Raw genomic sequence first — 83,235 nt, 5'->3', positions numbered from 1 at the left:
AATTTGGCATCAAAGCGCGTGACATGTGCAAGTTCTCCCAGAGTGTTCGAGGGTCAGAAGGCCGGCCGGGATTGTCCCGACCGGAGGAAACAAAGGGCCCGCAACTTGCGGGCGTCGCGGGGTGGCCTCATCGTGAGAGGCACTCCGCCATCCAGTCCGCCACCTGTGGGCGGTACTTGTAGGGGCGGTTGTTGACCACGTGGGTGCCGTCGGGAACCATCGTGAGCGTCACCGGACCGGAGGCCGCCTCGGCGAGCCTGCCGGCATGATCGGGCGGCAGGACACGGTCGAGCGCGCCGCCCACAACGTGGAGCGGGCAGGTAATGCGCGGGGCGGCCTCGGCAAGTGTCATGCGGGCCGCGACTTCGCGGGCCTCGTCCTCGGTCCCGGCATAGGCCCGGGCGGTGAAGGCGGCGCGCGTCAGCGGCGGCGCCCGGTCGAAGGCTTCGGCGAAATCGAAGGGCCCCGTCAGCGAGATGCAGGCGCGGATGCGCGTCTCGTAGGCGGCGGCGCGGGGCGCGGAATAGCCGCCGAGGCTGACGCCCCAGATGCCGATGCGTCCGGGGTCGAGATCGTCGCGGGTTTCGATCCAGTCGACCATGGCGGCAACGGGGCGTTCGAACTCCGGGCAGATCGGCAGATCGTATTCCGCCTCGCCCTGGCCCGGGCCGTCGACGGCCAGCGTCGCCATGCCACGATCGAGAAAGACCTGTTCGTTGGTGTGCATCTCTTCCTTGGCGCTGTCGAGCCCCATGATCATCAGAACGACCGGCGGCCGGGCGAAGCCGCGCGGGCGGCGCAGGATACCATAGAGCGTATGCGCCCCATAGGGGATCGCGACGCGTTCGCCGGGCGGGTCGAGATGGGGCAGGGCGGCCTGGCGCGCGGCGATGGCGCGGTCGTGCGCGGCCTTCATCTGGGCGCGGTCATGGACAAAGAGGAACTTGCCGAAATGGTGGCAGACGCTGGCCGTCGTCCAATGCTCGGCGGCGCTCAGGAAATGTCTGCCTGCCTCGGCCTCGCGGGCCAATGTCTCATGAACGTCGCCCCGGGCAACCCATGCGGCACGCCATTCATCCCAGCGGGTGATCGAGCCGGTGACATCCTGGAAATCGGCCAGGGGCACGCCGTTCGTCACGAACCGGTGCGACCAATGGGCGGCGGCCGAGGCCACGCGCGGGTCGATGTCTGTTTCGGTCTGGGCCGTCATCGGGGCAAGCGTCCTTGTCGGTAGGGTGTCCGGCCCCGAAACCACGGGGCCGGACGATCTGCATTACATGCTGGATTTCCACTCGGCCACTTCGGCCTCGATCTCGGCGCGATCGAAATCGTTCGCGGTGGCGAGGTAGTGGTCGTTCAGGATCTCGTCGGTCGGGAAGGTCGCGCCGAGCATGTCGACGGAGACCATTTCCTCGAGCACGCCTTCCCAGATCGGGTGACGCACATCGCCGAAGACTTCGCCGTCGGGCGTATGAAGCCCCTGGGCTGCCTGCAGGAAGATGGTTCCCAGTTCTTCGTTGATCCAGTTTTCGGGATCGGCCTCCATGACCATCATCTTGGTCGCTTCGAGGTCGACGAGGCCGGCATAGCCAGCCTTGGCCCAAGCCTTGAGGAAGCCCTGGATCACGTCTTCACGGTCGCTGCCGATGGAATCGGCGCGGATCGCAAAGTTGTTGGCGGGCATTTCCGACATCTCGGGCGGCAGAACGGAGCGGACGTCGATGCCCTGGCTCTTGATCGCGACGAAGTCGGAGATCGCACCGACAATGGCCGAGACCTGACCGTTGGCCAGCGAGTTGGCCAGAAGCGGCGCGCTTTCGCCCAGAACGGCGATCGTCACGTCATCGCCCGACAGGCCCGCATGGCCAAGCGCGGAGAGCAGGAGCCCCCGGTCGCTTTCGCCGACGATGCCGATGGTCGTGCCGGCGAGATCGGCCAGGCTTTGCGCCTCGGCATTGTCGAGCACGAAGATGCCTTCGACGGCGCCGTGCATCACCTCGTAGACCACGTCGAAGTCGAAGCCGCGCTCATGGGCGAGGATGACTTCGGACGGATCGAGCGAGGCGATATCCACCTGACCGTTTTCTAGGAACGCGGTCGACGGCAGGTCGCCGCCGTTGACCAGCTCGACCGAGACGCCTTCTTCTGCGAAGTAACCCAGCGCCTCGCCCACGATCAGCGGATACCAGGCGGTGTGGCGCGGCAGCGGCGTCAGCACGTTGATCTCTTCGAGATCCTGGGCAAAGGCCGGGGCCGCGGTCAGCGCGGTCGCGGCCAGCAGGGCTGCTGTTAGAGTTCTTTTCATGGTGTCTTTCCTCCCAAGAGAATGGATGCGAATTGCCTCATTCGGCAGGTTTGATGCCGGCCAGACCGGCGTTCTTCGCGCGCATCCGGCGCGAGATCTTGTTGACGAGATCGGAATGCCGCCAGAACACGATGTGACGGTCGGCAAAGGTCGCGACCCCGTAAAGAAACAGGCCCATCGCGGTCAGCATGATGAGACTGGCGAAGGCTTGCGGTAGCAGAAGCTGGAAGCTGAACCGCTGGATCAGCACACCGATACCTTCGGAGGCCGAGACGAACTCGCCCACGATGGCGCCGATCAGGGCCAGAGAGATACCCGTCTTGAAGCCTGCCATGATGACGGGCATCGCGCCCGGCAATTGCAGGTGGCGGAAGATCTGCCACTTGCTGGCGCGCATCGATTCGAACATCTCGAGGTTCTCGTGATCGACCTGCATCAGGCCGGTCAGCGCGTTGATGAACATCGGGAAGAAGCAGATGATGGCGGCGATCGCCATCTTGGGCTCCATCCCGAACCCGAGCCAGGCCACGATGATCGGGGCGATGGCAATCCGGGGCGTCACCTGCAGGGCCACCATGTAGGGCGAGACGAGCCTGCGGAACGTCATGTTGATGGCGGACAGGATCGCGATGCCCACGCCGAAGGTGGCGCCGATGGCAAAGCCCACCAGAACTTCGGTCAGCGTCGTGAAGAAGTGCGGCCAGATGATGCCGCGCACGATCGCCAGATCCCACCATGCGGCGACGACCGCGAAGGGCGAGGGCAGGATCAGGGCCGAAACCCAGTTGAACTGGACCGCCATTTCCCAGATCGTGATGAAGATGACGAAAACGAGGGTGTGCTGTGCCCAGGCCGGGAACTTCACACTGGCCGACGCACCGGTCGTCGCTCCAAAACCGTCAGTCGTGCTCATATCGTGCCTCCCAGGATGTCGCGGATCTCGAAGACGCGCTGGTTGAAATCGGGGTCCTTGGTCATTTCGATGTCACGCGGGCGGGGCAGGCCCACCTCCACGATCTGGGCAAGCCGGCCGGGGCGCGGCGTCATCACAAAGACCTTGTCGGCCAGGAAGACCGCTTCCTGGATGTTGTGCGTGACGAACAGGATCGTGGCCTTCACCTCGCGCTGGATGCGTAAGAGCTCCACGTTCAGCCGTTCGCGGGTGAATTCGTCCAGCGCGCCGAAGGGTTCGTCCAACAGAAGGATTTCCGCGCCCGTATTCAGCAGGCGCGCCAAGGCAACACGTTGCTGCATCCCGCCCGACAGCTGACCGGGGAACGAGAATTCAAAGCCTTCAAGCCCCACGAGGTGCAGCAGTTCGACCGCCTTTTCCTTGTGTTGTTTCGTGACCTGACCGGCCAGCGTCTTGGGCAGAAGGACGTTCTCCATCACCGATTTCCACGGCAGGAGCGTCGGCTTCTGGAACATCATGCCGATATCGGGGCGTGGCCCGGTGACCGGATCGCCCTTGACCGACAGAGACCCGCCCGTGGGCTTCAGCAGGCCCGCGACAAGCCGCAGAAGGGTGGATTTGCCGCAGCCCGACGGGCCGATGAGAGAGATGAAGTCGCCCTTTGAAATATTGAAACCGACCTCTTCAAGTGCGACGACCGAGCCTGCCGAAAAGATCATGCCGAGGTCTTCGGCGGAAATGATCGTCTCGGCGGTCGAGGTGGCGTTCTGCTGCGACGTCGTAATGTCCTGAACGGCGTGCATGTGGTCTCCTTTATGGATCAGGAACCTGTCCGGGCTGTCTTCAGCTCGGCCAGGTGCGGATACTTCTGGGTCAGCAGGGACCCGTGGTAATAGGTCTTGGCGTATTCCGGGCGGGCGCGGATCGCGTCGAACCAGGCGCCGATCTCGGGGTGGTCGTCCCACGCATCGCCAAGGTTGATGTCGTCCATCCGGACGATGATCGGCAGGATCGACAGATCCGCGAGGCTGATTTCCGGCCCCATGATCCATGGGCCCCCGGATGCGCGCAGCCAGCCCGCCATCCGTTCGACCCCGCGGCGGAGCCGGCCCATCGCCTCGTCCATATCGGCCTGCGGAAAGCCGGTGCGGCCCATCTTCATCAGGAATTCGCGGCGCAGGGGCTTGCTGTCGCACAGCGCCTGAAACTCGTCCTGGGTCATCGACTGGAAATGCGGCAGGAACGCGAGGTTGTAGGACGGGATCCGTATCGCGGGTGTCGGCACCTCGTCGATAAAGCGCATCATGGCGCGCATCTCGGCCGCGCGCACGGGGTCGGCGGGGCGCATCGGGGCCACGTCGCCGTGCGTATCCTCAAGGTATTCGAGGATCACGGCGCTGTCGATGATAGCGGCGCCATCGTCAACCAGCGAGGGCACCACGCCATTGGGGTTGATGGCGAGATACTCGGGCTTGAGCTGGTCGCCGGAGAACAGATCGAGCTTGTGTTCCTCGAACTCCAGCCCCTTGGCGTGAAGCGCGAAGCGCACCCGCTGCGAGCAGGTCGATTGTGGCGCGTTGTAGAGTGTCAGAGCCATATCAATCCCAGTTCAGAATGCGCGGAAGGCGGCGGTGCTTGGCCAACGTGCCGACCAGACCCAGCGGGAAGAACATCAGCGTCAGCGCCATGATCATGCCGGTCACGAGGATGTGGATCGTCGAGGAGCCGAGCGTGGCCACGAAGAATTCGTTGAAGGCCACGATCAGGACGGCACCCACCACCGGCCCCGCGATCGTGCCCTTGCCTCCGAGGATGCACATCAGCGCGGGCCAGACCGAGAAGTAGAGGATATGGATGAAGATGTTGGGCCGGACATAGGTCAGGTATTCGCCCCAGACCGCGCCGGCCGCACCAAAGAGAAAGGCCGACATCGCGAAGGCCAGAACCTTGTAGCGGCGGGTATCGATGCCCGCGCTTTCTGCCTTGACCTCATCCTTGGAGATCGCGCGCAGACCCAGCCCGAACTTGGAATGCCGTACCCGGTAGCTGGCCCAGACGCCAAAGACGGCCATGGCAAGGAAGGCATAGTAATAGGGCAGCTTGGCCCATTGCACCGACAGATCGTTGATTGGCAGCGACAGGCCCGCGGCCCCGCCGATGAACTGCCATTTCTCGAACAGGATGCGGAAGATCATCACGAGGGCCAGCGACGAGATGATGAAGGACGGGCCCCGCACGCGCAGGGTGATCAGGCCGATGAGGTAACCCAGCGCCGCGCAGACCAGCCCCGCCACCGGCGCCATGATGATCGTCGAGATCCCGAGCCGGGCGAAGATCATCCCCGCGAAATAGCCGCCCACCGCGAAAAAGACGCTGTGACCAAGGCTGATATAGCCGGTGTAGCCGCCAAGGATGTTCCAGCCCGCCGCCATCGTCACATACATCAGCGTGTAGAGCATCAGGTGGATGACGTAGTTGTAATTGCCCACGAATTGCAGCGCCGGCACCAGCATCAGAAGCGCCACGATCAGAAGCGGGAACCACGTCGCGCGCCGCGCGTCATGGGCCTGGGCCAGCGTGTCGTTATAGGCGCGCCGTGCGGCGAGTATTTCGTCGGTATTCTCGTATGTCTGTGCCATTACGCCAACTCCGGCTTTTCGCCGAACAGGCCCTGCGGACGCACAAGAAGTACGACGAAGAGCGCGACGAAGAAGGTGAGTGTCGACCAGGTCGCCCCGAAGAAGAAGCCGACATAGGCCGCGACGACCGAGAGCGTGTAGGCCGCAACGACGGTTCCGAGGATCGATCCCATGCCGCCCAGAACGACAAGCGACATCAGGATCGCGATCCACTCCCAATGCTTGGAGGGGTAGAAGGAGAAAACAAAGCTGACGAGCGCACCCGCAGCGCCGGCCAGTGCCAGGCCGATCGCAAACGAGACGAGCCCCACGAAGTTGACGTTCACGCCCAGAAGTTCAGCCGCTTCGCGGTTCTGGGTGGTGGCGCGGATCGCATAGCCGAAGCGGGTATATTTCAGCCAGAGCGCCAGCCCCGCGATCAGCACCAGCGAGACGATGCCCGCATAAAGCTGTCCCAGCGGGATGAAGATATCGGCGATGAAGATCGCGTCGGTCGCATAGGCGGGAGAGGTGACGCGCTGGGTGTTCGTGAAGGCCGTGGCCAGCGCCCCTTCAAAGACCATCGCGAAGGCAAAGGTCAGAAGGACGGTCATCTCGGAATACTTGGCCGAGCGCGCCTCGCGTTCGAAGACGAGCTTGTAGAGGATCACGCCGGTCGCGGCGAGGATCACCATCGCCACCGGCAGGATGATCAGCGGATCGATCCCGTAAAGGCGAAAGGCCCAGTAGGCCACGTAGGCCCCCAGCATGATCAGCGAAGGATGCGCAAGGTTCACGATGCGCATTACGCCGAACACAAGGCTGAGGCCCGCGCCCATCAGTGCATAGACACCGCCGAGGGCGAGGCCGAGGATCAGGATTTGAATGAGATCAGACATGTCAGGCCGCCTTCTGTCCGCCGAGATAAAGCTCCTGGATCCGGGGATCGGTCAGGACCTCTTTCGCGGGGCCTTCGAAAAGCGTGCGTCCCAGATCGAGAACGACACCCCAATCGGCGTGTTTCAGCCCCATCAGGGCATTCTGTTCGACCAGAAGAACGGTGATCCCGTCCTCGGTCATGACTTTCATGATGTCGAACACCTCTTGCACGATCTTGGGTGCGAGCCCGAGCGAGGGTTCGTCGAGCATGACGATCTCGGGGCGCAGGATCATCGTGCGCGCCATGGCCAGCGTCTGCTGCTGGCCGCCCGACATGGTGCCTGCGTGCTGATCGCGGCGCTCGCGCAGGATCGGGAAGCGTTCCTCGATCTCGTCGATGCGCTTTTCCAGCGTCGCCTTGTCGGTCATCGAAAAGCCCCCCATCCGGAGGTTTTCGCGCACCGTCATCTTGGGAAACAGCGCGCGCTCCTGCGGCACGAAGCAGATGCCTTCGCGCAGAACCTGATCGGGGCGTTTGCCCTTGAGGTTCTGGCCCTTGAACATGACCGAGCCCTGCCGGACCTTGAGCATCCCGCAGATCGCCTTGAGAAGCGTCGATTTGCCGGCGCCGTTGGGGCCGATGATGCAATGCACCTTGCCCGGCTGCACGTCGATCGAGGCGCCGTTGAGGATCGCGGGGCCATCGCCATAGCCCGCGACCACGTCCTTGACTTCGAGTAGCTTGGTCATGCCGCATCCTCCATCGCGCCGCCCAGATAGGCGTCGAGGACGGCGGGGTCCTTCTGGACTTCCTCTGGCGAGCCTTCTGCGATCACGGTGCCGGCGGCCATCACGACGACGCGCTGGCTCAGCCGCATGATCAGTTCCATGTTGTGCTCCACGATCAGGACGGTCATGCCCTGTTCGTTCAGCTTGCGGATGTGGCCGACGATTTCCTCGAGCAGGGTGGGGTTCACCCCGCCCGCCGGTTCGTCGAGAAGAATGATCTTGGGATCGCTCATCAGAAGAGCGGCAAGATCCATCAGCTTTTTCTGGCCATAGCTGAGGTTCGATCCGTCTTCGTAGGCGATGCGCGTGATGTTGAGAAAATCGAGGATGCCCATGGCTTTGTCGATTTCCTGCGGGCTCATCGCGGGTTTGAACAGGTCGCGCCACCCGTTGATGCGCGACTGGCAGATGACGTTTTCGAGAACCGTCATGTCGGCGAGGTTGCGCGAAATCTGGAACGTCCGGCTGAGGCCCTTGGCAGTAATCTTGTGCGGGCGCAGGCGGTCGATACGTTCACCGTCAAGCCAGACCTCGCCCTTGGTGGGCACCATCGTCCGGCTGATACAGTTGAACGCGGTCGTCTTGCCCGCGCCATTGGGGCCGATGAGGGCGGTGATGCTGCCCTTTTCGACCTTGAAGCTGCAATCCTCGACCGCATGAATGCCGCCGAAATACTTGCACAGATTCTTGACCTCTAGCATCGCACGCTCCTCTTGTTCGGATAAGGCGGTTGCCCGGGCAGGCAGGGTGCCCGCCCGGGTATCTTGCGTGGATCAGAAACCGTTCTTGGGGTGGTTGAGCGGCGAGGTTTCGAACTCGTCGGTCGGATAGACGAACTGCAGCTCGCCTCCGTTCCACTGGGCCATCAGGAAGGGCTTGCCCTCGGGAAGGCCCACATCGCTCCAGTTGAAGCGGCCGAGGATGGTGCGGACCGGATCGTCGGCCGTGCGGGCGGACAGCCAGTCGCCCATCGCGGCGTTGTCGGTCGAGCCTGCGCCGATGATGGCCTGCTCGATCCCTTGGCAGACGGCGAAGGGAATGGCCGAATCCTCGTCGGGTGCGGCGTTGTAGGCCGCCTGGAAGGCGTCGGCGAAGTCCTGGTTCGAGAATTCCTCACCTGCCAGAACACCCATGTAGGGCGCGGCCGGGTGCCACGAGGTGTGCATGAGGATTGCCTCGGATGCATCGCCCGTGCCTTCGTAGAATTCAGCCTGCGTGCCCTGGCTGTAGTAGACCATCTTGGGCTCGGCCCGGACGGTCTGAAGCGCGCGGGTGATCTGCACCGCCTCTTCGGCGGAGGCGGTCAGCGCGATGATCAGCTCGGCCTCGGAGCGCTTGATCGAGTTGGCGAGGTTGAGCCAGTCGTTGAAGCCTTCCTCGGGCCATTTCTCGGTATAGACGACCTCGATGCCGGCCTCGCTCAGATAGCCGGGGGCCATGTCCTGAACCACGGAGCCATCGGCCGGGTCCATGACCTGAAGACCCAGAAGACCGGCCTCGACGGCATTGGCGAAGAAGTCGTCGGCCACGACGACCGCGGCGGTCTTGGGGCGATCTTCTTCGGCGAGAAGATCATTGATCATGTCACGGACCGACGAGCCCACGTATTCCGCCGCGTTTGGCTGGAAATAGAAGATGTTCTCGTGGCCTTGGGTATAAATGCGCAGCGCGCCGCCGGCGGGCACGGGATGCACGAAGCCATTGCGCGCAAGGATATTCGCGACAGGGAACGTCAGGCGCGAGGAAAACGTGCCAAAGACCGCGTCGACGCCGTCGACGTTGATGAAACGTTCATACTGGTTGATCGCAGTTGCCGGGTCGGACCGGTTGTCGGAGACGATCAGTTCGACCTGCTCGCCCAGGATGCCGCCCCGCTCGTTGATCAGGTCAACGCAAAGCTGGTAGCCCTGATTGTGTTTTTCACCCGCGATGGAAAAGGCACCGGTCAGAGGCAGGGATGCCCCGATCTTGATCTCGGCCATCGCGCCCGTGGCGACCATCGCGCCCATGGCGGTGCCGGCCAGAAGTGTCTGAAGTTTCATGGTCTCTCTCCCTGGTTTGCCCGTGGGGCCGGATATGGCGCCGCCGGGAATGTGGCGCGCGCCCCGGCTCCTCTCCGGGGCGCGCGCCTGATCGTCATGCCCCTATTCTGCAGCCTCCGGCACTTCGAGGCCGGTGGGGTAGGGGCGCTCTTCGCTTTGCAGCGTGATCCCGGATTGTGCGGCCACGGTTTCCAGAAGCATCGCGAAATCCTTGGCAAGATAGCCTTCGGGATCGTCGGTCTGCTGGGCCGCGCCGATGTGCTGCTGAAGCGCCTCGCGGGTCGCGGCCGTCACCGGCATCGGCACCTCGAGGTTGCGCGCCGCGCCAAGACCCAGATCGAGGTCCTTGCGCAGAAGGTGCGGCGTGAAGGTCGTCGTCCAGTCGAGGTTCACAAGCGCGTTCGTCTTGTAGCGGGTGAAGATCGAACCCATCACGCTGTTGTTGATGAAGTCGAGGAAGGCCACCCGCGGCACGCCCGCCTTTTCGGCAAGGATCGTGATCTCGGCCAGGTTCTGGATGACGACACCCAGCATGACGTTATGCGCGATCTTGCAGAACCGGGCGAGTTCGCCCTCGCCAACATAGGCCACGCCCATTGGCGCCACGGTCTCGATGATTTCCTTGACCTTGGTGAAGGTCGCCTCGGGGCCTGACACGACCGAGGACAGCTTGCCCGATTTCACGCATTTGCCGTTGCCCGAGACGGGCGCGCACAGGAATTCCGAACCGCGCGCCGTGACGCGCTCGCGCAGGGCGGCGGATTCCTCGGTCGAGATCGACGACCAGTCGATCATGATGCCCGGCGATGCCTCGCCCGACAGAACGCCGTTCTCGCCGAAATAGACCTGTTCCACGTCCTTGCCGGTCGACACCATCGTGCAGAACACGTCCACGCCCGCCAGATCGGCCGGGCTGTCCACAAGCGTGGCGCCCTTCGCGGCCAGAGGCTCTGCCTTGGCCCGCGTGCGGTTCCAGATCTTTACCTCATAGCCAGCTTTCACCAACCGTTCGGCCATCGGATATCCCATCCGACCCATTCCGACCCAGCCAATCACGAGACCTGCCATTACTTTCGCTCCTCTTTTCGATACCGAATGCGCTCATATCTGCGCGGTTGCCTTACAAGACCTAGACGGTCGCCTGCTTGATCCAACGGAATTCCAGCCGGACCCCCGCATCCTTGATCAGATTGAGAACCGGGCAGCGTGCCTCGGTCTCTTCGGTGACGGCGCGGAAGGCCGCGTCGTCCTCGTCACTTGTCACCCAGGCCTCGACCCGCACGGTGCGGAAGTGCGGCACAACGCCCCGCACGCCGTTGCGGCCCCGGATGTCGATGGTGAACTCGGCCTCGAAGTCGATGCCATCGTAGGCGAAATCCATCTCGCGCGCGGTGCGCCCGAAGGTGACGGCCTCGCAGGCACAAAGCGCGCCCAGAACACCCTGAAGCGGTGTTGGCCCCTGATCGGTGCCGCCATGGGCCGAAGGCTCGTCGAAGGTAAAGGTATGGTCAGAGAACGAAACGGTCGTGGCCAGCCCGCCATCGCACCGTGCGCTCAGCTGCTTGCGACGGATCAGCGGCTTGTCGGCCGCCTCCTCGGCGGTCATCACGATATTGTCGGCCATCCCTCGTCTCCAACTGTCAGGGGCAGCGGCGGGCATACGGTTTGTCGGCCCGCGTCTCTGCAATCGGTTGCGAAGACCGTATGGAGACCCCTAGATGCCGTCAAGAAAAATGTGCAATCGTTTTCCGGGCGGTTCGTCTTTCACAAGGGCCGAAGCCAGTTTTTCGTCTTGAGGCCAAGGAGTTGATGTCATGATCAAATGCGATTCGGGGCGATTCCAGGCGCCTGCCCAAAGAGCGCTGCCCCGCGATTCGGAGCCGAATCCCAGCGCGGTCCGGAAATCGTTTGCGCTAACACAGCGGCAGGTGCCGGGTCTGCACGCCGATGCGCGGGGGACATGGCGATGATCGGGGGACTCGATCCTGTTGTGCTGCTGACGATTGCCGTGGCGCTTGGTCTGGGCGGGTTCGTCAAGGGGGCCACCGGCGCCGGCACGCCCTTGGTGGCGGTGCCCGTCATGGCGGCCTTCTTCGATGTGACGCTGGCCATTCTGGTGATGGTCGTGCCGAATTTCGTGATGAATGTCAGTCAGGTCTGGTCCTACCGCGCGGATATCAAGCCGCCGCGCATGGCGATCCTTTTGTCGATCGGATCGGTGCCGGGCATGTTCGTGGGCACCTACCTGCTGACCCGCGCCCCGGAGGAGGTTCTGTTCCTTGTGCTTGGCCTGCTGCTGGCGTTGTATATTCTCCTCCGCCTCGTCGATCCGAAATTCTCGATCTCGCAGCCAACGGCGCTCCGTCTCAGCCTGCCGGTCGGCATCATCGGGGGCGTGATGCAGGGGGCGGCGGGCACGTCGGGGCCGCTGGCGCTGTTGTTCCTGAGCACCCAGAACCTGGCCCGGCCGGTCTTTATCGGGACGATTTCTGCCTTCTTCCTTGCCAATTCGATGGTTCAGGCCCCCGCTTTGTGGTGGGAGGGGTTGCTGACGTGGCACTGGCTCTGGATCAGCACGCTGGCGCTTGTCCCGGTCTGGCTGTGCCTGCCGCTGGGCAACCGGGTCGGTAAGCGGCTGTCGCAGGAGGCGTTCAATCGCTGGGTGCTGATCCTACTTGCTGCACTGGCCGTGAGGCTCTTGTGGCGCGGGCTGGCCTGAGGGCCTCTAGCGCTGCTCGAGCGCGTTTTCCCATTCGCCCAGAAAGCTGCGCCGGTTCAGCGGGTCGAGATAGACCATCAGCGCGGGGCCAAGTCGGATCGGGCCAAAGCCCACCGCTTCGGTTCCGCCCGGCTGGTTGAGCGGGGGCAGCGGCCAGTCGCCGGGCTCGTCGCGCATGCCAAGGCTGGCCAGCATGTTGATCATGGCACCGGCGGCTTCGGTCTCCTGCGCGGTGGCGGGAATGATCGCGGTGCGCAGCATGACGTTGACGAAATCCTGCATGCCGATGATCTGCACCCGCCCCCCGGAATCGCGGGCCAGACGTTCGGCGGCATAGCTGCCCAGCACATTGTAGGCGAGCGCGAGACGGCCCGACGTCACGTCGTCGATCATCTGCCCCGAACAGCAGTAAAGCTGGGGGTCGAGACGGCCCATGACCTCGGAAAGGCGCCAATAGGCATCCGTCGATCGGGCCTCCTGCGTCGCGAAGAGATAGCCCAGACCGCTGTCGCGCACGTCATAGGTGCCGATCATTCCGGCAAAGCGGTCGGGGTGCTGCCGCAGGAGGGCCACGAGATCCTGTCGCGTGGCAGGAACGGGCAATCCCGAGAACCGTTCGGTCGACAGGACGACGACGGCGGGTTCGGCGGTGAAGGCGAAGATCAGGTCGCGCCAGCGGGCCCAGTCGGGCAGAGCCTGTGTCTGTTCGGAGCGGTGGCCGAGTGCAAATCCGTCGTTGGCCAGCTGGAACTGCAGGTCCATCGCCGACGAGAGCGCCAGATCGAATTCGGCCCCGTCGCGGATCGCGCGGTGCAGTTCGGCCGAAGAGACGACGGTGTAATCGACCGAGATCTCGGGGCGGCTGTCGTGAAACGCCATGAGGTAGGGTTCGAAGACATCGAGATCGGCGGTCGAGACGATCCGCAACACCCGCTCCGAGGTGCCCGGGATCACCTGCCGGTCCTCGATATCGAGGGCCCCGGCGCAGGTTCCGAGGATGATCAGGAACAGGGCAAGACAAGCGTGACGCATGTGCCGGTGCCTCCGTCTCGGTTCTTGAGGTCGAGCCGCCCGTCATGGGCCAGCAGCACGTCTTCGGCGATCGTCAGCCCGAGGCCCGAGCCGACGATGCCCTGTGTATCGTCGCCGCGCCTGAAACGTTCGGTCAGCGCCCCGAGCGGGCCATCGCCCAGCCCCGGGCCTTCGTCGGTGACGGTGATGTGCACCTGATCCTCCTTGGTGGTGACGCGGATCGACACCTCGGTCTCTTCGGGCGAATACTTGATCGCATTGTCGAGAACGTTGCGCAGGGCGTTGTCCAGAAGGACCGGGTCGCCCATGACGCGGGCGGGCGTGGCCGCCACGTCGAGGCGGATTTCCTTCATCGCGGCGGTGGGTTCGAGAGCGGCCGCCGTTTGCCCCACGAGTTCGGCCAGGTCGACGGGCGACAGGGCCAGATCGTCGGTGCGGTAGATCACCGTCGCGTGGTCCAGCAGCTGGCCCGCGGAGCGGGAGCTTTCGTCGACGGCGCGGATGATCTGGCGCAGGCGGCGTTTCTCGGTCTCGTCCCCCACGGAGCGCAGTGCGATCTCGGCCTGAGCGCGCACTGTGGCAAGGGGCGTTCGGATCCGGTGCGCCGCCTCGGCGATGAAATCTTCGGACCGGCGGATCGACTGGCCCAGCCGCCCCATCAGCCGGTTGAGAGAGAGCATCAGGGGGGCGAGTTCGGTGGGTGCATCGCGGCGGAGCGGACGCAGGTCCGACGGGCCCCGGCGCGAAACCGAGGCCGCGATTTCGTTGAGCGGACGAAGCGAGGTTCGCGCGGCGATCGCGGAAAACCCGACCGCCACGAGAAAGAACGCCACCGACAGGATCGCCGCCTGCCGCGACAGATCGGCCGAGATCGTGCTGACCCCGCTGCGGGTCTGGGCGACGGTCACGGTCACCGGGACGGGCTGACCGCCTGCCAGAACGAGCCGGGTGACCGAAGCCATGCGGATCGTCTCGTTGCTGTAGTCGCCTGTGTCGAAGACGACCTGTCCGATCCCGGGCGCCGCGCCGGTGGGCGAGGGCAGATCGTCATAGCCGGTCAGCACCCTGTCGCCGGCCGAGACGCGATAGAACACCCTGTCCTGACTGATCGCGCCCAGCATCGAGAAAGCCGAATAGGGCAGTTCCAGACGGACTTCGCCCTGTTCGCTGCGCAGCGTCTCGGCGATGGTGGTGGCCGAGGCGGCGAGCACGTTGTCTTGCGTTCGGGCGACGGCCTGCCGTGAGAGGCCCGTCACCATGCTCCAGCTCAGCACCGACAGAAGGGCCGCGACCAACGCCAGCAGGAGCGTCAGCCGACGCCCGATCGAACCTGTGCCCGTCACGGGGCGCGCGTCTCGATCCGGTAGCCCACACCGCGCACCGTTTCGATCCTCAGTCCCATGCCGTCGATCCTGCGGCGCAGCCGGCCCACATAGACCTCGATCGCGTTCTCGGTGACTTGGGCGTCATAGGAAAACAGCTGATCGAGAAGCTGGCTTTTCGACAGGATCTGCCCCTGATGCCGGGCAAAGACCTCGAGAAGCCGGATTTCGCGGTTGCGCAGCTCCAGCGTGGTGCCGTGATGGCTGAGCGTGCCGGCCAGCGGGTCGAAGACCGCCTCGCCCAGGTCGATCTCGTTGCGGGCCGATCCGCCGCGTCGGCGCAGCACGGCGCGGCAGCGGGCCTCGAGTTCCGAGAAATCGAACGGCTTGGTGATGTAGTCATCCGCCCCCTGATCGAGCGCGCCGACCCTGTCGGAGACTTGCGACCGTGCCGTCAGCACGATGACGGGGGTTTCGATCCGCGCGCGGCTTCGGGCCAGAAAGTCGCGCCCGTCCCCGTCGGGCAGCATGACGTCAAGCAGGATCAGGTCGTAGGAGGCGATCGATAGCCATTCCTCGGCCTCGGCCAGGCTGGCCGCATGATCGACAGCATGTCCGTCGAGGGCGAGCCGGTTCACCACCGCTTCTGACAGCTCGAGGTTGTCCTCGACCAGAAGATAGCGCACCCCCCGTCCTCCCCTGATTGCCCGCGTGTCAGGCTTCTGTCAGCTTCATGTGCTTGTCTCAGACCATGGGCGGCGGAGGGCCGCCTGTCAAATGGGAGGAAAAGCCATGAAAATGACCATGACCCGCCGGGTCGTGCTGGCCGCGGCTGCCGCGACGATCGCGCTTTCGGCCACGGCTCGCGCCGATGGCCATCAGGTTCTTGATCAACTTCACTTCGTCATTCCCGGCGGCGCCGGTGGCGGATGGGATGGCACCGCGCGCGGCACGGGCGAGGCGCTGACCAATTCGGGTCTTGTCGGATCTGCCAGCTATGAGAACATGTCCGGCGGCGGCGGCGGTGTCGCGATCGCGCACCTGATCGAGAATGCCGAAAGCCTCGACAACACGCTGATGGTAAACTCCACGCCGATCGTCATCCGGTCGCTGACGGGCGTGTTCCCGCAAAGCTTCCGCGATCTAACGCTGGTCGCCGGAACCATCGGCGATTATGCCGCGCTTGTCGTGCCGGCGGACAGTCCGATCGAGGACATGGCGGGACTTCTGGCCGCCTATGCCGATCAGGGCCCCGACTTCGCCGTGGGCGGCGGCTCCGTGCCAGGCGGGATGGACCACCTTGTTGCGGCGATGGTGATGCAGGCCGCTGGCGAGGACCCGACGGCGGTGAACTACATCCCCTATGACGCCGGTGGCGAAGCCATGGCGGGCCTTCTGTCGGGCGAGATCGACGCACTCTCGACAGGCTTCTCCGAAGCGATCGCGCTGGCCGATCAGGGTGAAGTCCGCATTCTCGGCGTGACCGCCGACGCGCGTGTGCCGGCCTATGACGCGGCACCGACCTTCATCGAGCAGGGCATCGACACGACCTTCGTGAACTGGCGCGGGTTCTTTGCTGCACCCGGCACATCCGACGAGCGTGTGGCGCAGTATATCTCGGCCTTTGAGGCGCTCTACGAGACCGACGCTTGGGAAGAGGTCCGCTCGCGCAATGGCTGGGTCAACATCTGGAACCCGGGCGACGATTTCCGCGCCTTCCTCGAGGCGCAGGAGCAGGAAATCGGCGATCTGATGCGGACGCTGGGCTTCCTCTGAGACCCGGCTTGGCGATCATGACATCTGCCTGGCGCGGCCCGCCCGCGCCAGGCCCGAAGCCCCCTCATGCAAGCCGCCCTGCGGGGCCGTTTTCATGAGACGGCAATTATCCAAGGGAGGGACTGGATATGGCGCTTGATCGCTGGATTGCGCTCGTTTTCATCGTGTTTTGCTGTGCTTACGGTTACCTGGCCTTCTTCACGATGGATGCGTCATTGCCCCCGTTCATGCAGCGCAACCCCGTCTGGCCGTCGACATTTCCCAAGATCCTCTCGGTGATGGGCGCGGTTGTCGGTCTGGTCGTGCTGCTGGGTCTGGAAAAGCCCAACAAGGATGCCGAACCCTCCGCTACCGAGATCAATTATCGCCGGCTGCATGAATACAAGCTGGGTCAGGCGGTGATGCTTCTGTCACTGATGGTGATCTACGCGCTGTCGCTGCGGCCAGTCGGTTTCCTGATGTCGACCACCGTCTTCCTCGTGATGAGCAGCGCGATCCTGGGCGAGCGGAAATGGCACATCATGATCCTCGTCTCGGTCCTTGCCACCGGCTTCGTCTGGTATCTGGTCCAGCAGGTTCTGGGCATCTTCCTGCGACCGTTTCCGTTCTTCATGGGGGTTTGAGACATGCTTGAAGGTATCATGATCGGCCTCGAGGCCGCGTTTTCCATCCAGAACCTTCTCATGGTCGTGGCGGGGTGCCTGATCGGCACCTTCATCGGCATGCTGCCGGGCCTCGGGCCGATGTCGATCATCGCGATCATGATCCCTGTCGCGATCACGCTGGGCGATCCGGCGGCGGCGCTGATCCTGCTGGCGGGTGTCTATTACGGGGCGATCTTCGGCGGATCGACCTCGTCGATCCTGCTGAACGCGCCGGGCGTGGCGGGCACCGTCGCCACCAGTTTCGACGGCTATCCGATGGCGCGGAAGGGGCAGGCCGGCAAGGCCCTGACGATCGCCGCTGTGGCCAGTTTCGCGGGCGGCACGATCGGCGCGATCCTTCTGATGATCTTTGCGCCGGCGTTGTCGTCGGTGGCGCTGTTGTTCCATTCGGCGGAATATTTCGCGCTGATGGTCGTGGGACTGTCGGCCATCGCGGCCTTTGCGGGAACGGGTCAGGTGGCCAAGGCCCTGATGATGACGATCCTGGGCCTGATCCTTGCCACCGTGGGCGAGGGCGCACTGTTCAGCATGCCGCGGTTCACGATGGGGCTGATGGACCTGCAATCGGGCATCTCGTTCATCACGCTGGCGATGGCGATGTTCGCGCTGCCCGAGGCGATCTTTCTAGTGCTGAACCCGCTGCGCGGATCGAATGGCGAGGGCGGATCGAACAAGATCACGGGCCTGCGGTTTTCCCGCGAAGAGGGCCGAGCGATTCTGCCGGTGATCGGCCGGCAATCGGTGCAGGGCTTCTTCATCGGGGTCCTGCCGGGCGCGGGCGCCACCATCGCCTCGTTCCTCGGCTACGCGGTGGAGCGCAACCTTGCCTCGGCCGAAGAACAGAAGGAGTTCGGCAAGGGATCGGTCAAGGGGCTGGCCGCGCCCGAGACGGCCAACAACGCCGCCTGCACCGGATCCTTCGTGCCGCTTCTGACGCTGGGGATTCCCGGCTCGGGCACCACGGCGATCCTGCTGGGTGCGCTGATCGCGCTGAACGTGACGCCGGGGCCACGCCTGATGACCGACACGCCCGAGATTTTCTGGGCGGTCATCATCTCGATGTTCATCGGCAATCTGGTGCTTCTGGTCCTGAACCTTCCTTTGATCCCCTATATCGCGAAAATTCTTTCTATTCCGCGCAATTACCTGATCCCCTTCATCCTCTTCTTCACGCTGATGGGGGCCTATATCGGGCAGAACAACGCGACCGAACTGCTGATGCTCGTGGGCCTGGGCGTGATGGCCACGATCTTCCGCTTTGCCGATTATCCGCTCGCGCCGCTTCTGATCGGGTTCATCCTGGGCACGATGCTTGAGAACAATTTCGCGCGGTCGATGCAGCTGTATCGGGGCTTCGATTTCATCATCGAACGGCCGATGACGATGGGACTTCTGGTTCTGGCGTTGTTCCTTGTCCTGTTGCCGAGCTACCGGGCGCGGCGGGCCCGCAAGCGCGCCGAGGGCGTGGCCGATGGCGACTGAGGCCGGGCGGCGGGACCCGTCCCGCCCCGCGCCGCTGGCCGGGGTGCGGGTGCTGGACCTGACGAACGTGCTGGCCGGGCCGTTTGCCTGCCATCAGCTGGCCCATCTGGGTGCCGAGGTGATCAAGATCGAGGCGGTGGGCCGGGGGGACCTGGCCCGCAACCTCGGCGCCGATCCCGACTTGTCGGCGCGGGGGATGGGGATCAGCTTTCTTGCACAGAACGCGGGGAAACGGTCGCTCACGCTGAACCTCAAGGACGCGCGCGGCAAAGAAATCCTGCGGCGGCTGGTGGCCGATGCGGATGTGCTGGTCGAGAATTTCCGCCCCGGCGTGATGGAGCGGCTGGGCCTTGGTCCCGATGCCCTGAGGGCCGGGAACCCGCGTCTGATCTATTGTGCGATCTCGGGCTTCGGGCAGGACGGGCCGCTGGCGGACCGCCCGGCCTATGACCAGATCGTGCAGGGACTTTCGGGCGTCATGTCGATCACCGGGGACGCCGACAGCGCACCCCTGCGGGTGGGCTATCCGCTGGCGGATACGGTGGGCGGGCTGACGGCGGCAATGACGATCTGCGCGGCACTGAACGCGCCGGAACGGGGCAGTGTGATCGACGTATCGATGCTGGATTCGGTTCTGGCGACGATGGGATGGGTCGTGTCGAACCACCTGATCGGCGGGGTCGCCCCGCAGCCCAATGGCAACGAGAACCCGACATCCGCCCCATCGGGGACGTTTCAATGCGCCGATGCGCCGATCAACATCTCGGCCAACAAGGATGACCAATGGGTGGCGCTGGCCCGCCATCTTGGACGCGACGATCTACTGGCAGATCCGGCCTATGCGACGCGGGAGGATCGCAAGGCGAACCGGCTGCGCCTGCGGGCCGAGCTGGAAACCGTGCTGACCACGGGCCGGGCCGAGGATTGGGCCCGCGCGCTCAACGCGATCGGCGTGCCTGCCGGGGCCGTCATGTCCGTGCCCGATATCCTTGCCCATCCGCAGGTGACCGGGCGCGATTTCATCGCCCGGTTCGAGGAGGTGCCCGGCGTGGGGCGTGAGATCGACGTGGTCCGGATGGGTGCGATGCTCGACGGGCAGCGGCCCTCGGTCGACGCGCCGCCGCCCGAGCTGGGGCAGGATACCGAAACGATCCTGGGTGATCTTGGCTTCGACGCCGCCGAGATCGCCGATTTGCGCAGGGAGGGCGTGGTATGACCGATGGCAACGATGTCGCGGATTGGTGGCGCACCTCGATCATCGACATGGAGCCGGGGCGGATCGCGTTGCGTGGACATCCAATCGAGGACCTGATCGGGACCATCGGATTTGCCCCGATGATCTGGCTCATGGTCACGGGCGAGGAGATTGACGGCCCGCGGGCGCGCCTGTTCGAGGCGGCGCTTGTCGCGGCAGTCGATCATGGTCCGCAGGCGCCGTCGATCGCGGCGGCCCGGATGGCGGCCACCTGCGGTGTCGGCCTGCAATCTGCGATGGCAACGGGGCTGAACATGCTGGGCGACGTCCACGGTGGCGCAGGCGAGCAGGCGGTGGCGCTCTACCACGCGGTGCGGCAGGGGCGTGAGCAGGGCCTGAAGCCGGTGCTGGACGCGTGGCGGGCCGCGCACGGCCGGTTCCTGCCGGGTTTCGGGCACAGGTTCCACAAGCCCGTCGACCCCCGCGCCCCGCGCCTTTTGGCGCTGGTCGACGAGGCCGCGGCAGAGGGCGCCGTCTCGGGGGAGTTCGCGGGGATCGGCCGCGCGATCGAGGCGCATCTGGCCATGGAGCGGGGCAAGCCCGTCCCGATGAACATCGACGGTGCAACGGCGGTCATCTATGCCGAACTGGGCTGCGCCGCGCCGCTGGCGCGCGGGTTTTTCGGCCTGTCGCGGTCGGTGGGCATCCTCGCCCATGCCTGGGAACAGATGCAGCAGGGGGGGCGCAACAAGGGGCCGACACCGCCGGCCTATCGCTGGACCTATGACGGCGATTGAGCGCCCTATGGCGAAGCGGGGTTTGATTTTCCACAAAACCCATTTACTCCGTCCGAGGCCAGCCGCCGCAGTCTAGACCCGGGCAATGCGATGCGCGTCGCGCATGCGGCAGGCATGGATGACACGGAACTGAGGACATACCATGACTGATCGCTCGGGCGAACGACTTAACATCGCGGTGGCTGGGCTGGGATATGTCGGCCTGTCGAACGCCGTCCTGCTGGCACAGAACCATACGGTGACCGCGGTCGATGTGGCAGAAGAGCGTGTCGCGATGGTCAATGCCGGTCGGTGCCCGATCGTTGACGACGATCTTGCCGAATTCCTGTCCAGCCGCGATCTGGGGCTTCGGGCGACAACGGCGCCGCAGGAGGCCTATGCCGGCGCGGATTTCGTGATCGTCGCGACGCCCACGAATTATGACCCGGATGCGAATTTCTTCGACACCTCCTCGGTCGAAACGGTGATCGATCAGGTTCTGGCGGTCAACGAGACGGCCGTCATCGTCATCAAGTCCACGATCCCCGTGGGCTTTGTCGAGGGGCAGCGCGCGCGCACCGGAACCGACCGTATCATCTTCAGCCCGGAATTCCTGCGTGAGGGACGGGCCCTGCACGACAACCTGCATCCCTCGCGGATCATTGTGGGCGAGAGGTCGGATCGGGCACGGCAATTCGCCGATCTGTTGATCGAAGGGGCAGAGATCGACGACGTGCCCGTCCTGTTCGCCGATCCCAACGAGGCCGAGGCGATCAAGCTGTTTGCCAACACGTTCCTCGCGATGCGGGTTGCGTTCTTCAACGAGCTGGACAGCTATGCCCTGGCCGGCGGGATGGATACGCGTCAGATCATCGACGGGGTCTGCCTCGATCCTCGGATCGGGGCGCATTACAACAACCCCTCGTTCGGATACGGCGGCTATTGCCTGCCCAAGGACACCAAGCAGCTTCTGGCGAATTACGATCAGGTCCCGCAGAACCTGATCCGCGCGATCGTGGACGCCAATCGCACGCGCAAGGATTTCCTCGCCGATCGCATCATGATGGCCAAACCCAAGGTGGTGGGCATCTACCGGCTGGTCATGAAGGCCGGAAGCGACAATTTCCGCCAGAGCTCGGTTCAGGGGATCATGAAACGGATCAAGGCCAAGGGGATCGAGGTGATCGTTTATGAGCCCACGATGGAGGAGCCTGAGTTCTTCCGGTCGCGGGTGGTCACCGATCTGGAGGCCTTCAAGGCCGAGGCCGACCTGATCGTCGCCAACAGGCTGACGCAGGACATCATCGACGTGAAGGACAGGGTGTTTACCCGCGACCTGTTCGGGTCGGACTGACCCGTCGGGCCGGGGCGGGACGCGGCCGAGGAACAAGATGCCGGAGGGGCAGGAATGACCGAGGTTTTCATCTGCGATTATGTCCGGACCCCGATCGGTCGGTTCGGTGGGGCGCTGGCCCATGTCCGGGCCGACGATCTGGGGGCGGTGCCGATAAGGGCGCTGATGGCGCGCAACGGCGGACTTGATCCGGCGGCGATCGACGAGGTCATCTTTGGCTGCGCCAATCAGGCGGGCGAGGACAATCGCAATGTGGCGCGGATGTGCGCGCTGCTTGCGGGGTTGCCCGAGACGGTGCCGGGCACCACGATGAACCGCCTGTGCGGATCGGGCATGGATGCGATCATCACAAGTGCCCGGGCGATCCGGGCGGGGGAGGCCGATCTGATCGTCGCGGGCGGGGTCGAAAGCATGAGCCGTGCCCCTTTTGTCATGCCCAAGGCCACGAGCGCCTTTTCACGGGCAAACGAGGTCCATGACACGACCATCGGCTGGCGCTTCGTCAATCCGCTGATGAAGGCGCAATACGGCATCGACAGCATGCCCGAGACGGCCGAGAACGTGGCCGAAGAGTTCGGCGTGAACCGGGCCGATCAGGATGCTTTTGCCCTGAGATCGCAGCACAAGGCAGGGGCTGCGCAGGGCAACGGCAGGTTCGCGCGTGAGATCACGCACGTCACCATCCCGCAGCGCCGCGGTGCGCCTTTGGTCGTCGACACCGACGAGCATCCGCGCCCGCAGACCACGGCCGATGATCTGGCGAAGCTGCGGGGTTTCGTGAAGGAGGGTGGCACGATCACCGCCGGCAATGCCTCGGGCGTCAATGACGGGGCGGCGGCGCTTATCCTCGCCTCTGCGGAGGCGGCAAAAGCCCATGGCCTGACGCCACTGGCCCGCGTTCTCGGCGGCGCCACGGCCGGTGTCGCGCCGCGGATCATGGGGATCGGGCCTGCGCCAGCCTCGCAAAAGCTGATGGCGCGGCTTGGGCTGAAGATCGACCATTTCGCCGTGATCGAGTTGAACGAGGCATTCGCGGCCCAGGGCCTGGCGACGCTTCGGCTGCTTGGGGTCGCGGATGACGATCCACGGGTCAACCGCAACGGCGGCGCGATTGCGCTGGGCCATCCGCTGGGTATGTCGGGCGCGCGGATCACCGGGGCCGCGGCTCTGGACCTCGGACCCGGCGAAAAGGCGCTGGCCATGATGTGCATCGGGGTCGGGCAGGGCATCGCCATCGCGATCGAGAGCGCGGCCTGACCCGGCCGGTCACGCCTTGCGGGGCTTTGCCTTGCGCTTGACGGGTGCGGGCCGGACGTGGCGTTCGATCTCTTCATAGAGGATGGCGGCGATATCCTTTTTCGTCGCGGCCTCGACCCCTTCGAAGCCCGGCGAGGAATTCACCTCGAGCACCTTTGGGCCGCTTTCCGAGCGCAAGAGATCGACGCCCGCGAGGTTGAGTTTGAACGCGCGGGCGGCCCGAAGTGCGGCGTCGCGCTCGGCCTTGGTGATGCGCACCGATTTCGCGGTTCCGCCGCGATGCAGGTTCGAGCGGAATTCGCCCGGCTCGGCGGTGCGTTTCATGGAGGCCACGACCTTTTTGCCGATCACGAGGCAGCGAATATCCTCGCCCGCGGCCTCCTTGACGAAATCCTGCACGAGGAAGTTGGCTTTCAGGCCCCGGAACGCGTCGATCACGGATTGAGCGGCCTTCTTGGTCTCGGCCAGAACCACGCCTTTGCCTTGGGTCGATTCCAGCAGCTTGACGATGAGGGGGGCGGTGCCCACCAGATCAATCAGGTTGTCGGTGTCTTTCGGTGAATTGGCGAAGGCCGTGGTGGGCATCCCGATCCTGTGGCGGGCAAGGATCTGGTGGGCATAGAGCTTGTCGCGGCTTGCGGTGATGCCATCCGATCCGTTGACGCAATAGGTGCCGATGGTTTCGAACTGGCGGATCACGGCGGTTCCATAGGGCGTGACCGAGGCCCCGATGCGCGGGATGACGGCATCGAAGCGGGGCAGGCGGACGCCGTCATAATAGATCTCGGGAGAGCTGGCATTGATCGCCATGTAGCAGCGGGTCGTGTCGATCACCTCGACCACGTGGCCGCGTTCCTCGCCCGCGGCGACGAGGCGCGAGGTGGAGTAGTTCTTGGCTTCGCGCGACAGCACGGCCACCCGCAGCGCGCGGCGGGGTGCCTCCGCGTGCAGCTTCGCGGTCGAGCTGTAGATGTCGTAGTTCAGCTCGGGCTGACAGAAGCTGTCGGCGGGCGAGACGATGACGTGATCGCCAAGCGCCTGCCGCCCCAGCAGCATCCGGTAGGCCATAGTTCCGCGATCGGTCAGCGTCACCTCGATTGGCCAGGAATGTTCCCCCATGTTCGCGGTCGTGCGGATGACATAGCGCAATTCCGCCTCGCCGTTCGACGAGGTGACCTCGCGCCTGTCGAGCAATTCGGCCGAGCAGGGGATCGACAGATCATCGCGCCCGGGGATCGGATGGATCGCGAAGCGCACCTTGGGGCGGCTTGCAGGGCCGAAGGGTTCGATGTCGAAGGCATGAAGCGACGAGGTCTTTGCACCGGTGTCGATCTTGGCCTTGAGCGCGGGCAGGCCCAGATCGGGCAGCCCCAGCCATTCTTCCCATCCGACGCGAAAGGGTTCTTTTTCGGTCATGCAAGCCTTCTTTCAGTTCCCAGAGAATTCGCCCGAGCCTAACGACCCTGCCTTCGAACCTGAACCCCGGTACGCGAAACTGTCGTGACACGCCGCGACGCAGGGGCGCGGATTTTCGGATCGTGACGCATCGATTGACTGAGGGAGGGCCGAGGTCCGAAGCCAGTCGTCGAGTTCCATGGTCTAGTCAAGAGGGGCCGAGACCCGGACACGCGCGGGCCCGGTCTTGTCATGGATGGGGCAGGTTGCCGGATCGCAAAACGGCCGAGCCACATTGGCAGGCGGGCGGGGCCGGCGACGATGCCGCCCGGCGAGCCGGCGCCCGGTGGCTGCGACATCACAGGCGGGCGGCGGTGTCGGTGGTGATCTGGTCCCGGTCCCTGTCGTGCAACGTCGCTTCATGCTTGCAACCGGTCCACCTGCCCCCTAGAAGAGCGGCTGATTTCGATATGCCACGCCCGGGGGAGATCGGGCAGATAGAGGGATGCAAGATGCAGGTCACCGAGACCCTGAACGAAGGACTGAAGCGCGGGTACGCCATCACGGTGACGGCGGCAGAGCTTGACGAGAAAGTCACCGAGAAGCTCAAGGAAGCCCAGCCCGAGGTGGAGATGAAGGGGTTTCGCAAGGGCAAGGTGCCGCTGAGCCTGCTGCGCAAGCAGTTTGGCGGACGGCTGCTGGGCGAAGCCATGCAGGAATCGATCGATGGTGCGCTGTCCAAGCACCTCGAGGAGTCGGGCGATCGCCCGGCCATGCAGCCCGAGGTCAAGATGACCAACGAGGACTGGAAAGAGGGCGATGACGTCGAGGTTTCCGTCGCCTACGAAGCGCTTCCGCCGGTTCCCGAGGTCGACTTCTCCGCGATCAAGATCGAGCGTCTGAAGGTCGAGGCCGATGAAGAGGCGATCAAAGAGGCTCTCGAGAACCTTGCCGAAAGCGCGCAGAATTTCGAAGACCGCAAGAAGGGCTCCAAGGCGAAAGACGGCGATCAGGTCGTGATCGACTTTGTCGGCCGCGTCGACGGCAAGGCATTCGAAGGCGGTGCGGCGGATGATTATCCGCTGGTTCTGGGATCGAATTCCTTCATCCCCGGCTTCGAAGAGCAGCTGGTCGGTGTGAAGGCCGGCGAGGAAAAGGACGTCGAGGTCAGTTTCCCCGAGGAATACCAGGCGGAGCATCTGGCCGGTAAAGCGGCCGTGTTCTCCTGCACGATCAAGGCCGTGAAGGCCCCCGCCAAGGCCGAGATCGACGACGAGCTGGCCAAGAAGTTCGGCGCCGAGGACCTGGCTGCCCTGAAATCCCAGATCGCCGAGCGGCTCGAGGCCGAATATGCCGGTGCTGCCCGCGCGGTGGCCAAGCGCGCCTTGCTTGACGAACTGGACAAGGTTGTCGATTTCGATCTGCCGCCGAGCCTTGTCGAGGCCGAAGCCAGCCAGATCGCGCATCAGCTGTGGCACGAGGACAACCCCGATGTGCAGGGTCATGATCACGAGAAGATCGAACCCACCGAAGAGCACAACAAGCTGGCCGTGCGGCGGGTGAAGCTGGGCCTTCTGCTGGCCGAGATCGGCCAGAAGGCCGAGGTGCAGGTCACCGATCAGGAGATGACGCAGGCGATCCTCAACCAGGCACGTCAGTACCCCGGTCAGGAGCGGCAATTCTTCGAATTCGTTCAGCAGAATGCCGGTGCGCGTCAGCAGATCCAGGCGCCCCTGTTCGAAGACAAGGTGATCGACCATGTCTTCGATTCGATCACGGTCGACGAAAAGTCCGTGTCTAAGGACGATCTTCAGAAGGCCGTGGAAACGCTCGAAGACGAGTGATCGCCCCCCGGCTGATCGAGAATGACAGGGCCGCATCTTGATGATGCGGCCCTTTTCATTTGCGGCTTCGGCAAATCCGTCGGGTCTCGCGGCTGTGAATTGCCTCGCGGCCCCTCGGGCGTCTAGCCTTGACCTATGTTGCGACTTCTTGGAATTGCCCTGTGCTGCCTGCTTCCCGCAGGCGCGATGGCCTGCTTGTCACCCCAGGGCGAGACCGGACCCATCCCGGTTGCAGGGGCAGAGCTGTTGACCCCGAACCGGTATCTCGTGGCGGCGGGAGGCGAGGTTGAACTGCCGTGCCCGGATGCGCCGTTCGAGATGCCGCGCGGGTTCAGTGCGCGGGTCAGTGCCGGGCCTGACGCGGTGTTCGATCTGGGCGGCATGGAGGGACGCATCCTCGCGGTGCGGGCCTTTGCGACCTGCCCGCTCAGGTTGATCGTGAACACGGGCCTCGGGGTCTGGATCACGGGAGAGCCGCTTGCCGCCGGTGCGCCGGACAGCCATGCGGAGGAATTGTACCTGTGGGGGCCGGGCAACGGGGCCCTGCGTGTCTGGCTCGGCACCGAGGAGGGGACAGGCTGTCCGGCCGAGGTCGAATTGGAGACCTACGATCAATAGGGAATGCAGAACGCCGGACGGGCCATGACCCGCCCGGCATTCGGGTCAGGTGCTGGTGACTTTCCAGACGATGTTGCCGACGTCATCCGCCACGAGGAGCGATTTGCCGTCTGGGCCCACCGCCACGCCCACCGGGCGACCGTAGGAGAATTTCTCATCCTCGGAGAGGAAGCCCGACAGGATGTCGCGCGGCTCGCCCGCGGGCTGGCCATTCTCGAAGGGGATGAAGATCACCCGGTAGCCCGACAGCGTGGCGCGGTTCCACGAGCCGTGCTGGCCGATGACCATGCCTTCGCCAAAGCCCGTAAGTGTGCCCTTGGGCAGCCAGCACAGGCCAAGACAGGCGGTATGTCCGCCGAGCGCGTAATCGGGGCGGGTGGTCTTGGCGACCATGTCGGGATTGGCGGGCACGCGATCATCGACGACCCGATCCCAATAGCACCACGGCCAGCCATAGAACCGCCCGTCCTTGACGGAGGTCAGGTAGTCGGGCGGCGTTTCGTCGCCGAGGCCGTCACGTTCGTTGACCACGGTCCAGAGCGTCTGGGTTGTCGGCTCCCAGGCCACGCCCACGGGATTGCGCAGGCCGCCGGCAAAGACGCGCTGTGTGCCGGCCTCGAGATCGATTTCCTGAATGCAGGCGCGGCCTTCCTCGGCCTCCATCCCTTCGTCGCCGATATTGGTGAGCGATCCGACACCGGCATAAAGCTTGGTGCCGTCGGCATTGGCGATCAGGCTGCGGGTCCAGTGGCCCTCGGGCTTGAAGCTCGCGATGGGACGGCCCGTGCCGGAGAGGGCATTGGCGCCCTCTTCGTAGTCGAAGGCCACCACACCGTCGGTGTTGCCGACGTAGAAGGTCGATCCCACAAGCGCCATGCCGAAGGGCTGGTTCAGCTTGTCCTTGAAGACGTGGCGTTCCTCTGCGACGCCGTCGCCGTCAGGATCGCGCCAGAGCGTGATGCGGTTGGCGCTTTTGCCAAGCGCGTTGGCGCGTTTCATCGTGACCTGGATGGCGTATTCGAACGGGCTCTTGGGCGGGCCAGCCTCGGGGATGGCCTCTGCCACGAGCACGTCGCCATTGGGAAGGACCTCGATCCAGCGGGGATGTTCGAGATTGCTGGCGAAGGGTGTGACGGTCAGGCCCGCGGGCGCAGTGGGCTTGTGATCACCCTCCCACCCCTTGGCCGTGGGCATCTTGAGCGTCATGACCTTCTGATTGCGCGCCTCGGGGATGTTGGGTGCGCCGCCGACGGCGGGCGGGCCCTCGTAGCGCGAGAAGCTGCGCATCAGGATTGCACCGCCCCCGATCATCGCGACGACACGGGCTGCGAAATCTGAAAAGGCCATGGCCAGTTACTCCTGTTGGGGCTGAGACGACGAGAAGGTAACCTATTGGCGCAACGGGTGAAAGACCGGGAGGCGATTTCACCATCCCACGCGCCCGAAAGGAAAAGGGCCGCCCCCGAAGGAGCGGCCCCTGAGTGCCTGGAACAGACCGGTGATCAGCTGTCGTCGCCGTCGTCGGCCCGGGCCTCGGATGCGGCGGGTGCATCGTCACCGTAATCGTCGTCCGCGGCGGAGCCGATATCGTCAAACAGCTCCTGGATTTCGAACTCGGCGGCGGCCTCTTCTTCGGCGGCCAGTTCCTGGATCGATTTGCCCGAAGCCTGAAGCTCGGCCTCTTCGGCGGAGCGGGCCACGTTGATCTCGATCGTGGTTTCCACCTCGGGGTGAAGCGCCACGGTCATGCGGTGCAGGCCCAGTTCCTTGATCGGACCCTGCACAACGATCTGCTTGCGATCGATCGAGAAGCCTTCCTCGGTGGCGACATCGGCCACGTCACGCGGGCTGACGGAGCCGTAGAGCGCGCCCGAATCGGATGCGGAGCGGATGATCACGAATTGCTGGCCATCAAGTTTGGCGGCCATCGCCTCGGCTTCCTTGCGGGTTTCGAGGTTGCGTGCCTCGAGCTGGGCCTTTTCGGTTTCGAAACGGGCCATGTTGGCGTCGTTGGCGCGCATTGCCTTGCCCTGGGGCAGAAGGAAATTGCGGGCGTAGCCTTCCTTGACGGAAACGACTTCGCCCATCTGGCCAAGCTTGGCCACGCGTTCGAGAAGGATGACGTCCATGGGTCGGTCTCCTTATTTCACGGCGTAGGGGAGAAGCGCGAGGAACCGGGCACGCTTGATCGCCTTGGCGAGCTTGCGCTGGTTCTTGGCGCCGACGGCGGTGATCCGGCTGGGCACGATCTTGCCACGCTCGGAGATGTAACGCTGAAGAAGACGCGTATCCTTGTAGTCGATCTTGGGTGCGTTTTCACCTTCGAACGGATCGGTCTTACGGCGGCGGAAAAACGGTTTGGTTGCCATTTGTCTTTATCCTTTCTTGTCTCTGGTCCGGCTCAGCGGCGTTCGCGGCGGCTGTCGCGCTCGTCACGCTTCTGCATCTGGACCGAGGGGCCTTCCTCGTGCTGATCGACCTTGATCGTCATGACGCGCATGACGTCATCATGAAGCCGCATCAGGCGCTCCATTTCCTGAACGGCCGGCGCCGGGGCGTCGGTGCGCAGGAAGGCATAGTGACCCTTGCGGTTCTTGTTGATCTTGTAGGCCATCGTCTTGACGCCCCAGTATTCATTCTCGACGACCTTCCCGCCATTGTCGGCGAGGACCGTTCCGAAATGTTCGATGAGGCTTTCGGCCTGCGCGTTGGACAGATCCTGACGCGCGATAAAGACATGCTCGTAAAGCGGCATGTGAGCTCCATTTTGTCTCGGCGCATTTCATAGACCGGGGCGGTCGTCCCTCCGCACCCCGATCACGAGAGTCTGCGCGGTTCATAAAACGTCGCGAAGGGATGGGGCCTTATACAGGTCGGACCCCGCGTGACAAGGGGTTTGCGCACTCCTGCACCGCGGTATGGGCGACTGCCCAGATAACACCCGAAGAATGCCCCGGCAGCGCCCAGATTATTCCCCCATGAGAACCGTAGGGTCTTTGAGGACACAGGTTCAAGGAGGGGTGCGATGTTTGCCCGATCGGGAAAGACAATCAGACAGAATGTGCAGCACGGGATCGGTGCATTGGATGCCCACCGCACCGAATCGATGGGGTTCGTCGTCGAGGATACCTACTGGGGCTATATCGTGCGCTCGACCGCGCGGACACCTGTCCTTGTGCATCTCATGCAGGGCTTTGCCTTCGTGATCGGCGTTGCGATGGTGATCGCGACGCTGGGTCTGTGGTTGATGCCCGACTCTCTGATCCATGGCCCGATCATCGGGATGAAGTTCGGCGCCTCGACGCTGACGACGATCGCGGGCGGGTTCTTACTCTGGTTTGCCAGCCGTGGGACCGCGACCGAAATCCACGTGGATACCCGGCTGGCCGAGGTCCGCGAGGTCGTGACCAACCGTGCGGGCCGGCCGACGCTGCTGAGCCGTCATGGTTTTGACATCGTCGCGGAAGTGGCGATCGACGCGGAAGGCGAGGCCGAGACCCCGCGTCGCCGGGGTGAACTGGTGATCCGCAGCGAGGAGGCTTCTGCCCTCGTGAAGGTGGCCTCGGGGAGCATCGACGCGCTCGACCGGTTGCGGCAGCGACTGCGGCGCGACCTGATGGTCGCGGCGCCATCTGCCAACCCTGCGCCCTATGATGTCAGCGGCGTGATGATGCGTCTGGCCTGACCGCCCGACATGTTCGCGAACGGCTCTGCCCCGGCAATCGCCGGGGCTTTTGCGTTGTGGCCCGGTTCTTGTGAAGCGTGGCGCGAGGCGATAGAGCGTTCGGCGGAATGCGGGAGACAGGGGATCAGCATATGCGGGCATTGGTTTTTCCGGGGCAGGGCGCACAGACGATCGGGATGGGGCGGGCCCTTGCCGACGCCTATCCGGTCGCAAGGGATGTCTTCGACGAGGTGGACGAGGCACTGGGAGAGCCTTTGAGCCGACTGATCTGGGAGGGCGAAATCGAAGAGCTGACCCTGACGAAGAATGCGCAGCCCGCGCTGATGGCCACATCGATCGCGGCGATCCGTGTTCTGGCGGAGCAGGGCCACGCGGTGACGGATGCCGCGTTCGTGGCAGGGCATTCTCTGGGTGAATATTCCGCGCTGTGCGCCGCAGGGGCGGTCAGCCTCGCGGATACGGCGCGTCTGTTACGGATACGCGGCACCGCGATGCAGGAGGCCGTCCCCGTGGGGCAAGGCGCGATGGCGGCGCTTCTGGGCCTTGATTTCGAGGCCGCCACGCAAGTGGCGCAGGAGGCGGCGCAGGGCGATGTCTGCCAGGCGGCCAATGACAATGACCCCGGTCAGGTCGTGGTGTCGGGCCACAAGGCCGCGGTTGAACGCGCCGTCGAGATCGCCAAGACCCGTGGCGCACGTCGTGCGATGATCCTTCCGGTCAGCGCGCCGTTTCATTCAGAACTGATGGCGCCCGCCGCCGACGTGATGGCCGCGGCGCTGGCCGATGTCGAGATTGGCGCGCCCGTTGTGCCGCTGGTCGCCAATGTGACCGCACAGGCGGTGACCGACCCAACCGAGATCCGGCGCCTGCTGGTCGAGCAGGTGACGGGGTCTGTTCGCTGGCGCGAAAGCGTCGAGTGGATGGCTGGTCAGGGCGTGACCGAGATCTGGGAGGTTGGCTCCGGCAAGGCGCTGTCCGGCATGATCCGTCGGATCGCCAAGGACATCGCGACCCGGCAGATCGGGACACCCGAAGATATCGCCGCACTGGCGGCCGAGTAAGGAAAGGCTCAGACATGTTTGATCTGACAGGAAAGACTGCACTTGTGACCGGGGCGTCCGGCGGTATCGGCGGCGCGATCGCCAAGGCGCTCCACGGGGCGGGGGCGACGGTGGCGCTTTCTGGCACGCGGGTCGAACCGCTGGAGGCATTGGCGGCGGACCTGGGAGAGCGGGCGCATGTCCTGCCCTGCAACCTGAGCGATGCCGAGGCCGTGACTGCGCTGCCCAAGCAGGCGATCGAGGCGATGGGGTCGGTCGATATCCTCGTGAACAACGCGGGCATCACCCGCGACAACATCTTCATGCGCATGTCGGATGATGAGTGGCAGAGCGTGCTGGACGTGAACCTCACCTCGACCATGCGCCTGTGCAAGGGCGTGATCCGTCCGATGATGAAGGCGCGCTGGGGGCGGATCGTCAACATCTCGTCCATCGTCGGGGCGACGGGCAATCCGGGGCAGGCGAATTATGCCGCGTCGAAGGCGGGCATGGTGGGCATGTCAAAATCCATCGCTTACGAGGTGGCAAGCCGGGGTATCACCGTCAATTGCGTGGCGCCCGGTTTCATCACGACGGCGATGACCGACAAGCTGGACGACAGCCAGAAGGACGCGATCCTCGGCCAGGTGCCGATGGCGCGGATGGGGGAGGCCGAGGAGATCGCGGCAGCGGTCCTCTATCTGGCGAGCCCCGAGGCTGGCTATGTCACCGGCGCAACCCTGCATGTGAATGGCGGAATGGCCATGTACTGAGCCGCGCGGGCAGGCTCTGCGGGTCCTTTGACCCATCGGGCGCGAGCGAGCCGAAAGCGTTTGCGTCTTGTTCAAACTCTGCTATAGGCCAGCTTGATTTTCCGGAGGCTGCCCCATCTGGGTGCTGATCGGTTAGGGCCTCTCGGGGCCAGGAGCCGCCCCTCGGGGGCAAAGAAAATGCGGGCGCTCGGCCCGAAATGAACGTGAGGACCTGATATGAGCGACGTCGCAGACCGCGTACGCAAGATCGTTGTTGAGCACCTTGGTGTCGAAGAAGACAAGGTGACGGACAGCGCTTCCTTCATCGATGATCTTGGCGCCGACAGCCTCGACACCGTCGAGCTGGTTATGGCTTTCGAGGAAGAGTTCGGCATCGAGATCCCGGATGACGCCGCCGAGACCATCCAGACCTTTGGTGACGCGGTGAAGTTCATCTCCGAGGCCCAGTAAATTCGGTCGACAGACCAGCGAAGCGGCGCCCTTCGGGGCGCCGTTTTCGTTTGGGCCCTTGCGTTGCAGCGCGGTCACGCAACCGCGTTTTGCACAATGGGACATCCAACCCGATACTCTGTCTGATCGTTCTGGAAAGGACCTGAGACATGAGACGAGTTTGGGGATTGGCCCTCGCGGCGGCAGCGATTCTCCTGGCCGGTCAACTGGGGCTTTTTGCGCGGCTGGGTGCGCATCCGTTCTGGTCGGATTTCACCGCACCTGCGCTGGGCATCCTCGTGGGCGCAGCCGGATATTGTCTGGGCCTGTGGCGCAGGCGCACGGGCTTGATCACGATGATCGTCCTGCTGGTTGCGGCGGCCGCCGCGGCGCGGTTCGGCAAGCAGGTTTTTGCCGCCTCTTACGCCGAGAATGCGCTTGCCGGCGATTTCTGGTTCTTTGGGTGGATCGCTCTGTGCGGGGCCTTGGTCGCGCTTGTGGGGCTGATGCTGGACAGGTCGGTGTTCGATCGCCGTGATGCCTAGCCGCGACGGGCAAGCGACGGCTGTTCCGCGCCCCGAGATAGAGGTTCGATCCGGGTAATACGCTCCGAGCTGCGCGATCGACCGGCACCACTTGCCCCTCCGGCCCTGCACGGGGTATCAGGTCGGCGAGGAAGAGAGCAGCTTGGAGAGCCATCATGCGCCGCGTCGTTGTCACTGGACTGGGCCTTGTCACTCCGCTTGCCGATGGCGTGGAGGCCTCGTGGTCGCGTCTTCTGGACGGGCAATCGGGAGCCGGGACGATCGGAAGCTTTGATGCCAGTCATCTGGCAACCGATTATGCCTGCGAGGTCCCCCGCGGGGACGGCACCGATGGCACGTTCAATCCCGACACCTACATGGCGCCCAAGGATGCCCGGAAGGTCGATGATTTCATCCTGTATGGCGTGGCAGCCGCGCAGCAGGCGGTCACGGATTCGGGCTGGATGCCCGAGGACGAGGAAGGCCAGAACCGCACCGGAGTCTTGATCGGATCGGGGATCGGGGGGCTGAAATCCATTGCCGACACCGCGCTTCTTATCAAGGAAAAGGGCGCGCGGCGCGTGTCGCCGTTCTTTATCCCCGGGGCGCTGATCAACCTGATCTCGGGTCAGGTGAGCATCAAGTACGGCTTCAAGGGCCCGAACCATTCGGTGGTGACCGCCTGTTCGACGGGGGCTCATGCTATTGGCGATGCCAGCCGGATGATCAAGTACGGCGCGGCGGACGTGATGGTGGCCGGTGGGGCCGAGGCCGCGATCTGCGAGATCGGGATCGCCGGGTTCAACGCCTGCAAGGCCCTCTCGACCAAGCGCAGCGATGATCCCAAGGCCGCGAGCCGACCCTATGACATCGATCGCGACGGGTTCGTCATGGGCGAGGGCGCGGGCATCGTCGTTCTGGAAGAATACGAACACGCCAAGGCGCGCGGAGCCAAGATTTACGCCGAGGTGCTGGGTTACGGCATGTCGGGCGACGCCTATCACATCACCGCGCCATCCGAGGATGGCGACGGGGCCGAACGGTCGATGCGGGCAGCACTGGCCGATGCCGGGCTGGAGCCTGCAGCGATCGATTACATCAACGCACATGGCACATCGACCATGGCCGACGTGATCGAGCTGGGCGCGGTCGAGCGTATGATGGGCGACGCGGCCGGGAAGGTGACGATGTCCTCGACCAAGTCGATGACCGGACACCTTCTGGGGGCGGCAGGCGCGATCGAGGCGATCTTTTCGATCCTTGCGATCCGCGATCAGGTGGCGCCGCCCACGATCAACCTCGACAATCCGGCGGTCGAGAGCCCGATCGACCTTGCCCCGAATGCCAAGCGGGAACGTGAGGTGAAGGTGGCGCTGTCGAATTCCTTCGGCTTTGGCGGCACCAATGCGAGCGTCATCTTCGGAGCGACCGGCTGATGTGGCGTCATATCGCCTCCAACGCTCTGACGTTTCTGATCGTCGTCCTGTTTCTGCTGGCAGGGCTCGTGACGTGGGGTGTGAACAGCTATCAGGCCGAGGGCCCGCTGGAAGAGGCGATCTGTCTGCGCGTGGAAAGCGGTTCGAACATGCGCCGGGTCAGCGAACGGCTGGAATCGCAGGGCGCGATCTCGTCGGCGTCGATCTTCAGGCTGGGCGCGGATTATTCGGAAAAGTCGGCCGATCTGAAAGCCGGCAGTTTCCTGGTTCAGCCGGGTGCATCGATGGCCGAGATCGTCGATCAGGTAACCGCGTCTGGCGCGAGCACCTGCGGCACGCAGATTGTCTATACGATCGGTGTGGCCCGCACGATCGCCCGGGTGCGCGATCTGGATCCCGCGACCAGCGAGTTCGTGGAGATGGCCCGGTTCGAGCCCCTGTCGGAAGAACCGCCGGAGGCATACCTGTCGGCCAAGCAGGCGCCGGATACCGAGTTCAACATTCTTGTCGTCGAGGGCACGACCGTCTGGCAGGTGATCACCTCGCTGAACGCGTTGGATATCCTTGAAGGCGAGATCGAGGACTTGCCACCCGAGGGGATGCTGGCGCCAGATCAATACGAAGTTGCGCCGGGCACCGATGTCGAGACTCTGGTCAACCGGATGCTGGCCGCCCAGGCCGAACGGCTGGCCGATGCCTGGTCCAACCGGGTCGACGGCCTGCCGATCGAAACACCGGAGGAGGCGCTGATCCTCGCGTCGATCGTCGAGAAGGAAACGGGCGGCGTGGACGAGGTGCGCACGGTGGCAAGCGTGTTCGAGAACCGTCTTCGGCAGGGGATGCGGCTTCAGACGGACCCGACGGTCATCTATGGCGTGACGGGTGGCGAGGGCGTTCTTGGGCGCGGGTTGCGCCAGAGCGAGCTGCGCGCCGAGACGCCCTACAACACCTATGTCATTCAGGGCCTTCCGCCGACGCCCATCGCCAATCCGGGGCTGGCCAGCATCGAGGCCGTTCTGAACCCGGAGGAGACGGATTACATCTTCTTCGTGGCAAAGACGCTGGACCCGGCCGACGGGCATAATTTTGCGGTCACGCTCGAGGAGCATAATCGCAACGTCGCGGCCTACCGCGCGCTGGAGGCCGAGCGCGACAGCGCGAATTGATGGCAAGGCTCCGTTTGCGCTGACCGAAGCTTTTCAAGGACCGCTGCTGAACCGCTGAACCGATCCATGCCTTGGCTGAGCCAGGGACCGTTGCCCTGTGCGATCGTCGGCGACCGCGCGGTGGGGTCCGGATTCCTTAGACACTTCCAGTCAGTCTGATCGTCAATGACGGGTGCCGGCCAAGGCATTCGCGGGGTGGTCCATCGGGCCCCCGGAGGCAATGCGGGCGAGAGCAGATGACCGAAGACGACCTGACCGAGGACGCGCGGACCGACGATGCCGCGCGTTTGTATGACGAAAGCCTGATCCTTCTAACGAGTGTCAGCGGCACGCTTGCGGCTTTGCTGCGCCGCGTGAGCAAAGGTGATGCCACGGCGCTCAAGGAGCTGACGGCAAAGCAGGCGGAACTGGAATACGCGCTGAAGCGCGCCTTCGAGACGGAGCAAAGGTTCAATGACTGGAAAGCCAAGCAGGATCGATCTTCATGGTCCGACGAGATCGATTTCGAGACCGTACGATACGACATCGGGTGCCGCCTGGCTCGCCTCCGGTCCTGTTGCGAGGCAGACTGAGTTCCTTGACGGGCTGACCGAAGCGGAGCTTCGGGCCTTGCCCTACATGTTCGAGTTCTGGGCGCTGGAGCATCAGCTGCCGCCCGACGGCGACTGGCGGACGTGGATCATGCTGGGAGGCCGCGGCGCGGGCAAGACACGGGCGGGCGCGGAATGGGTGCGGGCGCATGTCGAAGGGTCGCGACCGGGTGATCCGGGCCGAGCCGCGCGCGTGGGCCTGATCGGCGAGACGCTTGATCAGGTGCGCGAGGTGATGGTTTTTGGCGAAAGCGGGATCATGGCGGCAACGCCGCCGGACCGTCGCCCGCAATGGATCGCGAGCAGGCGGATGCTGATCTGGCCCAACGGGGCGATGGCGCATGCCTTTTCGGCGCATGATCCGGACAGCCTGCGCGGGCCGCAATTCGATCTGGTCTGGGCCGATGAGCTGGCCAAGTGGAAAAGGGCTGACGAGGCGTGGAACATGATCCAGTTCTGCCTGCGTCTGGGGGACGACCCAAAGGCCTGTGTCACGACGACGCCACGCAACGTGGCCGCGCTGAAGACACTTCTTGATGCGCCGTCAACGGCGATCACGCAGGCGGCCACCAAGGCCAACCGTGCGAACCTGCCCGAGGCGTTCCTGCGCGAAGTGGAACGGCGCTATGCGGGCACCAGCCTCGGGATGCAGGAGCTGGACGGTGTGTTGCTGACCGAGCCCGAGGGCGCGCTCTGGACCGTGGAGACACTTGATGCGGCGCGCCGGGAGCGGCCGGAGCAGTTCGACCGGGTGATCGTCGCCGTCGATCCGCCGGTGACGGGCAAGTCCACCTCTGATGAATGCGGGATCGTGGTGGTGGGCATCGTTCAGGCGGGCGACCCGTCACAATGGGGCGCATGGGTGATCGAGGATGCGACCGTGGCGGGCAAGTCTCCTGTCGGCTGGGCGCAGGCGGCCGTGGATGCCTTTCATCGGCATGATGCCGACCGGGTTGTCGCCGAGGTCAACCAGGGCGGCGAGATGGTCGAGACGATCCTTCGGCAGGTCGCGCCGATGATCCCCTATCGGGGTGTTCATGCGAGCCGGTCGAAGGCCGCGCGGGCCGAGCCTGCGGCGGCGCTTTATGAGCAGCGTCGCGTACATCATCTGCGGGGGCTCGCGCAGCTTGAACAGCAGATGCTGATGATGACGCGGGCCGGTTTCGCCGGGCCGGGATCGCCGGACCGCGTGGATGCGCTTGTCTGGGCGCTTTACGAGGGGATCATAGAACCTGCGCGCAGCTGGAGCCGGCCCCGGATGCGCAGCCTCTAGGCCCCTGAGCGGTGTTGCGCGGGGCGGGGGCCACCGCGCGGGGCGGAAGGATCATCTTCAGGTCGATGCCCCATGATCCCCTCAGCACGACGAAACGCCCCCACGAGGCAACGAGGAGCACGGCATGTTCGGATTTGGCAAGCGCGGCGAGGCGGAGACCGAGGCGCCCACGGAAACCAAGGCATCGGCCGCCGGTCGGGTGATGGCATGGGGCGGAGCGGGGCGCGTGGCGTGGAGCCCGCGGGATACCGTATCGCTGACGCGGGCCGGATTCCTTGGCAATCCGGTGGGGTTTCGGGCGGTCCGGCTGATCGCGGAGGCCGCGGCGGCGTTGCCGCTGGTGATGCAGGATGCCGAGCAGCGCTATGAGGTGCACCCGCTGCTGGAACTTCTGGCGCGCCCGAACGGCGTGCAGGGACGGGCCGAGCTGCTGGAGGCGCTGTATGGGCAGATCCTGCTGAGCGGGAATGGCTATGTGGAGGCGGTGGGCGCCGCGGCGACGGAGACCGGCTTGCCGATCGAGCTGCATGTGCTGCGGTCGGACAGGATGTCGCTTGTGCCGGGGCAAGACGGCTGGCCGGTGGCCTATGAATACAACGTCGGCGGTCGCAAGCACCGGTTCAGCGTGGGCGATGGTGTGACGCCGGTTTGCCATATCCGGAGTTTTCATCCGCAGGATGACCACTACGGGTTTTCGCCGATCCAGGCGGCGGCGAGCGCGATTGACGTGCACAACGCCGCGTCGCGCTGGTCGAAGGCGCTGCTGGACAATGCGGCACGGCCGTCCGGGGCGATCGTCTATCGCGGCGCGGATGGGCAGGCCTCGATGAGCGCGGATCAATATGACCGGCTCTTGTCGGAGATGGAGACGCAGCATCAAGGCGCGCGGAATGCGGGGCGGCCGATGCTTCTAGAAGGCGGGCTGGACTGGAAGCCGATGGGCTTTTCTCCGTCGGACATGGAATTCCAGAAGACAAAGGAGGCCGCCGCCCGCGAGATCGCTCTCGCCTTTGGTGTGCCGCCGATGCTGTTGGGCATTCCTGGCGATGCGACCTATGCCAACTACCAGGAGGCGAACCGGGCATTCTATCGCCTGACGGTTCTGCCGCTGGCGAGCCGGGTTGTGAGCGCGCTGGCCGATTGGCTGAGCGATTTTCAGGGGCTGCGGTTCACGCTGAAGCCTGACCTGGATCAGGTTCCGGCACTGGCGCAGGAGCGCGACGCGCAATGGCGGCGGGTCAGTGATGCGGTCTTTCTCAGCATAGCGGAAAAGCGCGCGATCCTGGGCTTGCCGGCGCGGCAGGACGATACCGATGACGCATGACAAGCCGCGCCTGCCCGGGAATTTCGCCTGTGCGCCGGGCATGCGGATCGAGGCGCACGAGAGAGTGTCTGAGCTGCAATTCCGGCAGATGGCCGCGCAGCTGAGCCGGCTGGAACAGGTGATCGAGCGGCTGGAGCGGCGGTTGTGGCTGGCGGTCTATGGGGTGGCGGGCGTGATCCTTGCACAGGCGGTGCAATCGATCATGGCGGTGGCACCGTGAAGAAGGGGACGAGGATGGAACTGGAACATAAATTCGCCCGGCTGGGCGAGGATCTGACGGTTGCCGAGACGACTGAGGATGCTGTCGTGATCGAGGGCTATGCCTCGCTTTTCGGGCGCACGGACAAGGGGCGCGACGTGGTGGAGCCCGGGGCCTATGCGGCCTCGCTCCAGCGGTTGGGGGCCAAGGGCGACAAGGTTCGGATGCTCTGGCAGCATGATCCGACCCAGCCGATCGGCGTCTGGGACGAGGTGCGCGAGGATGCAACGGGCCTGTGGGTCCGAGGCCGTATCCTGACGACGATCACCAAGGGCCGGGAGGCCGCGGCACTTCTGGCGGCCAAGGCGATCGACGGGCTGTCGATCGGATATCGCACGATCCGGGCCCGCAAGGATGACACGGGGCTGCGGCGCCTGTCTGAGCTGGAGCTTTGGGAAGTGTCGCTTGTGACGTTCCCGATGCTTCCCGAGGCGCGGGTCGCGGCCAAGGGGGAGGACCCCGAGGCGATCGATCTTCGTGAACTGGCACACGTCTTCACCGAGGCGCGGGCCGAGCTGAACCGGGCGTGACGCCGCAGATGGCCTAACGTCTCACCCAAGAGAGGAACCTCGATGAGCAAGACCGAAGCGCAGGCTTCGGCCGGGGAAGATCTGTCTCCGGCACAGGAGCTGAAGGCCGCTGTCGCGGGCTTCATGAGCGACATCACCACCAAACTTCAACAGCAGGACGAACGCATGACCAGACTGGACCGAAAGAGCATGATCGCGGGTGCACGCCCCGCGCTGAGCCAGGGGGGCGCCATCGAGGCGCCGCATCAGAAGGCGTTTGCCGCCTATCTGCGCAGTGGCGACGATGATGCGCTGCGCGGGCTCGAGTTCGAGGGCAAGGCGATGAGTACCTCGGTCGCGGCGGATGGCGGCTATCTTGTCGATCCGCAGACGGCGGCCGAGATCCAGTCGGTTCTCAACGCCACGGCGTCGATCCGGGCGATCGCGAACGTGGTGAACGTGGACGCAACCTCCTATGATGTGCTGATCGATCACACCGAGATGGGATCGGGCTGGGCCACCGAGACGGCCGGCACGACCGAGACCGGCACGCCGACGATCGACCGCATCTCGATCCCGCTGCATGAGCTGTCGGCCCTGCCCAAGGTGTCGCAGCGTCTGCTGGATGACACGGCGTTCGACATCGAAAGCTGGCTGGCCGGACGGATCGCGGACAAGTTCGCCCGGTCCGAAGCTGCGGCCTTTGTCGCGGGCGACGGCGTCGACAAGCCGCGCGGCTTCCTCGATTATCCGCAGGTCGATGACGTGGTCTGGGCCTGGGGCAATATCGGGACGGTGCCGACCGGAACCGATGGCGATTTCAGCTCCATCGCCCCGGGCGATGCCATCATCGACCTCGTCTATTCGCTGGGTGCGGAATATCGCGCGGGTGCGAGTTTTGTCATGAATTCCAAGACTGCGGGCGCCGTGCGCAAGCTGAAGGATGCGGATGGGCGTTTCCTGTGGTCGGACGGTCTGGCCGCAGGCGAGCCTGCACGGCTCATGGGCTACCCGGTGCTGATCGCCGAGGACATGCCGGACATCGCGACCGGTTCGGTCGCCATCGCGTTCGGCAATTTCGCCGCCGGTTATACCGTGGCGCAGCGCCCGGACCTTCGGGTCCTGCGTGACCCGTTCTCGGCCAAACCGCATGTGCTGTTCTACGCGACCAAGCGCGTCGGCGGCGCCGTGAGCGATTTCGCGGCGATCAAGCTGCTGAAATTCGCGGTCAGCTGATCCGCCGATCCGGTGCCCGGCCCGTGAGGGGCCGGGCCCTTGGGCCGGGAAGATCCGGCCGGATGTCACAACGATATGCGGAGACATGGCATGATGTTGGTTGAGACGACCACGGTTCCGGAGGCCGCGCTCCCGTTGTCCGATTTCAAGGCGCATCTGCGTCAGGGCACCGGTTTCGGCGAAGACAACGTGCAGGACGCCGTACTCGTGAGTTTCCTTCGTGCCGCCATGTCGGCCATCGAGGGGCGCACGGGGCGGATCCTTCTTGAGCACGCGTTTTCCCTGAGACTGGACGAGTGGCGCCGGGCGGGGGAGATCGGCCTGCCCGTGGCGCCGGTCGCGAGCGTCGCGGCTTTTGAGATCGTGGGGCCCGATGGCAGCGTCACGGTGATCGATCCGGATGGATGGCGGCTTGTCCCGGACATGCAGGAGCCACGGGTGGTCATGCTGGGCGCGGCCTTGCCCACGCTGCCGACCGGTGGCCATGCGCGGCTCGCGTTCACGGCGGGACATGGTCCGGACTGGACTGACCTTCCGCCGGATCTGCGGCAGGCGGTGATGATGCTGGCTGCCCATTATTACGAATACCGCAATGATACGGGGCTGGACGCGGGCTGCATGCCATTCGGGGTGAGTGCCCTGACCGAGCGCTATCGCAAACTGCGCCTGTCGGCCGGAGGTGAGAGATGAGCCGCGTCCAGCCAAGGCTTGACCGTGCCCTCCTGCTTGAGACGCCGGAGCGCGTCCCCGACGGGGCTGGCGGGGTCACGGTGACCTGGGCGGCGCTGGGCACGCTTTGGGCGGAGCTGCGCCCGGGCGCCGGGCGGGAACGGTCGGGGCGGGCCACGACGGTCAGTCGCTCGCCCTGGCGGATCATCGTGCGCGGCGCACCGGTCGGCTCCGCCGCGCGGCCGCAGCCGGACCAGCGGTTCCGCGAGGGGCAGCGGATCTTTGCGATCCTTGCTGTGACCGAGGTCGATCCGACCGGGCGATACCTGATGTGCCATGCCGAAGAGGAGACGGTCGCATGAGCTACGGAGTATCGGCCGCACTTCAGGAGGCGGTCTATCAGCGGCTGGTCGGCGATGCCGCGCTTGGCGCGATCGTGGGTGACGCGATCTATGATGCGGTGCCGCAGGGCACGCTGCCGCCGATCTATGTCGTTCTGGGCGCCGAGCAGGTCACTGACCGGTCGGACCAGACGGGCCGCGGAGCGCGGCACGAGATGACGGTCAGCGTGATCACCGATCTTGCGAGTTTCGCGACGGCCAAGATCGCCGCGGGCGCGGTGTCGGACGCGCTGGGCGATGCCGCGATGACCCTCAGCCGCGGCAGCCTTGTCGCGATGAATTTCCACAAGGCCCGTGCCGTCAGACTGAGCGGCAGCGAAAAGCGTCAGATCGACGTGATTTTCCGGGCGTTGGTCGAGGACGACCCGACCGGGACCTGAACGGCGTCGCCGGCGGGGCCGGGGGCGAAACAGACAACCTCAAGAGCGGAGTGATGGCTATGGTGGCCCAGAACGGTAAGGACCTGCTGATCAAGATCGACATGACGGGTGACGGCCTCTTCGAGACGGTGGCCGGCCTGCGCGCGACCCGGATCAGTTTCAACGCGGAAACGGTCGATGTGACGAGCCTCGAGAGCGAGGGCGGCTGGCGGGAGCTTCTGTCGGGAGCCGGGGTCAAATCAGCTGCGATTTCGGGTTCCGGCGTGTTCAAGGACGCCGCGACCGATGAACGCGCGCGGCAGATTTTCTTCGATGGGGAGACGCCGGATTTCCAGGTGATCATCCCGGGCTTCGGCACCGTGGAGGGCGCGTTCCAGATCGCATCGGTCGAATATTCCGGATCGCACAACGGCGAGGCGACCTATGAGCTGGCGCTGGCCTCGGCCGGGGCGCTGAGCTTTGTGGCGTTTGCCTGATGGCCAATCCTCACGCCTCTGAAGTGGCCGTGGTGATCGACGGGGAGCGGCATGTCTGCAAGCTGACACTGGGGGCGCTGGCTGAACTGGAGGCGGCGCTGGGCGAGGACAGTCTTGTCGCGCTGGTCGAGCGGTTCGAGGCGGGGCGGATCTCGTCTCGGGACGTTCTGGCGCTGATCGTGGCGGGGCTCAGGGGCGGCGGCTGGACCGGCGCCACCGGCGATCTGCTCAGCGCAGAGATCGCGGGCGGGCCGGTTGCGGCGGCGACTGTGGCTGCCGAGTTGCTGGCGCGGGCCTTCGCGCCGCCGCCATGACCGATCGTGGCTTTGACTGGGCGGCGATGATGCGGATCGGGCTGCATCAGCTGCGCCTGAAACCCGCGGAATTCTGGGCGCTGACGCCACTGGAATTTCTGGTGTTGCTGGGTCTGGAGGGCGGCCCGCCGCCGATGGCACGGGCCAGGCTCGAGGAACTGAGCCGGGCCTATCCCGATGGCCGGACAGATTTGACGGAAGGAGACGGCGGATGACATCGGAAATCGAGGGGCTGGACGCGTTGGCCGAGGACGTGGACCAGCTGGAACAGGCTCTGGGCGACGTGTCGGGTATGACGAGCACTTTCACGACGCAATTGCAGGCCATGCGCGGTGCGCTGGGTCAGACCAACAATGACCTTGCCGGCCTGCAACGCGGGTTTTCAGGCGGGTTGCGCCGGGCCTTCGACGGGCTGATCCTCGACGGCCGCAGCCTGAGCGACACGCTGTCCTCGCTGAGCCGGTCGATGATCGACACGGCCTATTCGGCCGCGCTGCGCCCGATCACCAACCAGATCGGCGGCATCATGAGCCAGGGCTTCAATGCGCTGGTGGCGGGCATGTCACCCTTTGCACAAGGTGCGCCCTTTTCGCAGGGCCGGGTCATGCCCTTTGCCAAGGGCGGGGTCCTGTCGGGACCGGTCAGCTTTCCGATGCGGGGGGGAACCGGGCTGATGGGCGAGGCGGGGCCAGAAGCGATCATGCCACTGACGCGCGGGGCCGATGGCCGCCTCGGGGTTCAGGCACAGGGCGGCGGGACGATCCATGTCACCATGAACGTCACGACCCCCGACGTGGCCGGGTTCCAGCGCAGCCAGTCGCAGATCGCTGCACAGATGGCCCGCGCCTTGGGCCGCGGTCAGCGCAACAGGTAGGAGGGCACCGCAATGGCATTCCACGAAATCAGGTTTCCCGCGTCGCTCAGCTTTGGCTCGATGGGCGGGCCGGAGCGTCGGACGGAGATCGTGACGCTGGCCAACGGCTATGAGGAGCGCAACAGCCCTTGGGCGCATTCGCGCAGGCGCTATGACGCAGGAATGGGATTGCGGAGCCTCGATGACGTGGGGCTGCTGATCGCGTTCTTCGAGGCGCGGCAAGGGCAGCTCAACGGGTTTCGGTGGAAGGACTGGGCCGATTTCAAGTCTGGCCCGTCGTCGGATGCGGTCTCGGCCACGGATCAGCTGATCGGCGAAGGCGACGAGGCGCAGGACGTCTTTCAGCTGGTCAAGCGCTATGTGTCGGGTCAGCAATCCTATTCCCGCCCGATCGCAAAGCCGGTCGAGGGCTCTGTCCGGGTGGCCGTGGGGGGCGACGTCAAACAGGACGGGATCGACTACACGGTCGATATTTCGACGGGCCTTGTCACCTTTGCGCATCCGCCCGATGTGGGGGCCGAGGTGCGCGCGGGGTTCGAATTCGATGTGCCGGTGCGGTTCGATACCGACCGAATCCAGACATCCGTCGCGTCGTTCAAGGCCGGTGACGTGCCGAGCGTGCCGGTGTTGGAGATCCGGGTATGACCGCGCTGGACACCCATCTTGCCACCGGGGCGACCAGCCTGTGCCGTTGTTGGGCAGTGATCCGGCGCGATGGCGTGGCGCTGGGGTTCACGGATCATGACCGGAACCTTGCGTTCGAAGGGATCGACTTTGTCGCCGATAGCGGGATGACGGCGCGGAGTTTCGTGCAGGGCACCGGGCTGTCGGTCGACAACAGCGAGGCGCTGGGCGTGCTTTCGGACAGTTCGATCACCGATGCGGCGATCGAGCAGGGGCGCTTTGACGGGGCCGAGGTGATCTTCTGGCTGGTCAACTGGCGCGACCCGAACCTCAGGTCCGAGCGGTTCCGGGGCACACTCGGCGAGATCCGGCGAGGCGGTGGCGCCTTCGAGACAGAGTTGCGCGGATTGGCCGAGCCGCTGAACAGGCCCGGGGGGCGTGTCTATCAGCGGATGTGCAGCGCGATCCTGGGTGATCGCGCCTGCGGCTTTGATCTGAATTCCGAAGGGTTCAGCGTCGATGTCGTCATCGAGGCGGCCCAGCGATCGCAGAAATTCGTCATCCCGGCGCAATCCGTGCTTGAGGAACGATGGTTCGAGCGTGGCCGGCTGATCGTTCAGAGCGGAGCGGGCGCGGGCCTTGTGGGTATCGTGAAGACAGATATCACGATGCCAGATGGCCGCCGGCAGATCGATCTTTGGGATCCGATCCCGGCAACGGTGGTGGCGGGAGACGCGATACGCATTGAACCCGGATGCGACAAGCGCACCCAGACATGTCAGAATAAATTCAATAATTTCATAAACTTTCAGGGCTTTCCTCATGTTCCGGGTGAGGATTGGCTGATCCGCATCCCGGTGGCAGCAGCGGATGCCGGCGGAAGCGGGTCGGCATGAGCCGGGTCGTTCAGGCGGCGCGCGGCTGGATCGGGACGCCCTACCTGCACGGGGCCTCGGTTCGCGGTGCGGGCTGTGATTGCCTTGGCCTGTTGCGCGGCATCTGGCGCGAGCTGGGAGGCTGTGAGCCCGAACCCGTGCCTGTCTATGGTGCTGATTGGGCCGAGACCGGCGGTGTGGAACGGCTTGTTCAGGCGGCCGAGCGGCATCTGAGACGAGTGCAGACCGAAGAGGCCGGGCAGCTTGTCCTGTTTCGGCTGCGACGCGGTGCGGTGGCCAAGCATGTGGGTATCCAATCGCGTGTGGGGCCAGAGGCTGCATTCATCCACGCCTATTCCGGGCATGGCGTGGTCGAAAGCGCGCTGACCGCGCCGTGGCGGCGCCGGATCGCTGCGCGTTTTGATCTTGAAGAAAGGATCGGCTGATCATGGCGACGATAGTACTTTCCGCCGCGGGCATGGCGTTGGGCGGCAGCATCGGGGGATCGTTGCTTGGTCTGTCAGGAGCGACGATCGGACGGGCCACGGGCGCTGTGATCGGCCGGGTGCTCGACCAGAAGCTTCTGGGTGCGGGCAGCGACGCGGTCGATATGGGTCGGGTCGACCGGTTTCGTCTGACAGGGGCCAGCGAGGGCAGCCCGATCAGCCAGCTTTACGGGCGGATGCGCCTGTCGGGACAGGTGATCTGGGCCTCGGATTTCGTCGAGATTGCCTCGGGCAGCGGCGGCAAGGGAACGGCGTCGGGCACCGGCTACAGCTACAGTGTCTCCGTGGCGATCGCGCTGTGCCGTGGGCGGATCACGAGCGTGGGGCGCATCTGGGCGGATGGACAGGAGATCGCGACCGATGCTCTGAACATGCAGCTTTACGACGGGTCGGATCTGCAGATGCCTGACCCCAAGATGGAGGCCATCGAAGGCGCGGGCAATGTGCCGGCCTATCGCGGCATGGCCTATGTGGTGTTCGAGGATCTGGACCTTGGTCCCTTTGGCAACCGGATGCCGCAGTTTTCATTCGAGGTCTTCCGCCCGGCGGAACGGAAGGAGCCCGCCGAGGCCGAGGATATCGCGCAGCTTGTCAACGGGGTATGTCTGATCCCGGGGACGGGGGAATATGCGCTTGCCTCGCAGCCGGTCTATCTGAGCGAGACCTATGGACAGCAGGTGCCGGTGAACCTGAACGCGCCCGGTGGAGGGACGGATTTCGACACGTCCCTGACGGCCCTGACAGAGGAACTGCCCGCCTGCCGGTCGGTCGTGATGGTGGTGTCGTGGTTCGGCGACGATCTGCGGGCCGGATCCTGCACGATCCGGCCGAAGGTTGAGCAGGGAACCGTCGATTCCGACGCGATGCCATGGCGCGTGAGCGGTTTGACCCGGGCCGGCGCGCAGGAGGTGCCGCAGATCGACGGGCGGCCCATATATGGTGGAACGACCGCGGATGCCGCGGTGATCGAGGGCATCCGGGCGATCCGGGACCGGGGGCTCGATGTCGTCTATTATCCGTTCATCCTGATGGATCAGGTCGACGGCAATGGCTTGCCCGACCCGTGGACGGGCCAGACGGGGCAGGCTCCGCTTCCCTGGCGGGGGCGGATCACCACCTCGCTTGCGCCGGGCGTGACCGGAAGCCCCGACGGCACGGCGGCGGCCGAGGCCGAGGTAGCGGCCTTTTTCGGCACGGCCACCGCGGGCGATTTCACCGTCGAGGGGGAGCGGGTCGATTATGTCGGGCCGGAGGAATGGTCAAAGCGCCGTTTCATCCTGCATCAGGCGCATCTATGTGCTGCGGCGGGCGGGGTCGAGGCGTTCTGTATCGGATCGGAGATGCGCTCGCTCACTCAGATCCGGGGGGCGGACAACAGCTTTCCGGCGGTGGCGCAGATGATCGCCCTGGCGGCAGAATGTCGCGCGATCCTCGGCCCCGATTGCCGGATCGGCTATGCGGCCGACTGGTCCGAATATCATGGCTATCAACCGGACGGGACGGGGGACAAGTTGTTTCACCTCGATCCGCTTTGGGCCGATCCGAACATCGATTTCATCGGGATCGACAACTACATGCCCTTGTCGGACTGGCGCGACGGGGAAGATCACCTCGATGCCGGAGCGGGATCGATTTATGACCTTGATTATCTCGGCGCCAATGTCGCGGGCGGCGAGGGGTATGACTGGTTCTATCACAGCCCCGAGGCGCGTGACGCGCAGATCCGCACGCCGATCACCGATGGTGATGGCGAGGAATGGGTCTGGCGCTACAAGGATCTGAAGGGCTGGTGGTCGAACCCGCATCACGACCGGATCGGAGGCGTCCGAGCGTCCCAGCCTACGGCATGGGTGCCACAATCGAAGCCGATCTGGTTCACCGAACTGGGGTGTGCCGCAATTGACAAGGGGACGAACCAGCCCAACAAGTTTCTAGATCCGAAATCGTCGGAAAGCGCGTTGCCCCATTACTCCAACGGGTTGCGGGACGATTACATCCAGATGCAATACCTGCGCGCAGTGCATGGTCATTTCTCGGACGTCGAGGCGAATCCGGTGTCGGAGGAATATGGGGGGCGCATGGTCGACATGTCGCGGGCCCATGTCTGGGCGTGGGATGCGCGGCCCTTTCCGGCATTTCCACAGAATTCGGAGACGTGGTCGGATGGTGACAATTACGACAGGGGGCATTGGCTCAACGGGCGGTCAAGCTCGCGGTCTCTGGGGTCGGTGGTCGCGGATATCTGCGCCCGTGCCGGTGTGACCCGGATCGATGTGAGCGCGCTTCATGGCGTTGTCCGGGGTTATCGGATCGACGACACCGATACCGCCCGTTCTGCATTGCAGGTCTTGATGCTGGCCTATGGGTTCGACGCGATGGAACGGGACGGCGTTCTGGTCTTTCGCAACCGGGACGGGCTGGAGGATCACGAGATCGATCCCGGCACCATGGTTCATGCCGGCGACGGAGCACCGACGCTCGAGATCAGTCGGGCGCCATCGGCGGAAACCGTGGGCACGGTGCGGTTGTCGTTCGTCGAGGCCGAGGGCGATTACGACATGCGCGCCTCGGAAGCGGTCTTTCCCGATGACGCGATTTCGACCACGACGCAGACCGAGCTTCCGCTTGCATTGACCAGCGGCGAAGGACGGCAGATCGCGGAACGCTGGCTTGCCGAGGCGCGCGTTGCCCGGGATACGGCGAGCTTTGCGCTGCCGCCCTCGGCGCTTGGGGTCGGGGCGGGGGACGTGGTGCGTTTCGGGGGCGATCCCGACGGGCCGCTCTGGCGGGTCGACCGGGTGGAGACGGGAACGTCCCAGACGGTGGAGGCGGTCCGGGTGGAGCCGGAAAGCTACCGTCCGCATGACGCCGCCCATGAGGAGACGAGCCTGCGCCCCTTTACGCCGCCCGTTCCGGTCGAAGCGCTGTTCATGGACCTGCCTCTCCTGAAGGGCGACGAGGCGCCCCATGCGCCGCATGTGGCGATGACCTCCGCGCCCTGGCCCGGCGGCGTGTCACTCTATTCTGCGCCACAAGACAGCGGCTATGTGCTCAACCGCGCGATCCCCGTGCCCTCGGTGGCGGGCACCACGATGAGCGTTCTCGATCCCGCGCCGGGTGGCCGATGGGACAGGGGGCCGGCGCTGCGCGTCAGGCTGGTGTCCGGCAGCCTCCGGACGGTGAGCCCGATGGAGGTTCTGGCGGGGATTAATGCCGCCGCAATCGGAGCGGGCGATGGCGAGAATTGGGAAGTCTTTCAATTCGCGCAGGCCACGATTGTCGAGCCCGGTGTCTATGACTTGAGCCTGCGTCTGCGGGGACAGGCAGGGACGGATGGCGCCGTCGTGGGCGGCTGGCCCGAAGGCAGCCTGTTTGTCCTTCTGGACGGGACGCCGGAGCAGATCGATCTGGCATCGTCTGCACGCGATCTCGGTCGGTTCTACCGGTTCGGACCGGCGCAGCGGGCCATTGACGACAGCACCTACAAGACCCGGGAACTGGCCTTCCGGGGGATCGGTCTCCGGCCGTATTCGGTGGTGCATCCCAGGGTGCGGATCTTGTCGGGGGGCGATCAGAGGCTGAGCTGGGTCAGGCGAACCCGCATCGACGGCGACAATTGGAGCCCGCCGGAGGCGCCGTTGGGCGAGGTGAGCGAACGCTATACGATCCGGGTCAGCGTGGATGGCGTTCTGCGCCGCACGGCCGATGTGAGCGAGCCGGAATGGACCTATAGCGCGGCGATGCGGGCGGCGGATGGCGAGGGGGTCCGCGTGGCGGAAGTGGCGCAGCTGTCCGACAGTTTCGGGCCGGGGCCCTATCGCACATTTGCGCTGGATTGAGAGATGCGGCCTTTGTTGCCAGGCGAGCTGGACGTTGCCGCGCGCGCTCTTCTGACGGTTCCGATGCCTGAACGGCCCGCGCAGATCGCGCGGATTATCGAACGTGCACAGCGCGCCGAGAGATACCATCGCGCGACGGGCCGGTTTCATCCGGGTGACGGCAATGGCAGCCTAGCGTCTGCGGCGCGAAAGCGCGGTGTCCTTCCCGCCCGGACGGTTTGCGACGGGGCCTACCTTGCTGCGCTGAAATGCGTTCTCGATGCGCTGCTCGAGATTGAAGCCGGGGAAATACGCCCGCGCCCTTGAGGCTCCATACGGGAGGCATATGTCCCCATCACGAAAATGATCTTTGCCCGAGCCGCCGACAACCGGTAGGATGCGGCGCAATGATGGAGGCCCGCATGGCACAGATGAGACCCAAGTTGCGCAATATCGATCCCGTCTGGGATCGTATTTGCGAAGAGGCCGAAGCCGCGATCGCGGCAGAACCCCTGATGGGCGGGCTGATCCATTCAGGAATCCTTCACCATGCGAGTTTCGAGCGGGCGCTGGCCTACCGGCTGTCGCTCAAGCTGGCTTCGGGCGAGATGTCGGAGCAGATCCTGCGCGAGATCGCGGACGAGGCCTACCGGACCGACCCCTGGCTGGCCGAGGCGGCGCGCGCCGACCTTGCCGCGATTTTTGAACGCGATCCCGCCTGCCACCGGTTGATGCAGCCCTTGTTGTATTTCAAGGGGTTCCAGGCGGTGCAATCCTATCGGCTGGGGCATTCGCTGTGGCGGGCCGGGCGGCGCGACCTTGCCTATTTCATGCAGATGCGGGTGAGCGAGATGTTCGGTGTCGACATTCATCCCGCCGCGCGGATCGGGAAGGGCATCATGATCGACCATGCCCATTCCATCGTTATCGGTGAGACCGCGGTGGTGGGGGACAATGTCTCGATGCTGCATTCGGTCACGCTTGGCGGGACCGGCAAGGAGGAAGAGGATCGTCACCCCAAGATCGGAGACGGTGTCCTGATCGGGGCTGGAGCGAAGGTGCTCGGCAATATCAAGGTTGGCCATTGCTCGCGCATTGCAGCCGGATCGGTCGTTCTGCACGAAGTGCCGCCCTGCAAGACAGTGGCGGGCGTGCCGGCCAAGATCGTGGGCGAGGCGGGCTGCGATCAGCCCTCGGTCGCGATGGATCAGCTGTTGGGAGTGCGCGGCGGAGACTGAACCGAAGCCGGTTCACCGGACGCGACTTTGATGCTTCATATAGAAAAGGGCCCGTGGCGAGGTTGTTCGCCACGGGCCCTTTTTCTTTCCGGTGGTGCCCCTGTCAGGCCAGCATCGTTAGCGGGGACTCGAGGTTCTGTTTGATCGCCTCGAGAAGACGGGCGCCCAGTGCACCGTCGATGACCCGGTGATCGACCGACAGTGTCACGGACATCACCGTGGCGACCGCCAGTTCGCCGTCTTCGCCGACGACAGGCTTTTTCACCCCGGCGCCCACGGCGAGGATCGCGCCATGGGGCGGGTTGATGACCGCGTCGAAATTCTCGATCCCGAACATGCCGAGATTGGAGATCGCGAAGCTGCCGCCCTGGTATTCATGGGGCGCAAGCTTGCGGTCGCGGGCACGGGCCGCGAGGTCTTTCATCTCGGTCGAGAGTGCCGAGAGCGATTTCATCTCGGCATCCTGAAGAACGGGGGTGAAGAGGCCACCTTCGATGGCGACCGCGACGGCCACGTCCGATGACAGAAGCTTGAGGATCCGGTCGCCGGCCCAGACGGCATTGGCCTCGGGCACTTCCTGAAGCGCCAATGCACAGGCCTTGATGATGAAATCGTTGACCGACAGCTTGATGCCCTTGGGTTCCAGCTGCTTGTTCAGCTGGCTGCGGAATTTCAGAAGCGCGTCCAGATGGATGTCCCGGCGCAGGTAGAAATGCGGGATCGATTGCTTGGCCTCGGTCAGGCGCGCGGCGATTGTCTTGCGCATCCCGTCGAGCTTGATTTCCTCGATCTGGCGACCTTCGTACATCTTGATGACGGTCTCGGCAGAGGGGCCGGAGGCCATCGCCGGGGCAGGGGCGGCAGAGGGCGCCGGGGCCTCGCTCTTGGCGGGGGCGGCAGCCTTGGGAGCGGCTGTGGCACCTTCGACGTCGGCCTTGACGATCCGGCCCTTGGGGCCCGATCCGGTCAGGCCGGCAAGGTCGATCCCCTTGTCAGCGGCGATGCGCCGGGCGAGGGGTGAGGCGAAGACGCGGTCACCCTTCGCCGTCGTCGGGGCGGGCGGTGCTGCTTGCGCCGGGGCCTCGGGTTTGGACGGGGTCTCGGCCGCGGCGGGCGCGGCGTCTGCGGCGGCCGGTGGCGCGGCGTCGCCCGACGAGGCACTCGACATGTCTTCGCCCTCTTCGCCGATCAGCGCGATGGGCGTGTTGACCTTCACGCCCTCGGTGCCTTCGGCCACCAGCAGCTTGCCGATCACGCCTTCTTCGACGGCTTCGAATTCCATCGTCGCCTTGTCGGTTTCGATTTCGGCCAGCAGGTCACCGGAGGAGACGGTGTCGCCCTCCTTGACCAGCCATTTCGCAAGTGTGCCTTCCTCCATCGTCGGAGACAGCGCGGGCATCAGGATTTCCGTTGGCATCGCGAGCGCTCCTTACCGGTAGGTGACTTGTTTCACCGCGGCGATGACTTCGTCCGTCGTCACCAGGGCGAGTTTTTCGAGATTGGCGGCGTAGGGCATCGGCACGTCCTTGCCGGTGCAGTTGATCACCGGTGCATCGAGCCAGTCGAAGGCTTCCTGCATGATGACCGAACTGATGTAGCTGCCCACCGAACCCTGCGGCCAGCCTTCTTCGACCGTCACGCAGCGGTTGGTCTTCTGAACCGAGGCCAGGATCGTCTCGGTATCCATCGGACGCAGGGTCCGCAGGTCGATCACCTCGGCGTCGATCCCGTCTTCGGCCAGCTTGTCCGCGGCTTCGAGAGCATAGGTCATGCCGATCCCGAAGCTGACGATGGTGACGTCAGAGCCTTCGCGGGCGATGCGGGCCTTGCCGAAGGGCACGGTGTAGTCGTCCAGAACCGGAACCTCGAAGGACCGGCCATAGAGAATCTCGTTCTCGAGGAAGATCACCGGGTTCGGGTCGCGGATGGCCGTCTTCATCAGGCCTTTGTAGTCGGCGGCGGTGTAGGGCATCGCCACTTTCAGCCCCGGCACCTGCATGAACCATGCGGCATAATCCTGGCTGTGCTGGGCGCCGACCCGTGCGGCGGCGCCATTGGGGCCCCGAAAGACCATGGGCGCGCCCATCTGACCGCCCGACATATAGAGCGTCTTGGCGGCGGAGTTGATGATCTGGTCCATCGCTTGCATGGCGAAGTTGAAGGTCATGAATTCGACGATGGGGCGCAGGCCCCCGAAGGCAGCACCGACCGCGATCCCGGCAAAGCCATGTTCGGTGATCGGCGTGTCGATCACGCGCTTGGCGCCGAATTCATCCAGCAGGCCCTGGCTAATCTTGTAGGCGCCCTGATATTCGGCGACCTCTTCACCCATCAGGTAGACACTGCCATCGCGGCGCATCTCTTCGGCCATCGCGTCACGAAGCGCCTCGCGCACGGTCTGCGATTTCATCTCTGTGCCCTCGGGCCAGTCGGGGGATCGGTCGGGTTTCGGTGCCACGGATGCCGGGGCCGAGGCCATGGGCGCGTCCGCTGGCGGGGCCTTGTCGTCCGCCGCGTCGGCGTCTTGCGGCGCTTCATCAGAGGGCGCGGTCGCTGCCTCGCCAGAGGCGGACATGTCCTCGCCCTCTTCGCCGATGACGGCGATGGGGGTGTTCACCTTGACGCCTTCGGTGCCTTCGGCCACGAGCAACTTGCCGATGACGCCCTCTTCGACGGCCTCGAATTCCATCGTGGCCTTGTCGGTTTCGATTTCGGCCAGGATGTCGCCGGAGGCGACGCTGTCGCCTTCCTTCACGAGCCACTTGGCCAGCGTGCCTTCTTCCATGGTGGGCGAGAGGGCGGGCATGAGAATTTCGGTCGCCATGGCTCAGGCCTCCTGCGGAACTTCGGTGGCGTAGATATCGGTCCAGAGCTCTTCGAGCGCGGGCTCCGGGCTTTCCTTGGAGAATTCGGCCGCCTCGTTCACGACCTCCTTGATCTCCTTGTCGATGGCCTTGAGGTCATCTTCGCTGGCATGTTTGCCGGTCAGGAGAAGCTGACGCACATTCTCGATCGGGTCGCGCTCCTCGCGCATCTTCTGGACTTCTTCGCGGGTGCGGTACTTGGCCGGGTCCGACATCGAATGGCCACGATAGCGGTAGGTCTTGACCTCGAGGATGTAGGGGCCCTTGCCCGCGCGGCAGTGTTCGACCGCGCGTTGGCCGGCTTCCTTGACGGCCAGCACGTCCATCCCGTCGACTTCCTCGCCGGGGATGCCATAGGCCGCGCCGCGTTCCCAAAGGGAGGGCGACTTGGTCGAGCGTTTCACGCTCGTGCCCATGGCATATTGGTTGTTCTCGATCACGAAGACGACGGGCAGGTCCCACAGCTCGGCCATGTTATAGGTTTCGTAGACCTGGCCCTGGTTGGCGGCGCCGTCCCCGAAATAGGTGAACGTCACGCGGCCGTTCTCTTTATACTTGTCGGCGAAGGCGAGGCCGGCCCCGATCGGCACCTGCGCCGCGACGATGCCGTGGCCGCCGTAGAAATGCTTCTCTTTCGAGAACATGTGCATCGAGCCGCCCTTGCCCTTGGAATAGCCACCCTCGCGGCCCGTCAGCTCGGCCATGACGCCCTTTGGGTCCATTCCGCAGGCCAGCATATGGCCGTGATCGCGATAGGACGTGACGCGCTTGTCACCTTCTTCGGCCGCGGCCTCGAGGCCCACGACGACGGCTTCCTGCCCGATGTAGAGGTGGCAGAAGCCGCCGATCAGGCCCATGCCATACAGCTGGCCTGCCTTTTCCTCGAACCGACGGATGAGAAGCATCTCGCGGTAATAATTCATCAACTCGTCCGCAGACACGTTGGGTTTGGCGGATGCTTTGGGGGCGGCTTTTCTTGCGGCCATGGGCTCCGGCTCCTCCCTCTCCAGAAAATGGTTTAGTGTTAAACATTCTCATAACGCACTTTTGCGCTGGAAGGTAGGGCCATTGTGCAAGGCCGGGCAGCAGCCAGTGCATGGCTGATTTCAGGGAGGTTTAACTCTGGGAAATGCTTCCGCGGGAGCGGCGGGATCAGCGGATCACGATCTCGTCGCTGCGGATCAGGCCCAGAACGTCGCGGGCCTGTTCATCGAGAAGATCGAGATCGAGATATTCGTCGGACAGCCGCCGCGTGAGGTTTTCAAGCCGCGCGACCTCGGTCTGCAGGAGCGCAAGTTCCTGCCGCAGCTGCGCGGCCTCGGCATCCAGTTCGGCCCGGCGAAACACCCCGTAGTCGCCCTGCACGGCGGCAAAGGCGAAATAAAGCCCCAAAAGGAGCATCATTCCCAAAAACAGGACGGAGCCCAGGGCGGGCCGGTTGCGACGGGTCATCGATCTGCCTCATGCGCCACCTCTGACGGGTGGTGATATCGCAGAATCGCATATCCGATTCGTTTTGTGAATCCCTATTGTTACTGGAATTCGGGATAGAGCAGTTGCAGATCGGTCTCGAATTCGCCGGCCACGTCGCGGCAATCGGTCGGATCGAGGGCAGCATCGGCGCTCGCGGTTCGGCAGAGCGTCGCCACGAAGGAGCCCGCGATCTCGCCGTAAAGACCGTCGCGGCGGCTGAGCGTGGAGACATTCAGAAGGGCGGTCTCTGTGCTGCGATAGCCGGGTCCGTCAGGCGCCTCGGTCTCGTGCAGCGTGATGATCGGTCCGGTGGCGGGCCCGGGGACCGGGCCATTGGGCAGCGTCGCCTCGATCGTGATCCGCCCGGCCCGTGCGCCGTCCGTTCCGGGCGGATAGGCCATGACAATCAGAACGAACCTGCCGTCGTCGCCTTGGATCGACGCCGTGGCGTCGGGTGCGCCGACCGAAAAATCGAGCGTCTCCCATGCCTCGGGCGCGCCGCCGACAAAGCCGGTGACCGACCCGATGACCGAACCGCGCGAGTCGTCGGGGAGTAGCATCTGGCCGGGCTGAGTCGCGGGTGGGGGGCCGGACCCGCAACTGGCCAATGCCAGAAGCACGCAGACCGCGGCAGCGCCCCTGAAGGCAGGGCGGTCAGCCCGCGACAGAGGCATCGTAGATGCTCTGGATGGCGGCATCGAGGGCCGCGTCGAATTCGGCATCCGATTGCTGCGCCGACAGGCCTTCGGTCAAACCACGAGAGAAGCTGGCGATCACACCTGCATTCTGCGCCAGAAGTGCGTTGGCCTCGTCGCGGGAATAGCCGCCCGACAGCGCCACGACCCGCATCACCCGGTCATGCGCCACAAGTGGCGCGTAATGGTTGGCATGGGTCGGCAGGCTGAGTTTCAGCATGATCTGTGCATCGCCGGGCATCGCATCAAGTTGGGCCATGATCTCGTCCAGAAGCATCGCCTCTGCCTCGGCCTTGTCGGCGATGGTGATCGTGACCTCGGGCTCGAGGATCGGGATCAACCCGTGGCCGAGGATCTGCTGGCCGATCTCGAACTGCTGTGCGACGTTGGCCTTGATGCCGGCCCGGTCGGCCGCGCCGATGACAGACCGCATCTTGGTGCCGAACACGCCGTGACCCACAGCACGTTTGAGAAGACCGTCGAGATCGCCCATCGATTTCATCAGCTGGACGCCGTTTTCCGCGGCCTCCAGACCCTTGTCCACCTTGAGGAAGGGGACGACCTGCTTGTCCTCCCACAGGAAATGCGAGGATGTCTTGCCGCCGATGTCGCGGTCCATCGTCATCTCGAACAGGATCGCACCGACGATCCGGTCACCGCCAAAGGCCGGCGACATCACGATGCGTGACCGCATCTCGTGGATCAGGTCGAACATCTGATCTTCGGAGGAATAGGCATCCTCCTCGATTCCATACAGACTTAGCGCCTTGGGCGTGGAGCCGCCCGATTGGTCGAGTGCCGCGATAAAGCCCTTGCCTTCGCGAACCTTCGTCACCTGCGCTGCATCTGCCATGATCGTCTCCATCGTGAATACCGGTTGAGGTCGGTTTAGGGGCTGGGCCGGTTGGCCGCAATCGTGTGAACGCTAACGGGTGCGCGGTTTATCCCAAAGCCGCAACGCCGGGGAGGGTCTTGCCTTCCATCCATTCAAGAAAGGCGCCGCCCGCGGTCGAGATATAGCTGAAGTCATCCGCATGACCTGCCTTGTTGATCGCCGCCACCGTGTCGCCGCCCCCCGCGACCGAGATCAGATCGCCCGCGCCGGTCTGCTCGGCGATGCAATCCAGCATCGCCGAGGTTGCCATGTGATAGGGGGGCAGTTCGAACACGCCCAGCGGGCCGTTCATAATCAGCGTCTTCGACGCGGTGATCACTTCGGCGATCTTCTCGACGGTCCGGGGGCCGGCATCGAGGATCATCTGGTCGTCGGGGCAGTCCGAGACATCGACATAGGTCGCGCTCTCGGCAGCCTCGAAAGCGGGGGAGATCGCGATATCGACCGGCAGGATGATTTCGCATCCCTTGCGGTCCGCGTCGGCAAGGATCTGCCGCGCGGTGTCGGCCATGTCATGTTCGGCCAGCGAGGTGCCGACATTGACGCCCTGGGCTGCCAGAAACGTGTTCGCCATGCCGCCCCCGATCACGAGGTAGTCGGTCTTGTCCAGAAGGTTCGACAGCAGATCCAGCTTGGTCGAGACCTTGGCCCCACCCACCACGGCCGTCAGCGGGCGCTCGGGATTGCCGAGAGCTTTCTCGAGCGCGCCCAGCTCTTCGGCCATGAGCCGCCCGGCGCAGGAGGGCAGTAGATGCGCGACCCCTTCGGTCGAGGCATGGGCCCGGTGCGCGGCCGAAAACGCGTCGTTGCAATAGACATCGCCCAGCGAGGCAAGGAACTGCGCCATCTGCGGGTCGTTGGCCTCCTCCATCGGGGAGAAGCGGGTATTTTCGACAAGGATCACCGCGTCGGGGGCCTGTGCGTCGATGAATTCGCGGCTGGGCCGCTCGACAAAGATCACCTCTGTGCCGAAGGCGTCTTCCAGCGCGGGGACAAGTTGCGACAGCGACATCTCGGGAACGGGCTTGCCCTTTGGTCGGCCGAAATGGGCCAGAAGGATCGGTGAGCCGCCCTTGGCGCGAATGTCCCGGATCGTCGGCGTGGTCCTCTCGATCCGGCTGGCGTCCGTGACCTTGCCATCCTTCAGGGGCACGTTGATATCCACGCGAACCAGCACACGCTTGCCTGCAAGGTCCATGTCGTCCAGCGATTTCCAGCCCATCCGAAGCCCTCCTGTCACAATACTGAGGCCTTCGTGACGGCGGGGCGGCCCCACGTCAAGCACCCGGCTTGGCTTTCCCCGTCAACCTGCCTAGGTTGACCCGAATTTCGAGCAAAGGAGGGCCAGATGGCCGAAATCAAGGACCCGGAAAACACGATCCTGATGGAACTCAAGGACGGTCAGGTCGTCATCGAACTGCTGCCCGACGTGGCCCCGGAACATTGCGCCCGCATGAAAGAGCTGGCCCGGTCCGGCGCCTATGACAATGTTTGCTTTCACCGCGTGATCGACGGCTTCATGGCGCAGACGGGCGACGTTGCGCATGGCAACATGGAAGGCGATTTCAACATCGGCCGCGCCGGCACAGGCGGGTCCGACCTGCCCGATCTGCCGGCCGAATTTTCCAAGCTGCCTCATGATCGCGGCACGCTGGGTGCGGCGCGTTCGGCCAATCCGAATTCCGCCAATTCGCAGTTCTTCATCAACTTCAAGGACAACCATTTCCTCAACGGTCAATACACCGTCTATGGCCGCGTGATTTCGGGGATGGAGCATGTGGACGCGATCACCCGGGGCGAGCCGCCGATGGCGCCCGACCGGATGGTTTCGGTCAAGGTGGCCGCCGATGCGTAAGCTGGCCACACTCACAGCATTCATCGCGCTGGCCACCCCCGCCTTCGCCGAAGGTCTGCGGATCGAGGTCGCGGGCGAGGCGCAGGGCGTGATCGAGATCGACCTGTTCGAAGACACCGCGCCGGCGCACGTTGCCCAGATCACCGCTCTGGCCAGCGACGGCGCCTATGACGGCGTCGTCTTTCACCGGGTGATCGACGGCTTCATGGCGCAGACGGGCGACGTGGCCTTTGGCGACGCGACCGACCCGGCCTTCGACATGCGGCGCGCCGGGACGGGCGGGTCCGATCTGCCCGACCTTCCGGCCGAATTCTCCGACAGCCTGTCGTTCGAACGCGGTGTCGTGGGGATGGCCCGGTCTCGCGATCCGAACTCGGCCAACAGCCAGTTCTTCATCATGTTCGCCCCCGCGCCGCATCTGAACGGGCAGTACACGATCGTGGGCGAGGTCACGTCGGGCATGGATGTCGTCGACGCGATCAAGCGCGGTTCGGGCAACAACGGCGCCGTCGTGGGCGCACCCGACAGCATGGCCAGCGTCACCGTGATCGACTGATCGCAACCTATCACATGGCCGCGAGGGGGCTAGGCACGGCCCCCTCGCACCGACAGATTGGCAGGCAGACACGGCAGCAGGAGATTGCCCATGTTTGCCCCGATCCGCGCAGCCCTGATCGCCGCAGCCCTGACGACGCCCCTTGGCGCAGCGGCCAATCCCGGTTTCTGGGCCAATGAATGGCCGGAAACGGATTTCGAGACCACCAGCATCCAAGACTGGATCGAGATCATGTCGGGCGGCCCGCCGAAGGACGGCATCCCCGCGATCGATGATCCCGACATGGTGCCCCTCGCCGAGGCGACTTTCATCGAACGATCCGAGCCGGTCATGGTTCTGGAACTGCCCGGCGAGACGCCTCGCGCCTATCCGGTGCGCTACCTGATCTGGCACGAGATCGTTAATGACGAGGTGGGCGGCATCCCGGTCGCCGTCACCTTCTGCCCGTTGTGCAATTCGGGCGTCGTCTTCGACCGGCGCACCGGGGCGGGGATTCTGGAATTCGGCGTCTCGGGCAAGCTGCGCAATTCCGACATGATCATGTATGACCGGCAGACCGAAAGCTGGTGGCAGCAGGCCACGGGCGTGGGCATCGTGGGCGAGCTGACCGGGGTTGAGCTGACGATGCTGCCCGGATGGCTCGAGGGGATGGGCAGTTTCCGCGACCGCAACCCGGGCGGGCTGGTCATGGCCGAACCGCAGGGCTTTTTCCGCGACTATGGCCGCAACCCTTATGTGGGATACGACAGCTCGACCCGGCCTTTCCTCCATAACGGCGAGAACCCGCCCCACGACATCCCGCCCCTCGTGCGCGTGGTCCGGGTCGGTGACCGCGCCTGGCCCCTGACAAGACTGTCGGAGGAGGGAGAGATCCGCGAGGCGGGCGTCGTGCTCAGCTGGTCCTCGGGGCAGGCCTCCGCCCTCGATCATCAGCAGATCGCCTGGGGCCGAGACGTGGGCAACGTCCGGGTGCGGGACGGGCAGGGCAATGATGTCGTCCATGACGTCATGTTCGCCTTCGCTTTCCACGCCTTCTGGCCCGAGGGGCAATGGATGTTGTCCGACTAGCGGGTCCTCCTCGCGCTTGACAGCTCCGGAACAGCCGCGCATTGGCCTGTCATGGACAAGCGCGATCATATCGACCTCACGGGCGCGGTCATGCTGACCGGCTTCTCGATCCTGCTGGCCTTCAACCAGGTGGTGATCAAGGTCACCAATGGCGGGCTGCAGCCCGTCTTCTTTGCGGGGCTGAGGTCGCTGGGCGCGGTCCTGTGTATCTGGCTCTGGCTGAAGTGGCGCGGCATTCCCCTGAACTGGGGCGGGCCGGCGGTGCGCGGGGCAGGGATCGCGATCGGCTGTGTCTTTGCCTTTGAATTCCTGTTGTTGTTCATCGCGCTCGACCTGACGACCGTCGCGCGAACAAGCGTGCTCTTCTACGCGATGCCGGTCTGGATGGCGCTCGGCGCGCATCTGTTCGTGCCGGGCGACAGGATGACCGCGTCGCGGCTCGCGGGGCTGTCACTGTCGGTGTGCGGCGTGGCCATCGCGATGCTGGGCCGGAGCGAGGGTGTGGGCAGCCTTTGGGGCGATCTGGCGGCCGTCGGCGCGGCGATGGGCTGGGCGGCGGCGGGGCTGATGGTCAAGGCGACGTCGCTGCGGACGATCCGGCCCGAGATGCAATTGATGTGGCAGGTCGCGGTTTCGGCGCCGATCCTGTTGCTGCTGGCGCCCCTGTTCGGCGACCTGGTGCGCGATCTGCAGCCGATCCACCTTGCGGGGCTGGCCTTTCAGATCGTGGTGGTCGTCAGCGCGGGGTTCATCCTGTGGTTCTGGCTGATGAGCATCTACCCGGCCTCGGGCGTGGCCTCGTTCAGCTTTCTCGCGCCGGTTTTCGGGGTGTTCCTGGGCTGGTGGCTGCTCGACGAACCGGTGACACCGGCGCTGATCGGCGCGCTGGTGCTGGTGGCATCCGGGATCGTTCTGATCAACCGACCTCCGAAACGGCTGCCGCCGGGCTGACCAATTTTATCCAAAATTGGTGCCCCACCAAAAATCGAGATTTTTGGTCGCACCCGTCAGATTGGTCGCTCCCGTCAGAGAGGTTCGTTCATCAGGATCGTTCCGGTCGCGATGGAAAAGCCGCAGGCCGTGCAGAATTCCTGCGCCGAATGTTCGATCCGGGGCAGTCGCGCCTGAAGCCGCCGGACCCCGGCGCCCCGCAGAGACACGCTGATCGCATGCACCACCTCGCGCCCGATCCCACGCCGCCGGACCGAGGGGCGCACATAAAGATCCTCGAGCCACGCCTCCCGCCCCTCGGCCATCGCCCAGCCAAAGCAGATGACCGCATAGCCAAGCGGGGCCCGCGTGGGACCGATCAGCCAGACCGCACCTTCGGGCCCGCCCGAGACGAGCGGGCCGACCAGCCGCTTGCGCCTGTCGCGTTCGTCCTCGTCCCAGGACGGTGCGCCGCCCTCGGTCTCGCGCCGTTCGATCAGGTCCAGAAGGCGGGGCAGGGCCTCTGCATCGGCGAGGGTGATGGAGGTCGTCACAGGCGTGCCAGCCGGTCGGTCAGCAGCGCGTAGAACCCGTCGGCATCCACATCGCCGATGAAGGTCGCATTGGCGTGCCGGTCGGTCACGTTCCACCAGTCGGCCACGGTCATCCCGCGCGTCAGTTCGGATTGCGTTTCGACTTCGACGTTGATGAACCGTCCGGAGAACAGGTCGGGCTTCAGCAGGTAGGCGATGACACAGGGGTCGTGCAGCGGCCCGCCCTCCCAGCCGTATTTCGCCATGTCGAACCGTTCGTAAAAGCCAAGCCAGCCATGCACGGCGCGGCCGACGTTGCTGTCGATCCGGCCGAACGCCGCGAGCCTGTCGGGGGTGATCAGCGCCTTGTGGGTGACGTCGAGGGGCAGGATGGTCAGTGGCCGTCCGGCCCGGAACACGATCTGGGCCGCCTCGGGATCGACGAGGATGTTGAATTCCGCGGCCGGCGACCAGTTGCCCACCTCGAAATAGGCGCCGCCCATCACCACGATCTCGGCCACGCGCTCCACGATATCGGGCGCGCGGGCAAAGGCGGTGGCGACATTGGTCAGCGCCCCCAGCGTGCACAGCGTCACGGTGCCGGCCGGTTCGCGGCGCAGCGTCTCGATCAGGATGTCGACCGCATGGCCGGGTGCGGGCGCGGTCGAGGGGGGCGGCAGCTCCACCCCGTCAAGCCCGGTCTGGCCATGCACGGCCTCCGCGGTCTTGAGCGTGCCCGTCATCGGCCCGTCGCATCCGGCATGCACCGGCACATCGCTGCGGCCCGCAAGTTCGCAGACGGTCAGGGCGTTGCGGGTCGTCAGCTCGAGCGGGACGTTTCCGGCAACCGTCGTGACGGCCAGAACCTCGAGTTCCTCGGGCGAGGCGAACGCCAGCAGAAGGGCCACCGCGTCGTCCTGTCCGGGATCGGTGTCGATGATGATCTTGCGCGCGCCCATGAAGCCTCCTGTCCAGCCGTGGTCAGAGAACCAGCTATTCCACCCCGTTTCCAGAGCCCGCGGGCGCGGCGGTCACTTTTCTTCGCGAGAGAGCGCGACGACGCCCGTGCGCGCAACCTCCTCGAGGCCCAGAGGGCGCATAAGGTCGGCGAAGGCGTCGATCTTCTCAGATGTGCCGGTGATCTCGAAGGTGAAGCTTTTCAATGTCGAGTCGACGACGTTTGCGCGAAATATATCGGCAAGGCGCAGCGCCTCGACCCGCTTTTCGCCCTCGCCCGCGACCTTGAGGAGCGCCAGTTCCCGCTCGACGCTCGGTCCCTCGACGGTGAGGTCATGCACGTCGTGAACAGGAACGATCCGGCCCAGCTGTGCCTTGATCTGTTCGATCACCTGCGGCGTGCCGGTGGTGACGATGGTGATCCGGCTCAGGTGGCCCTGATGGTCGACCTCGGCCACGGTCAGGCTGTCGATGTTGTAGCCGCGGCCCGAGAACAATCCGATCACCCGCGCAAGCACGCCGGGCTCGTTTTCGACGAGCACGGCCAGCGTGTGCCGTTCGGACACGTCCGAAAAGGTGGGGCGGAGATTATAGGCCGAATGGCTCGTCGAGCCCTTCTTGATTTTCAGCGGGGACATGGGCGTGTCGTCCTTTTCGCAAGCTGCGGAGCGTCGCGCCGTTATTCACCACTTTTCAAGGGGGATCAATCGGAGGATGATGCCTCGGGCGGGATCGTTGGAGGATGGGATGACGAAAGCGCCGCAAGAGCCGGTGCCGGTGGCAAAAGTTCGGATGGATGCGGCGTCCCGGGCCGAAATCGGGCCGGTGATCGCCCTGCCGGAGGGGAGATCGGGCCATGATCTGCTCAGGCGGGTATTCTTCGATCTGATGTCGCATTGGCAGCCCGCGATCGTCTGCGACGTCGGTGCGAACGAGGGCGAAATTGCCGAAGAAGCGCGCGCCCGTCTGCCCGATGCGACGGTTCATGGCTTCGAGGCCAACCCCCATATTCACGCGACCGGCATCGCCCGCGCCGAGGCGGCCGGCGTCCTGTGGCACAACGAAGCCGTCGCCGATGCGGCGGGATCGGTGGAGTTGCATATCCCTCGGCGGCTCAGCCGCGCGTATTGGGAGGGGCAGATCTATGCCGCGGACATGCCGCAGAGCCCGCTGACCGGAAAAAGCTCGCTCCTGCAACGTGCCGAAGAGGGGGAATACGAGACGGTCACGGTGCCCGCCGTGACGCTCGATGACGTGCTTGGCGACGCGATCGCGCCCGACGGTGCGGGCGTGATGCTCTGGATCGATGTCGAGGGGGCCGCGCTGTCTGTTCTTCGAGGCGCCCGCGAGGTGCTGAACCGGACACTGGCACTGATGATCGAGGTCGAGGCCCACGCCTTCTGGGAGGGCGAGCCGTCGCTTGTTCCTGTCCTCGATGAACTGCGCGGCGCGGGCTTTGTCGCGCTGATCCGCGACCGGGAATTCGGAGAGGCGCAGTTCAACATCCTCTTCGTGCGCAAGGACAAGGCGGCGTCCTTGTCCGGCGGCGCGTTGTGCGCGCTTGCCGAGACGGGAGCCTGGCCCGTCGCGGGGCTATTCGAAGAACCCGCACCGGCTATCCACCGCGGGCCTCGGGTACCGGTTGTGATCCCGGCGTTCGAAAACCCCAGCGATATCCGCGCGATGGTCGGGCAGCTGGATCGGCTGGACGGCGTCGTTCCGTGGGTCGTCGACAACGGCTCCGTTTCGGACGAGATGCGCGCCTGTCTCGACGAGATGTCGGCGCAAGCGCATATTTTTCGGTTGGGCGAAAACCTCGGGCCGCATTTCGGTGTGTTCGAGGGCTGCGTCTGGGACGCGCTGCCCGAGGTGTTTTGCGTGACCGACGCCGATCTGGCCTTCCATCCCGCGATGCCGCGGGACGCTGTGGCGCAGCTGCGTGCGGCCATGAAGCGGTTCGGCATGGCGAAGGCGGGGCTCGCGCTCGATATTTCGCATCGTTCCGGCCTGCGGGACGAGACGTTCAGGATCGCCGGACGGGACTGGACGATCCGGGACTGGGAACAGAAATTCTGGACCGATCCGCTGGGCGAGACGCCGGGCGGCGACCCGATCTTTCGGGCCAACCTCGACACGACGTTTGCGGTTTATGACCGGCGCAAACTGGATCTGACCACAGGGTTCTTCAAGGCGATACGGATCGCGGGGCGTTTCACCGCGCGGCATCTTCCGTGGCACGATGGTGAAGGCCGGATGGGGGCGGAGGAACTTGCCCGCTACAGGGAAAGTCAGCGCCACAGCTTTTACCTGCCGCGGCGCTGACCCAAGGTTCTAGACCAGAACCGATCCCTTTGCGTCGATCACGCCCTGCGTTTCGACATCTTCGCCGAGGATCATCTCGTTATGGGCCTTGCCCGAGGGGATCATCGGGAAACAGTTCTCGTGCTTTTCGACGAGGCAGTCGAAAATGACCGGTCCGTTGTGGTTGATCATCTCCATGATCGCGTCATCCAGATCGGCAGGGTCGGAACACAGGATGCCCTTTGCGCCGAAGGCTTCGGCCAGTTTCACGAAATCGGGCAGCGCCTCGGACCAGGATTGCGAATACCGCTCTCCGTGCAGAAGCTCTTGCCACTGGCGCACCATGCCGAGGCGTTCGTTGTTGAGGATGAACTGCTTGACCGGCAGGCGATACTGCACCGCCGTTCCCATCTCCTGCATGTTCATCAGCCATGACGCTTCGCCCGCCACGTTGATGACAAGGCTTTCGGGATGCGCGATCTGCACGCCGATCGAGGCCGGGAACCCGTAGCCCATGGTGCCCAGACCGCCCGATGTCATCCAGCGGTTCGGATCCTCGAAGCCAAGGTATTGCGCGGCCCACATCTGGTGCTGGCCCACTTCGGTGCAGATATAGCGATCGTGGTCCTTAGTCAGCGCCTCGAGCCGTTCGAGCGCATATTGCGGCTTGATCGTCTTTTCGGCGGCCGTGTAGGCGAGGCAGTTGATCTTGCGCCATGCGCCGATCTCGTCCCACCAGGCCTTGACGCCGGCGGCGTCGGTCTTGCGTCCGCGCGATTTCCAGACCTTGAGGATATCCTCGAGAACGTGGCCCACATCGCCCAGGATCGGGATATCGGTCTTGATCACCTTGTTGATCGAGGAGGGATCGATGTCGATATGGGCCTTGATCGAGTTCGGGCTGAAGGCATCGATGCGGCCGGTGATCCGGTCGTCGAAGCGGGCGCCGATATTGATCATCAGATCGCAATCATGCATCGCCATATTGGCCTCATACAGGCCATGCATGCCCAGCATCCCCAGCCACGACTTGCCCGAGGCCGGATAGGCGCCAAGGCCCATCAGGGTCGAGGTGATGGGAAAGCCCGTCGCATCGACCAGTTCACGCAGAAGCTGGCTGGCCGCGGGGCCGGAGTTGATCACGCCGCCGCCGGTATAGAAGATCGGCTTCTTCGCGGTCTCGATCGCCTTGACCAGTTCGGTGATGGCATCGAGGTCGCCCTTCACCTTGGGCCGGTAATGGGTCTCCATCGCCTTGGGGGCCGTATAGGTGCCGGTCGCGAATTGCACATCCTTGGGGATGTCGATCAGAACCGGGCCGGGCCGGCCCGAGGTCGCGACGTGAAACGCCTCGTGAATCGTGCCGGACAGCTCGTCGGTTTCCTTGACCAGCCAGTTATGCTTGGTGCAGGGACGGGTGATGCCGACGGTATCGGCCTCCTGAAAGGCATCAGAGCCGATCATGAAAGTGGGGACCTGACCCGTCAGCACGATGATCGGGATCGAATCCATCAACGCATCGGTCAGACCGGTGACCGCGTTGGTGGCACCGGGGCCCGACGTCACCAGCGCCACGCCCGGTTTTCCGGTCGAGCGAGCATAGCCTTCGGCGGCATGCACCGCGCCCTGTTCGTGGCGCACAAGGATGTGACGAATGTCGTTCTGAAGAAAGATCTCGTCATAGATCGGAAGGACGGCGCCGCCCGGATAACCGAATACCGTGTCCACACCCTGATCCTTCAGGGCCTGAACCACCATCTTCGCTCCGCTCATCGACGTGTTCATCTCTTTCGTCCTTTGTTCTGGTCGTCGTCGGTTTCGGTCATCTTTCGCGCATAAAAAAGCCCCCGGGGTTATCCGGAGGCGCATGGGGTCGGGTAAGGCATCCGTTACCGGCCCATGCGCTGTCGTCCTACAAGTACGGGGATCGTGATCATCAGACCCTGAGCCTTCCTTTTGCGTGGCGAGACCTTATGCACCCTTCGCGCGCAGGGTCAACCGCCCGGGCGGAGAAAATGTCGTGAAAGGGCGGTCTTCCGCAACTTTCTTTCCGGGGGTGGATTTTGCCCCGCGATCCGACTGTTACAAATCTTTTGCACAAACGTCATCGAACTGACTCCTGACGCGGTCAGAACCGATCCTGTTCTTCGCCAACCAATGTCAGGGGATACATGACATGAAAGACGACAACATTCAGGATCTGAGCTGGGACGAGTGGGACGAGCTGCAGCGTCCTGCCCCCGAAGTCACCGATTTCGACCGCGTGGTCGACGAAGCCATTTCCCGCCGCGGGTTCCTGGGCGGTCTGCTCGCCTTCGGATCCGGCGCGGCCGTCATGGGCACGGGACTGCTGAAGTCCTCGACCGCGCTGGCCGATGCGCATGGCGCGTTCGGCTTCACGCCGATCCCGGCCTTCACCGACAACACGATCCATGTGCCCGAGGGCTATGAGTGGAAAGTCGTCGCCCGCTGGGGGGATGCGCTGTTTTCGGATGCGCCGTCCTATGAGGATGGTCACGGCGTCGACGGGTCCGACCGCATCTTCGGTGAGAACACCGACGGCATGGATCTGTTCGTGCTGGAAGACGGCCGGGAAGTAATCGCGATCAACCATGAATACGTGAACCCCGGGATCAACATTGCCGCCGATGCCGAGGGCCGTGACGCCTATACCCCCGAAGAAATCCAGACGCTGATGAACCTTCAGGGCGTGACCGTCATGGAAATCGCCGACAGCGGCAACGGCTATGAGGTTGTCGTCGACAGCCCCTATAACCGCCGCATCCACCATAACACGCCAATGATGATCTCGGGCCCCGCCGCGGGTCACGACATGCTCAAGACCTCGGCCGATCCGACCGGCACCGTGGTTCTGGGCACGATGAACAATTGCGGTTCGGGCCGGACCCTCTGGGGCACCTACATGACCTGCGAGGAAAACTTCAACGGCTACTTCGGCACCACCGCCGAGATGGAAGACCAGAAGCCAATCGAACTGCCCGACGACTTTTCGCGCTATGGGATCGGCGTGAACAGCCGCTACCAGTACGAGACGCTTCAGGATCGTTACGACATCGTCAAGGAGCCGAACGAGCCCTACCGCTTCGGCTATGTGGTCGAGATCGACCCCGCCGATCCCGAGGCGATGCCCGTCAAGCGCACCGCGCTGGGCCGGTTCAAGCACGAGAACGCCGCCATGGCCCAGGCCGAAGACGGCCGCATCGTTGTCTATATGGGCGACGACGAGCGGGGCGAGTTCATGTACAAATACGTCTCGAACGGCACATGGGCGCCGGGCGAGCCGACGGATGGCCTTCTGGATGACGGCACGCTTTATGCCGCCGTCTTCAACACCGACGGCACTGGCCAATGGGTTGCCCTGACGCCCGAATCGACCGGCATGGACGCGGCGATGATCTGCATCCTGACCCGTCAGGCGGCCTCTGCGGTGGGCGCCACCACGATGGACCGTCCCGAATGGATCGCCGTCTCCTCGACCCTGCCCGAAGCCTATTGCTGCCTGACGAACAATTCGCGCCGGGCACCGGGCTTCACCAACGCCGGCGGCGACCCTGCCGAGCCGATCGCAGGCTCGCCGAACCCGCGCGAGGAAAACCGCTACGGACAGATCGTGCGCTGGCGGCCTGACGGGGCCGATCACGGGGCCGACACCTTTGCGTGGGATCTTTACGTGATGGCGGGCAACCCTGTCGTGGGCCTCGGCCCCTATGCCGGGTCGGAGAACGTGAACGAAGGTAACATGTTCAACTCGCCCGATGGCATGGTCGTCGACAGCAAGGGCCTGATCTGGATCCAGACCGACGGCGATGACAGCAACGAAGGCCCCTACGCGGGGATGGGCAACAACCAGATGCTGGTGGGTCATCCCGAAACGGGCGAAATCGCCCGCTTCCTGACCGGACCCTCGGGCTGCGAAGTGACGGGGCTGACCTTCAACACGGATTACACCGTGGCCTTCGCGGGCATCCAGCATCCCGGCGGCACCTGGCCCGACGGCGCGGGCAAGCCGCGCTCTTCGGTGGTGGCCATCTGGCGGACCGACGGCGCGCCGGTGGGCTGATCCTGTCAGACCCATGACGAGTGACGGGGCGCCCTTCCGGGGGCGCCCTTTTTCCTGCGCGGGCGGGGGGCTTACGCTGTGCCGAACACCATCCGGTCAAGGAAATCGTTGCGGAACTTGCCCTCGGGATCGAAGCTGCGCGCAAGATCGCGGAACGCCTCCAGCCGGGGGAAATGCCGCGCGATCCTATCCGGCGCCATCGTCGTGACCTTGCCCCAATGCGGGAGCGCCCCGAACGGGGCAAGAGAGGCCTCGATCGCGGGCAGGACGGCGCGGATCGCCTCCCAGTCCCGATGAAAGGTGAAATGGAACGCGACCTGCGGCCCGCGATGGGCGGGGCTGAGCCAGAGGTCATCGCCCGCGATCGTCCGGATTTCCGAGATCATGAGGATCGGGGCCAGCCGCTCGCCATGCGGCCGCAGCGCGGCGATGGCGCGCGCGGCCTCCTCGCGGGGGACAAAGAACTCGGCCTGGATCTCGGCCCCGTTCGACGGGGTGAACTCCATCCGGAAATGCGGGAGCCTCTCGTGCCATGGCCCGGCACGGCCCAACTGCTCCGTGCAATCGCCCGCCGCGCCTCCGGGCAGGGGATGCATGGCATGCCGCGCCGCTGTCGCGCCAAAGGCCTCGGACAGAGGGGCAGGGGTGTCGGACGTCACCCTTTCCTTACGCCACAGGGCGTTGGCGTCCGGCCCGCGCCAATCGGTGAAGACGCTGACACTCTTGGCCGAGGCAAAGATCGCCTCGAACTCCGTGGCGAGCACGTCATGCGACAGGCCCGCATAAACCGTCTGGCGGACGTCATAGGTCGGCTCCACCTCGAGCGTGAGCCCAACCACCGGACCCAGCGCGCCAAGGCCCACCGCCGCCCCGGCAAAGCTGTCGCCATCGGCCTCGCGCGACAGGCGCACCACGTCGCCAGAGGCATTCACGATGTCCATTGCCGTGACCGCAGTCGCGAGGTTCCCGGTCTCTGAGCCCGACCCATGCGTCGCCGTTGCCGCGGCTCCCACGACCGAGATGTGGGGCAGGGACGCCAGGTTGGCCAGCGCCAGCCCCCGCGCCTGCAGCGCAGGGGCCAGATCGCCATAGCGGATGCCGCCTTCGACCCTGACACGCGATGCGCCCGCGTCGAGTGCGATCACCCGGTTCATCTGTTCGAGCGACAGCTGTGCATCGCTGCAATCGGCAATCGCGCTGAAGCTGTGGCGCGAGCCCAGAACCCTCAGCTTGCGCGCGCCTGCCACGATCTCCTGCACCTGCGCGATATCGGCGGCCCTGTGCAGATCGCGTGCCTGATAGGTCAGGTTGCCGGCCCAGTTCGTTCTTGTCACGCGATGCCTCCCCGCTGTGTCGTCTCCGGGGCCCGACACTACCTCTTCCTGATGCGCTGTCATGTGCAATCCGCATCCGTCTGGTCATTGGCGGGACTTGAGGCCGGAATCCCCGAGATAGGCAGTTGAAAAACCTCCGGCTTTGGATCAGCCTGCCGAAAATTCGCCGGAGAGGAGCCGCCGATGATCGACCTCTATACATGGACCACGCCCAACGGGCGCAAGGTCTCGATCCTGCTCGAGGAACTGGGAGTGCCCTACAAGGTGCACTCCATCGATATCGGCAAGGACGAACAATTCGCCCCTGATTTCCTTGCCATTTCACCCAACAATCGCATCCCTGCCATCGTCGACCACGAGACCGGCCGCAGCCTGATGGAGAGCGGGGCGATCATGCTCTACCTCGCCGAAAAGCACGACCGGTTCCTCGGCGAGGACCGCTGGGCGACGATCGAGTGGCTGATGTGGCAGATGGGCGGGGTCGGCCCGATGCTGGGGCAGGTCCACCACTTCGTGAAATACAACCCCGGCAAGAGCGCCTATGCCGAAGAGCGCTATTCCAAGGAGGCCCGCCGGCTCTATGGCGTCCTCGACAAGAGGCTCACGGCGCGGGACTTCGTGGCCGGCGAGTACAGCATCGCCGATATGGCGATCTGGCCCTGGATCAGCCGCTTCGAATGGCAGCAGATCGGCCTCGACGATTTCCCCAATGTGCGCGACTGGTATGGGCGGATCGCAGAGCGCGAGGCGGTTCAGAAAGGCTATGACGTGCCCCATCACGTCACCCCGATCCCGTTGCCCTGACGGATGGTTTCGAAGCGGTCCCGATCACACAAGCAAGGCGCGCTCGAGGGGTCATCAAACGTCATGCAAAAATCCCCCAAACCCTCTGGACACCCCGCCCGACCTCGCCTAGAACCCGCTCACCCAGACGGTCACCCGTCTCCCGTGCCCGGGTAGCTCAGGGGTAGAGCAGTGGATTGAAAATCCTCGTGTCGGTGGTTCGATTCCGCCCCCGGGCACCATAAAACCCTGATTTTATTGGATAAATTAGACCGTTGATTGGTGTTGTGTGTCCTGCGTAAAGTTAGACACAGTTATACACTTTTCTCTATGTTGCTGAATTGGCTGAAGAATCCAAAAACAAGCAAATCTCGATCAAACACCTGCGCAAAGGTCTGTCGATCTACAAGACCAATCGCTCGGCGTACTGGTATGCTCGGTACTACGACAGCGTGCGCCGGAAGTATGTGGTTCGCTCCACGAAGGAGACGACCCGACTTGAGGCGGCAGAGGTCGCTGAAGAGATCGTTGCGTCCTACAAATCCAAGCAGAACACCAGCCATGCGGTGACCAAGGAGAGGTCGTTTGAGCATTACGCCAAGCTTCTCTCCCAGATGACAAAATCAAAGGCTAAATCGAGTAACCGCAAATACGCCTTCAGCGATCAGTCCAAGATCCTGTTCCGTGAAGGCGATGGGCTTGTCTTGTATTTTGGCAAGCATGACGTCGGCAAAATCACGTCAGGGATGGTCCGAGACTACCTGCTGTTCCTCGACAGCCGACGCAAGGAGCCGCTGGCGAACTCGACCAAAGCGAAGCAATGCGGGGTGATCCGGCAAGTGCTGATGTTGGCGCTGGAAGATGGTGTGATCGACATCATCCCGCCAATGCCGAAGCAGCGGACAGTCGACAAGCCAAGGGTCTCGTTCACCGAGGCAGAATACTCACGTCTGCTGAAGGTTGCTCGTGAGATCGCCGACGCTGGAACAACGGTCGTCCGGGGCGTTCCGGTTACCAGAGAGCATTACAACCTGATCGTGTTTGCGGTTCATTCGTTTCTTCGCCCGACCGAAACGGAACTGTTCGGCATCCGGTTTGCGGATATTGAGGTCAAGGACGACCCAAAGCACCTCCTGATGAGGATCAACGGCAAGACAGGTCTCCGGTTGTCGGCGAGCATGGAAGCGGCAGTCGATATGTTTGAGAAGCAGAAGGAGCTTTATCCGGATGCCAGCCCAACCGACTACGTGTTCATGGACGCCTACAAGAACCGGACGACAGCGGTGAACACATATCGGCGGATCTTCAACCACTTTCTCGATAAGGCAGGGCTGAAGGTTGACCTCAGCGGCAATGCCAGATCGCCGTACTCTCTCCGCCATTACGCTCTGCAGACCCGGCTTCGGAAGTCAGAAGGAGACGTCAATATCTACTGGCTTGCCGAGAATGCCGGAACGTCCGTCGATCAGCTGGAGAGGTTCTATTTGAAGAACATGGAACCAACGACGGCGAAGGTGAAGAACCTGCAAAGCTTCAAAAAGTCCTGAATGCCCCTGTTGTCCATTGCGCCGGAAGGCTGGACCGAGAGGTCACACCGCAATTGGAGGCAACACCATGACAACCACCGCAAAACTGAACCTCGTGAAGTCCGACGGACGCCCGCAAACCAACTCGATCACCACCAAGCGCAACCGGCTGATCGCCGGACTGCAGAAGCAGTTGTCCGAGCTTGAGCTGCATGCCGCTGGGCATTGGTCGCCCCGAATGTGGTTCTGGCAGGTCGAAGATGGCTCGTATCGTCTGGAGGTCCGCTACGCCAAGAAGCCGCTCGAGCTTTCCAAGGACAAGACGGCGATTGCATGCGACGACGAGGACGCCCTGCGGACGACCATCGACGAACTTGTTGCGATGGTCAGGGCAGGGGAGTTCGATGATAAGATCGAAGAACGCAGCGCCATGATCCGGCAACGCTTCGGAAAGTAAAAAAAAGTCGTTGAATGCCAAATCCATCCATCTTTCTCGTATAAATATCAGATAAATATAATTTTATTATCTATATTCGGGGATTGATGGATGGACTGCCAAAACGAGATACGCAAATTTTGTTGGGATCATAGGGTCCCCAATCCCGTCAACGTAACTCTAACGCAGAGACAAGTCGTTGACGGTCAATGGATCAACGACTCGGTGTCCGAGCAGAACTTCCGGCATTTCCGGAACATGCTGAACAAGGCGATATTCGGCAACAGCTACAAGCGATTTGGCAAACAGCTCTCGATGCTGGTCGTCAGGGAGCACGACAGCACCCATCGCCACCATATACACGCCATCATCGAGCAGCCAGAGAACAGACCCTTATCTCGATTTATCTATGATATAGACCAGTGCTGGCAGCGCACCCGCTTTGGATACAAGCAGATCCATATTGAAAAGCCCGACGGCCCTGAGAGGGAGGACGGGTGGCTGTTCTACAGCCTGAAGAGCCGAACGAAGGTTGACTTTTCCTCTGCTATTGATTGGCAGAATTCGACATGTTTTGAGTCCCGCTGAGTATAAACTCCTCGACCGAATGTGATCATCGCTAATGAAAGATAAGGAGGCGCCGACTGGCGACCTTTAATTCTTAGTATATTCTAAAGAAACTTAACCTAAAATAATCTAATCTAATCAAATTCAACCAATATCAATCCATAATAGAAAAGGAATAACAAATGAATGATATCCTAATGAACTTCAATATCCCAAAAGACCTAAAGAGCTGTTTCGACGAAATATCCAGACGAAAGCACATCTCCAAAACAGCAATCCTAATCGACTTTATTGAGCGATACTGTCGCAAAGAGCTGAAGGCGCTACAGGAAGACCAAGAACTTCGGCAAAGCGTGACCGAAAACGATCATTCAAGCGATAATCGCCAAAGAACAAGCGATTGGATACCTCCTGTCGTCCCAAGGATCGATCTGGATCAGGACTGGGACGAGGAGTTTCGGCTATGATCAGCACAGTAACCAAGCCAAAGAGCAAGCAAGAACTGATCCGGTCGCTTCAAAAGCAGCAGATTGACCAGATCGAGGTGTTTGATCGCTATCATCCATCCGATACCAAGGCTCTGGATAAGGCTGCCAAGGAGATGATGCGAGGGGCAGGGGACGTGACAGTGATCCTGGTGAAAACGAAATGATCGGGTTCAAGGAGTTCTGCCGTCAGCGTCAACAGTTGGACGAGCGATTGATCCAGAAGGGCGCTGTTGCCGCTTATGCCTCCCAAGGAAAGCGACATGGTGACGATGCGGTCAGGTCATGGAAATCGGCAAAGGTTCCGATCAGGCAAATGTCATCCAACAAGTCTATCGATCCAAAACTGGCATCGGCACTGACGGACATCATCAACGGCTTGATCGCCAGCCGGAAGCAACTGGGGTCTGTCTCAGCACAGATCACGGCTGCACAGCTGCTTGATGGAAAAGGAAGGCGTTAAGGAATTGATTGTACGAGGTGAAACCTGTTGGTTGCCACCGACAAGGTGGCAATCAACTGTCCGACAAAGCACGGGTGTAGTTGAGAACGGTTTGCGCATGCCATCTGCCACCGTTCGCCGTCGGCAATCCGATCTGGTTGAAGTAACGAGCGACTTCGGATGCAGAGGCAGTATCCGCCCATGCAGCATCCAGATGGGGTTTGATCTGACGTGCGAACTGTAGCCGATCCTTCGCACGCTGTTCGGCAAGACGCTTCCCGTTCTGACCTAGCTTAACGCCCCTCCGCTTTGCCTCCGCCAAAGCTGCCCGTGTTCGTTCAGAAATCTGGCGACGTTCTTCCTCGGCAAAGCAAGCAAGCAGGTGAAGGAAGAATGTTGAGACGCCGGGGTGTTCACAGACCTCCAGTTCAACGCCCTGATCGATGATCCCCGAGATGAACGAAACCTTGCGTGAGAAGCGGTCCAGCTTCGGCAGCAGCAGCTTGGACTTGGTCTTCTTGACGAGATTGATCGCTTTCCACAGCTGCTGTCGGTCGTCCCGCTTGCCGGATTGGATCTCCGTGAACTCGGCAAGCAGCGTGTCGTTTGGTCCCAGAAACCGCTCGACCATCGATCTCTGGGCATCAAGCCCGAGACCGGATCGCCCCTGCCGCTCAGTCGAGACCCTGTAATAAACGACATAATCGACCATTGCTGTTTCCGTCCCTGGAAAAATGATTTCCTGCTCGGGAAGATATCCAGTCAAAGACCAGATTTGACGACAGATATGATCGCAATTCCTGACTGATTACCGAGGGCAATCAGAGAAAAAAGAGTTTGAAATGAGGTCGGTATATTTCTCTCGCAGTGAATAAATACTAGTCGGCAACAAGGCGCTGAGCACAAGAATTTGGGATGATCACTGGCTGATACCAAGGCGACGTTTTGCTTCCGCAATTTCCTTTGGTCGAAAGAATTGTTGGTGTTCGATCACTACTTGTTCGTAGGCAGCTTGCAGATTTCCGGTCTCTCTCAGCTTGTTCAGCCCTATTGTATCAGGATCCCTTGCAAGAAGGTCTTTCAACATCTGAACTGCCCCGACCCTCGCTATTTTCTGTCGAGAATATGTTGCGATCTGCTTCTTCGGAGCACCTTGGCTGAGCACTGCCTCATAAGCCTCCACCTGCTTCATCAATGCGTTGTAGACGGCGCTCTGTCCTGCTTTCTCCTCTTGGAACAGTCGGGCGAGACGCTCTTCTCCTATTCTGACCGCTTCTTCGTTGCCAAGACGTCTGGCATTGGAAATCAGGCGTTTGATCTCCTTGGTGCCGTGGCGCTCGTCGAACATGCTCTGTATTTGTTCAGTCGTATAGGTCTTCATCCGTCGCCTCCATGGTCGTCGATGGATAGCCTGACACAGCTACGGCGAATCTCAAGCCTATGTTTGTTGTATGACGTCTCACGGGCGACGGTGAGGAGACTTGTGTGCTTCCAAAGGCAGTTCGGATTGAACGATGAGCGTTGGTTATCCGAACCAAAGGCGAAACCAAGTCCGATCACCTAAACCGCTTGATTATTTTGTGATGTGATCCGCCGACGTGAGACGTGATCGCTTCCACCTTTCAGGTTGGAAGCCTGATACAACTGGATATTAGATTATTCTTAGATTCAGCGTCCATAACATACGTTGGTTTGTCGTTGACGAGATCGTAGATGAATTTAAATTTGACGGCATTTCGGACTGAAGTCTGATCAACAGGAGTCCTAAATTAAGAAATTCACTGGTAGTATAAGGAATATACCGAATAACCGGTAACTAAACTTTTTTCACGAGGAGAAAAAAATGGCAATTATGAAAATTCTTACCAATCGAAATGCGGACACTGACGAAGTAGTCGTATTGCCCAAAGCAGATATTGTTTCGATGTATCTTAATAAGGAGAATGTAAATAGTGAAAACTTAAGTCGTGTGCAAGTGGATGAAATTCCGCAAAACGAAAATGGCATGACGGGATATTTGATCCGATACGCCTCGCTGTCAGATGTTGATCACATGACAAAGTGTAAAGGAATCATGAAGGACATGCGGGTCTATACGTACTTCCTGTCACGTAAATATGTGGGATATGCCGAAATTGAAGACGGGAGCTCCAACATCGGGTGGTTTATGAGGCACGACCAACCCTGCCGTGAGAGACTACGGTCAGAATTGAGCGTGTTCTCGGAAAATCAATCAGAGCTCAAGCCATTCAAAGTCGTTTCCCCACGAGGTAATGTCCCAGTGGAAAGTGTCATGGATGTCGTAAAGGAGTTGAATGAACCCGAGAATCGAGGGGCCGATGATGTGTTCAAGTTCTTTGCAAGAGACCCTCTAAGGGTAGACACCGAGATGCTCTTGTCATCACTTCAGGGCACTCTAGATTTTGAGAAAGAAATTGAGGAAAGGTTCCGAGCTGGATTTACAATCGAGAGCCTGCGACGTCATCTAGTTTAGGCGTTGGTCTTTAACGTCGAATGAGGGGTTGGAAGTCAACCCTTCGGAGCAAATAGCGTAAATATCTATCCCTCAAAAGAACCTCCGGCACCCTGGTGTTGGAGGTTCTTCATTAAATTCGTTTAATGATCTTTTCAAATATACTTTAGAAAACGGTTTAAATCATTGGGAATAGCGTAGCACAGTTCACGTGAGAAAAGAATCTCCACCAAAAAGGACTGTGACTCAGAAAGCCTATTTTCAATAGCTAAAATGAGAAAGTAAATGTTGAAAAGATATCATTGTAGCATGCACGGCAATTGAAACCATTGAAAGAAATTAGGGTGATTGAAAAATGCTCAGGGTCTTTCATTGCCCAAGACGAGGTTGTATTTGAGTTAGTACGGTCGCAGACGATCACCTCAAGTCATAGAAATGTTCGCAGTGAATCTTCGACACATTCAATCCGAATACAACTTTTCAGAAGGCAAGCTGGATTGCGGCAGAGCTCAGCTCTTTGAAAGCAAGCTAATATTTGATCGTGAGCTCGTGGATGGATTTTGTTATTTTTAGTTTAATTCAAATGTTCTGGTTGGGAAATTAAAAATTTCCGAGCGAGTATGGACGAGAGTTAAGTAAACTGAAGTCCTAAAAGATATTTATGTAATATTTTATTGTTTCCATACACATCAATAAAAGGAGAGAAATATGTGTATCATTAACAAAATTTGCAAAGAATTCGATAATCTAAACGAACGAGCCCTTGAGGCCAGTGGGGGAGAAACTTGGTTTTTTGAGGAGGAGACCTTTCGTGACTTTGTTGAAATGAGAGGTTTTCTTGGTGTGTTTCATTGTGATTTTGAAACGTTTTGGAATGAGGTTTTGTCAAATCAAAATTTCTACGATGAGGAGCTGGGAGAGATTCTTCGGATACTGAAGTCGATGACCGAGGATTTTGAGGAAAAACTGAAAAACGAAAAGGAGTACGATCTTGAAGCAATTACTGGTTGGATTGATCAGTCTTACAATGACGGATGTTACGGCATCGAGCACGAGCTTTGTCATATACGGGATAGTGGAACGCTTTAATATTTTAGATCAGTCTTGGCTCACTTTGGAAAGCGTCCAAATGATACCGCTTTAGCTGTCTCGATCCCTCTGATAATATACCTCCGGTATTGGCGGATGACCTCCTCCCGGTACCGGAGGTTTCCTTTTTTGTCCGGGGTGGAGCGGTCTTCGACCGTGAAGTTCGGGCGGTCGGACGTTGCTGCCTTCGCCCTCTGATCGAACTTCGCTCGGATCGCATCGATGACAGTATCGTTGATCGGCTTCGGTTGTCCAAGATCAATCCAGTATTGGTAGACCAGAAGGATGCCGTTGTATGCTTTGCCGTCAAACTCGGGACCCGCTGTCAGATGGTAGGTGCCAAAGGGGACCGCTTTCGACTTGCGGTTTGTTGGATCAATGCCGAGCTCCCTCATCCGCTCTTCCTGCTTTTCCTCGATCAGCTTCTTCACTTCTTTCAATGTGACGGACACTGAGACGTCTAGCGGCACTTGGATGTTTATCACGTTTGGGCGTTTGCTGGCTTTGCTGACCTCCAGCACCCGATTGTCGCTGAACAGGTGCTTGTGCTCAGACCACCACGGATCGAACATCGTCTCCGGAGTGACATCGCCCCACGGAGCGTAGAACTCTCGGGATCGTTCGAAGTTCTCTTCAAGGTTTGGATCTTGCTTGGCGAGCTTCAGGAACTCGAACCATAGCCGAATATGTTGTTTGCTCGACTTTATTTGCCAGTAGCGCTTTGCCATTCATAAAACTCATCATTAATGGAGGTCAATTGTAGTGCGATCACTAATCGAAATCTTTCCGCTTGTTCTAACTTCTGCTATAGTAAATCGATAAGCTATTGGTTTTGCCGCATCCTTTGCATGGATATTTTTGTTCCACGTCTTCGGGGCTTAGATCGGCTAATTTATGGTTCGCAGCAAGATTTATAGCGGAAGTTGAGGTTTTTCTGGAACAATCAGGATTGAGGCATAGTGACTTAACGATATATTGAAGTCCTGCTGCCTGGATTATTGTAAGTGATTGGTCAATTTTTGGTTGCCGAGAATATAGCTTCCGAGGTCGACTGCCTTGCCGATAGCCTCCCTGTTGCGCAGTGCTCCAGCCATGACTTGCTTTACGAGGCATTCATTTTTCTCGAGATGTCTGAGCGCCTTTTCAGTACACGCTTCTTGACTTTATTACACAACATTAGGTGGTTGTTCGCTCATTTTTTATTTCAATCACTTGAACACGAATATCTTCATTGCGATGATTAAAATTGACGATGTCATAGAGTTGCGCTCCTTCCAATGCCTCACCTCGTGGACTGTCGGTACCCGCAGACTTATACCCACCCATCTCGAAGCGTCGGTCATTAGTTGTCTCCTGAAATCAAAATTTGGGAAGGACACCGGCTCTTGGACCATTTAAATAGCGGACGGAAAGTTTTGTACCGATTCGAATTGAAACTGGATTTTCTTGGGGCGCTCGATTATCAATGCGACTTTCTGCCTCGTTTCTTTCGAATCCCCCCCCCCGGAGCTTCGGCTTCGAGAGCAACGCTTGGGGTGCGGCTGCTCTATGCGCACTTTCTCGCCATCACGATCTTTGCATCCTATGCTGAACATGTGTTATCCATGGATTTGTTCAGTGAGTTGCGATATTCAAATTCTGAAGTAGTTGTGTCGGCGATAAAGCAATACAGGGACTTTTATACTCTGCTGTATTCCTAACAAAGTTTAGAAATTTTTGGTCACAAGTGAGAAAAAAGTCTGCACCATTGTGCTCAGCAGAGACATAGTGAAAGGCGTCAGGCCAATGTTTTCTATCGAATATCGCTGCGATCTTTTTCACCGCACCGATTCGATTTAGAAAATCCTCATAAGTGCAGCCAGCGTTGATCATGCTGAAAGCAACGCTGATATCTGAGTCATTCATGTCCTTGATTATCCCAATGGCTTCAGTCATTGCTGGCTTTATCTTCATCAGGTCATCTATAAGCGTAAAACTCCTGAAGCAAGATAGTTCAATGATGTCAGGATGTGTTTGAACACCTATACCCCGCAACGCATCTGCTTCCGTATCCCTTGCGAAGCGGCTCTGAGGAAGCATTTCCAGCTTGATACTTCGTGTTATGTGTGCAGAAAATGCACCAGAGCGCCCATAAGCTCCGATATATAGAAGAGCTTGGTGTTCAGGATTTTCGGCGATTTTTCGTTGATACGATTGCTCCTCATTTTTGAATTCGATATCCCCCCAATGGATTTTTTTTGTCGATATGATTTTCTCGTAGGAGCGGCTTGCCGAAAAAATGTTTGTATCAAAGAAGACTTTCAATTCGCCGCCCTCACATATGTCACCTCGAAAGCCTTACAGGCACGCTGCTCCTGGATGCGGTTTGCTAGGTTGAAGGCATCATTCATCTCGAAACGCTGGAAGATATCCAGCCCACGGTCGAGTAGGATCTTCCAGCCTGTGTTCGTGATGATGTGGCGGGCATGGATCGTGCCTGTTCCATCAAACTCCCATGTGACACGGACCCCTGCAGCCTCAGCATTGAGCTGAACCTGTTCGAGATACTGAACTTGCTGCTCCATCCGCATGTCATCGGGGGAGGTCAGGATATGGACGGTGACATCATCTTCCGGTGCCTTGAACTTAACCACGGTTTCGATGAATTCCATCAGGTTCCGCATCTGATGGAAGACCCGCAGATAGGGGTCTGTCAGCTTAATCTCCGTGGCGCCTCTAAGATGGCTCCCGAACAGCTTGTCGAAACTGATGCCCTTCTGGTTTTCAGAAACCACAACGTGATCTTCGCTCGGAGTTGGCTCTGCTGGGGTGTCAACCTTTGTTGCTGTTCTGACAGTGTTCTGAACAGAAGGTGAAGAAGTGGTTTCCGTTTGGACGTGTTCTTCCAATACGGCCCCGTCATCCTCATCATCACTGAGTGACTTGTGGTAGAAGGCAGGGAACTGGATCTCTTCAAGGGTCTGAACGCTGGTCTTCATCCCGCCTTTTGTCATGTAGGAGAATTCGACAACGGGATAGGTCGCATCAATGCGTTTCAGCTGGTCCTTCACCCGCTTACGGCATTCGATGGCAAGTTTCAGAAGCTCTTCCACCTCCTCTTGGGTTTCTCCACCAGCAGGGAAGAGCAGCTTCATCAAGCCAGACATGGTTTTGTTGATAGCATCCCGGTCACGAGTTGAGATGCTGTCAGAGAGCGAGAAGAAGGCTTGGTGGCGGTTTGAAAGGTCATCTGACCGTAGATGGCGGAGGATCTCAGCTAAGTAGTCCACGATGAAACCATAGCCGCTTGTGAACATCTCTCCACGGATGACATCAACCTCCCACCCAGGCAGGTAAGCATGAATGCGGTCAATAAAGGCTGAATCGTGGAACTGAACAGGAAGTGCCTCGAAGAGGTCACTGTTCTTCAGCATGTAAGGCACGTTGTGGTCTGTGTTGCCCACGAAAGCGAAACTGGCCTCTGCTCCCATGGTCTGCACACCACGGGAAAAGGTCTTGTTCGCCATGTAGTTCTTCATGATATCGACGAGGGCACGGTTGGCTGTCTTGTCTCGTCCTGCGAACTCATCGAAGGCCACCACATCCCAGAAACCGACCAGACCGATGCGCCCGTTGCTGTTGTTCACAAAGAGCTTTGCAACGGTGATTTCTCCGCCGGAAATCAGCTGACCATGGGGGGAGAATTCTGAATAGATGTGGGATTTCCCTGTGCCTTTGGGGCCAAGTTCGATGATGTTGTAGTTGCGTTCCACATAGGGAATGAGACGCATCAACTGGAGCAGCTTGCTACGCCGACCGAAGGCTTCTGGGTTGAAGCCAATGGTCTGCATCAAGACATCAATCCACTCATCGAGCGTGAATTCTTCTCGTGCTGTCACGAAGGCATAGAAGTCATAGTTGGCGATCTGGATCGGTTTGAGATGTTCAAGGATCCAGGGTGAAATCCTGCTGTCTTCGGAAAACTCATACTGAACATCAGCAATGCACCAGATGCCCGTCACCAGGAGCTTTGGGTTTTCTTTTACCGTGACGCTATCGACAGCGACCTTCTTGATGCCAAGGTTTTCGAAAACAGCCTCATAGGCATCTGTTTTCTCGTTCAGGACCACACTGATACGGTCGATTACCTTGTAACGACCACGCTCCTTGATGTCTGACTGGACTTTGTTGGCTTCATTGCGGTGCACATAATGCTTGCGCAGGATTTCCTTGACGGTCTCGATACCGCTTTCAATCGAGGCTTCATCATCGGTCGCACAATATTGCCCAAGGAGGTATTCGAGCACGTAGGTGGGAACGATAGCGTTCCCCTTGACCTGCTTTACGAGGTCTTTGCGCACGACAAGTCCAGGGAACTGGGAGTTAATCTTATCATCTAGTGCTGTCATATCCCGCTCCCTTAAAAGTCAAAATCGTTCGAGAACGACCGCTTAATTGTGTAACGAACGCTTCTGTATTCTTTGAAATGGTGGAGTGCCCCCACTGAAGTGGT

Annotated in this window: 87 protein-coding genes and 1 tRNA gene; 51 read left to right on the top strand and 37 right to left on the bottom strand. The window is 62.5% G+C overall.

Translation table 11 applies throughout. The features are described 5' to 3' along the window. Window positions 1-127 precede the first annotated feature (127 nt). The 12 genes from EP376_RS19475 to EP376_RS19420 all read right to left on the bottom strand — a co-directional run bounded on the left by EP376_RS19475 (window position 128) and on the right by EP376_RS19420 (window position 11,170). Window positions 128-1,210, bottom strand: coding sequence for an alpha/beta hydrolase family protein (locus EP376_RS19475; RefSeq protein WP_127657305.1), 1,083 nt, complete (start codon window positions 1,208-1,210; stop codon window positions 128-130). Window positions 1,211-1,273: 63 nt separating this feature from the next. Further along, complete coding sequence (locus EP376_RS19470) at window positions 1,274-2,305, bottom strand: ABC transporter substrate-binding protein (protein ID WP_127657304.1); 1,032 nt, start codon at window positions 2,303-2,305, stop codon at window positions 1,274-1,276. 37 nt (window positions 2,306-2,342) lie between these two features. Beyond that, window positions 2,343-3,218 carry an ABC transporter permease gene (locus EP376_RS19465; protein ID WP_127657303.1) on the bottom strand — a complete coding sequence of 292 codons (876 nt, stop codon included), beginning with the start codon at window positions 3,216-3,218 and terminating at the stop codon, window positions 2,343-2,345. Beyond that, window positions 3,215-4,021, bottom strand: coding sequence for an ABC transporter ATP-binding protein (locus tag EP376_RS19460; RefSeq protein WP_127657302.1), 807 nt, complete (start codon window positions 4,019-4,021; stop codon window positions 3,215-3,217). The genes EP376_RS19465 and EP376_RS19460 overlap by 4 nt, the downstream gene beginning before the upstream one ends. A 17-nt stretch (window positions 4,022-4,038) precedes the next feature. Next, a complete protein-coding gene (locus tag EP376_RS19455) occupies window positions 4,039-4,815 on the bottom strand; it encodes a glutathione S-transferase family protein (RefSeq protein WP_127657301.1) in 777 nt (258 codons plus the stop codon). Window position 4,816: 1 nt separating this feature from the next. Further along, the gene (locus tag EP376_RS19450; protein ID WP_127657300.1) at window positions 4,817-5,857 is read right to left on the bottom strand and encodes a branched-chain amino acid ABC transporter permease; all 1,041 of its coding nucleotides are present in this window, start codon (window positions 5,855-5,857) and stop codon (window positions 4,817-4,819) included. Continuing rightward, complete coding sequence (locus EP376_RS19445; RefSeq protein ID WP_127657299.1) at window positions 5,857-6,735, bottom strand: branched-chain amino acid ABC transporter permease; 879 nt, start codon at window positions 6,733-6,735, stop codon at window positions 5,857-5,859. Before EP376_RS19445 ends, EP376_RS19450 begins: the two co-directional genes overlap by 1 nt. A gap of 1 nt (window position 6,736) precedes the next feature. After that, a complete protein-coding gene (locus tag EP376_RS19440; protein WP_127657298.1) occupies window positions 6,737-7,465 on the bottom strand; it encodes an ABC transporter ATP-binding protein in 729 nt (242 codons plus the stop codon). After that, window positions 7,462-8,205 carry an ABC transporter ATP-binding protein gene (locus EP376_RS19435; RefSeq protein ID WP_127657297.1) on the bottom strand — a complete coding sequence of 248 codons (744 nt, stop codon included), beginning with the start codon at window positions 8,203-8,205 and terminating at the stop codon, window positions 7,462-7,464. Before EP376_RS19435 ends, EP376_RS19440 begins: the two co-directional genes overlap by 4 nt. A gap of 72 nt (window positions 8,206-8,277) precedes the next feature. Beyond that, the gene (locus tag EP376_RS19430) at window positions 8,278-9,546 is read right to left on the bottom strand and encodes an amino acid ABC transporter substrate-binding protein (protein ID WP_127657296.1); all 1,269 of its coding nucleotides are present in this window, start codon (window positions 9,544-9,546) and stop codon (window positions 8,278-8,280) included. A 102-nt stretch (window positions 9,547-9,648) separates the two neighbouring features. Further along, entirely contained in the window at window positions 9,649-10,614 is a 966-nt protein-coding gene (locus EP376_RS19425; RefSeq protein WP_127657295.1) for an NAD(P)-dependent oxidoreductase, read from the bottom strand. A 61-nt stretch (window positions 10,615-10,675) separates the two neighbouring features. Beyond that, complete coding sequence (locus EP376_RS19420) at window positions 10,676-11,170, bottom strand: OsmC family protein (protein ID WP_164745002.1); 495 nt, start codon at window positions 11,168-11,170, stop codon at window positions 10,676-10,678. A gap of 342 nt (window positions 11,171-11,512) precedes the next feature. Between EP376_RS19420 and EP376_RS19415 the strand changes: the two genes are divergently transcribed. Next, entirely contained in the window at window positions 11,513-12,265 is a 753-nt protein-coding gene (locus tag EP376_RS19415) for a sulfite exporter TauE/SafE family protein (protein ID WP_164745001.1), read from the top strand. A 6-nt stretch (window positions 12,266-12,271) separates the two neighbouring features. Here the strand turns inward: EP376_RS19415 and EP376_RS19410 are convergent, their stop codons facing one another. The 3 genes from EP376_RS19410 to EP376_RS19400 are packed head-to-tail and all read right to left on the bottom strand — an operon-like array spanning window position 12,272 to window position 15,305. Further along, window positions 12,272-13,297, bottom strand: a complete 1,026-nt coding sequence (locus EP376_RS19410) for a type 2 periplasmic-binding domain-containing protein (protein WP_127657292.1) — start codon at window positions 13,295-13,297, stop codon at window positions 12,272-12,274. Further along, entirely contained in the window at window positions 13,267-14,640 is a 1,374-nt protein-coding gene (locus EP376_RS19405) for a sensor histidine kinase (RefSeq protein WP_127657291.1), read from the bottom strand. The genes EP376_RS19410 and EP376_RS19405 overlap by 31 nt, the downstream gene beginning before the upstream one ends. Further along, window positions 14,637-15,305: a response regulator transcription factor gene (locus tag EP376_RS19400; RefSeq protein ID WP_127657290.1), complete on the bottom strand. Its 669-nt coding sequence runs from the start codon at window positions 15,303-15,305 to the stop codon at window positions 14,637-14,639. The genes EP376_RS19405 and EP376_RS19400 overlap by 4 nt, the downstream gene beginning before the upstream one ends. Window positions 15,306-15,411: 106 nt before the next feature. On the opposite strand from EP376_RS19400, the gene EP376_RS19395 reads away from it, so the two are divergent. The 7 genes from EP376_RS19395 to pcaF all read left to right on the top strand — a co-directional run bounded on the left by EP376_RS19395 (window position 15,412) and on the right by pcaF (window position 23,124). Further along, entirely contained in the window at window positions 15,412-16,395 is a 984-nt protein-coding gene (locus EP376_RS19395; RefSeq protein WP_127657289.1) for a tripartite tricarboxylate transporter substrate binding protein, read from the top strand. Window positions 16,396-16,523: 128 nt separating this feature from the next. Continuing rightward, the gene (locus tag EP376_RS19390; protein ID WP_127657288.1) at window positions 16,524-17,018 is read left to right on the top strand and encodes a tripartite tricarboxylate transporter TctB family protein; all 495 of its coding nucleotides are present in this window, start codon (window positions 16,524-16,526) and stop codon (window positions 17,016-17,018) included. Between the two features lie 3 nt (window positions 17,019-17,021). Continuing rightward, complete coding sequence (locus tag EP376_RS19385) at window positions 17,022-18,542, top strand: tripartite tricarboxylate transporter permease (RefSeq protein WP_127657287.1); 1,521 nt, start codon at window positions 17,022-17,024, stop codon at window positions 18,540-18,542. After that, window positions 18,532-19,758 (top strand): CaiB/BaiF CoA transferase family protein, encoded by a 1,227-nt coding sequence (locus EP376_RS19380; RefSeq protein WP_127657286.1) that lies wholly within the window; start codon window positions 18,532-18,534, stop codon window positions 19,756-19,758. Before EP376_RS19385 ends, EP376_RS19380 begins: the two co-directional genes overlap by 11 nt. Then, window positions 19,755-20,534 (top strand): citryl-CoA lyase, encoded by a 780-nt coding sequence (locus EP376_RS19375; protein WP_127657285.1) that lies wholly within the window; start codon window positions 19,755-19,757, stop codon window positions 20,532-20,534. Before EP376_RS19380 ends, EP376_RS19375 begins: the two co-directional genes overlap by 4 nt. A 142-nt stretch (window positions 20,535-20,676) precedes the next feature. After that, window positions 20,677-21,867: a nucleotide sugar dehydrogenase gene (locus EP376_RS19370; protein ID WP_127657284.1), complete on the top strand. Its 1,191-nt coding sequence runs from the start codon at window positions 20,677-20,679 to the stop codon at window positions 21,865-21,867. A gap of 54 nt (window positions 21,868-21,921) precedes the next feature. Next, on the top strand, window positions 21,922-23,124 hold the full coding sequence (pcaF, locus tag EP376_RS19365) for a 3-oxoadipyl-CoA thiolase (protein ID WP_127657283.1): 1,203 nt from the start codon (window positions 21,922-21,924) through the stop codon (window positions 23,122-23,124). Window positions 23,125-23,133: 9 nt separating this feature from the next. Here pcaF and rimK read toward each other — a convergent pair whose 3' ends face one another. Next, a complete protein-coding gene (rimK, locus tag EP376_RS19360) occupies window positions 23,134-24,540 on the bottom strand; it encodes a 30S ribosomal protein S6--L-glutamate ligase (protein ID WP_127657282.1) in 1,407 nt (468 codons plus the stop codon). A 491-nt stretch (window positions 24,541-25,031) separates the two neighbouring features. On the opposite strand from rimK, the gene tig reads away from it, so the two are divergent. Further along, window positions 25,032-26,363 carry a trigger factor gene (tig, locus tag EP376_RS19355; RefSeq protein ID WP_127657281.1) on the top strand — a complete coding sequence of 444 codons (1,332 nt, stop codon included), beginning with the start codon at window positions 25,032-25,034 and terminating at the stop codon, window positions 26,361-26,363. Between the two features lie 246 nt (window positions 26,364-26,609). Continuing rightward, a complete protein-coding gene (locus EP376_RS19350) occupies window positions 26,610-26,981 on the top strand; it encodes a hypothetical protein (protein WP_127657280.1) in 372 nt (123 codons plus the stop codon). A gap of 45 nt (window positions 26,982-27,026) precedes the next feature. Here EP376_RS19350 and EP376_RS19345 read toward each other — a convergent pair whose 3' ends face one another. The 4 genes from EP376_RS19345 to rpsF all read right to left on the bottom strand — a co-directional run bounded on the left by EP376_RS19345 (window position 27,027) and on the right by rpsF (window position 29,736). Further along, window positions 27,027-28,328 carry a PQQ-dependent sugar dehydrogenase gene (locus tag EP376_RS19345; protein ID WP_127657279.1) on the bottom strand — a complete coding sequence of 434 codons (1,302 nt, stop codon included), beginning with the start codon at window positions 28,326-28,328 and terminating at the stop codon, window positions 27,027-27,029. A gap of 155 nt (window positions 28,329-28,483) precedes the next feature. After that, on the bottom strand, window positions 28,484-29,110 hold the full coding sequence (gene rplI / locus EP376_RS19340) for a 50S ribosomal protein L9 (protein WP_127657278.1): 627 nt from the start codon (window positions 29,108-29,110) through the stop codon (window positions 28,484-28,486). Window positions 29,111-29,122: 12 nt separating this feature from the next. After that, the gene (gene rpsR / locus EP376_RS19335) at window positions 29,123-29,350 is read right to left on the bottom strand and encodes a 30S ribosomal protein S18 (protein WP_127657277.1); all 228 of its coding nucleotides are present in this window, start codon (window positions 29,348-29,350) and stop codon (window positions 29,123-29,125) included. Between the two features lie 32 nt (window positions 29,351-29,382). Beyond that, window positions 29,383-29,736, bottom strand: a complete 354-nt coding sequence (gene rpsF, locus EP376_RS19330; RefSeq protein ID WP_127657276.1) for a 30S ribosomal protein S6 — start codon at window positions 29,734-29,736, stop codon at window positions 29,383-29,385. A gap of 270 nt (window positions 29,737-30,006) precedes the next feature. Between rpsF and EP376_RS19325 the strand changes: the two genes are divergently transcribed. The 26 genes from EP376_RS19325 to cysE all read left to right on the top strand — a co-directional run bounded on the left by EP376_RS19325 (window position 30,007) and on the right by cysE (window position 51,400). Then, entirely contained in the window at window positions 30,007-30,666 is a 660-nt protein-coding gene (locus EP376_RS19325) for a hypothetical protein (RefSeq protein ID WP_127657275.1), read from the top strand. A 131-nt stretch (window positions 30,667-30,797) separates the two neighbouring features. Then, the gene (gene fabD, locus EP376_RS19320) at window positions 30,798-31,727 is read left to right on the top strand and encodes an ACP S-malonyltransferase (protein ID WP_127657274.1); all 930 of its coding nucleotides are present in this window, start codon (window positions 30,798-30,800) and stop codon (window positions 31,725-31,727) included. Between the two features lie 14 nt (window positions 31,728-31,741). Next, window positions 31,742-32,479: a 3-oxoacyl-ACP reductase FabG gene (gene fabG / locus EP376_RS19315; RefSeq protein WP_127657273.1), complete on the top strand. Its 738-nt coding sequence runs from the start codon at window positions 31,742-31,744 to the stop codon at window positions 32,477-32,479. 216 nt (window positions 32,480-32,695) lie between these two features. Continuing rightward, on the top strand, window positions 32,696-32,929 hold the full coding sequence (locus EP376_RS19310) for an acyl carrier protein (RefSeq protein WP_127657272.1): 234 nt from the start codon (window positions 32,696-32,698) through the stop codon (window positions 32,927-32,929). Window positions 32,930-33,078: 149 nt separating this feature from the next. Further along, a complete protein-coding gene (locus EP376_RS19305; protein WP_127657271.1) occupies window positions 33,079-33,453 on the top strand; it encodes a hypothetical protein in 375 nt (124 codons plus the stop codon). 155 nt (window positions 33,454-33,608) lie between these two features. Next, window positions 33,609-34,868, top strand: a complete 1,260-nt coding sequence (gene fabF / locus EP376_RS19300; protein ID WP_127657270.1) for a beta-ketoacyl-ACP synthase II — start codon at window positions 33,609-33,611, stop codon at window positions 34,866-34,868. Further along, window positions 34,868-36,034: an endolytic transglycosylase MltG gene (mltG, locus tag EP376_RS19295; RefSeq protein ID WP_127657269.1), complete on the top strand. Its 1,167-nt coding sequence runs from the start codon at window positions 34,868-34,870 to the stop codon at window positions 36,032-36,034. Before fabF ends, mltG begins: the two co-directional genes overlap by 1 nt. A 236-nt stretch (window positions 36,035-36,270) precedes the next feature. Continuing rightward, window positions 36,271-36,606, top strand: a complete 336-nt coding sequence (locus EP376_RS23070) for a hypothetical protein (RefSeq protein WP_164745000.1) — start codon at window positions 36,271-36,273, stop codon at window positions 36,604-36,606. Window positions 36,607-36,652: 46 nt separating this feature from the next. Next, window positions 36,653-37,897 carry a DNA-packaging protein gene (locus tag EP376_RS19290; protein ID WP_238928914.1) on the top strand — a complete coding sequence of 415 codons (1,245 nt, stop codon included), beginning with the start codon at window positions 36,653-36,655 and terminating at the stop codon, window positions 37,895-37,897. Between the two features lie 124 nt (window positions 37,898-38,021). Further along, the gene (locus tag EP376_RS19285; RefSeq protein ID WP_127657267.1) at window positions 38,022-39,221 is read left to right on the top strand and encodes a phage portal protein; all 1,200 of its coding nucleotides are present in this window, start codon (window positions 38,022-38,024) and stop codon (window positions 39,219-39,221) included. Next, window positions 39,211-39,441, top strand: coding sequence for a GTA head formation protein, RCAP_rcc01685 family (locus tag EP376_RS19280; RefSeq protein WP_127657266.1), 231 nt, complete (start codon window positions 39,211-39,213; stop codon window positions 39,439-39,441). The genes EP376_RS19285 and EP376_RS19280 overlap by 11 nt, the downstream gene beginning before the upstream one ends. Before the next feature lie 14 nt (window positions 39,442-39,455). Further along, the gene (locus EP376_RS19275) at window positions 39,456-40,010 is read left to right on the top strand and encodes an HK97 family phage prohead protease (protein ID WP_127657265.1); all 555 of its coding nucleotides are present in this window, start codon (window positions 39,456-39,458) and stop codon (window positions 40,008-40,010) included. A gap of 42 nt (window positions 40,011-40,052) precedes the next feature. Continuing rightward, the gene (locus tag EP376_RS19270) at window positions 40,053-41,225 is read left to right on the top strand and encodes a phage major capsid protein (RefSeq protein ID WP_127657264.1); all 1,173 of its coding nucleotides are present in this window, start codon (window positions 40,053-40,055) and stop codon (window positions 41,223-41,225) included. Between the two features lie 90 nt (window positions 41,226-41,315). Next, a complete protein-coding gene (locus EP376_RS19265) occupies window positions 41,316-41,915 on the top strand; it encodes a head-tail connector protein (RefSeq protein WP_127657263.1) in 600 nt (199 codons plus the stop codon). Further along, entirely contained in the window at window positions 41,912-42,256 is a 345-nt protein-coding gene (locus tag EP376_RS19260) for a head-tail adaptor protein (protein WP_127657262.1), read from the top strand. The genes EP376_RS19265 and EP376_RS19260 overlap by 4 nt, the downstream gene beginning before the upstream one ends. After that, a complete protein-coding gene (locus tag EP376_RS19255) occupies window positions 42,253-42,675 on the top strand; it encodes a DUF3168 domain-containing protein (RefSeq protein WP_127657261.1) in 423 nt (140 codons plus the stop codon). Before EP376_RS19260 ends, EP376_RS19255 begins: the two co-directional genes overlap by 4 nt. Before the next feature lie 59 nt (window positions 42,676-42,734). Then, complete coding sequence (locus EP376_RS19250; protein WP_127657307.1) at window positions 42,735-43,151, top strand: phage major tail protein, TP901-1 family; 417 nt, start codon at window positions 42,735-42,737, stop codon at window positions 43,149-43,151. After that, the gene (locus tag EP376_RS19245; protein WP_127657260.1) at window positions 43,151-43,465 is read left to right on the top strand and encodes a gene transfer agent family protein; all 315 of its coding nucleotides are present in this window, start codon (window positions 43,151-43,153) and stop codon (window positions 43,463-43,465) included. The genes EP376_RS19250 and EP376_RS19245 overlap by 1 nt, the downstream gene beginning before the upstream one ends. Further along, a complete protein-coding gene (locus tag EP376_RS19240) occupies window positions 43,462-43,680 on the top strand; it encodes a rcc01693 family protein (RefSeq protein WP_127657259.1) in 219 nt (72 codons plus the stop codon). The genes EP376_RS19245 and EP376_RS19240 overlap by 4 nt, the downstream gene beginning before the upstream one ends. Beyond that, complete coding sequence (locus tag EP376_RS19235) at window positions 43,677-44,339, top strand: phage tail tape measure protein (protein WP_127657258.1); 663 nt, start codon at window positions 43,677-43,679, stop codon at window positions 44,337-44,339. The genes EP376_RS19240 and EP376_RS19235 overlap by 4 nt, the downstream gene beginning before the upstream one ends. Window positions 44,340-44,351: 12 nt before the next feature. Further along, entirely contained in the window at window positions 44,352-44,984 is a 633-nt protein-coding gene (locus EP376_RS19230) for a DUF2460 domain-containing protein (RefSeq protein ID WP_127657257.1), read from the top strand. Further along, window positions 44,981-45,859 carry a DUF2163 domain-containing protein gene (locus EP376_RS19225; RefSeq protein WP_127657256.1) on the top strand — a complete coding sequence of 293 codons (879 nt, stop codon included), beginning with the start codon at window positions 44,981-44,983 and terminating at the stop codon, window positions 45,857-45,859. The genes EP376_RS19230 and EP376_RS19225 overlap by 4 nt, the downstream gene beginning before the upstream one ends. Then, window positions 45,856-46,284 (top strand): NlpC/P60 family protein, encoded by a 429-nt coding sequence (locus EP376_RS19220; protein WP_127657255.1) that lies wholly within the window; start codon window positions 45,856-45,858, stop codon window positions 46,282-46,284. Before EP376_RS19225 ends, EP376_RS19220 begins: the two co-directional genes overlap by 4 nt. A gap of 2 nt (window positions 46,285-46,286) precedes the next feature. After that, window positions 46,287-50,183, top strand: a complete 3,897-nt coding sequence (locus EP376_RS19215; protein ID WP_127657254.1) for a baseplate multidomain protein megatron — start codon at window positions 46,287-46,289, stop codon at window positions 50,181-50,183. 3 nt (window positions 50,184-50,186) lie between these two features. Further along, window positions 50,187-50,489, top strand: a complete 303-nt coding sequence (locus EP376_RS19210) for a DUF7742 family protein (protein WP_127657253.1) — start codon at window positions 50,187-50,189, stop codon at window positions 50,487-50,489. Between the two features lie 95 nt (window positions 50,490-50,584). Further along, window positions 50,585-51,400, top strand: coding sequence for a serine O-acetyltransferase (cysE, locus tag EP376_RS19205; RefSeq protein ID WP_127657252.1), 816 nt, complete (start codon window positions 50,585-50,587; stop codon window positions 51,398-51,400). Between the two features lie 103 nt (window positions 51,401-51,503). Here cysE and EP376_RS19200 read toward each other — a convergent pair whose 3' ends face one another. The 7 genes from EP376_RS19200 to EP376_RS19170 form a co-directional block, all read right to left on the bottom strand. Further along, window positions 51,504-52,817 (bottom strand): pyruvate dehydrogenase complex dihydrolipoamide acetyltransferase, encoded by a 1,314-nt coding sequence (locus EP376_RS19200; RefSeq protein WP_127657251.1) that lies wholly within the window; start codon window positions 52,815-52,817, stop codon window positions 51,504-51,506. Window positions 52,818-52,829: 12 nt separating this feature from the next. After that, on the bottom strand, window positions 52,830-54,224 hold the full coding sequence (locus EP376_RS19195; protein WP_127657250.1) for a pyruvate dehydrogenase complex E1 component subunit beta: 1,395 nt from the start codon (window positions 54,222-54,224) through the stop codon (window positions 52,830-52,832). Between the two features lie 3 nt (window positions 54,225-54,227). Further along, entirely contained in the window at window positions 54,228-55,250 is a 1,023-nt protein-coding gene (gene pdhA, locus EP376_RS19190; RefSeq protein ID WP_127657249.1) for a pyruvate dehydrogenase (acetyl-transferring) E1 component subunit alpha, read from the bottom strand. A 166-nt stretch (window positions 55,251-55,416) separates the two neighbouring features. Further along, a complete protein-coding gene (locus tag EP376_RS19185) occupies window positions 55,417-55,716 on the bottom strand; it encodes an FtsB family cell division protein (protein ID WP_127657248.1) in 300 nt (99 codons plus the stop codon). An 80-nt stretch (window positions 55,717-55,796) separates the two neighbouring features. Then, entirely contained in the window at window positions 55,797-56,297 is a 501-nt protein-coding gene (locus EP376_RS19180; RefSeq protein WP_127657247.1) for a hypothetical protein, read from the bottom strand. A gap of 94 nt (window positions 56,298-56,391) precedes the next feature. Continuing rightward, window positions 56,392-57,285: a fructose bisphosphate aldolase gene (locus tag EP376_RS19175; protein ID WP_127657246.1), complete on the bottom strand. Its 894-nt coding sequence runs from the start codon at window positions 57,283-57,285 to the stop codon at window positions 56,392-56,394. Window positions 57,286-57,373: 88 nt separating this feature from the next. After that, entirely contained in the window at window positions 57,374-58,549 is a 1,176-nt protein-coding gene (locus tag EP376_RS19170; RefSeq protein ID WP_127657245.1) for a phosphoglycerate kinase, read from the bottom strand. A gap of 126 nt (window positions 58,550-58,675) precedes the next feature. Here EP376_RS19170 and EP376_RS19165 point away from each other — a divergent pair, with 126 nt between their 5' ends. The 4 genes from EP376_RS19165 to EP376_RS19150 all read left to right on the top strand — a co-directional run bounded on the left by EP376_RS19165 (window position 58,676) and on the right by EP376_RS19150 (window position 61,757). Then, a complete protein-coding gene (locus tag EP376_RS19165) occupies window positions 58,676-59,182 on the top strand; it encodes a peptidylprolyl isomerase (RefSeq protein WP_127657244.1) in 507 nt (168 codons plus the stop codon). Continuing rightward, the gene (locus EP376_RS19160) at window positions 59,175-59,738 is read left to right on the top strand and encodes a peptidylprolyl isomerase (protein ID WP_127657243.1); all 564 of its coding nucleotides are present in this window, start codon (window positions 59,175-59,177) and stop codon (window positions 59,736-59,738) included. The genes EP376_RS19165 and EP376_RS19160 overlap by 8 nt, the downstream gene beginning before the upstream one ends. A 90-nt stretch (window positions 59,739-59,828) precedes the next feature. Further along, a complete protein-coding gene (locus EP376_RS19155; RefSeq protein ID WP_127657242.1) occupies window positions 59,829-60,806 on the top strand; it encodes a DUF3179 domain-containing protein in 978 nt (325 codons plus the stop codon). A gap of 51 nt (window positions 60,807-60,857) precedes the next feature. Then, complete coding sequence (locus EP376_RS19150) at window positions 60,858-61,757, top strand: DMT family transporter (protein ID WP_127657241.1); 900 nt, start codon at window positions 60,858-60,860, stop codon at window positions 61,755-61,757. A 74-nt stretch (window positions 61,758-61,831) separates the two neighbouring features. Here the strand turns inward: EP376_RS19150 and EP376_RS19145 are convergent, their stop codons facing one another. From EP376_RS19145 to ilvN, 3 genes are all read right to left on the bottom strand, one after another. Continuing rightward, window positions 61,832-62,290, bottom strand: a complete 459-nt coding sequence (locus tag EP376_RS19145; protein ID WP_164744999.1) for a GNAT family N-acetyltransferase — start codon at window positions 62,288-62,290, stop codon at window positions 61,832-61,834. After that, window positions 62,287-63,228, bottom strand: a complete 942-nt coding sequence (locus tag EP376_RS19140; RefSeq protein WP_127657240.1) for a nucleoside hydrolase — start codon at window positions 63,226-63,228, stop codon at window positions 62,287-62,289. The genes EP376_RS19145 and EP376_RS19140 overlap by 4 nt, the downstream gene beginning before the upstream one ends. 72 nt (window positions 63,229-63,300) lie before the next feature. After that, window positions 63,301-63,864 carry an acetolactate synthase small subunit gene (gene ilvN, locus EP376_RS19135; protein WP_127657239.1) on the bottom strand — a complete coding sequence of 188 codons (564 nt, stop codon included), beginning with the start codon at window positions 63,862-63,864 and terminating at the stop codon, window positions 63,301-63,303. A gap of 109 nt (window positions 63,865-63,973) precedes the next feature. Here ilvN and EP376_RS19130 point away from each other — a divergent pair, with 109 nt between their 5' ends. Then, window positions 63,974-65,548, top strand: a complete 1,575-nt coding sequence (locus tag EP376_RS19130; protein WP_164744998.1) for an FkbM family methyltransferase — start codon at window positions 63,974-63,976, stop codon at window positions 65,546-65,548. A gap of 9 nt (window positions 65,549-65,557) precedes the next feature. On the opposite strand, the gene EP376_RS19125 is transcribed toward EP376_RS19130, so the two are convergent. Continuing rightward, window positions 65,558-67,312 carry an acetolactate synthase 3 large subunit gene (locus EP376_RS19125; protein ID WP_127657237.1) on the bottom strand — a complete coding sequence of 585 codons (1,755 nt, stop codon included), beginning with the start codon at window positions 67,310-67,312 and terminating at the stop codon, window positions 65,558-65,560. 391 nt (window positions 67,313-67,703) lie between these two features. Between EP376_RS19125 and EP376_RS19120 the strand changes: the two genes are divergently transcribed. Next, window positions 67,704-69,608, top strand: coding sequence for a PhoX family protein (locus EP376_RS19120; RefSeq protein WP_127657236.1), 1,905 nt, complete (start codon window positions 67,704-67,706; stop codon window positions 69,606-69,608). A gap of 71 nt (window positions 69,609-69,679) precedes the next feature. Here EP376_RS19120 and EP376_RS19115 read toward each other — a convergent pair whose 3' ends face one another. Further along, complete coding sequence (locus EP376_RS19115) at window positions 69,680-70,942, bottom strand: FAD-binding protein (RefSeq protein ID WP_127657235.1); 1,263 nt, start codon at window positions 70,940-70,942, stop codon at window positions 69,680-69,682. Between the two features lie 183 nt (window positions 70,943-71,125). On the opposite strand from EP376_RS19115, the gene EP376_RS19110 reads away from it, so the two are divergent. The 7 genes from EP376_RS19110 to EP376_RS19080 all read left to right on the top strand — a co-directional run bounded on the left by EP376_RS19110 (window position 71,126) and on the right by EP376_RS19080 (window position 75,202). Next, complete coding sequence (locus EP376_RS19110) at window positions 71,126-71,746, top strand: glutathione S-transferase family protein (RefSeq protein ID WP_127657234.1); 621 nt, start codon at window positions 71,126-71,128, stop codon at window positions 71,744-71,746. 146 nt (window positions 71,747-71,892) lie between these two features. Continuing rightward, a tRNA-Phe gene (locus tag EP376_RS19105) sits at window positions 71,893-71,967 on the top strand. Window positions 71,968-72,066: 99 nt separating this feature from the next. Then, a complete protein-coding gene (locus EP376_RS19100) occupies window positions 72,067-73,272 on the top strand; it encodes a phage integrase SAM-like domain-containing protein (protein ID WP_127657233.1) in 1,206 nt (401 codons plus the stop codon). A 67-nt stretch (window positions 73,273-73,339) separates the two neighbouring features. Then, the gene (locus EP376_RS19095) at window positions 73,340-73,708 is read left to right on the top strand and encodes a hypothetical protein (protein WP_127657232.1); all 369 of its coding nucleotides are present in this window, start codon (window positions 73,340-73,342) and stop codon (window positions 73,706-73,708) included. Between the two features lie 204 nt (window positions 73,709-73,912). Continuing rightward, window positions 73,913-74,275, top strand: coding sequence for a hypothetical protein (locus tag EP376_RS19090; RefSeq protein ID WP_127657231.1), 363 nt, complete (start codon window positions 73,913-73,915; stop codon window positions 74,273-74,275). Between the two features lie 442 nt (window positions 74,276-74,717). After that, on the top strand, window positions 74,718-74,906 hold the full coding sequence (locus EP376_RS19085) for a hypothetical protein (RefSeq protein ID WP_127657230.1): 189 nt from the start codon (window positions 74,718-74,720) through the stop codon (window positions 74,904-74,906). Beyond that, window positions 74,903-75,202 (top strand): hypothetical protein, encoded by a 300-nt coding sequence (locus EP376_RS19080; protein ID WP_127657229.1) that lies wholly within the window; start codon window positions 74,903-74,905, stop codon window positions 75,200-75,202. The genes EP376_RS19085 and EP376_RS19080 overlap by 4 nt, the downstream gene beginning before the upstream one ends. A gap of 52 nt (window positions 75,203-75,254) precedes the next feature. Here the strand turns inward: EP376_RS19080 and EP376_RS19075 are convergent, their stop codons facing one another. Both EP376_RS19075 and EP376_RS19070 read right to left on the bottom strand, forming a co-directional pair. Further along, window positions 75,255-75,893: a recombinase family protein gene (locus tag EP376_RS19075; RefSeq protein ID WP_127657228.1), complete on the bottom strand. Its 639-nt coding sequence runs from the start codon at window positions 75,891-75,893 to the stop codon at window positions 75,255-75,257. A 207-nt stretch (window positions 75,894-76,100) separates the two neighbouring features. Continuing rightward, complete coding sequence (locus EP376_RS19070) at window positions 76,101-76,562, bottom strand: hypothetical protein (protein WP_127657227.1); 462 nt, start codon at window positions 76,560-76,562, stop codon at window positions 76,101-76,103. A 462-nt stretch (window positions 76,563-77,024) separates the two neighbouring features. Between EP376_RS19070 and EP376_RS19065 the strand changes: the two genes are divergently transcribed. After that, window positions 77,025-77,675, top strand: coding sequence for a hypothetical protein (locus EP376_RS19065; RefSeq protein ID WP_127657226.1), 651 nt, complete (start codon window positions 77,025-77,027; stop codon window positions 77,673-77,675). A 687-nt stretch (window positions 77,676-78,362) separates the two neighbouring features. Next, entirely contained in the window at window positions 78,363-78,743 is a 381-nt protein-coding gene (locus tag EP376_RS19060; RefSeq protein WP_127657225.1) for a hypothetical protein, read from the top strand. A gap of 20 nt (window positions 78,744-78,763) precedes the next feature. Here EP376_RS19060 and EP376_RS19055 read toward each other — a convergent pair whose 3' ends face one another. From EP376_RS19055 to brxL, 3 genes are all read right to left on the bottom strand, one after another. After that, the gene (locus EP376_RS19055; protein ID WP_127657224.1) at window positions 78,764-79,471 is read right to left on the bottom strand and encodes a hypothetical protein; all 708 of its coding nucleotides are present in this window, start codon (window positions 79,469-79,471) and stop codon (window positions 78,764-78,766) included. Between the two features lie 886 nt (window positions 79,472-80,357). After that, a complete protein-coding gene (locus EP376_RS19050; protein ID WP_127657223.1) occupies window positions 80,358-81,047 on the bottom strand; it encodes a hypothetical protein in 690 nt (229 codons plus the stop codon). Next, window positions 81,044-83,131 carry a BREX system Lon protease-like protein BrxL gene (gene brxL, locus EP376_RS19045; protein ID WP_127657222.1) on the bottom strand — a complete coding sequence of 696 codons (2,088 nt, stop codon included), beginning with the start codon at window positions 83,129-83,131 and terminating at the stop codon, window positions 81,044-81,046. Before brxL ends, EP376_RS19050 begins: the two co-directional genes overlap by 4 nt. Between the last annotated feature and the right edge of the window lie 104 nt (window positions 83,132-83,235).

Source organism: Alexandriicola marinus (assembly GCF_004000435.1).
In the GTDB taxonomy this organism is placed as follows: Bacteria; Pseudomonadota; Alphaproteobacteria; order Rhodobacterales; family Rhodobacteraceae; genus Alexandriicola; species Alexandriicola marinus.
This window is presented reverse-complemented; position numbering and strand designations above follow the sequence as displayed.

What these genes read in the sequence shown, in the direction of transcription:
- EP376_RS19305 (WP_127657271.1), top strand. Translation starts at nt 33,079, where the DNA reads ATGAGACGAGTTTGGGGATTGGCCCTCGCGGCGGCAGCGATTCTCCTG.
- tig (WP_127657281.1), top strand. Translation starts at nt 25,032, where the DNA reads ATGCAGGTCACCGAGACCCTGAACGAAGGACTGAAGCGCGGGTACGCC.
- EP376_RS23070 (WP_164745000.1), top strand. Translation starts at nt 36,271, where the DNA reads ATGACCGAAGACGACCTGACCGAGGACGCGCGGACCGACGATGCCGCG.
- EP376_RS19455 (WP_127657301.1), bottom strand. Translation starts at nt 4,815, where the DNA reads ATGGCTCTGACACTCTACAACGCGCCACAATCGACCTGCTCGCAGCGG.
- EP376_RS19085 (WP_127657230.1), top strand. Translation starts at nt 74,718, where the DNA reads ATGATCAGCACAGTAACCAAGCCAAAGAGCAAGCAAGAACTGATCCGG.
- EP376_RS19460 (WP_127657302.1), bottom strand. Translation starts at nt 4,021, where the DNA reads ATGCACGCCGTTCAGGACATTACGACGTCGCAGCAGAACGCCACCTCG.
- rimK (WP_127657282.1), bottom strand. Translation starts at nt 24,540, where the DNA reads ATGACCGAAAAAGAACCCTTTCGCGTCGGATGGGAAGAATGGCTGGGG.
- EP376_RS19245 (WP_127657260.1), top strand. Translation starts at nt 43,151, where the DNA reads ATGGCCAATCCTCACGCCTCTGAAGTGGCCGTGGTGATCGACGGGGAG.
- EP376_RS19110 (WP_127657234.1), top strand. Translation starts at nt 71,126, where the DNA reads ATGATCGACCTCTATACATGGACCACGCCCAACGGGCGCAAGGTCTCG.
- EP376_RS19130 (WP_164744998.1), top strand. Translation starts at nt 63,974, where the DNA reads ATGACGAAAGCGCCGCAAGAGCCGGTGCCGGTGGCAAAAGTTCGGATG.
- ilvN (WP_127657239.1), bottom strand. Translation starts at nt 63,864, where the DNA reads ATGTCCCCGCTGAAAATCAAGAAGGGCTCGACGAGCCATTCGGCCTAT.
- EP376_RS19155 (WP_127657242.1), top strand. Translation starts at nt 59,829, where the DNA reads ATGTTTGCCCCGATCCGCGCAGCCCTGATCGCCGCAGCCCTGACGACG.
- EP376_RS19060 (WP_127657225.1), top strand. Translation starts at nt 78,363, where the DNA reads ATGTGTATCATTAACAAAATTTGCAAAGAATTCGATAATCTAAACGAA.
- EP376_RS19270 (WP_127657264.1), top strand. Translation starts at nt 40,053, where the DNA reads ATGAGCAAGACCGAAGCGCAGGCTTCGGCCGGGGAAGATCTGTCTCCG.
- EP376_RS19225 (WP_127657256.1), top strand. Translation starts at nt 44,981, where the DNA reads ATGACCGCGCTGGACACCCATCTTGCCACCGGGGCGACCAGCCTGTGC.
- EP376_RS19390 (WP_127657288.1), top strand. Translation starts at nt 16,524, where the DNA reads ATGGCGCTTGATCGCTGGATTGCGCTCGTTTTCATCGTGTTTTGCTGT.
- EP376_RS19200 (WP_127657251.1), bottom strand. Translation starts at nt 52,817, where the DNA reads ATGCCAACGGAAATCCTGATGCCCGCGCTGTCTCCGACGATGGAGGAA.
- EP376_RS19465 (WP_127657303.1), bottom strand. Translation starts at nt 3,218, where the DNA reads ATGAGCACGACTGACGGTTTTGGAGCGACGACCGGTGCGTCGGCCAGT.
- EP376_RS19175 (WP_127657246.1), bottom strand. Translation starts at nt 57,285, where the DNA reads ATGGCAGATGCAGCGCAGGTGACGAAGGTTCGCGAAGGCAAGGGCTTT.
- EP376_RS19440 (WP_127657298.1), bottom strand. Translation starts at nt 7,465, where the DNA reads ATGACCAAGCTACTCGAAGTCAAGGACGTGGTCGCGGGCTATGGCGAT.
- EP376_RS19195 (WP_127657250.1), bottom strand. Translation starts at nt 54,224, where the DNA reads ATGGCGACCGAAATTCTCATGCCCGCCCTCTCGCCCACCATGGAAGAA.
- EP376_RS19420 (WP_164745002.1), bottom strand. Translation starts at nt 11,170, where the DNA reads ATGGCCGACAATATCGTGATGACCGCCGAGGAGGCGGCCGACAAGCCG.
- EP376_RS19425 (WP_127657295.1), bottom strand. Translation starts at nt 10,614, where the DNA reads ATGGCAGGTCTCGTGATTGGCTGGGTCGGAATGGGTCGGATGGGATAT.
- EP376_RS19475 (WP_127657305.1), bottom strand. Translation starts at nt 1,210, where the DNA reads ATGACGGCCCAGACCGAAACAGACATCGACCCGCGCGTGGCCTCGGCC.
- mltG (WP_127657269.1), top strand. Translation starts at nt 34,868, where the DNA reads ATGTGGCGTCATATCGCCTCCAACGCTCTGACGTTTCTGATCGTCGTC.
- EP376_RS19165 (WP_127657244.1), top strand. Translation starts at nt 58,676, where the DNA reads ATGGCCGAAATCAAGGACCCGGAAAACACGATCCTGATGGAACTCAAG.
- EP376_RS19235 (WP_127657258.1), top strand. Translation starts at nt 43,677, where the DNA reads ATGACATCGGAAATCGAGGGGCTGGACGCGTTGGCCGAGGACGTGGAC.
- EP376_RS19160 (WP_127657243.1), top strand. Translation starts at nt 59,175, where the DNA reads ATGCGTAAGCTGGCCACACTCACAGCATTCATCGCGCTGGCCACCCCC.
- EP376_RS19185 (WP_127657248.1), bottom strand. Translation starts at nt 55,716, where the DNA reads ATGACCCGTCGCAACCGGCCCGCCCTGGGCTCCGTCCTGTTTTTGGGA.
- EP376_RS19140 (WP_127657240.1), bottom strand. Translation starts at nt 63,228, where the DNA reads ATGGGCGCGCGCAAGATCATCATCGACACCGATCCCGGACAGGACGAC.
- fabD (WP_127657274.1), top strand. Translation starts at nt 30,798, where the DNA reads ATGCGGGCATTGGTTTTTCCGGGGCAGGGCGCACAGACGATCGGGATG.
- EP376_RS19450 (WP_127657300.1), bottom strand. Translation starts at nt 5,857, where the DNA reads ATGGCACAGACATACGAGAATACCGACGAAATACTCGCCGCACGGCGC.
- EP376_RS19230 (WP_127657257.1), top strand. Translation starts at nt 44,352, where the DNA reads ATGGCATTCCACGAAATCAGGTTTCCCGCGTCGCTCAGCTTTGGCTCG.
- EP376_RS19310 (WP_127657272.1), top strand. Translation starts at nt 32,696, where the DNA reads ATGAGCGACGTCGCAGACCGCGTACGCAAGATCGTTGTTGAGCACCTT.
- EP376_RS19260 (WP_127657262.1), top strand. Translation starts at nt 41,912, where the DNA reads ATGAGCCGCGTCCAGCCAAGGCTTGACCGTGCCCTCCTGCTTGAGACG.
- EP376_RS19290 (WP_238928914.1), top strand. Translation starts at nt 36,653, where the DNA reads ATGTTCGAGTTCTGGGCGCTGGAGCATCAGCTGCCGCCCGACGGCGAC.
- rplI (WP_127657278.1), bottom strand. Translation starts at nt 29,110, where the DNA reads ATGGACGTCATCCTTCTCGAACGCGTGGCCAAGCTTGGCCAGATGGGC.
- EP376_RS19255 (WP_127657261.1), top strand. Translation starts at nt 42,253, where the DNA reads ATGAGCTACGGAGTATCGGCCGCACTTCAGGAGGCGGTCTATCAGCGG.
- EP376_RS19215 (WP_127657254.1), top strand. Translation starts at nt 46,287, where the DNA reads ATGGCGACGATAGTACTTTCCGCCGCGGGCATGGCGTTGGGCGGCAGC.
- EP376_RS19240 (WP_127657259.1), top strand. Translation starts at nt 43,462, where the DNA reads ATGACCGATCGTGGCTTTGACTGGGCGGCGATGATGCGGATCGGGCTG.
- EP376_RS19095 (WP_127657232.1), top strand. Translation starts at nt 73,340, where the DNA reads ATGACAACCACCGCAAAACTGAACCTCGTGAAGTCCGACGGACGCCCG.
- cysE (WP_127657252.1), top strand. Translation starts at nt 50,585, where the DNA reads ATGGCACAGATGAGACCCAAGTTGCGCAATATCGATCCCGTCTGGGAT.
- EP376_RS19080 (WP_127657229.1), top strand. Translation starts at nt 74,903, where the DNA reads ATGATCGGGTTCAAGGAGTTCTGCCGTCAGCGTCAACAGTTGGACGAG.
- fabF (WP_127657270.1), top strand. Translation starts at nt 33,609, where the DNA reads ATGCGCCGCGTCGTTGTCACTGGACTGGGCCTTGTCACTCCGCTTGCC.
- EP376_RS19445 (WP_127657299.1), bottom strand. Translation starts at nt 6,735, where the DNA reads ATGTCTGATCTCATTCAAATCCTGATCCTCGGCCTCGCCCTCGGCGGT.
- EP376_RS19470 (WP_127657304.1), bottom strand. Translation starts at nt 2,305, where the DNA reads ATGAAAAGAACTCTAACAGCAGCCCTGCTGGCCGCGACCGCGCTGACC.
- EP376_RS19280 (WP_127657266.1), top strand. Translation starts at nt 39,211, where the DNA reads ATGACGCATGACAAGCCGCGCCTGCCCGGGAATTTCGCCTGTGCGCCG.
- EP376_RS19120 (WP_127657236.1), top strand. Translation starts at nt 67,704, where the DNA reads ATGAAAGACGACAACATTCAGGATCTGAGCTGGGACGAGTGGGACGAG.
- EP376_RS19055 (WP_127657224.1), bottom strand. Translation starts at nt 79,471, where the DNA reads ATGGCAAAGCGCTACTGGCAAATAAAGTCGAGCAAACAACATATTCGG.
- EP376_RS19265 (WP_127657263.1), top strand. Translation starts at nt 41,316, where the DNA reads ATGATGTTGGTTGAGACGACCACGGTTCCGGAGGCCGCGCTCCCGTTG.
- EP376_RS19125 (WP_127657237.1), bottom strand. Translation starts at nt 67,312, where the DNA reads ATGAACACGTCGATGAGCGGAGCGAAGATGGTGGTTCAGGCCCTGAAG.
- EP376_RS19210 (WP_127657253.1), top strand. Translation starts at nt 50,187, where the DNA reads ATGCGGCCTTTGTTGCCAGGCGAGCTGGACGTTGCCGCGCGCGCTCTT.
- EP376_RS19285 (WP_127657267.1), top strand. Translation starts at nt 38,022, where the DNA reads ATGTTCGGATTTGGCAAGCGCGGCGAGGCGGAGACCGAGGCGCCCACG.
- EP376_RS19370 (WP_127657284.1), top strand. Translation starts at nt 20,677, where the DNA reads ATGACTGATCGCTCGGGCGAACGACTTAACATCGCGGTGGCTGGGCTG.
- EP376_RS19220 (WP_127657255.1), top strand. Translation starts at nt 45,856, where the DNA reads ATGAGCCGGGTCGTTCAGGCGGCGCGCGGCTGGATCGGGACGCCCTAC.
- EP376_RS19325 (WP_127657275.1), top strand. Translation starts at nt 30,007, where the DNA reads ATGTTTGCCCGATCGGGAAAGACAATCAGACAGAATGTGCAGCACGGG.
- rpsF (WP_127657276.1), bottom strand. Translation starts at nt 29,736, where the DNA reads ATGCCGCTTTACGAGCATGTCTTTATCGCGCGTCAGGATCTGTCCAAC.
- EP376_RS19415 (WP_164745001.1), top strand. Translation starts at nt 11,513, where the DNA reads ATGATCGGGGGACTCGATCCTGTTGTGCTGCTGACGATTGCCGTGGCG.
- EP376_RS19410 (WP_127657292.1), bottom strand. Translation starts at nt 13,297, where the DNA reads ATGCGTCACGCTTGTCTTGCCCTGTTCCTGATCATCCTCGGAACCTGC.
- EP376_RS19250 (WP_127657307.1), top strand. Translation starts at nt 42,735, where the DNA reads ATGGTGGCCCAGAACGGTAAGGACCTGCTGATCAAGATCGACATGACG.
- EP376_RS19430 (WP_127657296.1), bottom strand. Translation starts at nt 9,546, where the DNA reads ATGAAACTTCAGACACTTCTGGCCGGCACCGCCATGGGCGCGATGGTC.
- brxL (WP_127657222.1), bottom strand. Translation starts at nt 83,131, where the DNA reads ATGACAGCACTAGATGATAAGATTAACTCCCAGTTCCCTGGACTTGTC.
- pcaF (WP_127657283.1), top strand. Translation starts at nt 21,922, where the DNA reads ATGACCGAGGTTTTCATCTGCGATTATGTCCGGACCCCGATCGGTCGG.
- EP376_RS19150 (WP_127657241.1), top strand. Translation starts at nt 60,858, where the DNA reads ATGGACAAGCGCGATCATATCGACCTCACGGGCGCGGTCATGCTGACC.
- EP376_RS19435 (WP_127657297.1), bottom strand. Translation starts at nt 8,205, where the DNA reads ATGCTAGAGGTCAAGAATCTGTGCAAGTATTTCGGCGGCATTCATGCG.
- fabG (WP_127657273.1), top strand. Translation starts at nt 31,742, where the DNA reads ATGTTTGATCTGACAGGAAAGACTGCACTTGTGACCGGGGCGTCCGGC.
- EP376_RS19395 (WP_127657289.1), top strand. Translation starts at nt 15,412, where the DNA reads ATGAAAATGACCATGACCCGCCGGGTCGTGCTGGCCGCGGCTGCCGCG.
- EP376_RS19065 (WP_127657226.1), top strand. Translation starts at nt 77,025, where the DNA reads ATGGCAATTATGAAAATTCTTACCAATCGAAATGCGGACACTGACGAA.
- rpsR (WP_127657277.1), bottom strand. Translation starts at nt 29,350, where the DNA reads ATGGCAACCAAACCGTTTTTCCGCCGCCGTAAGACCGATCCGTTCGAA.
- EP376_RS19070 (WP_127657227.1), bottom strand. Translation starts at nt 76,562, where the DNA reads ATGAAGACCTATACGACTGAACAAATACAGAGCATGTTCGACGAGCGC.
- EP376_RS19170 (WP_127657245.1), bottom strand. Translation starts at nt 58,549, where the DNA reads ATGGGCTGGAAATCGCTGGACGACATGGACCTTGCAGGCAAGCGTGTG.
- EP376_RS19075 (WP_127657228.1), bottom strand. Translation starts at nt 75,893, where the DNA reads ATGGTCGATTATGTCGTTTATTACAGGGTCTCGACTGAGCGGCAGGGG.
- pdhA (WP_127657249.1), bottom strand. Translation starts at nt 55,250, where the DNA reads ATGGCCGCAAGAAAAGCCGCCCCCAAAGCATCCGCCAAACCCAACGTG.
- EP376_RS19180 (WP_127657247.1), bottom strand. Translation starts at nt 56,297, where the DNA reads ATGCTACTCCCCGACGACTCGCGCGGTTCGGTCATCGGGTCGGTCACC.
- EP376_RS19275 (WP_127657265.1), top strand. Translation starts at nt 39,456, where the DNA reads ATGGAACTGGAACATAAATTCGCCCGGCTGGGCGAGGATCTGACGGTT.
- EP376_RS19380 (WP_127657286.1), top strand. Translation starts at nt 18,532, where the DNA reads ATGGCGACTGAGGCCGGGCGGCGGGACCCGTCCCGCCCCGCGCCGCTG.
- EP376_RS19375 (WP_127657285.1), top strand. Translation starts at nt 19,755, where the DNA reads ATGACCGATGGCAACGATGTCGCGGATTGGTGGCGCACCTCGATCATC.
- EP376_RS19385 (WP_127657287.1), top strand. Translation starts at nt 17,022, where the DNA reads ATGCTTGAAGGTATCATGATCGGCCTCGAGGCCGCGTTTTCCATCCAG.
- EP376_RS19345 (WP_127657279.1), bottom strand. Translation starts at nt 28,328, where the DNA reads ATGGCCTTTTCAGATTTCGCAGCCCGTGTCGTCGCGATGATCGGGGGC.